The sequence below is a fragment of the Shewanella sp. S1-49-MNA-CIBAN-0167 genome, assembly GCF_040310145.1.
Lineage (GTDB): Bacteria > Pseudomonadota > Gammaproteobacteria > Enterobacterales > Shewanellaceae > Shewanella > Shewanella psychromarinicola.
Window position 1 is genome coordinate 1 of sequence record NZ_JBEOPO010000016.1, and the last position, 101,630, is coordinate 101,630.

Consider the following 101,630-nt stretch of genomic DNA (forward strand, 5'->3'; position numbering starts at 1 on the left):
GAGTGTAATTTGTTTCATGGGGCTATGATGATCCCATTTGGGACAAAATCAAGCATTTTCAATGATCACGGGTATAGTCACTCTATCAACAAGAACCTAAATGTAGGGTGATAAATATGAATATCAGAACAACTCAATTAGCTCAGTCAATTTTATTAGTTAGCTTAATCCTATCGGCAAACGCCTTTGCTCATGCCGCAACTGATCAGGATGTCCTTGGTGGCACTATTAACGGTAAATTAACCTTTGCTTCTGATTATGTTTTTCGAGGTGAATCTGAAACCATGGATGGCGAAGTACCGGTGGTACAAGGTACGCTCAGTTGGGGCAATGAGCTTGGTTGGTATGCCGGCATGTTTGCTTCAAATGTTAAATTTTCCGACCCTAATTTAGAAATTGTCACCGCACCTTATATTGGTAAAGCGGGTAAATTTGGCGATAGCACTATCAGTTACGACGTCATGGTTTTCTCTTATCTTTATCCTGGCGCTTCATACTCTAATTATACAGAATTATGGATTAAGGTTGGCAAGCAATTCGGGCACGCTAATGTTCAACTAGAAGTAACTCCAACCATCGATGACTGGTTTGGTGTTGATGGTTGGCAAGGTGTTAACTATGCGGTTCATCCAAGCTACGCATTTGATAATGGTGTAAATTTTTCAGCCAGCATCGGTTATCAAGGTTTAGAGGGCGAAGGTGCAGAAGGCTGGGGACACTGGAACTTGGGTGTGAGTAAAGCTTATGCCGGCATCAATTTCGATGTTCGTTATCATGGCAGTACCATGGATAGCGATCATAAAGTGTATGGCACTCAAACAAAGATTTTTGATGACCGAGTGGTTGTTGGCATCAGCAAAAGTTTTTAAATTAAAAATATAACGTCTTTTATTGTGAATCTGTAAATATAATTGGATCTGGTTCTACATCTTTCCATTGTGTGATCCGGGTCCTTTTTATCAACCAATTTTGCTAGCTAGCACTCATTCCTTGAATATCGTTATAGGCAAATGTGAAAAGTTATGAATAATAACGACCATTATTAGCAACACTATTTGGATTGGACGATGGCACATACTGGTTTAACAAATACAGTACTCGTAGTTGACGATGAAGCGGTGATCCGCGCTCGATTAAAAGGCTATTTTGAGCGCGAAGGTTATCGTGTGCTTGAAGCTGGAGACGGCGAACAGATGTGGCAACAGTTTGCAAATCAACATGTCGATTTGGTGATGTTAGATATTAATTTACCCGGTACAGATGGTTTAAGCTTGGCACGCGAACTGAGAAGCCGTTCGGACGTGGGCATTATTTTAGTCACGGGTCGTGATGAAACTATTGATAAAATCGTTGGTCTTGAGATGGGCGCTGATGATTATGTGACTAAGCCATTTGAATTAAGAGAATTATTAGTAAGAGTTAAAAATTTGCTGTGGCGAATTTCGTTAGTCAAAAAAGCACAGCAAGACGTTGTAGACCAATTTGAAAAATGTGACGATATCATTGCCTTCGATCAATATATTCTTGAATTAAATAGTCGAAAACTGAGTTATGGTGACGAGGTGATTAAGCTGACTAAAGCTGAGTTCGAATTACTTACCGTCTTTGCATTGCATCCACAGCAAGTACTATCTCGTGAGCGATTAATGCAGCAAACAAGCCATCGTAATGAAGAGGTAAATGATAGAACCATAGATGTCATTATTCGCCGTTTACGAAACAAGCTACAGGCAGACCTGTTTGTGACAGTTCACGGAGAAGGTTATTTGTTTGCGACTAAGGTTAAAGATTAGTTTTGTGTTACGCGGTAAATGGGGTAAAAATTTGCAGGGGCTAAGCTGTTATTAAACATATCGAGTTGCACCTTTCCTTGTTCTAACGCCTGTATTTGTGGGCCAATATCACCAAATGATTGTGCTCCCTCAAGTAGTTTTACCATGATATCTATTGCCAACTTACCTTGTAACACCACTTGATCATCACTACTGAAAGCGACTTTATTACGATGCAGTCCGCGCAACGTCGCTGGCGATAAATAACTGCTCACAAGCTTTACTTGGCCAGTTAATTGTTTATGTTGCAATGTTCCTATTGCTGCTTCGATAGCAACTGCACTGCCTAGAATATAATCAGGAATGTGGTCGTTAAGCAGATTATGAAGTTGGTCACGATAAAGGTCACGATTATTGTCAGTATGACGAATTGACGAAACCACAATAGGACTATTGGTAATAGCATCTTGAATACCAAGCTCAACCCAATCGCTGCCGCCAACACTTTCTGGGCCTGTGAGTAGAGCGAGTTTTACTGGAGACGATGGAGGTGATTTTTTTACAGATTTGGCGATAAAGTGGCCAGCTTCCCAGCCCATTTGATACCAATTAACGCCTACACGAGTAGTAATAATCGGGTTATCGAGTCTATTCACTAACGCAATGATGGGCTTATTAATTTGGCCCGGGTATCGGTCAAGTAAATTGGGGGCCACAGCACCGAGTAAGATCGCATCGAACGGCTGATTAAGGCAGTATTCAAGTTGTTTTAGTTGTTGCTCTTTTCTGTAATAGCTACCGGCTTCAAATAATTCTAAATTAATGCCTAATTGGCTGGCTTTTGACACCAAACCGTAATCAATGCCGATCCAATAAGCGTCTTTAAGGTGAGGTACTAAGGCACAGATCCGCCAAGGCTTTTTGGCCGAGGTCAGTTGATTATATTGTATCGACTTTACTGTTTGGATTTTGGCATTAAAGGGCGTGCGCTGTTGTAATGTCCAGCTAGAATCGGATGTTGCTTCAGCAAGTAATGGTAATATCCCTAAGCCAGCTATGAGCATATAAATAAGTCGGCACATTATATTGTCTCGATTAAGGTTTCTGAAAAGAATAGCAAAAGAATTTTAATAATTATAACATTTTAAGGAATGACTGTGAGCACTTTATCACTATCAGGCAAGAGCTTAGTGGGTCGCCTTATGTTGGCATTCTGTCTGCTCGGGTTGTTACTATTAATGTTAGTTAGCCTTGGCAGTATTTCGCTTTATTGGGTAAAGCTTGCTGACCAATATCTATATGAAGAGGCATTACCCGCATCACAGGCCGCAAGGCAATTGATGCAGTCTTCTAATGGCTTGCTCGACAATGCCCAAGCACTTGAACGAGTGGAAGAAGAGGCACAACGCGTTTTCCTTGGGCGTAAGTTGTCACTGGAAAGCACTAATTTACTTTCCGCTATTAAACGACTCAATTCTTTAAATCTACAAAATCATGGTGTCGATAAAGATAAGCAATTAGCGCTATTAGCCGGCGAAATTATCCATGACTTATCGGTATTCGGCCGCCAAGTGGGTAAACGTTTAGTGTTGGCGGCTCAATTGAATAATAAAGGAAGCGCACTGGCGGAAGCGGCCAGTAAGAGTGGTGTTTTACTTGAAGCAGAACAAGCTGTGGTCGATTCAACCATTCTGGCTAAGTTGAGTTTAGCTTACCCTCAAGTGATAGGCGCTGAACAAAGTGCCCAACTTTTGGACTCCATCATAGAACAAGACTTGGATGTCCGTGAACGTTTAAACCGAGCTTTGGGATTGATCCATCACATTGCGTTAGTGGGGCAGTTATTACAGTCGCCAGAACAACAACTCGGATTAAATAACGTTCTCGACAGTATGGCTCGAGTACTTTCTCCAACAACTTATACGATTAATACTACTGGCGATAACTTACATAACGGCATCGAAGTGCCTAGCCCTTACACAGGTTCAGGCACGAGTGGGAAAATTGATTTAATGCCTCTGGAATTACTTAAAGGCTTAATTCGAGATCCCGTTAGGGCGACAGAGCTTGAGCACCAACTGATAATGTTAAGGGAAGTAAATGTTGGCTTAAGTTTGCAGCAGCAATATGCGCAATTACTAACGAAACAAAATGCGCAGCTGTTAACGCTGACGGATAAATTAGGCCAACTGAATAAGTCAGTCGATAGCGCAATGAAAGCACAACAGCTGCAGGCAGAACATGCCCGAAGTAATTTTTTACAGCAATTACTGTGGGCTAAATCAGGGCTGTGGGCGACAGGTATTTTGATGTTAATCATTATGCTGTTGGTCGTTTATCGGGTTATTTATAAAGGCATTGCTTTACGCCTAAGTGAAGCAACTGCAGCATTATCTCAATTAAGTCAGGGCAATACCGAAGTGGTACTTGATCCTCATGGAGACGATGAACTCACCGCGATGGCTGCAGCCATTGAAGCTTTTAAACAAAAAACCGCGCACAATCAAGCACTGCAATCTGAGTTACAACAAACGGCATCAGAATTATTTGCCCATAAAGCCTCACTCGAAAGTACTGTGCAGGCGCGCACACTCGAACTGGCTGAAACCAACCGTCAACTAGACGCTGAAGCCAAAGGGCATTCGACGGCTAGAGAGATGGCAGAGCAAGCTAGCAAGGCAAAATCGCTATTTTTAGCGACTATGAGCCATGAGATCCGTACTCCGTTAAACGGTCTTTTAGGCACCCTGACTTTACTGAGTCACTCGCCATTACCTCCAGCACAGAAACAAATGTTGGCATTATCACAATACAGTGGCACCTTACTGCAAAATGTACTTAACGATATTTTGGATTTTTCTCGTTTGGAGCAAGGTAAATTAACTAACGAGCCTCGAACTGTCGCACTTTGTGAGCTGCTTGATGAAGTGATGGCTATCATGTTAGCTGGCGCGGGATTGTCAGGTATATCGTTATATTTAGTTCGCGGTGATTTACCCAAATGGATAACGGTAGACGGACCCAAATTGCGCCAAGTGTTATTTAACTTGCTTGGCAATGCCATTAAATTCACGCCAGCAGGAGAGATTACATTACGGGTAAATGTGGTTGATAAACGATTAACTTTTGAAGTGGCAGATACCGGCGTCGGCATAAGTAAAAATGATATGAATCAATTGTTTATTGCTTATGGTGCGCAGCCTAATCAAGGCAGAACCAGAGGCACAGGCCTTGGGCTCGCTATTTGTAAAGAATTAGTCTCGTTAATGAATGAGGTTAATACTGCCAATCATTCTATTTGGGTTAAGAGTAAAGTAGCTGAAGGTTCCACCTTTGGTTTTAGTTTGCCATTGCACATCTGTGAGCAAGCACATGAGGTTATCTGTGCACAATTACCTAAAGTTGATCCTAAATGTGTACTCGTTATCGAAGACAACAAAGTCAATTCCATGGTGGCCCAAGGGTTTTTAGCACATCTTGGACATCATTCCGTACTGGCTGATAGTTGTGCGCAAGCAAGGGCGTTGTTTAACGTCGATAGTGCTTTGCAGTTTGACGGCATTATGCTTGATATTCAATTAGGCGATGGATCAGGGATTGAGTTATTAGTAGAGTTGAAGCATATCGCTAACGCGGCCCATAAAGACATCAGCATTGCCGCATTTACGGCACAAATTCAAGATGATGACATAAACGAGTATCAAGCCGCAGGCTTTGATGACGTATTAGCCAAACCGCTTAATATGAAGTTTTTAGCCCATTGGATCGGTGATGCAAGTGACAAATCAGCAATGAACAACAGCAACATGAATAAGTTAACCAAGATAGAGAAACATAAAGGCTTGACACAAACTGCCATAGATCAAAAACCATCACGCCGGAATGAAGACAATCAGCCTTTACTCAATGAAAAGCAAATTAATGAAGACTTACAATACCTTGGTAACACTGCTGTTAAAGAGATGTTAGCACTATTTAAAGTCAGTAGTACGGAACACATTAATGCACTCGCAGCTTTACCTGCAGATAGGGCAAAAGCGTTACATGCACTTAAAGGCAGTAGTGCCAGTATCGGCTTTATTCAGTTGAGTCAGTTGTGCAAACAATTAGAAAAAGATGGCATTAGTGCTGATTCATATCCGCTGCTTAAACAGGTGTGGCAAGCATCTATTAATGCACTTGAGTTGAAATTAGCCAGCTAAGTTGTTATAAATCATGGGCCTGGAATGTAGTTCAGTGTGGATAACCGTCACTCTATTTATCCTAAGCTCAAACATTACTTGTGAACTACCCCGAGACTTTCGCTACGCTCGGATCACGGGAATTTCTCGACGGATTAGATAAAAACACCGAGCTTGCTCGGTGTTTTTATCTGGATGAATTATCGCTTAGTCAAATAGATATCCTGTTACTGAGCTCCTTTTAGTGCTTCACAATCAGTTTCAACCCAAGCCAGAGTGAGGTGAGCAATAACAGAATAAAACTTACCAGTATCAACAGAGGTAAGCTTATCTACAAAACGGGGTAGCCAAGCGTGAAGATATTGGCTAATAAAGCTGAGCTGAGTGTTATCATCACTTGCGCAAGCTTGGTGGGCAACATACGCCAAAATAACGGCAATATGGTCTGCCGGTTCAGGGAATTCACTTTGAACAGCCAATTGGCTTTGCTGTAAATAGGTTTGCATTTGCTGATGTTGCTCACCAAACAACAGCACATCATCTTTGACAGCATGGGCATCGTTAAGATACAAACTGGCATAAGGGCTGGCGCTATGCTTTGTACCCACTAAAAATAGGCCACAATAATCGGCAGCAAGCTCTAATAAAGCATGATCAGTATTGACGCTGTTAAGGGTTGAATTAAGCACTGAGTTTATGGTTTCGATGTCTTGACTAAACAAGGGATCACTAGCCAATTGAGTAAAGAATGCCTGCGCCTGACTTGCCGTGAGCGCTTGTAATAGCTGTTGATCTAGCTCCTTTGCAAACAGTGATGAGAGCAGCTTATACACCATAGAACGACCCTGGTTCATTGGCGTGTTATACAATATCTTGTCATTCATCTATGTTATCTCCTGACCTTATTAAGGCCGTTAACTTAAGCGACAAGGATAAATCACTTGGCGCACAGTAATAATACTTACACGTTATAGCTGCGTTTCAATTGGGCCGCTAAATGAACTGACTTCAGGGACTTTACCTTGATATTTTTCGAAGTCGACCAAGCATGTGTACGCGGAGCAAGCTTGGGCAAGTTTCGATGTACCAATATCTTGCGTTAACGTATTAGGGTCGCCATAGCTGCATAATGCACCTATTTCACTGCCGCCTTGCTTGGTACCATCTTTGCCGACAGGGCCATACCAAGCCCCTTCATGAATTCGAATAATGCCACTAGGGAAGTTATCTGATACGACCGCCCCAGCCAATAGCTGGCCTCGGTCGTTAAATACTCGCACAATGTCGCCATCTTTAATGCCACGCTGTTTTGCATCGCTAGGGTTCAAGTACACAGGTTCACGGCCTTTTACGGCGTAAGTTTCTCGATATTGCTGCGACTCACACATTTGTGAATGTAAGCGTTTATCTGGGTGGCAAGATTGCATCCACATCGGGTGCTTATCTGAACCTGGGCCACCATGACTGCGCTCTGATTTTTCTATCCACGTTGGGTGACCGGGGCAGTCTTCGTAGTTAAAACGTGCTATTTTTCGACTGAATATTTCAATCAAACCCGATGGTGTACCCAGTGGGTTTATTTCGGGATCATCTCTAAAATCGGCATGACGTGTCCAAGGTTGGCCTTCACCAAAATGGACATAACCTTGTTTCCAGAAAGTGTCGAAATTTGGCATCTCAAACTTACCGGCATTATCGGCTTTACAGTCGTTATAAAGTTTTTTAATCCAGTCAAACTCCGACATGCCACGGGTATATTCTGTCTCTTTGTTCATTATTTTGGCAAAACGAGTAAATATTTCAAAATCGGACAAGCTATCAAATAATGGTTCAACCATTTTTTGCATCGCTAAAACACCACGGTTAGCGTAGCTGCCATAAACGTCAATGTCATTTCGTTCAAATGTGGTGCAAGCAGGTAAAACAATGTCAGAGAAACGGCAGGTTGCTGTCCAGTTAATGTCGACAGTGACCACACACTCAAGCTTTTGAAATGCTTGCTTCATCTTATTTCTATCTTGATGATGACTCCATGGATTATTACCTGAAAACACCATCATTTTGATATCAGGGTAAGTGACTTTTGAACCGTTGGCATCAATGGTTTTACCCGGTTCTAAAATGGCATCAATCCAACGTGCAACCGGAATGGTGCTACTCGCGCCTTTAAAATCATTGCTGTCGAATAACGGCTTTTGGCCGTCATCAAGATTGCGAGGAAATGCACCCGGGGCGGCAGCACCGGACGCTGGAACACCAATGCTGGAGTAGTGATGGCCGTAGCTGATACCGCCTCCAGGTAACCCTATTTGGCCAATCATAGTGGCAAGCACCGCCGCCATCCAATAAGGTTGTTCACCGTGTTGTTGACGTTGAATACACCAACCCATCATGATTTGAGTACGACCTTGGGTCATTACTTTGGCTAAGTCACGTATAATTTCAGGGCTAACACCAGTAATTTTGCTGGCCCACTCGGGTGTTTTCGCAACGCTATCTGACTCGCCTAAAATATAAGGTACGAATCTGTCAAAACCAAGGCTGTAACCTTCAATAAACTTTTCATCGTGTAACTTACTGGTGATCATTTCATGGGCAATACCCAGCATTAATGCAACGTCAGTTTGTGGGTTAACGTAAAGTTGTTCACATCCTAAGTATTTTTGGGTTTTGGTCACGACGGGGTCGATACTGATCACCCGGATCTTACCTTGTTTCACTTTTTCTTTAAGCTCAGCAAGATAGGCAAATGATTCATGAGTTTCGGCGTTCCAACCCACTTGCAGGTTTTTATAGGGATCATTGGACCACAAAATGATGGTATTAGATTGCTCAAGGATCAACGGCCATGAAGTACCTTGGGCATAAACTTCTGTTGAGCCTAAAATATAAGGCAAAATAGTTTGGCCAGCACCCGTTGAGTAGTCACCAATTTTTTTGACAAAGTTACCGTGCATACCAACAGCGCGTTGCATATGACTGGTACATGAATGCAGCTGCCCAGTTGCGCGCCAGCCTGTTTGACCTGCGTGCAGTCCTGATGGACCGTATTGAGTTTGCACCTCATCAAGTGAATCTTTAAACAGGGTTAGGGCTTTATCCCATGTAACACGGACAAAGCGAAAGTCACCGCGCTGGGTCGTATCACTTTTATGACCTTTCAATAAAAAATCTAAGCGCACCATAGGGTAGCGAACCCGCGATGGATTGTAGACTAAGCCTTTAACGCCATTGATCATGTCGGTAGGATATTTGTCTAATTCAAATGGAATGACTTGGTCAATGACCCCATTTTTACGCTTCATTTTGAAAGCACCAAAGTGCGAACCCGTAGTAAGCCAGTCGTCACTTGCTTTAGTGCCCGCAGTTGCCAAAGCATTGAATGACGCCAACACTGATGTACTGCTTAGTCCCACATAAGAAGTCGCCACTAAGCCTTTAAGAAAATCTCTTCTGTTCATGATGATATCCTATTAATGCGCTGACTTATCGAAAGTAGATGAATGCTCTTGTAAGTACTTTTGTACAAGCGCTTGAGTATCTTGATCCATGTTGACGAACGCAATCATGCCTTGAAACATGCCTGGCCAACTATTGGCATCAAAGTGTGCTTCTGCCGGCTGGGTATGGCAAACACTACAACTGCTAGTATAGGTATCCCGTGCATAGTCCCAAAGTGGCTGTAAATCGTTGACAAGATAGTCTGAGTCGGTCCAAATTTTGGCTTCAACACGTTGCCAGGTTAACCCCGTCATCGGATCTTGTTTTTCTTCGAAGACCTCCATTACGCCATCTTCCAACGCCGCAGCTTTTGTGAGTTGAGCAGACAGAATATTAAGACCGAAATCGAAATAAATTACTCGACCAGCACCAATGTTTTTACGCCAACCATTAATACCAACTTGTACACGACTGCCATTGGTTTCAAGTACCGTCACTTTAGTGGCAATGTTTAATGTGCCTGCTTCAACATCTGTTTTTTGATTAAAATAAAGCGGTTTGGTCAAGGCGGTAAAGTACTGAGCACCAACCACAAGACCTGTTTCGCCAGATCCGACTTGTGCAATGAGTTCAGGTGCGCGCGCAGTCCCCATATCAGGAAGCTTGTGCGCAATGCCTTTATGGCAATCAACACAACTTTGATTGGTCTCAGCGGCTCGTTTCATTTGCTTTTGTGCCAGCTTTGACATGTCACCCCACTTCATAGAGTCGTAGTTATGACAATTTTTGCAGGCTAATGAATCATCCCGATCGAAGCGTTTCCACTCTCGGCTAGCCATTTCTAGGCGTTTTGCTTCAAACTTTTCTTCGGTATTAACCGTTTGCATTAACCAGCCCCACATATCATGAGAAGCTTCAATTTTTCGACCAATTTTACGGCTCCAGTTATGGGGCACGTGACAGTCTGGACAAGTGGCACGAACACCAGAGTGATTTGACCAATGCACGGTTTGCTGCAGTTCTTGGTATGGCTTGCTTTCCATACTGTGGCAGCTGATACAGAATTCTTCTGTGTTGGTCAGTTCTAGTGCAGTATTAAAACCACCCCAGAAAATAATCCCCATCAAAAAAGCCGATAGGCTAATTGTGCCTAAGGTAAGATATTTGGCTGGTTGGTTAAGTGTTCGCCAAATGTTGATAAACCATTTCATAACAGCATCCCTAATAAGATTGACTCATGATTTTCGAGGATTAGTGTGCGACAACGCCACCAAATGCTTGGATCATCCAAATGACAAAACCGTAAGCGCTAATGCTGGTGATTGTGATGATTGGAAAGAGTAAAAAAATGATAAATCCAAGTGCCTTTAACTCCTTAGATTTCACTTTTCTAGGGGGTTCTGCTAAATCTTTTGTTGTCATAATGTGCTCACTTAAATAATTACCTTTGCTGATGCCAGCTATATTAGATAACAATTGTTAATGGCACTCAGACTGTAGATGAATGAACGCAGACAATATGTGAAAGATTATGAACAGACGAAGTGAAGCCAACGAGGAAATAACGACAGTGGATAATTGGAGGGTAGGTGAGCGACAAAAGTGATGCATAACAGGATAAAATAGCTGTTTTGGTCATATGACCGTGGTTGTCTCTAATATTATCTGAGCAACAATAGCCATGACATATGAATAGTGTCCTTAGAAATTCAGACGCTTAAGTGCGATAACTAACACAGAGAATTGGATCTATTCTGGTAACAGAGAGAGTGAACCATATTGTGCACTTACCCTAAGATGGGTCCGGCTTATGTTCTTGCAAGAATTGTTTAACTATTAATACCGTTGATTGCGGATCTTCCTCATGAGGTACATGGCCTAACTCATCAAACACCACCAGCTCGCTGTTGGCTATATCGTGATTAAACTGGGTGCCATACTTAGGCGGAATTAACTTGTCTTTGGCTCCCCATATTATCAATGTTGGTACATCAATCGTGTTAATCTTATCCATCAAAAGTCCTGGTAATGTTTGTTTAAAGCGCGCTGTCAAGGCGTCACGATTACCTTGTCGAAGCGATAGTTCGTAGTATCGGTCAACTAATTCATCGCTGACCAAATCAGGATTACCGTAGACATTCTTAACACTGCGAGCGATCAGTGATTTAGGTAACACATTTTTTAACAACACACTGGTTAGCGGATTTTGTGATAATGTAAATGCCAGTGGTACCGAGTCTGGTTCAAAAGGGTATCCACTGGAATCAACCAACACTAATTTTGACACTCTTTGTGGATACCGCACCGCAGTCGCCCAAGATACATAACCCCCTAAAGAGTTACCCGCTAAGACGCATTTTTGTATCTTTAATTCATCGAGCACTGCAGCAACAACATCAGCGTAATGTTCAATGCTGTAATTATTGTCAGGATCGGGCCCGGTCAATCCAAATCCCGGTAAGTCGAAACGAATGACTCTGCGTTGTCCTTTTAATGCGTCTACCCAACCATCCCAAGTATGCAAAGACGCACTCGTGCCATGGATTAACACTATGGGTTCTAAATCAGACTTTGACCCTTCATCTCTTAAGTGAATATTCATCCCTGCAATATTAACAAGCTGCGAAGGGGGTTGAGCCCAGCGTTGACTCAGCTCTGCCACTGACTTGTCCGGCGCTTGATTAAGATAAATAAAAATTGCCAGGCAGGCTAAAAGTACCAACAACAGATATAAAAAATATTTCAACAATCCGAACATTTGTGGACCTTATTTTTGTTATAGATCGAATGCTAATAAACATTAACAGCAGTGATCGTTAGGTTACATTGCCATTTAAGACTAAATTGTAAATGAAATAAATCTTTGCTGAGCAGGATCAAATAATGGCAGCCAAATAGTTATAATAATGTTAACTACAGGCTTGCAGCATACACAATGACATTTGTTATCACAATATACCCACGACAAGATGAAATAGGCTGTCTCAAGTGCAAACAATAGAATGTGTTTATAGAAAAGTGTTTATGAACAAGCGTTAGCCTGAGTAATAGCATGATATGACCGTTTTAAGGGCATAGAGGCGATCTCTGATAGTGCTCGTATTGACGTACTACTTACTTCTTTAATAAATAACTAGGCATCATATTATTGATAAGTGTTGCATCAGTCGTATAAATTTAACTACAACATTGTTATAGTAAAAGCCTCTTAGTTTAGTGGACATCATGTATGCTAAAAATTTTGTTAAATATAGCGATTATATTATCACTAGTAGGGCAACTGTTTATGCCTAGCTATGCTATGTCTAACGAAATGACTATGTCTACTGAAATGACTATGTCAGGCTCGCAATCGAGCAATCTGCACCCATCAACCATGATAGACATCGACTGCGACAATTACGTTCACAACGATAACTGTTGTTCAGACAATATAAGTCAATGCATAAGTCAATGCATTAGTCATTGCCATGCCATAGCTCATGCTTTTATGTTGTTTTCGGGCGAAGAGCTTACCGCTATACGGTTAACTGGCGCCAAAGTTAGCCTAGCTTTATGGGTATCAACACCTACCACTCTAACAAACCAAAATCCACCTCCGATAGCGTAATTCTTTATTCAAATTAGTCACCCACATTAATTTATAAAGATTATTGTTGCTGTAATTAACAGCATCAACACTTAACGGAGTTCATCATGAAAAAATTTATTGCTATTTCACTTCTCTCTATCGTCAGCTCAGTATCAATGGCTGCAACTATCTCATTACCTGACAATTTAATTTTTACTGCGGTCGATGGTAAAACCTTACAAAACAAGAGCCAAATAGACATTGCACCTGGTCAACATTTAATTCAAATACAGTATTATGACGTGTTCAGACCTGGGGTAGATGATACTGATATCATTAAATCAGATGCACTATATTGGATCTATAATCTGGCTAAAGATGAAGATATTCAAGTGAAAACAAAAGAGGTTCTGTCCTCCACCAGTGCAAAGAACTTTATCAAATCACCCCTGATAACATTAGATCGCGCCAATATAAAAGGTGAAACCGTCAAGTTAGTTAATCACGAAGAGTTAATGGCTATCATCATGAAACAACATAGTAAAATGATGCAGCAGTAACCGTTAAATAATAGGGCACTCAAAATGTGCCCTATTATTTTAATATTCAAAACCTGCTTGACCTGTGTGTAAGACATAGGTTTATAGTCAAACTATCGTAACGATTAACGTTTGCTTTAGGAGGCAGTATGAAAGTGAATCAACTTGCTAATGAATTAGGTATCACCGCCGACACAGTGCGCTTTTACACTCGTGTCGGATTACTTAATCCAAATAAATCTCCTGTTAATGGTTATAAAATATATGACCATAAAAATAAGTCTCGAATGCAATTTATCTTAAGTGCTCGCACGCTTGGCTTTTCCGTTGAAGAAATCAAAGTGATTTTTTCCAAAACCGATCATGGCGAAAGTGCATGTCAACTTGTACGAGCGCTAGTAAAACAAAAATTGGCTGAAACAGAAAAACAATTTAATGAAATGGTCAAATTAAGAACTAGGCTTTCAGAGGCCGTTGAAGAATGGTCAACCATGCCAGACAACTTGCCCACAGGAAATATGGTTTGTAATTTAATTGAGGCGACAAATCAAGCGGAAAGCACCACAGTAACCGCTACTCAGCAGGACAAGATGAAATTAACGTCAAAGGAGGTTAAGTAATGAATCAAAAAACAAACTCGCCTATGCAACTCAATATCCTCGGCGCCGGTTGCGCCAGTTGTGTTGGCAAAATTGAAAAAGCGATTAAAGCCGTCGACGGTGTTGATTCGGCAGACATGAATTTTGCCGACAGAACGGTACTTGTTACTGGTCAAGCTTCTGCTGAGTTGATGATAAAAGCGGTAGAAAGTGCCGGTTACAACGCGACACAAATACAGGCTGATTCAGCAGAAGATGCCATGGATGAAAAAGAACAGGCCGATTTACACTATTATAAAAGTTTATTGCGCCATACCATTATAGCGTTGTCTGTTGGTATTCCACTGATGATTTATGGACTTTTCATCGGTGAAATGACGGTGACAACCCCTGTTGAGCAAATGGCGTGGGGATCCGTTGGTGTCGTTACACTGGCAATCATGCTGATATCTGGTAGGCATTTTTATATCGGCGCATGGAAATCATTTTTAAACCATAACGCTAATATGGATACCCTTATTGCATTAGGTACGGGTACGGCTTGGATATATTCAATGCTTATTGTTGGATTTCCTGAATGGTTCCCCGAGATGGCAAGGCATGTTTACTTTGAAGCTACCGCAATGATTATTGGTTTAATTAATTTAGGCTTGGCGCTAGAAGTTAAAGCGCGCGGTAAAACCTCTGAAGCCATTAAGCGTCTTATTGGCCTGCAAGCCAAAACAGCTAGAGTTATCCGAGATGGAAAAGATGTCGATATCGATATTGCCAATGTATTACTCAACGATCACGTTAGAGTACGTCCAGGCGAAAAAATTCCAGTAGATGGTGTGGTTATTGACGGTAAAAGTACCATTGATGAGTCAATGTTAACCGGTGAACCAATGCCCGTTGAAAAAAGAGTTGATGACGATGTAGTCACTGGTACCTTAAATAAGTCAGGCTCAATCATATTTAAAGCCACTCGAGTCGGTAAAGATACGGCATTGGCGCAAATCATCAATATGGTCAAGCGCGCACAAAACTCTAAACCACCAATTGGCCGTTTGGCTGATGTGATATCGGCTTACTTTGTGCCAGCCATTATGATCATCGCCATTGTTAGTGCCATGGTGTGGTTTAACTTTGGACCAGAGCCATCGACCGTATTTGCAATTGTTTCCGCAACAACGGTATTAATTATTGCTTGTCCTTGCGCGCTAGGGTTAGCCACGCCAATGTCTGTAATGGTAGGCGTGGGTAAGGCCGCTGAATCGGGCGTGCTTATTCGTAACGGTGAAGCATTGCAAACAGCGTCAAAAATCACTGCAATGATTTTAGATAAAACGGGCACCATTACCGAAGGTAAACCCCAAGTCACCGATATTATTCTCGTCAATACCGACAGCGAAGAGCAGGTATTATCATTGGCTGCTGGGATTGAAAGTCACTCAGAACACCCACTAGCGCAAGCCATTGTTGAAAGTGCCAATGCCAGAGCAATTGAAATGACTAAAACAGAGCACTTTAATGCCATTTCGGGTAAAGGTGTTGAAGCCACGGTGGATGGGGAAATATTACTGTTTGGTAATCAAAAACTGATGCAAGACAAAAATATTGATATTGGTTTTAATGAAGCTAAGGCCCAAGTATTAGCAGAAGAGGCTAAAACACCTATGTATTTGGCGCTTGCAGGGCAGCTGCTTGCCATTATAGCCGTATCAGATCCTATAAAACCGGATTCGGTGGCTGCTATCGCGAGACTTAAACGTAATGGCATTAAAGTGATTATGTTAACTGGTGATAATAAAGCGACCGCAGCTGCAGTGGCTAAAAAAGTGGGTATTGATGACTTTTTCGCCGAAGTGATGCCTGAAGATAAAGCCAATAAAGTGGCCGAACTTCAACGTCACAATGAAGTGGTTGGTATGACAGGTGATGGGATTAACGACGCGCCAGCGTTGGCGTTAGCCGATGTTGGGTTCGCGATTGGTACGGGCACCGATGTCGCGATAGAAAGTGCCGATATCACCTTAATGCGCGGTTCACTTCATGGATTAGCCGATGCCATTGCTATTAGTAAAGCAACGCTGCGCAACATTAAACAAAACTTGTTTGGGGCATTTATTTATAACGCTGCGGGTATTCCCTTAGCGGCAGGAGTGCTTTATCCGGTATTTGGTATTTTGTTAAATCCAGTGATTGCAGGTGCTGCCATGGCTTTCTCATCGCTTACCGTAGTGAGTAACGCGAATCGATTACGTTTATTTAAAGCTAAAGAACACTAAGAGGCCCAATATGATTATTAATTTACTTTGTCTCGCGCTAATCGGTTTCATTGTTTGGTGGTTTTGGTTATACAAACCGTCAAATGAAGCCAGCGTTGATGCCACCACATCGATTCTGGTTAAAGATGGTGTGTATTCGCCAGCAAGAATTAATATTGCCGCCAATACACCGACTGAAATAACCTTTTTACGCCAAGATAAATCGGGGTGTTCAGCCACGGTATTGCTACCCGACTTAGAGATTAGTCAGGATTTGGCGTTGGATAAACCGACCACGATAGCATTACCTGCACTGGAAAAGGGCGAGTATCCGTTTCATTGTCAGATGCAAATGTATAAAGGGGTGTTGGTCGTTGAATAATCATATGGAGTCGACATTCATCCCTTAAGAGAAGGTGTTGTAATGATGAAAACAACAAAACCAGTCACTTATATCTAGTTGATTTTAGCCGTATGCCCATCACTGAGGCGGTTGGTATTCAAAGGGTCTCGTCGACCTTATAAATTGGCTACGGCGTTGGCATAAACCACCGCCAAGGTCTACAGTCAAACTGAGGTGAGATCTTTATAGATGCGTTTTATGCTGTAAATTACCGGTTGGCACCCCAGTCGATGAATAAACACGCATTCGGCTATGGGGAAAACTATAGATGTATTTAATATCAAACGTTTACATTGCATACATAAGTCATTCCTACTTGATTTGTTACTTATAAATGTGACCTAGGTCAGGTTGTTTAACGTTAAAATTCATTACAATTAGCTAAGATGATTTACGCTAGTTGAGTGTAAATTATTATCAGTAATATTGGAGTTATATTTTGGTTGGTAAGCGATTTATCACAGTAATCTTTATCTTGATGACATTTGTCAGCCAAGCTTTTGCGTCTGTGATTTTGCCATGTCCCTCTAATATGAACTCAATGCTAAGTACATCTAATGTCATTACGACCGATACCAGCACTACTGCGACTAACGCTTGCCATCATCAATTAATGTCTGACACTGATTTAGTTAACAAAACAACCAGTGATACTTTTGATTGTTGCGATAATCAATGTGACTGTCCTATTGGTAGTTGCTTTTCAATTGCGCTAGAAATGATGACAATTCAATCAGTAACGCTCTCTAATGTGAGTCGTTTTATACCTAGTTTGACTCAACATACCATCCCACAATTCAACGTTTCTTTATATCGCCCTCCTATAGTTATTAGTTAGCTAGGAATGGTTTGATCAATTTCTGATCTCCTTCCTTCTCATTTATCTTTTTTAAAATAAATTAACGAGATATTACCTTTTTTCGAATTAAATTCGAATATAGGTAACTAATTTGGAGGCTTTATGTCTTTAATTTCCAAAAGGCTGGGTGGCATTTACGCCCCAAATTTTTTCATAGCAATGCTGTTACCGCTATTAAAAATAAAAAAGGGATTGAGCGTCGTTATCGCTCTTGTCATAACGCTATTTCAAAATATAACTCTGTTTTTCATGCATATGTCCCGGCAAAGTTTATCTAGCAAATTTTGCAAGAAGCTTATGCTGACTATGTGTTTGGCTTGTCAGTTCCCGCAATGCCAATGGCAACGTCAGCAATGGACATTGGCGATAAAGTTAGGCCATATCAAGTTTGATTACTTAAAAATGATGGTGCTAGCGAAGTTTATGTTGCTGACAATTAAAGCAAGAAGCTGTGTCAGTGAGTATAAATTTGCGGTCAATTCAAGTAAGGAGCAATACCAGTGATTAAAAGTAAAAATCATAGCAAAGGGTGGGTAATGGTTGGCTTGGGGCTATTAACCATGAGTAGCTTGACTGTTTTTGCAGAGCCGTTATCTCAAAAGGCTGAAATACTTTCTTTTGAGCAAGCGATTAGCGTTGCACAAAAGAACGACCCTTGGCTAAAAGGAAATCGTCATCAACAAAGTGCTATTGAATCTTTAAGTATTGCTGCTGATACATTGCCTGATCCAAAAATTTCTGTTGGTTTGGTTAATATGCCTACCGATAGTTTTAATTTTAATCAAGAAGGTATGACGCAATTTAAAGTCGGTATTAGCCAAGTGATCCCTCGAGGTGACACTCTGGAACTCACCAGTCGTCAATTAAAGATCAAAAGCCAAGGGTATCCCTTTCAACGAGAAAACAGAGAAGCGCAAGTTGCGTTAACCGTGGGGCAATTATGGCTTGATGCTTATCGTGTACAACAAAGTGTTGTCTTAATTGAAAAAGATCGTTCGTTATTTTTACAATTAGTAGACATTACCGAGGCGAGTTATTCAGCTGCTTTAGGGCGAACCCGACAAACCGACATTGTTCGTGCGCAGTTAGAATTGACTAATCTAGATGCACGTTTGGATGTGTTAGCACAAGAGAAAAATAAATTTGAAGGACAATTGTCACAATGGTTATCCGATTATTTATCAGGGCTTGATGATCCGCTATCGACTCATTTAGCACTGCATGACATTAATTTAGGCAAACAGATCCCACAAATGGATTTGCAACAGAGTGAGCTAGTTTATGCTGATAAATGGCACAAACCTGAACAATTAATAAGCTATTTTGCTCAGCACCCTGCGGTTATCGCTTTAAATAAAAGAATTGAAGCGACTAAAACAGGCATTGCGTTAGCGAAACAGAAATACAAACCTGAATGGGGTGTTAACGCAGGCTTTGGTTCTCGCGGTGACGATCCTACCGGTAATAGTCGTGCTGATTTAATGTCTGTAGGGGTAACGTTTGACTTACCATTTTTCAAGCAAAACAAGCAAGATCAAGATGTTAAATCAGCAATATCACAAACTGAATCGATAAAAACTGAAAAGCTATTATTACTTCGTCAGTTGCTTAGTAACTATTCGACGGCCAAAGGGCGTTTGTTACGACTTAATGATCAACAACGGCTTTATCGAGAAAAATTATTACCACAAATGTATGAACAAGCAGAAGCTTCTTTAACCGCTTATACCAATGATGACGGTGATTTTTCTGAGGTTGTTCGAGCTCATATCGAAGTACTCAATGCTGAAATTAGAATTTTAACCTTAGATGTAGCACAACAAAAAATTCTATTAGAATTAAATTATTTATTTATTGGTGCAAATAAAGCGACCCGATAAATTGCCAAATACGGAGAAAGACATGAGTTCAAGTAATAAATCCCAAATGAAGGGTGTAGTGATCGGTGCCGTAATTGGTGCTGTTGTAACATTAGGTGCCTATACTGCATTTGCGCCATCGGATCAGGCTAGTTCTGCGGGGGGTGAAAGTAGTGAACCTGCGAAGGAAAAACCTTTGTATTGGGTCGCGCCAATGGATGCTGATTATAAAAGTGATAAACCGGGTAAGTCGCCAATGGGTATGGAGCTGATCCCTTATTATGGCAATACTGGTTCTGGCCCTGATGAAGGAAAAGGCACCATTCGTATTTCCCCTGATGTTATTAATAACTTAGGGGTACGTACTGTCAATGCAGCATACCAACCATTGCATATGCAAATCGATACTGTGGGTTATGTTGCCTGGGATCAAGATGCTTTAGTCCATATTCACCCGCGAGTAGAGGGCTGGGTTGAAAAACTTTACGTTAAAGCAATTGGTGACCCGGTTAAAAAAGGTCAACCTCTATATGATATTTATTCGCCTGAATTAGTAAATGCCCAAGAAGAATTATTATTGGCATTAGATCGCAGCAACCAACGTTTGATCACCGCCGCGGAAAATCGTTTAGTTTCGTTACAGATCCCGAAATCAGCCATTATTCAATTAAAGAAAACCAAAAAAGTCCAACAGAATATTACTTTTTATGCGCCACAACAGGGTGTCGTGAAAAACTTAAAAATTCGTGAAGGTTTCTTTATCCAACCAGGCTCAACCATGATGTCGATTGGCGATTTAGCTGAGGTATGGGTTGAAGCGGAAGTATTTGAGCGCCAATCCGGACAAATAAAAATCGGTACTCCTGTAACCATGACGTTAGATTATTTGCCGAGTAAAAAATATAACCTTAATGTCGATTATATTTACCCAACCTTAGACCCTAAAACACGCACAATGAAAGTAAGGATCCGTGTAGACAATAAAAATGGCGACTTTAAACCCGATATGTTTGCACAAATTAGTCTGCACACCTCGGGTGATGAAAGTGCGCTATTAATTCCCAAAGAAGCCTTAGTGCGAACTGGGCACCAAGATCGGGTGGTATTAGCACTAGGTCAAGGTAGCTTTAAAGCCATTGAAGTTAACGTTGGCCGTTTTGATAGAGATAATGTGGAAATATTATCAGGCTTAGCCGCCGGTGAAAAAGTGGTTACCTCTGCACAATTCTTACTCGATTCAGAATCAAGCAAAACCTCTGACTTTAAGCGTATGAACCATGAACAAGCTAGCAAGGCTAGTAAGGACATGGAAGGTATCGATCATAGCTCAATGGAAGGTATGGTTCATAGCTCAATGGAAGGTATGGATCATAGCTCAATGGCCGGTAAGGATATGAAAAAACAGATACCTTCAGCCATGGTTAACGGTACCGTTAAATCAGTTATGGTTGCACACCGAATGGTGAATGTTGACCGAGAAGCTATTGTCGATTGGGATCGTCCTGCCGCTAATGTTGATTATATTGTCAGCGAAGATGTCGATATGACGTTATTTACCGAAGGTGCTTACGTGATGTTTACCTTTGAAATTCGAGAGGGTGACTTTGTTATTGTTAGCGCCATGGCAATGGCGGCACCTGAAGGTTCAGTTAACGAACAAGGCGAGGGTCAATAATGATAGCTAATATTATTCGCTGGTCTATTGCAAATAGATTTTTTGTGATGCTAGGCACATTGGTCATTATGGGGTTTGGCATATATTCAGTCAAAAACACCCCGATAGATGCCTTACCGGATCTGTCCGCTGTGCAAGTTATTGTCAAAACATCTTTTCCAGGCCAAGCGCCACAAGTGGTAGAAGATCAAGTCACTTATCCGTTAACAACGGCAATGTTGTCGGTGCCGGGTGCGGAAACGGTTCGAGGTTATTCATTCTTTGGTGACTCATATGTGTATGTTATTTTTGATGATGATACCGATATGTATTGGGCGCGTTCTCGGGTGCTTGAATATTTAAGCCAAGTAGCGCCAGATTTACCGGCGGCGGCTCGTCCACAACTAGGACCTGATGCCACCGGTGTAGGTTGGGTTTATTTATACTCGTTAGTGGATAGAACAGGTAAACATGATTTAAGCCAATTACGCTCTTTACAAGACTGGTTTTTAAAGTATGAACTACAAACGGTAGCGGGTGTTTCTGAAGTTAGTACTCTTGGCGGTATGGTTAAACAATACCAAGTACAAGTTAATCCGGATAAATTACGTGCCTTTGGTTTTTCGCTTTCTCATATTCAAAAAGCTATTAAACGTGGTAACCAAGAAATTGGTGCTTCGGTAATTGAAATGGCAGAAGCTGAATATATGCTGCGCGCTACCGGTTATATTGAAAGCGTTAAAGATTTAGAGAGTATTCCCTTAGGTGTTAACGATGATGGTACGCCAATATTGCTCAAAGATGTGGCAGACATTGGTACTGGTCCACAAATGCGCCGTGGTATTGCCGAACTTAATGGTGAAGGCGAAGTCGTTGGCGGCATTGTGGTCATGCGTTTTGGCGAAAATGCACAAGATGTTATCAACCGTGTTAAAGCAAAGCTTGAGAAATTAAAAAATGGTTTGCCTGAAGGGGTCGAAATTGTCCCCGTGTATGATCGTTCTTCATTGATCGAACGCGCAGTTAATAATTTAGGTTTTAAATTACTGGAAGAATTTGCAGTAGTTGCACTGGTTTGTATGGTGTTTTTATTTCATGTGCGCTCAGCATTAGTGGCCATTGTTAGTTTACCTATCGGTATTTTAATGGCCTTTATTGTTATGCATGCCCAAGGATTAAACGCCAATATTATGTCATTAGGGGGTATTGCCATTGCGATCGGTGCGATGGTTGATGGTGCTATTGTAATGATAGAAAATATGCATAAACATATGGAACGAACACCGCTCACTAAACAAAACCGATGGCAAATTGTAGCAGATTCGGCTGCGGAAGTTGGGCCAGCATTATTTTTCAGTTTGTTGATTATCACAGTCAGTTTTATGCCAATATTTACCTTAGAAGCACAAGAAGGTAAAATGTTTGCTCCATTAGCCTTTACTAAAACGTATGCGATGGCGGCTTCAGCGATTTTAGCTATTACCTTAGTGCCAGTATTAATGGGTTACTTTATTCGCGGTAAAGTGTTACCTGAGCATAAAAACCCGATAAATAGATTCTTGACTGCCATTTATATGCCGGCATTAAAAACCGTTTTGAATTTCCCTAAAACAGCCATATTTATTGCGCTGTTATTACTGGGTGTTGGTGCGTATCCGCTTGATAAAATTGGCAGTGAATTTATCCCTCCATTAGATGAAGGTGATATAATGTATATGCCAACCACCTATCCATCATTATCTATTGGTCAAGCACGGCAGTTACTACAGCAAACCGATAAGTTGATTAAAACGGTACCCGAAGTTAAAACCGTATTTGGTAAAATTGGTCGTGCCGAAACGGCAACAGACCCGGCACCGCTTACTATGATCGAAACCTTTATCCAATTAAAGCCGCATGAGGCGTGGCGAGAAGGCATGACGACAGCAAAATTGATCAAAGAGTTTGATGCTTTAGTTAAATTGCCAGGGTTAACCAATGCTTGGGTGATGCCGATTAAAACTCGTATCGATATGTTAGCAACGGGTATTAAAACCCCCGTGGGTATTAAAGTGGCTGGCGCTGATTTAAATGTTATTCAAGGCATAGGTAAACAGCTTGAAGAAATTTTAGCAAAGGTTCCTGGTACTGCCTCGGTTTATTCTGAGCGTGTTTCGGGTGGTCGCTATGTAAAAGTTGATATCCAACGAGAAAAAGCAGCGCGTTACGGTTTAAATATTGCTGATATTCAGCAAGTTATTGCAACCGCTATTGGCGGCATGAATATATCTCAGACCGTTGAAGGATTAGAGCGATATCCCATTAACCTACGTTATCCGCAAGATTACCGTAATTCACCTGAAAAATTAGCCGCTATGCCAATAGTCACACCCAGTGGCCAGCGAATTCCGCTAGGTGATGTTGCCAACGTGTATGTTGAAGATGGCCCTCCAGCCATTAAAACTGAAAATGCCCGTTTAAATGGTTGGTCGTATGTTGACATTGAAGGCATAGATATCGGGACTTATGTTGAAAATGCACAAAAAGTGGTTAATGAAAAATTAGTATTGCCAGCAGGTTACTCAATCAAATGGGCGGGTCAATATGAATATATGCAACGTGCAAAAGCGAAACTAATGTATGTAGTTCCGTTAACCTTAGCGCTTATCGTTTTCTTGCTTTACTTAAATTTCCGAAATGTAATTGAAGTATTGATGATTATGGGTACTTTGCCAATGGCAATGATCGGCAGTGTTTGGTTAATGTACATTGAAGGTTATAATTTTTCGGTGGCAGTCAGTGTTGGTTTTATCGCCCTGGCGGGGGTCACGGTTGAGATCGGGGTAATTATGTTAGTTTACTTAAATCTTTCGTACCGAGAGATGTTAAAAGATCACCAGGAAAAAGGGTTATCTACTAATCGTGATGATGTCTTTAAAGCGGTATTAGAGGGTGCAGCTTTGCGTATTCGCCCTATTATGATGACCGCGGCGGCCATTATTGCCGGCTTACTACCGATTTTATATGGTACAGGCACTGGTTCTAAGGTAATGAGTCGTATCGCTGCTCCTATGGTGGGCGGTATGGTAAGTTCGGTAATTTTAACCTTGTTAATACTGCCCGCGTTATTTTTCTTGTGGCGTGCTTCAGGATTAAAAAAAGCAGACTAGTGTAGGTGGGGGGTTAACCCCCACTTGGTTAAGATGTTAATAAATAACAGTCAATACCCGTCTACAATATTTTATAGGGGGGTATTTATTTACGTTATACCCAAGTGAATTTTAAAATACGTTGAGTTTATTTGGCTATAAAAATATTAAGGGCAAGGGAAATAGATGAGTGTCGGTCTCTTGAACAGATCATATAAGGACTGGCCTAACGCCAATATAGCTTTGGCTATCGGCTATCCAGCCACTCTTTCATACTATTTATCTGAGCCTTGCAAAATGTTATTCAAGCTCACGATGCCGGTCCTTGTTAGGTGATGAGTAGAATTGCCGCTCCAATGGTGGGCTGAATGGTCAGTGCAATAATACTGACTCTATTAATTGTTACTGTTGTGTTTTTTTATGGCGTCGTTATCAATTAAGCCATAAGCAAGGGTATTTTTTTGTTATACTCATCGTAATATAAATTATTGATTAAATTGATATTAAACTAATGTCGGCATATTGTGTTTGTAACGATTTTAATGATTATATTGAATAAGTTTACATTGCTTAAGCTAGCACGTTTCACTATGATCAATACAAAGTAATTGGAGAATCTATTTTGCATAAAGCTCGCTTAATCATGATGTTTGTCTTACTGACGTTTGTCGGTCAGACTTTTGCGTCTGTGATTGTGCCAGGTAATATGCCAATGAGCTCAATGACTTCTTCGAATATGCCTGTAGATAATGGCAATCCATGCCACGATGTTAGTATGCAAGTGGCTATGACAAGTGATAATGCTGATGATGATTGCTGCGCCCAAGCTTGTCATTGCACTGTCGGTTCATGCTTATCTGTTGGTTTAACGATGGCAATGCCAACCCTTAAATCATACGTCAACTTATTCAATTCTACTGCTATGTTTACCTCAGAACTTATGCCTCAGTATCGATCTTCTTTATATCGTCCTCCTATATTTGCCTAACATAGGCACAGTTATATCTTTTTATTGCTAACTGTCCTAACCAATCATGTGTTTTATATTTGTTTAACTATTATCGGTTAACAAACTGACATTGAACCGTGTTGTTTAATGTTACGAAATTTGATTTGGAGGCAATATTATGTCTGCTACATATCACAACTTAGTCGTGTTTTATCGTGTTATTGGATCTATTCTTATGATGCAAATAATGGGATTAACGTTATCTGTCCAGGCTGCGGAACTCGACACCACAGCCCCATTACTCACTGTCTATAAAGATGCCAATTGTGGCTGCTGTGAGAAATGGCTGACTCATATTAGTGAGCGCGGATTTAGTGTTAACGCCCACAATATTGACAACCTTTATGAGTTTAAACAATCAAAGGGTATTCCTACATCTATGCAATCTTGTCATACCGCAGTGTCATCTCAAGGTTATGTGTTTGAAGGCCATATTCCGGCAAAATTTATTAGTCGTTTTTTTGGCAACACCACCTAAAGATGCTATCGGCCTAACCGTGCCGGCTATGCCTGTGGGCAGTCCTGGTATGGAGTACCAAGATAAATTTATGCCATACCACGTTTTACTGATGAAAACTGATGGCATTAGCCAAGTTTACGCCCAAGTGAATACTCTTGAGGAGTCTGTAAAATGAAATCTAAATATATGATAAAGCCAATTATTCAAACCATAGATAATGAACCTAACAATAGCCGACGCCGTTGAACGGTTAATTACTCAAAAGTTGATATTAACACCTGAGGTAGAAATTAATTTATTTGGTAATGATGACGCAGAGCTTGGGATCGGTTCTTGCGTATCAGATGTGAGCGCAGGATTACGACTGAGATACGAGAGTTTGCTCCTTATATCGGTATTGTTCGGCGTCAGAAACTCGGTATTAGCGCCGATTAGGCTCGAAATGAAGGGGAAGATACACAAGAAACACAGTTGGTTATTGGGTTTAAAGTTTGGTTTTAAGCCATTATTTAAGTACGTTTTTTCGATAGTTAAAACACAAAAGGAAATATTATGAAGTTATTTAACAGCGCATTAGTTGCAACCGGTCTATTTTTGAGCGGATCAGCATTGGCTCATGTCGGGTTGAGCGATTCTATGCCCGCTAACGGATCCATGGTGAGTCAGGCCCCAACAACACTTCAACTGACCTTTACTGCTCCCGTGCGTTTGGTCAAATTAACAATGCAAGATGAAAAGCAGCAAAGCATACCGCTAACATTACCATCAAGCGCGACCAGCCAAGAGGCGTTTTCATTCTCCCTACCAGCATTAAACGCAGCTAATTATACGGTTAACTGGATGATCATGGGTGACGACGGCCATAAGATGAAAGGCAACATGAGCTTTATGCTGCACAATGCTGGCATGAACACTCACAGTGCAACACCTATGTCGATGGATCACGACACAAAAGAGCATACTGAACATCAATAATTGGATACGTAAATCATGATATTAACCGTATTTGAAATATCGGTATTGATGTCAAAATGGGTTATATATCTTAGTGTTGCCGCCGTTATTGGCGGCACATTGATGCAACATCTCATTAAGGCTCAACCTAATCTCAGAATTAGCGTTGCTAAATATATCGGTTTAGGTGCCGCTTTTGGATTGTTGGCCGTTGGTATAAATTATTTTGCTCAAGTCGGTTCTTTTGCTGAAACAGGATTGATGGGAATGTTTGATGCGCAGATGCATGCTTTCCTATGGCCAACTCAAGTAGGTGACACAGTCTTTTGGCGTTTAATTGGTTTTGGTTCAATGCTATTAGCAAGCTGCAGGATGTTGAGTAAAAACAATAATATTAGACATTTGTCGGTTGCAATATCTATCATCAGCACCCTGTTAATTGCTATCACGTTCACTTTTATTGGACACAGTGCAGAACTGGGATTGATTGCCCAAGGGTTGATACTGATACATGTATTAGTTGTAGCAAGTTGGATAGGGGCTTTTTATCCGTTATGGAAACTATGCAATATCGATGACAACATCGTCATACAAAATGTCATGGATACATTTGGTCGTATAGGCATAGGGATTGTCATTCTAGTGTTGCTTTCAGGCATGGGAATGGTGTGGATGTTGTTTGATAGTCCCACTGAATTACTCAGTTCAGATTATGGTATAGCGGTCACCATCAAGCTAAGTTTAGTCGCTATAATTTTGCTTATTGCGGCTTGGCATAAATTTATTTTAGTGCCGAATTTAACTATTTTTACAGCACCACTCGCCAAACGAAAGCTACAAAAATCGATTGGATTAGAAGCATTAGTTGCCCTGATTATATTAGCCACAACAGCAATACTTTCGAGCGTGCTAGGTCCTATTAGCCTTGGATAATCGCTATAAATTAACAGAGAGATAATAATGAAAAATAGACCTGTAACAATATTATTAACGGGCTTGATATTACTTATATCGACAGGGAACAGCAACTTAACGTTTGCCCATGGTGATGAAACTCACGCCATTGAGAAAAGTGAGTTTGTCGGTGTTGATTCAGCTGCGGGTAAGGTCGTTAAACAGTTTCATAATGCCTTACAAACAGGGAATGAAACCCTTATTAGGCAATCATTAGCTGAAAACGTCCAAATTTTTGAGGGCGGCAAAGTAGAACGATCACTTGCTGATTACGCCAGTCATCACATGCATGCCGATATGGCTTACTTAAAAAGTTTATCGATTACGCTCAAAGAACATCGAGTTACCATAACGGGTGACATCGCTATTTCAACTGCAATCAGTCACGCACAAGGAGAATATAAAGGCAAAAGTGTTGACTCAATAACCATGGAAACCCTGGTATTAGTCAAACAAGTTGATGGTAGTTGGAAAATTACCCACGTGCACTGGTCGTAAAGGTACAGATTTCATTATGTAGATAAAGGATTATCTTGAGCTACTTTGTCGGTGCTCCCAAGCAAACCACAATGACTCATATTATGCTAAGGCATGATACTTTATGGAAAAGGACTTCCAATTTTTACTATTGATTTATAGTGACCTAATGTAAATGCGTTGGGATAATTATTCGCGTACGAATTTACTGATATACTCAAATTGAGTATACAAAATTAAGCGGATCACTATGATTAAACCAGAAGTTCCAAAGAATGAAGCAGAGCGATTACATGCGTTGAGAGCATTAAAAATTCTTGATTCTTCGCACGAAGAGCGTTTTGATCGTGTTACTCGTATGGCTAAACGTATGTTTAACGTATCCATTTCACTTGTTAGCTTTGTTGACGAAGATCGCCAATGGTTTAAATCCAAGCAGGGAATTGATGCTTCCGAAACGCCTCGCGATATATCCTTTTGTGGACATGCCATTAATCAAGATGGATTATTTATCATACCAGACGCTTCAAAAGATGAACGTTTTTTTGACAATCCTCTTGTTACAGATGCTCCAAACATTCGATTCTATGCCGGTTATCCTTTAAATCTTAGGCAAGGAATAAATATAGGTACTTTATGTCTTATTGATTCTAAACCTAAAATCCTTAATGAAGAAGACCAGCAGTTGCTTAAAGACTTAGGGACTATGATTGAGCAAGAAATTGAATCTATTCAACTTGCTACGTTGGATGAATTAACCTTGATTTCTAATAGGCGCGGTTTTTTGACTCTGGTTAATCATAGTTTAAAAATGTGTCGACGTAATAAAGTGCCAATGTCATTTATATTATTTGACCTAAACAAATTTAAGGCAATTAATGATGAGTATGGCCACCATGAAGGCGATTTTGTCTTAACCACGTTTGCAAACATAATGCTTGATTCATTCCGTGAATGTGACGTGATCGGTAGGCTGGGTGGAGACGAGTTTGTTGCGATGCTCAGTGACTCTGACGGGGTAAAGGCTGATTTAGCGTTAGCGCGATTTTCTGCCGCGGTGAAAAGGGTAAATGAAACCTTAAATAAGCCATACCAAATTGAGTACAGTGCAGGTGCAATGCATTTTGAACATGATACGGATAAGTCAATAGAAGAGATGATCCAAGATGCGGATGCAGCAATGTACGAAAACAAAAGAGGTAAGGTTGGATAGATTGATAGGGGCTCGTGACGATAAAACATATTTTATTGAACAATGATGTCTAGTCAATTTTATAAGCTCAGCAGACGAACCAACATCATTAATATGAAATGATATTGCTCTGCTGATCAGTCGAGTGCTGATCAGTAAATATTTAGTTCCAGGGTTATATCGTGACGTTAGAAATTTAATAGGGGGAGAGGCTATTATGCGTATATTTTGCTAATGAATATCGTTAAAGTAAATAATTCCTATCGGCGAATTGAGCGACGATGAACGAAATAATGGCATTACCTGTACTCTATTCTTTAAGAAATTGCCCCTACGCGATGCGGGCTAGATTGGCCATTTATGCATCTGGCCAACAAGTTCAGCTGCGCGACTTAGTGTTAAGTAATAAACCGACTGAGATGCTTAACCTTTCGCCTAAAGGTACAGTCCCTGTTTTAGTCACCGCAGATAACCTCGTCATTGATGAAAGTCTATCTATCATGCAGTGGGCATTTTCGCAAACAGACCCTGATGATTATCTTAATAAAGCAGCGCCGAACGCTATTACTGATATGTTGGCTGTTATTGCGCGATTTGATAATGAGTTTAAGGGACATTTAGAACAGTATCGCTGCGCTAAACGTTACCATGAGCCGTCACTCATTAAAGATAGGCAGCAGTGTGAACGATACCTTGCTGATCTAGAGTCACGCCTTTGCCTGCACTCATATTTAATGTCTGACACCCCCAGTTTAACTGATTTGGCATTAATGCCTTTTATTCGTCAGTTTGCCCGAGTAGAGCGGCAATGGTATTTACAATCTCCCTATCCAAAATTGCGCCAGTGGCTTAATCACTATTTACAGAGTCGAATGTTCAGCAAGGTGATGGCGCAATATCCAATGTGGTTAGACTCAAAAGAAGACGTTGTTTTTGGAGACAGTCTGTAGCGTTGGCTTGGTCATTTAATCAATAAATCAGGGCTCTATTGTTACAGACTCGTTATCAATGTCTTTGATATTGCCTAATCTATTTTGAATTGCAAAGTAAACGGATTTTGCAAGATAATGAATTAACATTTGCCTTTAGCCCGATTAACCATTTCATATCTTCAAACTTGGCATTAAATTGGATGTCAGCTAAAACGGTGATGAAGGATGGCAAGTGTTTGAAGTCAAGACTTTTGGATTAGAATAATGAACTGATGCGATCAACTCAATCTGTATACAACAGGCAGTATAATGATGAAGGGTATAACGCATATTTCATTGTTGAAGACCCTACCTGAGTGGGGTCTGCGATTCTCCTACATGGAAAGATCTTCACGCCATTCGTACAAGGCGTAGTGAGTCGACTCAAAATGGGATGCCCAACGTTCTAAAGTTTGTTTGGCTTTATCTTCGCTACCCAAATGCATTGCCAACATTTTGGCAAAACCAGTCTCAGGGGGCTCCATCTCGGCATAACTTTTATAAGGCACGGCTAACATAAGCACGCTGGCGCCACCAACACTAGACTCCCACGACCATGAATAAGGCCATTTTTGCACTTTTGCCGCCTCACTCAATATTTTTTTGTCTTCTTCCATTGCGCGCCAGTGACCTTGCTTCACCGTATAGTGCGTTACCCCCACATATTTATAGGTTAACTCATCTGCCCATTTACTATTGTCCATGTCCATCATCGAAAAATAGTGTTCATATTTATCGACTAATTTATCGACATTTTTTTGCCAATCGGTCATGGGATCTTTATCTTCACTCCACTGGCGATATTCGTCAAAACCTTGCCAGCCAAAGCAGCAAGAACGAATAACGTAACGGTCTAACTCATCTCCTAACACAGGCACATAAACGCGCCAGCTGCGAGGATCATTGAGTTCAGCTCGACGTGCCACATGTTTTTTGAAGGCCTGTTCAAATTCCATAGACTTTCCGTCTTTGGGCGTCATTATCCAAGAATCTGACAAGCTTTCTTTGGCCCACGCCAAAGGAGGCAGCAGCATGACCCCTACGATGAGGGCGATGAATAGAGATGGAAACCATCTTTTCTGTATATTCATTTGTTGGTTCCTTAAGAAGTTAATAACAGCAAAGCGAGTATCAATACGCAGCAGATTACAACTTTTGAAACGTATCCTGTCGATTAAAGATAGCAGGTTGAAAAATCACCAACCGGAGTGGGTTAGACTAAATTAATATAACTATGCTGAATTATGGAAGGATTGGTTATATGTTTTAATGTTATTGACCTATATGTTCTTAAGGACTGGTAGCGGAAATACGCTAGCCAAATTAGTTGCCACTTTTACCATTATTATTAATTTTTTAGCCGCGTTGTTAGGCCAAAATTCGCAAAAAAGTCAGCGAGCTCGCACAATTAAGTCCATTAATTAATGGTTGGTACTAGGCTGTTATTGAGTCGCACTAAAAATCAAATATATTGGTCATGGCACGGCTGTTTAATCCAGAACAGGCGATAGTGCTAGGATAATTTCCTTAGTTTACAAGATACGCATAGGAAGCTATTTATAAAGAGTAGCGATAACTCGTTGTAAATTAAAAATTCACAAATGCAATCAAAAACGGTTATCAAACGTCTGACTAATTGAAAGCAATATATTTTTGTATTGCTCACCGTGAAAGGGAAAACTCAAATGAATAAACAAGCAAGAGTAGCGAGCTCAATAGCAGGTATCTTAGCTTTAGGCATGTCAGTGACGGCGAATGCCGTTCCGGATCAACCTAAACAATGGGAAAAATGCGCAGGTATTGCAAAAGAAGGTAAAAATGACTGCGGTTCATTAGACGGCAAACATGGTTGTTCAGGCCAATCAACGGTTACTAATTCGGTTCAGGAATGGGTTTATGTACCCGAAGGAACGTGTGAAAAGATCACTGGCGGAATAGTGGCTAAAATAAAACCGGCTAAAACAGAAAAATCATAACATGATGCAATTACCAAAGGCTGCTGGCGTTGGACTAAGAACACCTCATTTAGATGTTGTAATAAGTGAGCGTCCAGTTATGCCTTGGTTCGAATTATTGGCTGACAATTGGCTAGCTAGTGGTGGTTTAGATAGTTACGTTTTGGCGCAAATCTCAGAGCGATATCCAATTGCATTACATGGCGTGAATTTATCGCTTGGTAGTCTCGACCCCTTGGATTTTGACTATCTTGGTAAAATTAAAGCACTCATATCAAAAACCGGTGCGTGCCACTATTCTGAACATTGCAGCTTTTCCGGTGTTGCCACATTACGCACTCCGGATTTATTACCAATGCCTTATACCCAAGAAGCTTGCGAGCATTTGTGTAACCGTATTCAAGTCGTTGAGGATTTTTTAGAACAAACCATCCTACTTGAAAATGTATCTGGGTATATCGAATGTCAACAGAGCATCATGACTGAAGGCGAGTTTATTTGCCAGGTTGTTCAGCAAGCTAATTGTGACTTATTACTTGATGTAAACAATCTATACGTAAACAGTGTTAATCATCAATTTGATCCGATCAGTTACTTACAACAATTACCTATAAACCGAATAAAGGAAATACATTTAGCCGGTTTTGAACGTAAAGACGGATTTTTACTCGATGGGCACAGTAGCCCAGTATCCAACGAAGTATGGGCATTATACAAGAAAGCTCTGGCATTAACGGGCCCGACACCAACACTCATTGAGTGGGATAACAATATCCCGGTTTGGTCGGTACTTATGTCCGAAAGAAACAAAGCTCAGTTATTGCTCGAAACAACCCCAAAGGTGCATGCATGACATTACAAGTATGGCAAGAGCAGCTAACTAGGTATGTGCAACCGAAAACGGACAATGCCCTGCAAGCTTCGCCTCAAATATTGACATCGACTTATGCTCAAAAACGCATGGAAACCTATCGTGGTAATTACACCTCGGGACTCGTGAATATGTTGTTTATTAGCTACCCTCAGGTTGCTAAGCTAGTCGGAAATAGTTGTTTTACCCAATTGGCGACCGATTTTGTTAAACAAACATCTTTTACGCAAGATAACATTGACCAATATGGGAATACCTTCCCTGATTTTATAGAATATTGCCTTACTCATCATAAAACACTAGCTTCAGTGCCGTATCTTGCCGATGTCGCACGATTAGATTGGATATGCATCCAGAGCTACTATGCAAAGCCGCGAGAGATTTTTCAGTTTGATGCCTTTGGACAACTATCGCAACAACAACAATTATTGTGTAAATTTAACTTGGTTGATGACATCAACCCACTTATCTCCGTGTGGCCACTAGTTGATTTGTGGCGATTTTATGACCAAGACTTGCCACTGGCTTCTATTTCTAAGGGACGAGGCGATCCTCTCGTTGTGCAACGGCCACAATACAAGCCCATGGTTTCCGCTATTACCAAAGATGATTTTTTATTACTTAAAGATATCGCCCAAGGTATTGCTCTAGATGATATTTCACAGCGTGATGAAACTGCCTTGCCGCGTTATATTGAGCAAGGCTGGATTGGTGGATTTTACCTATGACGATGCAACTGAGTCATGATGAATTACAACTGCTTTACCGCTATTGTTTGGCCCTAACAAATCACAATGCAGATGCTCATGATCTGTTGCAAAGTGCATTAGAAAAATGGGTAAAAAAAACCAGTGAGCAAACTTTAGGAATGGGTTACTTGAGGCGCATTATTCGTAACCAATTTATTGATGATTGCCGTCGTAAGAATAAGATCGTTTTTGCTGAGTTCAATGAAAATATCACCACCTTAGAATCTACGACTTCGTTCGAGCAAATCCTGATAGATAGTGACGATATAGAGCATTTACTTAAGAGTTTTAATGTGGCTGAGCGTGAAACACTTTTCCTTTCGGCGGTAATGGGATATACCGCCACTGAAATAGCTGAACAAACAAATGAGCCACGAAGTACGATACTTTCTAGGTTACACAGAATAAAGAAAAAAGCGGTCGTCATTGCAGATAAAAGCCTGCCCCCACAACAAGGAGAAAGCAAATGAAAAAATCCTTGAAGCAAGCAACAAAAGATCACTACAACCAGCAAAATTTAAGTGCGGCGCAGCTTGGCTCATTGAACGCGATATTATCCACATCAGAAAATAACAGTGAGAGAAATATAGATAGTCAATTATTTACGATTAAACATAGTAAGAAGCAGAGCCGTTGGCTAGCAATAGCCGCGACGTTTTTATTGGGAATAGCGGTCACTTTTTATATGCAGATTGAAAATTCGACTTATGGTGTGCAATTAGCGCAAGAAGTTGTGGCAAATCATGTTCGTTTACGACCGCTAGAAGTAAAAAGCGATAGTTTTGCAATAGTGAGTTCTTATTTTACTGAACTCGACTTTAATCCGGTTCAATCAGCAGCGACCGAGCTGAGCGGCATGACAATGTTGGGAGGACGATATTGCTCTATAAAAAGCGAGATTGCAGCGCAACTTCGCTATCAAGATAAACAAGGTAACATGTTAACACTCTACCAAGTCGGCTTTGACGCCGAAAAATTTGGTGATATTCCGGCTAAAGAAAGTGGCGAAAAACCAACAACATATAACGTTAAAGGTTTTCACGTAACACTATGGACTGAGAATGGATTGTTGATGGCCTTAGTGCAGCCACTATAAACAAGGTTAGTTTCCAAAATTGGTTTGAGGAATGTGAAGTTGTTAAAAGAAGGCCGTTGAGTGACTTTTCGATCAGCCTAAATACTGTGTCGTATTGAGTACCCGGCAAATCATTGAAGGTGAACATTCAATTCAATTCCAGTTATATACCGCGATGTAGAATATTACACTAAATGCATCACCAACGTTGCCAATCCAGTCTCAGACTTTACTGCTCGTTGACATCAAGACCCGCTAATCTATTTTGCATATAAAAAGGCTAGCGATAACGCTAGCCTTTTATTGGTATACCTAACCTCAACTCGGGGCAAGATAAGTAAATAACTGTTTTAGAAGCCTTTATTATCCAAAACTAAAGCTGCCTAGGCAAAGTGTTAGCTCGATCTTGTTACCATACTATGCTACTGATTGTTGCTCAACAGGATGTGAAATACCATCGTGCTTTGGGCTATAAAGCTTCGAGAACATCTGCATCAGCGCTTCGCGACGGATAACCCCACATAAACGACCATGCTCAACCACTGGGTAATTACTTGGTACCGTCGCAGATGCATCACGCAAGCGCTCTTCATAGCTCTGGTAGCCACCGCTGATATACATGCCCGAATCCGTCACAGGAAATAGTTTTTTCTTATCAACCACCATAAACTCAAGCAGTTGAGCAATTTTATCTGTAGGTGCCACGGTGAGCATCTTGGTTTGCATGATATCTTTCACTGAAATCGGCAAATCGGAAGCAAACTCCTCAGACCAAAGTGAGCGAATTAGATCTTGTTCCGACACAAATCCTAATAGCAGATTATCATTGTCGACCACTGGCGCACTGCGAAGGTTGTCTTTCGCTAACAGCGTAAGCGCCTGATAAATAGTAGTATCAACTGAAAGGGTGGTCGGTGAGTTGTCCATTAATTCACTAACGATAAGTTTTTGGATTTTATTTTTCATGGCTAAGTCCTCTTGACTTGGTTGATATTGAGTTTGTGAAGCATTACTTGAGTGTTGAAACTGTTCTGATATTGACTCGTTTTGTGCGTGACCTTGTGTAATAGGATTAATGTGTAGCGATGGCACCTCGTCAGTTACTTTTGCATTGGTGTTATCTATCCAAAAATAACCTAGGCCTACAAATACCGCGCCCCCTAGAATGTTGCCCAGCGTCACCGGAATAAGGTTATGAAGTACAAAATTACTAATAGTAAGGTCCGCAAAAACTTGTGGCATGACTCCCAAAGCAATGAAGTATTCATTCCCCGCAAAGTTTTGAATGGCAATTCCGAGCGGCACCATAAATAAGTTGGCAATACTATGCTCAAAGCCGCTGGACACGAACATCGCCACCGGCAATATAAGCAGTAACGATTTAGCTAAAGCGTCTTTGCAACTAAAGGTCATCCAGACACCTAGGCACACGAGCAAGTTACATAAGGTTCCAAGGGCAAAAGCCTGACTCCAATCATGGTGGATCTTGTGTTGTGCAACATGTAGTGCATTGAGCCCCCATTCATTACCATCCATGGCATACATTTTCGACATCATTACCAATCCCAGTATCAGCATTGCGCCACAGAGATTGCCAAAATACACGCGCATCCAGCAACCAAGCAACTGCTTGGTCGTAACCCGTTTTTGTGCCCAGGCAATGGCGCTTAATACGGTACTGGTAAATAGTTCGCCACCAAGGACAACAACGAAAATGAGTCCTAGGCTAAAAGCGATACCACCACTAAATCTGACTAAGCCCCAAGAGCTCTGTGCTGAACCCGTCGTAACCGTAAGATAAAAGACAAATGCCAGCGCAATGAATGCACCTGCAAATACAGAGAGAGCAAATGACTGTCCAAAGTGCTTAGTGACTTTAGCTTGTCCATATTCAGCCGCTTTTTCAAAAGGACTCATAACAGCTGATTTATCAACCACGGCGAGATGACTTATCTGCCTTGCAGTTAATAGTTGTGGGTTCGCCCCTTGGGCGTCAGCCCCTCTCATAACGCCTTCCACAACGTATTACTGACGCCAAAGGGAGGGGGGTTCACATATGCTATATACATTGATAACTCCTTGAATGTGTTTGTTGAGTTGTTAGTGCCAGTTCAGAATACAGAATAAAATGCAAACAAATATTGAGACTTTTTTAGGTAATGTATCAATTAAATTGATAGCGCAATTGACACTGTTTTGGCTTTTTGGGCTAGGCCAATTCGACAAATGCTCATGAATGAAAATACATACGCTGACTTCACAGTAATGATAGATATGAGACCACACGCGCCCTCAAACCTAGCCATACAGTGAAAACAAAAAATTGATACTAGGTATCAATTTTTCAGGCCGCAGAAGGGGAGTTGATTTTAAGAGAATTTAATAAATAAAAATATTGTGCGTGCTTAACATCCAAACGGCCTAAATGGCATATCATTCACCTGTTATTGCAACATTAACGCTGGTTCCGCCAGTGTCAGAAATCAACAAATTAGGAAAAAGTTGTAAAACCGAATGATAAAACCCGAAACCATAAGGGTGGATCATTAATTGATTTGAAACGATAAGACTGGATCATAATAAGACATAATCCCTAAACGCAAACTGGTAAATAAATAGGCCTATTAGTGCCAAAATAGAAGTCACCCCTAAAACCTGAGATCACGCCAGTATTTAAGGACGTAGTTAATCTGCTATCTTGCGGCTCACCGCGTCGTGTTAAATACCCTTGGCCAGATCGAGCTTGTAAAGTAGCGATAACAGGATGAGTCGCCGCAACAGTGCTGATTTCCAATTAATTGCGATAGTTTTTTGGACTCCAATAACATCTAATTCCGATTAAATGGTTTGAATATCGAATTTTATAATCAAGGTCACACTGTATAATTTGTTTTTTGATTCAAAAGGCAAAATGATTGAATATGTCGCCATATTAAGAAATACGATTATATTTTGGAAAGTTAATGATTCGCTTAGTAGATATTCGCATTCGCCCTAAGATAATGAGCATGCTGGTGATCTTTGCTGTGGTCCCAATGATTGCCACAGCCATTTTCAGTGCGCGGTTAGCGTCAGACGCCTTAATTGAAAAATCTTTTCAAGAATTAAATGCAATACAATCGCTGCGTTCCACCTCTATCGACACCTTCTTTAAAGAGCGTTTAATTAGTTTAGATACGCTTGCCAGGACAATAAGGCTGAAAGAGTTCATTCAGAACATGGATGAACGTCAAGTAACCACTAAAGATGATGACAGCTCTTTTTTTGAAACTTTTATCAGCAATTATGATTATGATGACTTTTTAATTTTAGATCCTAAAGAGGCAACCATTCTATTCTCTATAAAAGAGAAACCGCGATTAGGTTCATTACTTGCCACTAATAAGGGCAATGACCCTGCGCTAACGCAAGCTTGGAACAAGGCGATTACTAGCGGTGAAACTGCATTTTCTGATTTCGATTCAAGTAATACGCTTGGCCAACAAAAAACGGCCTATTTTTCTAGTCCTGTACGCGATAGCCGGGGCAATATCATTGCCGTTGTCGCGGTAAAAATATTACCCAGTCTGATTTCTAATATTGTTGATTCACGTGTCGGTCTGGGGAAAACTGGCGAATCGTATCTTATTGGCGAGAATCCGCACTCTACTAAAATTGAGTTCCGCAGTGATCTTGCCACTATGGGGAATGGCAGGTATGTCGTAGGCTTTAGTTTCGACAAAGATTTAGGCTACTGGACGGATGCAAAAAACGCCAGAGAAATAGGCGGGCAAAATACCTATATAGACAGTGCTGGTCGCTCGGTGCTTGTGATTTATACCCAGCTCAACGTCCCCGGATACAATTGGCATCTGATCTCTAAAATCAATGAAGATGAAGTCACCGAGCCGATCTTTTTTCTTTATCAGGCAATATTCGCTGCAGCAGCGATTGTCTTTTTTATTATCAGCTTTATCGCTGTTAATTTTTCCCGTTCTGTCACTGATCCGCTTATCCACAGCATGAAATTTGCGCAGGATATTGCAAAAGGAACATTGAACACATCTTTAGTGTTAGACCGGGGGGATGAGATCGGTGATTTAGGCTTGGCACTCAATAATATGGCCGAAAAGCTGCGTGAGCTGGATTGGATTAATTCAGGTAAAGAGAGCCTCGATAATCAACTGCGCGGTGATCTGCAACTCAGCGATCTTTCAAATTTGTTTATCTCTTTTTTCAGCAAACATATGAACGCGCAACTTGGCGCTTTATATCTGTTAGACCAAGATATTTTAGTACTTAAAACCAGTTATTCGTTTACGGACAGGCAAGGTAATTTTAACCAGATCCGGCTGGGTGAGGGCATGGTAGGGCAAGCTGCACTTGAGAAAGAGATCCTTATATTTTCCGGTGTAGTTCAAAATGCGCCAGTATTAAATTATGGGGTGGGTGAGGTGACGCCCAGTCATTTTATGGCAATACCTCTGGCGGTAGATGAACATTTACTGGGTGTTGTATTACTTGGCTCTATTACACCCTTTAGCGCACTGCAGAAGACATTCGTCAGAGAAGTGATTGGCAGTGCTGCCATTTTGTTTAATGCTGCCAATGCCCGTCTTGAGATCAGCTCACTGCTTGAGCAGGCGCAACATCATCAGGAAAGTTTAAGTAAATCTAACCATAAACTGAAACAACAAACAGAAGCGTTAATACTTTCTGAGCAAGCTCTGCAGACCCAACAGGAAGAGTTGCGCGTTACTAACGAAGAGCTCGAAGAGCAAACCAAAGTACTCAAAGAATCTGAAACTGAGCTGCAAGCGCAGCAAGAAGAACTGCGCGTCACCAATGAAGAATTGGAGGAACGCACCAAAGCACTTGAAAGCCAACAAATTGAGATGCAGGGGAAAAATGATCAGCTTTATTCCGCGCAACAAATAGTTGAAGAAAAAGCAAAAGAGCTCGAAATTTCAAGTAAATATAAATCCGAATTTTTAGCGAACATGTCCCATGAGTTAAGAACACCATTGAATAGTATTCTGATACTCTCGCAGTTATTTGCCAATAACAAAGATAATAATCTGACTAATAAGCAAATTGAATCTGCCAATGCAATCAACTCATCTGGTGCAGATTTGCTTTCATTAATCAATGAGATTTTAGATCTTTCTAAAGTAGAAGCTGGCAAAGTTGATCTGCATATTGAAGATGTCAGTTTTACTGCTATTGAATCTGATATTAGCCGTTTATATCAGGATATGGCGGCAGATAAGGGCGTAGACTTTCAGATAAATTTAGCCGACAACCTTCCTGATACTATACGGACTGATTCTCAGCGCCTGCAACAAGTTTTACGTAATCTATTGACCAATGCATTTAAGTTTACCCATGAAGGTGCTGTAACGCTTGATATAGCTCGGCCTTCAGCAGAAATCGCTAAAAAGTTGCACATGCCTTTGCATAATTTAGTGGCTTTCTCAGTAAAAGATGACGGTATTGGCATAAAAAAAGAGCAGCATCTTGCTATCTTTCAGGCCTTTCAGCAGGCCGATGGAAGTACTAGCCGCAATTATGGTGGGACCGGACTTGGCTTGTCTATCTCTAAAGAGCTTACCCATTTACTCGGTGGTTCAATTGAGCTGCAAAGTGAAGAAGGTAAAGGTTGTACTTTTACCGTGTTTTTACCCCTTGAGTACCAAGCGAAAGGCGCTTCTGCAGAAAATGTGCCTAAACTTCTAGCACCCAAGATTCATGAATCTCGAACCTCTAATTCAGAGGCCGCAGTTATTTCTGTTGCCGCAGATATACCCAAAATTGCAAGCTATGTGGAGGATGACAGACAATCTATCATTTCTGATCCTGCTCCTGAAGATAGAACGCTGCTGATTATCGAAGATGACCGAGCTTTTGCCGGCGTTATGCGCGACTTTGGCCGTGAAAGAGGCTTTAAATGCATCGTCGCGGAAACCGGTGAAACCGGCCTGCACTTTGCCGATTATTATAAACCGAGTGCCATTATTTTGGATATTGGTCTGCCGGGTATCGACGGGTGGACAGTGATGGAACGCCTTAAAGAAAATCCAAGTTTACGCCACATTCCGGTGCATTTTATGTCAGCCAGTGATAACAATCTTGAGGCGATGCGGATGGGCGCGATTGGCTATTTAACCAAGCCAGTCGATATCAAAAAATTAGATAAAGCCTTCGCTAACATTGAAGGTATTATCTCTAAATCAGTCAAACGACTACTTATTGTTGAAGACGATGACATTCAGCGAGCAAGCATTAAGCAGCTGATTGGTGAAGACGATCTAGATATTGTTGCTGTTTCAACAGGGAAGCAGGCGTTAGATGAACTCGAAAGAAATCGTTACGACTGTATGATCCTAGATCTTGGGTTAGAAGATATTAGCGGCTTTGAGTTACTCGAAGCGATAAGACGCAGCGAAACGGCTGCGCGAGTCCCCATTATCGTCTACACCGGTAGAGATCTGACTGCAGCCGAAGAAAAAGAGCTTAATCGTTATGCCGAAAGCATTATCATTAAAGGTGTTAAATCTCCAGAGCGGTTATTAGATGAGTCAGCCCTGTTTCTACATCGGATTGAGGCTAATTTGCCGGCTGAACAGCGGCGTATTTTAAAAGCCGTGCACAATAAAGAGTCAGTGCTAAGTGGTAAAAAAGTGCTATTGGTTGATGATGATATGAGAAATGTTTTTGCTCTTTCCAGCATTCTAGAAGATAAAGGCATGGATATCACCATCGCACGAGACGGTATGGAATGTCTTGTTAAATTAACAGAAAATCCAGATGTCGATATCGTACTCATGGATATAATGATGCCTAAAATGGATGGTTATGAAGCGATGCAACAGATCCGCATGCAGAGAAAGCATAACAACCTACCCATTATTGCACTCACTGCAAAAGCGATGAAAGGTGACAGAAGTAAATGTATTGAAGCCGGGGCTAGTGATTATCTTACCAAACCCATCGATAGCGAAAAGCTCCTGTCAATGATACGAGTCTGGTTATACTAATATGAATGATATAACAAATGAACAGCTGGAAATTCAGCTTCTGCTCGAAGCCATTTATATAAAATATGGTTATGACTTTAGAGAGTATTCTCTTGCTCACACCAAGAGAAGGTTGGAGTATCGTTGCGGCATAGAAGGAATAAAAAATTACGCAGAAATGCAGCATAAAGTGATTCATGATGCTAATTTTTTTGAACAACTCTTATTGGATCTGTCCATCAATGTCACTGAAATGTTTCGTGATCCCTGGTTCTATAAAAAAGTAAGGGAACTGGTGATCCCACATCTACACACTTACCCCTTTTTAAAAATTTGGCATGCTGGTTGCTCTGCGGGACAGGAAGTCTATTCGATGGGAATTATTTTACACGAGGAGTCTTTGAAAGAGCGGGCGCAGGTGTATGCGACCGATTTTAATGAGTCCATTTTAGAAAAGGCGAAAAAAGGGATCTACCCAATGGATTTAATTCGCCAGTATAGCGCTAACTATCAGGCTGCTAATGGTAGCGCCTCATTTTCGGATTATTACACGGCAGATTATGATCATGTGATCATGAAAAATGTACTGAAAGATAAAGTACTTTTTACTCCTCATAATCTGGCAACCGATGGTGCTTTTGGTGAGATGCACGTTATTTTTTGCCGCAATGTTCTTATCTATTTTACCCGAGAGTTACAAAACCGAGTCTTTAATCTATTTTATGATAGCCTAATACCTGGCGGATTTTTATGCTTAGGCTCAAAAGAGAGCCTTAGATTTGCAGACATAGCTGATAAGTTCGAATTGGTTTCAGAACCAGAAAAAATCTATCGAAAAAAACGCGGGAGATAAGCCATGAGCTGTAATAATATACATTATAGAGCCGTGGTTATTGGTGCGTCAGCCGGCGGATTAGCGGCTGTAGGCGCAATACTTGCTGAACTAAAATCAACTTTCTGCATACCGATATTATTAGCGCAACATATCAGCCCGCATGTTGAGAGTCACTTAGCCACTCACTTTGCAGCTAAAACGGCTTTGGCTGTCAAAGAAGCGGAAGATAAAGATCCGATTAAACGCGGGAGCTTATATATTGCGCCGTCTAATTATCATCTTCTTGTTGGGTTTGATGGTTGTACCGCACTTTCAATCGATCCCCCGGTTAACTACTCTCGCCCTTCCATTGATGTGCTGTTTGAGAGTGCAGCTGATTACTTTGGCAACGAGTTAATTGGCATTATCCTTAGCGGCGCAAATTCAGATGGCGCGGCAGGGCTAAAAAAAATAAAACAACGGGGTGGGTTAACGGTTGTTCAGTCTTTAGACAGCGCCGAAGTAAAGACTATGCCACAAGCAGCAATAGAGGCTGCCAATGCAGACCATATTCTTTCTCTGAAAGATATAGGTCACTTTTTAAATACTATATGTGAATGTTAACTATGCTAGCACCCCCTAAAATTTTGATTGTAGATGACCGGATAGAAAATCTGATTACATTAGATCATCTTCTCTCTGAGTTTAACGTAACACTTATCAGAGCAACTTCTGGAGAACAAGCGCTAGCCCATACACTCGACAATGACTTTGCTCTGGTACTGCTAGATGTAAGGATGCCGACGATGGATGGTTATGAAGTTGCTGAATTGATGCGAGGGAATAAGAAAACCCGGAATATCCCGATTATCTTTATTACTGCAGAATCAAGTGCTGACGCAAACATATTTAAAGGCTACCAATCCGGAGCCGTTGATTACCTAGTTAAACCCCTTAATGCCGACATCTTCAGCAGTAAAATCAGCGTTTTTCTTCAGTTATATGAACAAAAACATGCACTGCACCAAAAAAACATAGAATTCGATCATAAGCTAGCCGAGCTGGAAGAATTACAGCAACAGCTTGAAGAAACTAACCAACAACTGCTAATGCTATCAACACTAGATGGTCTTACAGGACTGGTTAACAGAAGGAAATTTGATGAGATTTTCTCTGATGAGTGGCAAAGAGCATCCCGATCTGCAACCGCAATGGCGGTGATCATGATGGATATCGATTGTTTTAAAATGTTTAACGATACTTTTGGTCACCAGCAAGGCGATAATTGCCTACTTAGCGTGGCGAGTACGCTGAAAGGGATGGATCTTAGGCATCTGGACAAAATAGCGCGTATCGGAGGAGAAGAGTTTGCCGTTATTCTGCCGGAAACAGACTCAAATGGTGCGATGCTAGTTGCAGAGCGTATTCGAAAAACCATTGAAGCGCTTAAAATCCCTCACAGTAAAGCATCTGGTAATCCCTGGGTTACTGCAAGCTTTGGGGTAAGCTCGATCATTCCGCATCGAGGATGCAATCCGAGGGTACTGATGGAAACTGCCGATAGGGCGCTTTACGAGTCAAAGCATAAAGGCAGAAATTGTTGTTCTGAAAAGCAGATTATTGACGCTAATATTGTCTCGATTGAGCTTGACGCTGAGCCGATGATAAAACAAAAAAGATTAATTGTAGCCATATAATAAAGGCTTTACATCCTTTGTAGATGTTTATTTTATCGGTGTTGTCGATAGCATTTCCCTACCTTGCCGGTATTTAATTTGTTATATCAGCAGCACAGCTGTCGGTGGTGCATTTGCTGCAGATTTTACAATAAAAGTAGGCTTTTTCAGTTCTAATGCGATATTCCCGCATATGCATTTCTTGTCTCATTTGATTTAGAAACGGACTTTTGGTCATCATAAGAGCTCACAATAAAATGGTACGGATATACTATTATTAATTTTTGATGATGTTCGCAGTAATATTAGATAAATAGTACGCGCTTATACTTTTATAAAACATAAATAACAATTAAAAACAAGTGTTTACTCTAATGTCAAAGTAGAGTGTAGGTTTGAAAACTGCGCAATGCATAAAGACTAAAACGGTAGTTGTTGCTACTTGTTATCGGTATTTTTTTAAAAATGTGCTTTTTAGTTAAAATTTCTGGCATTTGCTTGAATTGTTTTTTGTGCTAACTTTAATGTTGTAGTTTAGAATTTTGACTGAATAATTTAGCCTAAATGGATTTAGTGTAATTCCCTTAATAGGCTTAAGCATAAATGGTTCAAAACCATGTTGAGCGAAAAGTAGATGTGGTTGCAATCAAACGAAGAATAACAGTTGGCTATAGCTTTATAGATCAAAGATTATAGTCACCGATTATCTTCCGCTTACATGGTGTTCGATTGCTTTCTGAGGTAGATATGATAAATCGCACTATTTATATTGATGTAGCAAAAGGTATATCAATTACTTTAGTGGCTATTTTTCACAGTAATTTGAAGTCTTTTTTTCCAGAAATAATTGAACCAATGGCTTTGTTTCGGTTGCCACTGTTTTTCTTTTTATCTGGGGTGTTTTTTTCTTATTCAATTTCTCCTAAAGCGTTTATTTTTAAAAAAGCAGAAGCGCTGCTCAAACCATACTTTTCTGTGCTTTTTATGCTTTTTTTCTTCAGTGTTATTTCTCAAGATGATAATCTTATATCCCAGCTAAAAGGTATTTTTTATGGAAATGGCAACACCATAAGATGGGTGCCATTATGGTTTCTAACTCACTTATTTTCAGTATATTGCTTTAGTTATTTTATTTTTCGCTTTACTCGGTTTAACGCCTTATCTTACTATAACAAGTCTATTTTATTACTGATATTTTTATTTTCTGGTTCATTATTAATTGGTATGGTTAGCGATAGTGATTTAACGATCTTTAACTCGCTCATCAAATTGCCAGAACTACCATTTTCAATCGATATCATATTGATAACATCGGTATACTTTATATCGGGTTTCTTACTTAAAGATAAGATTATTAACTTTTCTCCAAATACTTATCTATTTATTTTATCTATAATTATTTTTATATGTATTATATCGTTTTCAGAAGCGCACACCGACTTAAATAAGCGACTATATAAAGTACCTACTTTAGCGACGTTAGGGGCCGCATGCGGCATTTACTTTATACTGAGTGTTTCATGGTTTATTGCAAAAAATAAAGCCTTAATGCGTATACCGTTGGCACTAGGGAGCTCTAGTCTATATATTCTCATATTTCACAAATGGATTGAATACAATGCGTATAGTTATGCATATGGTTATACTTCTAAAAGTACAGCAGATAATATAATATTTTTGACATCACTGGCTATCTTAGCATTTTTATTAAGTATCTCAATTCCATTGCTTATAAAATGGGTTGTAAATCGAAACGCTATTTTAGCACTCTTCTTTTTGCCATTTAAAACTAACCCCTTGCTGCAGCGGACATTTTACTCGCACCGCTAATCAAAGTATTAGCAACATGGCGAATATTGATAATTGTGGCGTTGTGTGATCATCATCGAAGAATCAGTATGGCAAAATAATTAGTGAAATTGACAATTATATCGTAGCAAGTGATATGTCTGATCGAGATAGTGAAGGGATATATTCTAGTAAGGACATGCTCGTGAAGTATTTTAAAATTAACGGTAATCAATCACATAATAAGAGACTTATGTTTATCCAATAAGTATAAGTGAAGTATATGGGACAATTACTGACGCCAAAGTGAAGGGGATTGGTTTTAAGAGAAGCTAATAAAGAAAATATTGTTCGTGCTTAACATGCAAACGGCCTAAATGGCATATCATTCACATGTTATTGCAACGTTAAGGCTGGAACCGCCTGTGTCGGAAATCAACAGATTAGGCAAAAGTTGTAAACCGAATGATAAAACCCGAAACCATAAGGGTGGATCATTAATTGATTTGAAACGATAAGACTGGATCATAATAATGCATAATCCCTAAACGCAAACTGGCTAATAGATAGGCCTATTCGTGCCAAAATAGAAGTCACTCCTAAAACCTGAGATCACGCCAATATTTAAGGACGTAGTTAATCTGCTATCTTGCGGCTCATCCCGTCGGGTTAAATACCCTTGGCCAGATCGAGCTTGTAAAGTAGCGATAACAGGATGAGATGGTTTGCACCTTAGTGCGCAGCCTATTACGAGCATAGGGCACTTGCTTATGTCGTAAAATCCATATCAGCATGGCGAGCCGTGATATAACAGAAAATGATATGGTTAGAAGCCGCTTGTTTATAATTATGTAATAATTATAATGCACGCATGTAAGATATACGATTGAGTGGACCGAGCTAAAGAGTCTTCAATTTGGAAGTGACACGGCATTTTTTTAGGGAACACAAACAGTTTTTTGATCCACATGCTCGATTGATTAAAGACTCCGACCATTGTGATGAGGAAGATATATTCATCCCTCTTGGAATCGGCATAGCGTTAACATTGCTTGTGGTTTGCCTTTAAGTGAAAACAGATGAATCAATTCGAATAATATCTGCTCGAAAACCAGAAAAATTCGAACGTAAATATTCGAGGAATTTCGCCATGGGTAAACAATATGACTTTTCAAATTCTGTCCAGCCATCCCTATACACAGACATTAAACGAATAAATCACAATCAGGCTTGATAAAGAGACTATAGCCTATTCTAACGAAATGGCTGACGACAAAGGCATTCCTTTTCAATGGCTAATCAAGCTTTATCTTCACAGCTGCGCACAAAACCATCTGGATTTGAACTTTCAATGGCAATTATCGGCTCAAATAACAAACGCATGCAGTTGGACGCGGCAAAGCCGCAGGCTGCACAAAAAATCAACAGGGCGCGAAAGGAGGTTTCATGATTAAAGTGTTGTTCAGGGTCTGGCCCCTTTTACTCGGCATCGTGTTCATCATGCTCGGCAACGGCATGCATTTTACCCTTATCGGCCTGCGCGGCGGGATTGAGGGGTTTTCGTCTGCTGAACTGGCCATCGTCACCTCGAGCTATTTCATGGGCTTTCTGTCGGGCGCGCGCCTTTCTCCACTGATGATCAAACGGGTGGGGCATGTGCGCGTCTTCGCGGCGCTTGGCAGCTTTATGTCGGCGGGGCTGATCGCCTTTCCGTTGCTGACCGAACCTTGGGCTTGGACTGTGCTGCGACTGCTCTTGGGCATTTGCATGTCGGGTATCTATGTCACTGCCGAGAGTTGGCTGAACAACGCTGCCACCAATGAGACGCGCGGCAAGGTGCTGTCGGCTTATATGATCGCGCAGACGCTGGGTATCATCGGCGCACAGGGCCTGCTGACGTTAGGCGATGCCGGGACCTCAGTGCTGTTTATGTGTGCCTCGATTCTCGTTTCGATCTCCTTTGCGCCAATCCTGCTTTCCGCCACCCCGGTCCCAGTTGTCGAAGTTGTCCGTCCTATGCCTTTGCGTGACCTTTACACCGGCTCGCCGCTCGGCACCGTCGGGATATTTTTGCTTGGCAGCGCCTTCGCGACGCAAACGGGTATGGGCGCGGTTTTCGGCACTCAGATAGGGCTCACGGCGACACAGATAGCGCTGTTCATCGCGATGCTGTTCTCCGGGGCTTTGGTATTGCAATATCCCATCGGCTGGCTTTCGGACCAGATGGATCGGCGTAAGTTGATTTTCGGAGCAGCCTCTCTCGGCGCGGCATCTTGCGCATTGGGTTGGCTCACTAGCGGCGGTCTGTGGCCCTTGATGGTGTCCGCCTTCTTCGCTGGCGGTGTGGCAATGCCGCTCTATGCCTTGTTACTGGCCCACGCTAACGATTCTCTTTCGACCGAAGATATGCCAGCGGCCTCCGGGGGGTTAGTTTTCACCTTCGGACTGGGCGCGATCTTAGGCCCACTGGTTACTGGCTTGGCGATGCAAGGGCTTGGCCCCTACGGATTCTGGCTGGTGCTTGGCGCGACCTTCTGTGCTATCGCGTTTTATGCGCTTTACCGCATGACGCAGCGCGCGGTCACCCCAGTGGACGAAACCGAAAGCTATCTTGGTGTACTGCCCACCGCGTCATTTGTGGCGGTGGAGGCAGCAGGTGCTTGGGCCGCCGAAAAGGCCGAGGCTGAACGCGAGGCCGATGTGGAAGCTGACGATAAATCCTGATCGCGGTGGCGCAATGGCGCAAACAGGCAGCCGACATGGAAGCTCGACCGCGGCGACCAGACCAATTGCGTCCGTTTGGTCCCTATCGGGCGCGCATATTGCGTAAACAGGACCATCTAAGATCTGTGGCAATGATTTAAACACTCGTATTTTGTTAAGTGTATTTTGCGGTAATGAGTGATGACCCGACCTATACCAACAATTGTGCTTAGAAGAGATACCTTCCCCTGTATATGGGAAGTTGCCACTGCTGCACTGCGTCGTTAGCCCCGTTTTCATGTGCGGGTAGACGCCAATACAGTTGGAAACGTGAACAACCGATGAAATGGATTGGTCCTCAAATTTTTGAACTCGCTATCATTTTTGCTATTGATATTTGTGCCTATGCACTCTTGTTAATGAGCAGAGAGTCATCATTTGCTGATGGTCTTGAAAGTGGATGTAGATATAACGATAAGCGGGTCAGATAACAATGTTATGGTCCAATGCAGAAGGGGGTAAAGGCAAAATGTTAACCCAAAAGTTTGTTAAAGATGAAAGCTAATATCAAATAGTCATATAACACATCAATTATATGCACCTAACAAGATGGGCTGTGACGCGAAAAAACTCACATCCCGTATTGAAGCATTAAATGCAATCAGTTACGGAGGGAGTTTAATGTCAAAAATTACAGGTAGTTGCTTATGCGGGAAAGTTACTTTCGAAACGAATAATAATTTCGATAAATTTCACTTTTGTTATTGCAGACAATGCCAAAAGACAACCGGCAGTGCTCATGCATCAAATTTATTCACACACCCTGATAATATTACATGGTTGAGTGGTTTCGAATTAGTTAAACGTTTTGATGTTGCTGGTCGTTCTATATCGAAAGCGTTTTGTACTGAGTGTGGATGTGGAGTACCTTACCTTTCTGGTTCAGGTAAAGCTTTAGTTGTGCCTGCAGGGTGCTTAGATGCTAACCCTGATATAGCCCCCCAAGACAAAATTTTCTGCTCTGAAAAACCAGAATGGTACGATAAGGCTATTTATGCTAAATCATTTTTGGAATTTGCAGAGTAAATTACACTTATCAAGAAGTTAATCATAGATTTACTGCTCTCTAGGACTATCAACCATTCATCTTCCCTAGAGCGCTTTTGCCTCAGCGTGAATGACTCTCTTTTGCCAGTGACAAAAAGCTATCGAATGACATAAAGATCGAGCGAGTCAGTGCTTATTTTATCAAATCGTGGTTAACATTACTTAACCACTTCAATTGAAATAGCCTAGCAAATCGCTGTTAACATAGACTGTCCTAACTCAATATAAGCATTAGTATCTTCGCTTATACCTTTGACTTTAAGATGATCGGCAAAACCAAGTCGTGCACTCATGACGAACCAAAATATTGCACTAATTAAGCCTACAATACGCCACAAATTTGACTTAGCCCACTTAAGCGCAAAGGTAATAGACAGTACATAGAGTACGAAACCACCTAATTTAGATGATGCCCACCCATTTACGAAGGGGTACAATTTTAGTGGATTAACGGCAACCAGATAGATAAAGGTGAAGATAAACAGAGTATATAAAATATGTGGGCCAATCTTCAGTAGTTTATTATTAACCTTGTCAGACCCTTTCATCGTCAACACAAAGTTAATGATGAAAAAGATAAACGTAAGCGCAATTATGGTCAAATGGGTATGTTTAACTATCATGTACATGGTGTTGTTCCCTAAAAATAATTTTTTTATTTAATATTTAGACTGACTGAATATAGTGTAAAGTCAAATAAAAGGCTCTGGTCTAATGCTTCTAGTTCCATTGTTTACGGCTTACCCTTTAAATAATGAGGTGATCCAACATCTGACTTTGAACATGGAAATACCATCGAATTTAAAAGGGCGCTTGTAAAGGTGTTTTGTCTAAAAGATAAATCACCTACAAAATATATACCTTTACCTCGTCTTTTAATACCACGTTATCATCCACATTTCATAGCGTATCGACAAGTTAACCCGCTTTGCCTGTTACGACAACATTGTTAAACAATCATTGTCAGCGGCTATATCAACAATGGCCTTTCATACCATGGTGGTCAGCATCAGACGCCGGCACAAAAACAAAACATGCAACTAGTAAGCGTCGCCGTTATTGCCTGAATGCTGGAACTATGAATATGTTAAATTTTTACTGACCTTGTTAAAGGGTCATTTTTATTATCAATACCATCCTTACGATTGATACTGAGATTAAGATCAATTAAGTTACTCATTAACTTAGGGTATTTATCTCACTCATTAAAGCTCCAAAGCAATGTAGAGTAACTAGCCATTAACAATATCCTCATATCAATTTGCCATAAACTGACATCTGTAATGAATGGGACTAGTTTCTATCTCAATCAATTTACAACCATGAGTCTAAAAAATCGGCGAGCATTACTTAACCACTACAAAGTGAGCTTAGTAACAATGGCAAGACTCATATAATCGCCGAGCTCATATTGAGATAGTGACCAGAAGAATGGGCAGCAAGGTTTACAGCGCTGAAAAATTTATTCTATAAATAATCACCCACTAAAGTTGATAACCAGCAGAATAAAAAGTGCTTAAACGGGATATTTATTATGCTTAATTGAGATTGCCGCGATTAAATATTCTGCTCAAGTTGGACTTAGCGAACTGAACTGTAAGTTAATTACATTTAATCATTTCACTGTTTATCTTTTCATTGAGTACTTAGCAAGGTACAAGTTGCAGTAAGTCAATGTTCTGCCTTGATAAAATCGTAAGATACAATTTAAATCGCTTTAGCTGACCCTAAACTCGCGAGGAAAAAGATCTTCCGAAGAAAGCTCACAACCTAGTTAGGGTTGATTTTAAAAATATAGGCTGATAGTCTCTGTCGTTTTTTTTGGTACTAGGTACTAGTAGTGGCAAAAATCTTTTAGTAGCAAAAAACTTTTGGAGTCAGAGATGACTGATTTAACGGACAGCTTTAAAGTGGCTGATATAACGACTTCGTTAGCTGCAACTAGCAGTAATGTATGCGATCCTCGTTCGGCCCCCCGCTCAGTAGAGAAGAGCTCTACAGCGGAAAAATTGGCCTTAAGCAATCCAGCCTTTTGGTATAGTGGTGGATTTATCTGCTTGTTTGTTTTACTGGCTTTATTCGACAGTGAACTGTTAGCCAGTTTGGTCAATACTGGTTTTTCGTGGTCGGTAAATGTGTTCGGCCCTTATTGGCAAGTATTATTATTACTGACCTTTTTAATTAGTCTAGCGTTAGCTGCAGGTCGTACTGGGAATGTTATTTTAGGTGGGATTGCTAAACCTGAAATGGGTACCTTTCGTTGGATGGCTATTATATTTTGTACGCTACTTGCCGGTGGTGGTGTTTTTTGGGCTGCTGCAGAGCCTATAGCCCATTTTGTTAGTCCTCCGCCTTTGTATGGCGCATCAGGAGATATTCAGCAAGTTGCTGTTAATGCATTATCGCAATCCTTTATGCATTGGGGCTTCCTCGCGTGGGCTATCGTCGGTAGCTTAACGGCTATTGTGGTGATGCATCTACATTATGATAAAGGTTTACCGCTAAAACCAAGGATCCTTCTTTATCCTGTTCTTGGTGAGCGAGCGCTGAAAGGCCATACTGGTGCATTGATTGATGCCTGCTGCATTATCGGTGTTGCCGCTGGCACCATCGGTCCTATTGGTTTCCTTGGGTTACAGGTTAGTTACGCATTAAATGCGCTGTTTGAAATTCCTGATGGTTTTACGACACAATTAATCATTATCTTATTTGCCATTGCCTTGTATACCTTATCGGCGTTAAGTGGTTTGAATCGAGGCATGCAAACATTGAGTCGTTATAATGTGATCCTCGCCTCTGCTTTAATGCTTTATATTCTCATTTTTGGTCCAACAAACTTTATTATTAATGGTTATATCCAAGGGGTGGGTAGTCTGCTTAATAACTTCATTCCGATGGCGACATTTAGAGGTGATGAAAGTTGGTTAAGCGGATGGACAGTCTTCTTTTGGGGATGGTTCGTTGGTTATAGCCCAATGATGGCAATTTTTATTGCGCGAATTTCTCGTGGCAGAAGTCTTCGTCAACTCATCTCGACGACTAGCATTATTGCGCCCTTGGTAACCTGTTTTTGGTTTACGGTTGTTGGTGGCTCTGGCTTGGCATTTGAAATTGCCAATCCTGGCAGCGTGAGTGGCGCGTTTGAAGGTTTTAACTTGCCCGGTGCATTACTGGCAGTAACATCACAATTGCCTTTTCCGACGGTGATCTCGATTTTATTCTTAGTATTGACGACTATTTTTATCGTCACCACCGGTGATTCGATGACTTATACCATCAGTGTCGTCATCAGTGGTGAAACAGAACCCAATGCAATGATCCGTATATTTTGGGGTGTCATGATGGGGGTCACAGCATTAATTTTGATTTCCCTTGGTTCTGGGGGGATATCTGCGCTGCAATCCTTCATTATTATCACCGCGGTCCCTGTATCGATCATATTGCTGCCTTCTCTTTGGAATGCACCACAAATCGCGATGCAAATGGCCAAGGATCAAGGGTTATAAAAAGTATTCATTAAAGACAATATATAAGCATTAGTAAGGCGATAAATGATGCGATTCGATGCAATAAGTTGAAAATCTAGTGACGCTTAATCAACAACTTATAACAACGAAGACCATCGTTTCTCGGCTTGCGCGTCGGGTGTTTAGCCCGAAGCCTAGCACTGTGTTGAAATGACTAATCTGTGACCTCAGGGATGAGGTTAATCTACTAACGAATCCGCTATTTTGAACTTGGTACAGAAGAAACCCTAACAAACAAAAAAGTGGCGATGTCTTATTTCGGCGGCTGATATTTCCAGCCATATTGTTGTCTTAGGATCGATGTAAAAGATTGTAAAAAAGCCCAAGCAGAAAATGCTGCATAGGGCTTTATGATGCACTAAAGAACGTCATGCTTAAAAGTCATCGAGTACGGCACCTTTACTGGCGCTAGAAGCGTTAAAAGCAAACTTTGCTTGCACTCCTCGGTTGTAACGTGGCATTGGCGCTTGCCAGCTTTTTTTACGCTCAAAAAGCTCCTCATCGCTGATGTTCAGTTGCAGTAGCAACTGTTTAGCATCAATCGTGATGGAGTCGTTTTCATGAATGAACGCGATATTCCCCCCTGCGGCCGCTTCAGGTGCCACATGTCCGACTACCATCCCCCAGGTACCACCGGAAAAGCGACCGTCGGTGATTAAGCCAACGCTTTCACCTAAACCTGCACCAACTAATGCACCTGTAGGTGCAAGCATTTCTGGCATCCCGGGGCCACCTTTAGGTCCTAGGTAGCGCAATACCATAACGTCACCCGCGTTTATTTTTCCCGCCAATATGGCAGCCAGAGCGGTTTGTTCATCGTTGAACACCCGGGCAGGGCCAGTCATTACCGGATTTTTTAGGCCGGTGATTTTGGCCACACAGCCTTCGGGTGACAAATTACCCTTAAGAATGGCCAGGTGGCCCTGCTGGTACATTGGGTTGCTGAGCGGACGGATCACATCCTGATCGGCACGTGGCACATCGGGCACGTCTTTCAGTACTTCTGCAATGTTCTGACCGGTGATGGTTAAACAGTCGCCATGCAGTAGGCCTGCGGACAATAATATTTTCATGACCTGCGGGATCCCACCGGCTTGGTGCAGATCCACAGCCAAGTATTCTCCACTAGGTTTGAGGTTGCACAGTACGGGTGTCTTTTGGCGCACTCGCTCAAAGTCGTCAATCGTCCATTCCACTTCAGCCGCATGGGCGATAGCTAAAAAGTGCAGCACGGCATTAGTCGAGCCACCCGTGGCCATGATGACCGCCACCGCGTTTTCAATCGATTTACGGGTAACAATATCGCGCGGTTTGATATTTTGCCTTATTGCTTCAATCAGTACCTTGGCAGACTCTTTGGCGGAATCCACTTTCTCGTCATGGGGATTAGCCATAGTTGATGAATAAGGCAGAGAAATACCTAAGGCTTCAAATGAGCTCGACATGGTATTCGCGGTGTACATACCACCGCAGCTACCTGTGCTTGGAACGGCCCGGCGCTCAATTTGCAATAAGTCCTCGTCGCTCATTTTCCCCGCGGCATGTTCACCCACGGCTTCGAAAACACTGACGATATTGAGTGCTTTACCCTTATAATGCCCGGGTAGTACGGTGCCGCCATACACATAGATAGAAGGCACGTTGGCACGCAGCATACCCATTAGGCCGCCAGGCATATTTTTATCACAACCACCAATAACTATTACGCCGTCCATCCACTGACCCTGTACGCAGGTTTCAATACAGTCAGAGATCACTTCGCGGCTGATCAATGAATACTTCATGCCCTCGGTGCCCATGGCCATACCATCTGAAATGGTCGGGGTGCCAAAAACTTGGGCGTTACCACCCGCTTCTTCAATACCTGCGATTGCGGCATCGGCTAACTTTTGCAGGCCACTGTTGCACGGAGTGATAGTGCTGTGTCCGTTGGCGACACCAACCATGGGTTTATTGAAGTCTTCGGCTTGGTAACCCATAGCGTAATACATCGAACGATTTGGCGCGCGTGTCGGTCCTTCGGTAATGTTTTTACTACGACGATTAATCTGGTCGCTAGTGTTTTTATTGTCTTGCGTCATAGTGTTTCTCGTCGAATTAACGTTAATTAAAGTAAAGTATGCCCGAGGGAATGAAACGACTCCAGATATTTAGCATGCTGACGCCTTTGTTAATATCACTATTCCTAAAACCTAGATCGCTTCGCTGCTAGATCGCTTCGCTGCTAGAACGCTACGCGGCTAGATTCTATAAAAGAAAAGCTTAGATGCTAGGTGACGAGCGATATCAAACGTAAGAGCGATATCAAACGTAAGAGCGATATCAAACGTAAGAGCGATATCAAACGTAAGAGCGATATCAAGCGAAGGGGCTTAGGAGCTAGACCGCTTTATCCGTGAGCGCCGCGTTCGCTTGTTATCGTTTCTGAAGCCAATGTTCACCCTACTTGTATTTATGTAATATCTTCTTAGGAATATGACAATAATCATTTGGAAACCGAGTTAATCTTTGTTGGTGTTCTTCATCGCTTTTTACATAGTTGAGCAACGGCAAAATTTCAACGACAATCTTATCTGCATCGTCACGGTGACTAATATACTCAATAGCAGTCTCGAGGTGACTAGCGTGTTTACTGTATATTCCGCTGCGGTATTTTTTTCCCACATCCTCGCCTTGCTTATTGATGCTGTAAGGATCAATAATTTCAAAAAAGTAACCGATAAGCTCATTAACATTAACTGTGCTTGGGCAGAAGGTCACTTTTACACACTCTGCATAGCCATCATAATTGCTCTGGGTGGTATCGGTTAAGCCATTGGCTCGACCTGCCTGTGTTGCAAAAATGCCTGGCAAGTACGTCATAAATTCCTGCACGCCCCAAAGACAACCGCCGGCAAAATAAATTATTTCTCGCTCGTTGTAAGCAATCTTATTATCTGGTTGTATTTTCATATTAGGTCTTTATAAAAAATGAATTCAGTTTTATGAGTTATTCTATTGATTACTGTAATAGCAAGTAGACCGTTATTGATCTGTTTGTTATGTGTTCAGTGATAAATTATTATCAGTTGAGAATAGTTATCATGTGTAATATTTTACCCGCTAAGATACACTATTGATTAACGTATCGATTAACGTATCGATCAATCGCTTTCAACTGAAACCTATCTTACGATATTTCGTTTGGTTGTTCCAATTCGTTAACCCCATTGCTGTGTAGCACAAAGATGAGCAATGACTTTTTCTGTTACTTGGTCATATGATTGGGGGGCAGGGGAAGTGAAAATAAGCGTTTTTACAGATAGTTCAAACAGTGTAAATAGAGAACATTAACATGATTCGAGTTGTACAAATTGCTTTGTCCGCTTTGTTATTTAGCCTATCGTCTGTTTCATCGGCAGCCGACGATGCTAATGATGTAAGTACAGATATTGAGAAAATTACGGTTCAGGGCTCAACCACGGCTAATACTAAACCTGTAGGCACTTTTGGTTCGCCAGTTTCAAATCTAGAATATGATCCGCGCGTTGATCTACAGTCGCGCAATATGGCAGAAGCTCAAGCTGATGTGACGATTCGGGGTGGTATTTTCGAAAATACTGGCTTTAGGGTCGGCAGCGCGACGTTATTGGATCCGCAAACGGGACATTACTTTGCCGAAATTCCGATTGCTCAGGAAATGTTATCTAACGCTAAGGTACTTACTGGCGCAGATAATGCGCTTTTCGGTGTTAACAGCTCGGTAGGCACAGTTTCCCGCGACTGGACACTCATAAATACGGCAGGTAGTGCTTCTATTGGCGCAGGTAATAACAACTTTACTCTTCAACGGGTTCACAGCGGTGTGAGTATGGCACTCGCTGACTCTACCGATTGGACTATCGGTTTTGAAGGTGAATATTCTCGCTCTGAAAGTGACGGTACGATAGAGAATGGCGACCATGATTTTCAACGCGCCTCTGGTCGTATTCAGTTAGTTGGGTCATCATCACAGACAGATCTATTTTTTGGTTCTCAAGAAAAATTCTTTGGCTGGCCAAATATGTACACGCCATTTAATGTTAATGAAACTGAAGACCTCAAAACGCGACTATTATTGCTTAATCATAAACAGCATTATTCACGAGACAGCACATTTGAAATGTCCGCTTACAATCGTCGTAACACCGACCATTACGTTTTTTCGCGCGAAAATCCTGATGTATTTCAAGCCTTTCATGAAACCGATGTTACATCAATAGCACTTTCAGGGCGCCATGCACAAACAGCATCGTTTGCCCTCAATTACTCAAGCCAGTTTATAACAGACAGTATTGAATCAACCACGCTTGAAAATAACTTTACTTCGCGTGAGTATTACAAACTCAGTGTATTACCTGAATACCGAATGTCTCTACAAGATGATCAACAGTTAACTTTTCGTCTCGGCGCTGCTTTTGATGATACTAACCGGGACGATTCACAAGCCTCCCTTATTGGTGATGTAACCTGGAATACAATAAATGCTGACGATACCTCGCAAACACTTTATCTCTCTTATGCAGAAGCCAGTCAAGTGGCAGGTTATACCGCTATAGGTGGGAGTGACAGCGGTGGGCTATTTAGAAGTAACTATGATCTTGAGCGAGAAACCACTAAAAATATTGAATTAGGGCTGGCATTAGACCGAGAAACCTGGCGCCTTGATTCGGCTATTTTTTATCGACAAGATGATGATTTAGCCGATTGGACCTATAGCTTGAGTTCAACCTCTGCTCGTTCAGCAAATCCGGTCGATATAAATACGCTAGGTGTAGAGTTACTTGCGGTAAAACGTTTAGATAATGCAGAAATAATTACCAGCTATACCTTCCTTGATAAATCGGAAAATTATGGTGCTACGGATATTGATGCTAGCTTTTATGCAATGAACTACCCTGATCATCGAGTAACCTTAGGTGTTATTTGGCGACCTACCGACATAGTGGAAGTCCGTGTTGATAACGAGTGGCGTAAACAAGAAGAAAATATTCTACGAAACGGTGACGATGATGCTTTATTCACCCACCTCACGTTAAAAATGTCTCCTTCGCAGTTTAACGGTCTGGATATCATGCTTGCAGCAGACAATCTTTGGGGGGAATCATTTGAAGAGGTACCTGGAACTCCTGGGCGAGGGGAACAATACACTATTAGTGCTGCTTACAACTGGTAACCTTGTCTGAAGTAATCTATATCGGCCCCACTTTTTGACTGGGGTAAAATCGTTACTCTGTAGCACTTGAAAAACAGACAACATATAATAAATACAAATCGTGTAGATAGTTAACTATTACAAATAGCTATTGAATCAATTGACATTAAATATTAGAGATTTTAATGATTTATCTAGTTATCACTACCTTGATTTGGGCTTTTTCCTTTGGTCTTATTGGCAATACGCTCAAAGGTATTGACCCACTTCAAATAGCCGATACGCGCCTATTACTGGCGCTTATTGTTTTTCTTCCCTTTATAAAACGACGCAACACAAACGGGCAAGAAAAATGGCAGCTCATACTGCTTGGCGCACTTCAATACGGGGTAATGTACACCTGCTATCTTTCTGCTTTTCGTTATATACCATCCCATCTGGTTGCGCTATTTAGCGTTTTTACACCACTTTATATCGTTATTATTAACGATCTTCGACAGCGGTGTTTTACCCCATGGTATGTATTGGCCACTATGCTTTCAATTTGTGGCGCCGCAATTATAAAAATGGGCGATATAGACTCAAGCGAAATTTGGTTAGGATTTGGCCTTATGCAAATAGCCAATATCGCTTTTGCTTTTGGGCAAATTTATTATCGAGATTGGAAGCTAGATAGACCACATATTAGCGACAGCTCTGTATTTGGCTTTTTGTTTTTAGGTGCAGCCGCTTTTACCACCATTGTTACGCTGGTGATTTCTCAGCAGCCACCCATTCCTTTAAGCGCAACACCAATGCAGTGGTTCGTTTTAGTTTATATGGGAGTCATTGCATCAGGGCTTGGTTTCTTCCTTTGGAATAAAGGCGCAACCCAAACAAGCGTCGGAGTATTAGGCGTCTTTAACAATGCGGTAGTGCCACTGGCTATGTTTGCCTCCTTGTTTATTTTTGGTGAAGCTAAGCGAGGAACACCAGAAGAACTTGTCAGGCTTGCCATCGGATCACTATTGATTTTGGCGGCGCTATTGATTGCAAAGCGAAAATAAATGTCTTGATGATAATTGGCTCAGTTTTGCTGATAGGGGTTTTGCAGCCATCCCCTAGAAATCAGCACTAAATGAAGTAAACACGCATTTACTTCATTCACTAAAAGCTGATATTTTTAGATCGCAGACAGGGATCAGTTCGGTGTAAGTCTTGAAGATGCCTAACACCTATGAGCCTTCCTCCAGTCAATAGGCGAACCATTTTACGGGTAGAAAGTATTTGGCTGCTTGTGCAGTCAAATTCAAATCAATCAACAAATTCATCTACTTCGTATGTCGGTAAGCGGTCAAATCATCGTGTTCTTAGCAATAAAAGCATGCAAACACATATTGGCTATCTTATTGCGTATTGTTTTAAAATAAAGAATGCTGCCTGACGCTTTCGTGATCCTTTAGAATATCAGGGGCACTACGACTAAATGGATTTAGCCGGCAGTGCGACGCAGGATGCCAAAGCCGAGACATTTATCGGTTAACCTTAATGGGACTATTCAAGTCTCAGGTGTTTTGTGCACAGTTAGATTCAGGCTCATTTAAGGTGTAAACGACTTTGTTGATTGTATTAACTAATGCGCGCCTATAAGGTGTCATTCTTTATAAAATCAACTGCAGGCGTTCTAGCTTAAATAGTATCTGGCATAGTGATGAGGGTGAGAAGTCATTGCTTCATTAGACACATCATTTTAACGTGTTTTAAACCAGCATAAAAATTTAAACCCACCACGAGGAGTTAATGATGATTACTTATTTTTACTGGGCTGTTGTTATAGGGATAATGGCTGGATTAGGCTTTCTATTGGGTAAGAAACAGAAATGGAAATCTGCCATGATTGCGTGTTCCATTGTATTTTTTATTGGTTTGCTGGCTTACTATTTTCATTTTCAGCAAGTTTTTGTAAAAAATTATGGGGGTGTGATGTCAATTACTGTGCCTGATGGCCAGAAACATATTCTCGCGACCTGGAAAGACGATAATTTGTGGATCGAAAATTATGATCCACAAACCAATACCTGCCATTTTAACGAATATTCCAAGGGCAACTTGTTACAGGGAAAAGTGACTATTAAAAATTGTTCTCCCATCGCTTTGCAGCAAAGTGTGCAGTCCGGCGCTCATTAATCAGCATCCTCAAGAATATCAGGTAACGCTGCTGTTATTTTATGAATTTTCTTTTCGATGATAATTCCATCATCAGCGAGAAAACCACGGAGTTGATTACTGATAGCAGTACGTTGTTTTACATGACGTTCGAGTATACGTTGCAGGCGTTGTATGTCTTGCTGCTCAAGTGATTTAGGGCGGTAAAAATGAATATTAGCCTAGAACTCGCTTCAGCAATTGCCAATGCATCATTTGTATTTCCCTGTACAAATGGCTTAACTTTGATTGCTGGAATTAAATCAACTTGATGCCGAGTTTGATGATTTCTCTGCCCCAATAATTAGCTGAATAACACGCTTTCATCGCTACTCGTGTCGGCTTATATTGTCGTAATTGATTATTCAAAGGTGCAGTTGAGGCGTTACCTGCCTTAACCGAATATTGTGAGCATCTTGAGCGAAAACGACGCCAAGGCGCAGCAAACTGCCAGTGCTGCCAGTGCTGGCTGTGTTGGCTGTGTTGGTTGTGTTGGTTGTGTTGGTTGTGTTGGTTGTGTTGGTTGTGTAAACAATAACGTCTTAATCTAACAACACCACTTTTTACATGATTGATATCAAGCTTTTCTGCTGCGATAAATCGATCATATTGCTGATGAATTGGCCATCGAGTGCTAATTGGTTAAATCATTCTGTTGAATTTGCTCGATGATAAAATCATACCCGGAACTGTGCAGATAATGTTTTTTAGTTACATTGACTATAATAATCTAATTATAAGACGTTTGATTGAAGCATTTACTGAATAGGCCATTTATGAATTCATTAGAGAATCAAGCAGCCCCTCGGCCTAGCTATTTACACCCAGTTTTCTTTGGCTCTTTTTCTTTCGTTTTTCTCAATTTCAGTTTACCCATCAGAGCTGATGATCTTGGCATAGATGCAGTAGGGATCGGAGGCATGTACGCTGTGTTCACAGGCGCCATGTTATTATTTCGACCTATTGTTGGTTATTGCTTAGATAGGTTCGGGCGCCACCTTTTCTTCTCTAGTGCGTTTTTTTTCTATGTTCTCGCAATGCTTTTGTTTGTTCAAAGTAATAGTCTTTATGATTTCTATTTAGCGCGTTTTCTTCAAGGCATAGGCGCCTCGCTCATGTGGGTGTCCGCAAGAACAATGACCTCTGATTTAAATAAAGCGAAGTCAGCAGGTTCCGCCATGGGGATACTCACAACGACATCGGTCCGTGGCAGTATGGTGGGAGCGACTTATGGATTTACCTTATTGGGGTTTTTTCCTATGCAATCCGCTTGGGTGTGGGCGTTTATAGGTTATGCTTTAATGTCGGTTGTGGCATTGCTGTTGTCTTTGAAGGTTAAAGAGACATCTACAACGGTTTTTCCGAATAATTCACACGATAATTTCAACAGGAAAGTTCCTTGGACACCTAATTTAGCTAAGGTCTTGTTCATCGTGTTTTTATCTGCTTTTGCGAGCGCATTAATAGAACCAATTTACTTACTTTTTTTGAAAACCAAATTTGACATCAATGTGATTATTTTGGCATTAGTATTTTTCCCCGCGGGCTTAGTTCATGCAATATTACCGCGGTACTCTGGTCAGTGGTCAGACAAATGGGGAAGAGGAAAAATAATCGCAATCGGCCTTGCAATAGCAGGTTGTCTTTCTATTGCCTTACCTTATTGGCAATCTCTTTATTTTATTGCTGTTTCGTATATTTTGTTCTCCATCGGCTGGGCAATGGCTAGTCCAGCCGAGGACGCGTTAGTTAATGACATTTCACCTGCTCACCTACGAGGCACTGTAATGGGGATAAAAGAGGGAGCGAGCGGCACTGGCTCAGCATTGGGTCCGTTGGCCGGCGGGTATATTTATGAGTATTGGGCAAAAGAAATGGCTTTTGTGAGCAATGGTATATTATTAATAGTCGTTGCGATATTAGCGCTATTTTGGTTCAAACAGAAAATTATTTCTTCTAAAGTTTAACGGCGCTATGAAGCATTGATAAACAGATATCTAACGGCATTCATTGGGCTATTTCAAGTATGGAATGCCTTTAGTTTCTAACAATTCTATTTACCTTTATTGTGCTAAAACCATTCAACCGATAAATAACTGCATTTTCTGTCAGTTTTTGCTTAAGACAGCAGCACGGCAAAAGCCGACGGTCGCAGAATATTATTGAAGTGCTTTGGAAAAGTACTGAACACGTTAGATTTTTGAAAAAAATAACAAAAAATAACAATACCACCCAACTTTTTAGGCTGAATATTGAACAACAACCTACGCTTTATTTACCCTTTTAAATGGTAATTGAACATGGCCAGACCAAGACAAACAATTGTTAGTTTACAAGATACGCCTACTCCCTATATATAGAAAGTTATCACTGTTGTTCACGTGTAGTGCGTAAAGCCTTTCTGTGTGGTATCGATAATTCAACAGGTGAGAATTTTGAACATCGGCGTGAATGGGTTGATTCTCGCATCCTTGAGCTTGCAACTATCTTCGCTATTCATATATGTGCTTATGCATTCTTGTTAATAAGCAAGGAGCAATCATCTGTATGTAGTCGTTAAAGTCGATGCTGCTAGAGTGAAACACTCTGCCAGCGCTTGCTGTGCACTTAAACGCTCACTTTTTAATCCCATAACGTCACTTTAGGCTTGATTGATATCAAGCTATCCTGCTGTGTTAAATCGATCATATTACTGATGAATTGGCCATCGAGTGCTAATTGGTTAAATCATCCTGTTGAATTTGCTCGACGATAAAATCATACAAGGTGAACGCAACTCAAATAGAATGGGGATTATGTTGTAAATTATTTCCCAGTCATTTGCATAATATATAGCGCAGTCATTAAATCCAGATGGGCACCACCGCCATTTTTGAACAGCGTTATTTTCGCTTCGGTTTGGCGTCCTTGTCCGTTATTACAAAGTTGGTAGAAGTCTGAGATAACGTCATTTTCTGTAATTATTCCATTCTTTATCGGCGTAGCAAGTTCACCAATCTCATGAATTGCGGTTTCTCGTGAATCAACAAATATACGCGATTTGACCAATAGTGCATCATCGGCTTCGCGCATATCAGCTCGCGGCGCTTTGTGGCCTTCAGATAAAACATTACAAAGTTCTGTCCAGGATAAATTATTCTTAACATCTTCTGCATTAATAAAGAAAGGCATGTAATTGAAATCATTGGTTTAAGTTAAATTATCTTCATCATACTTGTATTGTGATAATTAATCGATTCTAGTGGATGGTATAGTGGTCACAGGCTTTGGGTTAAATAAATAGTCTTTCGGAAGCATAATGTAGATATGCTTACTCTAGAATTTAGTTGACCAGATCAGCATTCAAATAAGCACCATTTTGCGGTTAAATGAGATCTTTTCCCTGCCGGTGTTTTTCAAAAGAGTTGTGTCATCCCCAAAGAGCTTGGTTTTACGCAGCGGCAGAGGGCCATTCGTACTTACAATCTGCCATGTATACCTGCATCCCGCAGGTAAATTAATTATGAAAATGTACAGGAAAAACATGAATAAAAAATTCAACCCCGAAAAAGTCACAGATGTCGTTCATTGGAACGATACATTATTTTCTTTCAAGACAACGCGTAGTCAAGGCCTTCGATTTAGAAATGGGGAATATGTCATTATTGGCTTAGCGCAGAAAGAGACTAAACCAATCCTGCGAGCCTATAGTCTTGCTAGCGCAAACCATGAAGAATACTTAGAGTTTTTCAGTATTAAAGTCGAGGGTGGTGCTTTTACATCAAAATTACAACATTTAGCTATTGGAGATGAAGTTATTATTGGTAGTAAGCCAACAGGAACACTGGTTATTGATGATTTAAAAGACGGTAGAAATTTACTCTTGATTGGCACAGGTACAGGGCTGGCCCCGTTTTTAAGTATTATTAAAGATCCTGAAACCTATGAACGTTTTGAAAAAGTTATTTTGTTCCATGGCGTAAGGTATACCAATGAGTTGGCATACCATGAGATATTAACAACAGATCTTCCTAATCATGAATATCTTGGTGAAATGATAACTGAACAACTCATCTACTATCCGTGTGTCACTCGTGAACCCTATAAAAATCAAGGACGAATTACTGATTTAATTAATTCGGGGAAATTATATACAGATATTGGGATAGCCGAACTCGACCCTGAACTTGATCGAATGATGATGTGCGGTAGTCCTTCCATGTTAGAAGACACTTGTGCCATGCTTGATGAAAAAGGCTTTAAGGAAAGTCCTAAAAAAGGAGTGCAAGGAGACTACGTTGTTGAGAGAGCTTTTGTTGAAAAATAGCCTTTTTGAAGCCAATAGCACTAAATAGCTCAATTACACTCATTCGGCGAAAAACCCCGAGACCCGAGCAAAACGAAAGTCCCGGGGAATTTAGCGGATCTAATTTAGCCACCCAACCTGTTATTAAGGTGTCTAAACAATCAACTTAAACAGAGACTCATATGAAAATTTTTATTAGCATCGCACTCTTGGCTATCCTATTACCAACAATGAGTTATGCAGAAGATGTACATAAGCATGAAGAACACGTAAAGGCTTCTGGTGTAGAGGCGCTTTCTCCTGATTTGCGCAAACTATTATCTGAAGAAATGAAAGCATTACAGGGTGGAATGATGTCTATAATCCCTGCATATATTTCTGGAAACTGGAGCGAAATAGAAACTACGGCACAGAAAATAAAGAGTAGTTATATATTGAAACAAAGCCTAACAGAAAGCCAAGTAAAAGAACTACATTCAGTATTGCCACCTGAATTTATTGAAAAAGATCAGCGGTTTCATTATTTAGCAGGAATGCTTGAACATGCCGCACAAAGTAAAAAGCCAGAGCTAATAAATTTTTATTTTTCTGAAATGAATGAGTCGTGCGCTAGTTGTCATGCCGTATTTGCAACGCATAAATTTCCAGCCTTGAAACCAGCGGGAAAAGATGGGCATGCACACTAATATGTATAACTAATAGGATTTAATTTAGCCACCTATGATTGTTCCGTTGAATTGCTCGTAGAGAAAATTATACAAGGTGATCGCAACTCAAATAGAAAGGGGTTATGTTGTTACTTCAAAAAATGGGTGGCATGTATTTGCTATGTATTTGCTATGGGATAGATATTGAAACCTGTCATCAATATGGCGGTGTGGTTAAGATCATTAAGCATTGAAGATCCAGCAGTGATAACAAAGAGACTAAGTCATCTGAATAAAAAAATGACGCAATTGTCAAAATCATTCTTACGGTAAGTAGAGCACCTCCTCAGGCAAGTCTATTTGAATAAACATAAGTTAATCATAAACAAAAGCAATATTCAGAGCTGGTTTGCCCAACAGCGGGCCGCAGTTGCCCTTTACCTCACATTTTATGAAACCGGTGAGTACATGGGAGAAATATCTGACTTTCGTAGCTTCATTAAGATGAAAGTTAAGTAAATACAAAACAAATATGAAGAAAAAGATGAAATTATCAACTAAAGTATATTTTAGATCTAATGAAAAATGACGTTTATTCTACTTATCCTCCGCATTCAGCCTCTCAGCTTTTATCGCACTTTTATTTATCATCTTCTATCAGTGCAGTTTTATCTTTTGGCGCTTTAAATGATTCACGCATCTTTTGCATCATCGCGTAGAAGATAGGTACCAGTATGGTTGCGAGTATTACTGATGCAACCATGCCCCCTAATACAGCATAACCTAATGATTTTCGGCTTTCAGCACCTGCGCCTGTTGCAAGAACAAGTGGTACAACACCTAATACAAAAGATAGCCCAGTCATCAGTACAGCACGGAAACGCAAACGACCCGCTTCAACAGCGGCTTCCAGCGTTGGCTTGCCACCTTCTTGTAATTCTTTAGCAAACTCTACTATCAAGATAGCACTCTTACTGGCGAGACCAATTAATAACACTAAACCGATTTGAGCATACAAATTAAGCTCATAACCCATAATGTTAAGGTAAATAAAAGCACCTAACATAGCGAGGGGAACAGAAAGCATTACCGCTAATGGAATGGTCCAACTCTCATATTGTGCGACTAGGAATAGATACGTAAATACAAAAGCTAAAGCAAAAATATATGGCGCTAAATTTCCCGCTTGTAGCTCTTGGAACGTTTGTCCAGTCCATTCATAACTGTAACCAGAGGGTAATGTATTCACAGCACGTTCGACTGCCGCTATCGCTTCACCGGTACTGTATCCTGGAGTGGGGAAAATATTGATATCTGTTGAGCTAAATAAATTGTACTGTTTAACGGATTCGGGTCCAAGAATCGGTGTTATTTCAACTAGCGTGCTGAGTGGCACCATCTCATTGTTTTTTGTGCGCACATAGTAGCTATTAATATCTGTTTCACTGTCTCTGAACTCATTATCCGCTTGCACCATGACACTAAACACTTTACCAAAGCGATTAAAATCATTCACGTAATAGCCACCCAGTTGGGTTTGTAAGGTATTAAAGATAACGCTCAATTCGATGCCTAAATCTTTTGCCTTTTTACGGTTAATATCCAGATACATCTGAGGCACATTAGATCGAAAGTTACTAAATGAAAAGGCAACTTCAGGTAAACTATTGAGATTTAATATAAAGGATCCCATCACTTGTGATAATTGTTCTGGAGTTCTTCCTTGCGTATCTTGCAATACAAATGAAAGTCCACTGGTAGCACCTAAACCAGGGACAGAGGGCAGGGCAAAGGCCATTACTTTTGCAGAAGGTAATGTATTAAATTTCCCTTGTAAGCGTGCGATGATTTGATTCTGATGCATGCTTTTATCACTACGTTCATCCCAATCTTCAAGGGTAATAATGAGCAAACCACCATTAGATGCAACTGAGCCCGTTAAAATACTAAAACCACTCACATGAATAACATCAGCTACACCTGGCTCATCGCTCGCAATCGTCACTAATTCATCTATAACATCTTCTGTACGGTTAAGTGAAGCACCATCAGGTAGCTGAATATCTACCATAAATGATTTTTTATCTTCGATGGGGATAAAGCCTGAAGGCGTATTACCGGCAAGTACGAATAATGCACCCATTAGTATCACAAAGCCGATGCCGACGAGTAATAATCGGCGTACTAATAGACTGACTATCGCAGTATAGCGTTCGGTTAATTTATTAAAGAACTTGTTAAACTGAAAATGAAAGCCTTTTGTATGTTTTTTGGGTTTGCGTAATAATGTTGCCGCTAATGCAGGGCTTAAGGTCAATGCATTGACTGACGAGATAAGCACTGAAATACAGATAGTAATAGAGAATTGAGCATACATTTGCCCTGTAATACCTGGCATTACTGCTGTTGGGGCAAAAACAGCTAATAATACTAATGTTGTCGCAATGATGGGCCCAGTCACCTCTTTCATTGCTTTTTCAGTGGCATCTATGGGGGATAATCCTTCATCTTCCATTAAGCGCGTTACATTTTCTATCACTACGATTGCATCATCTACCACAATACCAATTGCGAGCACCAGAGCGAACAGTGAGATGGTATTAATACTCATGCCAATGGCAAGCATAAAGGCAAAGGTACCGATCAATGAAACTGGAATTGCAATCGCGGGAATAAGAGTTGAACGTACATCTTGCAAAAACAGGAATACAATTAAAATAACAAGCGCAACCGCAACTAATAATGTTTCAATCACTTCACCAATAGAAGCGCTAACGGCTTCGGTCGTATCATAAGCGATGACACTTTCAATATCCGTTGGGAAGCTAACAGATAAACGTTCAAGATCTTTTTTGATTGATTCTGCTACCTCTAACGCGTTTGCCCCCGGAGATTGATATACGGCAATAATGGCCGAGGGTTTATTATTAAACTTACCTTCAGCATCGTAGCTACTTGAGCCTAATTCTATGCGAGCAACTGCATTTAAATAAACTTTCGAACCGTCAGGATTCGCACGGATCATAATCTCTGAAAATTCTTCAGCAGTTTGGAAGCGACCTTTAGTTTGCAAAGTATATTGAAAACTTTGATCTTTAGAGGAGGGGGACGCACCAACACGACCTGCTGCGACTTGAATATTTTGTTCTCGTATAGATGCAATCACATCTTCTGTGGTGACATTTAAGGTAGACATTTTATTCGGATCAAGCCAGATACGCATTGCATAATCCATCGCACCAATAATTTGTACTTCTGATACGCCTGGCTGACGGGCTAAAGAATCTTTAATATTGATATTGGCATAATTGCTTAAAAACAGAGAGTCGAAGGTTTCATTAGGTGAGTTTAAATTCACTACTAATAACATATTCGGTGATTTTTTCTTAACAGACACACCTGATTGTTGCACTTCTGCAGGCAGTTTTGCCATCACTGAGGTAACACGGTTTTGCACGTTGACCTGAGCCATATCAGCATCAGTTCCTACAGCAAAGGTAATACTAAGTGAATAACTACCATCATTTGCACTACTTGAAGACATGTATAACATATCCTCTACACCGTTTACTGATGACTCGATTGCTTGAGCAACGGTAGATTTTACTGTTTCAGCACTTGCGCCCCGGTAACTTGTCGTAACACTCACCTGTGGAGGTGCAATTTCAGGGAATTCGGCGACAGATAAAATGGGAATAGATAATAAACCTGCAAGCGTTAATACAATTGAAATAACAAAAGCAAATTTAGGTCGATGAATAAAGAATGAACTGATCATAGTGGTAACCTATTTTTCATTTTTTGAAGCGAAAGGAGTTTCAGTCTGCTCTGTTGTTTCAACTACAATACCGACACGCACTTTTTGTAACCCTTCAACGACTATTTTTTCACCGAGTTTTAACCCTTTTATCACTTCCCAACGAACATCATAACGAGTACCTAGTTTAACCATGCGTTTTTCAATTTTGTTTTCTTCGTTAACCACTAATACAAAACGTCCTTGTTGCTCTTCTTGTACGGCTGATTGTGAAATCACAACAATTTTTTCTTCGTGGGGCATTGCGAGTGACAATTTAGTATATTGCCCTGGTAATAAGGATGCCTTGGGGTTAATAAATATCGCTCTAATAGCTAATGTACCTGTGCTTTGATCAATACGGTTATCAATGAAGTCAATTTTCCCTGTATGAGGGTAGTCCAGTGTATCTGACAAGTTAATTGTCGCCGTCAAGTCATCTGTGTCTACAGTGAGTCCATCGGTAAACTCTTTACGCGCTTTAGTTAATGTTTTTTCAGGAATTTGAAAGTTAACCCAAATAGGGTCGAGTTGTACTAATGTCGCTAACTCTAAATTATTTGCAGTGATTAAGTCCCCTGTGCTCACTTTTGAGCGACTAATTCGGCCTGAAATAGGTGCCATTATTTTTGTATAAGAAAGGTTTAATAAAGCATTATCGAGATAGGCTTGTTTAATCGCTACATCTGACTCTGTTTGATTCATACTGGCTGTTAATTCATCTATGTCCAACTCTGAAATTGCACCCGTGTTAATTAATTTTTGACCACGTTGCCAACGGTTTTTAGCAATTTTGTAAGCTGACTGCGCATGTTTTAAAGATGCTTTTTGTTGATTTACTTCTGTATTATAAGGGGTAGCGTCAATTTCGAATAAAAGATCACCTGCTTCTACATCATCACCACCAGTAAAATGACGCTTTAATAAAACACCTTCAACTTGTGCACGGAGCGATACATCTTCAGTTGCTTCTGTTCTACCTATAAAAGCCATTTCTGGCACAATATCGATCTCTTTTATTATCTCAACAACAACATGTGGTGCCGGAGCTGCAACCTCTGTTAAGGCTGCATCGTTACAAGCAGAAAGAAGCAATAATAATGAAACAATAAGTAGGGAGCGTGGCAGTGAAAATGTGTTCATGAGTAAGCCTTATAAGTCAATTTGATTGCTTAAAAATTAAGCTTATTAAATAAGTTCAATGATTGCTATTATTTAATGGTTTTATTTATATTGTAGTGATGCTTGGATGGGGAGTTGTTAGTCGGAAGTATTTAGCCATTAGCCATTAGCTAAATACTAAGTTCTATATTTTAAATTGGTGGAGCTATGCGGGATCGAACCGCAGACCTCTTCGCTGCCAGCGAAGCGCTCACCTAGCTGAGCTATAGCCCCATCATATTGTTCAGACATAAATTAACATTGCCATCCAAGATGGTTGGCTAAATAACAAACAATAATCTACGCTTTATTTACCCTTTCAAAATGGTAATTGAAGTTGGCCATACCCAGACAAACAATCATTAGCTTAGATGACACACCTTCTCACTGTATATAGAAAGTTATCATTGTTGCTCGCGTGAAGTGCGTAAGGCTTTTCTGTGCGGCATTGATAACTCAACAGGCGAAAATTTTGAGCATCGCCGAGAGTGGGTTGATTTACGTATTCTTGAATTGGCTACCATCTTTGCGATTGATATCTGCACTTATGCATTCTTATTAATAAGCAGGGAGCGACCATTTGCATGTGGTGATAAAAGTTTATGCAGATAAGGCTAAACAATGGTCAGATAAAGACGTGCTTATGCAGTGGCATAAAAGCTTTAAAGGCACATTGTTAACTAATAAATTTGTCAAAAGGGAAGACCTCAACCAATTTGAATGATTTAATTTAGCCATGATGGTTCCGTTGAATTGGCAGTAGAGCAAAATATACAAGGTGATCGCGACTCAAATAGGAAAGGGTTATGTTGTTACTTCAAAAAATGGCTGGCTATGTATTTTTAGAAGCCGATATGGCACCTCTTATCAATGAATTAAAGGATTAACTTGATGGACAATGATTCTGCACAGGATTTTTCTAATGGTCTAACGCAAAGAAACTCAGCCATAATCGCTGGGCTAGGTCTGTTGGTAATGGTTTTCGCAGCACCCATAGCAAATTTCTATTTCATGTCGCAAAGCGTTGTCAAAGGTGATATCGCTGCAACAGTCAATGGCTTGCAATCCAATGGAACTCCATTTCTAATTGGCACATTCTTGTTATTTGTTACTTATGTGATGGATATTATTGTCGCATGGGCTTTATTTTGGTATTTGCGTAAAGATCAAAGAGCGCTTTCACAGTTGGTTGCGTGGTCTCGGCTTATTTACACTGCGCTTGCTTTCGTTGGTCTATCTTCGAGTATTCTAGCCTACGACTTGGCTGTGAGTCTGTCGATATCAAATTTATTCAGCGAATCAGATATCCAAACGATGGTTTTTGCCCACCTGTCAGCGGCTAAGTCGATGGAGTCGATGGCGCTGATGTTGTTTGGGGTTCACCTAGGTATGCTCAGTATTTTGTTATGGCGTTCTACCGTTACTCCAAGCTGGCTTAGTATTCCAGTGGGGCTAGCCGGCACGTCTTATATTGGTATGTATTTAGGCAAATACTTTGCTCCAGATGTCGATTGGGGCTGGTTAATTCTCTTTGCACTAGGAGAACTCGTATTGATGGTTTGGTTACTTGCATTCGGTTGGCGTAAACAAAGTTAGCCACTAACAAACGACTATGGCGTCCTTATCCCAAGTGTTGAACAAACCCGAACACCTGAGATATGACTCTTTATAGTGTAAATAACAGTTCGAGAAAACGAGCTGTTTGAAGTGACCTTTTATTCATAACAATTCAAAGTGATACATCATTTAATAGACGACCTACCGCTTGAACCTAATTTGATGTTAAGCACATTATCATCAATCATGTTCAATTCACTCATTTGATATTTAGGTAAATTCAACCTAATGTTATTGATGACTTCTGCTGTTAGAGCTATGTAGCTCAAACTAAAAGAATGGTATTCCACCCACTTAGCGACGTGAGTAAGATAAGGAATAAGGCCCTTTTTTATGGAATATGGAGAGAGACGCGCAAGTGATAACGCCGCTATTAATGCTGAACTTTTAAAAGGATTCATGCTCGGAGATATTGTCATCATACCTAATGATAATGTCGCCATATTTAATGGCAAACGACGTCATATCTCTCCTAAAGCCTTAGAAATTCTGTTGTTTATGGCCAGTAATCAAAATAAATTACTGTCAACTGAGCAATTGTTGAAAATAGGTTGGGGAGAAAAAGTAACCAAACGGGGAAATTTATCACATGTCATTAGTGAATTAAGACATGTATTGGATGACCATAAAGAATCTCCTGAGTTTATTCAAACACTAAACCGTAGAGGGTATCGTTTAATTGCCGCCGTAAAAAGTGTCGATGATAAAGTGCTTTATCCCAATTTATGGCCTTCGAATGAAGTGCCTGCACCTCAATTGAGCAATGACAATTGGCATTTATCCGTCGCATTATTGAAAAATTCGCGATTATTTAAAGTAACAGTAGCATTTTCTATTAGTACTTGGGTTATTATTCAAATTATTGCACTGGTATTTCCTATATTTAATGTGCCTGAATGGGGTCTGAAAATTGTTGTTCTCTTATTGGTTATCGGATTTCCTCTCATCTTACTTTATACTTGGTTACAAGAAATAAAAATAAAGAAAAATCTATTTTATATAAATAACAACAGCCCACGCAAAAAATTATTTTATAAACAACTGCTCTTTGATTTTATATTTATTGGTTTATTGTCTTCATTTGTTGGCTTCTTATCTATGCATCTAATTGATTCTATAGAATTAGAACAAAATGGTTTGACTAACAACAGCCGCTTACCACCTTCTGTTACTCTTCAACATGATTTATTAGCTGTCATTCCGTTTAAATTTGATAGCCACTCCAATGTACCCGATTATTTTAAAGCCACTTTTCAAGGTGAAGTAATTAACGCTTTATCAAATCAAAAGAATTTTAATTTGGTATCTCAACGGGCTATTAATGAGGTAGCTGTTAGTAGCACAATTAAACAATATGCCGAAAAGTTAGGGGCTAAATATTTACTAGATGGACAAGTCGTTGCAAATAATGAAGAAATAATAGTTATGCTTAACATTACCGATACCGAAACGGCTCTTCAAGTTTGGGCATCGTTAATTAAAGGTGCACCGGATAATTTATTGCATGTACAAAAGGAGCTTTATCGTAAAGTATTTAATGCATTGGATCTTATTGCAAAATCTTCTACTACAAATGTTGAAACATTAATAAGCACGGACGATTTTAAAGCTTACGACAGTTATATTCAAGGACGTGGCCAACTGGCTAATATCCCTACGCTGGAAACAACCGCAGCGGCTGAAATTCATTTTTTAAATGCGCTTGAATTAGATTCAAACTTTTCTTTAGCCAATGCAGGCTTGTGCCAAACCTATCTTGAACAATATGCACTTTCAAAAAATGTAGCGTCATTTCAATCGGCAAAGAGGATCTGTAGCGCCTTAACCCAAGTTTCACAATTAAAAGAAGAAGCTTACATCGCATTAGGAAACTTAAATCGCATTAGCGGACAATACGCTATTTCTGACCAGTTTTATCAACAAGCATTGACGTTAAACGATAAAAACTTACCCGCGATAACAGGTATCGCTCAAAATAAGCATACCCAAGGTGATATAAAGCAAGCTGATTTACTCTTTGCTAAGGCGATTCAACTTGAGCCAGGATATTGGAAAAATTATCAAATATATGGTCACTTTTTATTTAGTATTGGTCATTTTGCACAGGCGAGTGAACAATATACCAAAGTCACTTTATTGAAGCCAGATTTTGAAAAAGGATTTAGTAATTTAGGTTCTTCATACTATCTTAATGATGAGTTAGATAAGGCGAGTGATGCATGGCAACATTCATTAAGCATTAGCCCAAATGCCATTACTTATTCAAATTTAGGCACGGCATTTTTTTTCCAAAAGCAATTTACCCTCGCGACTAAAAATTATTTACTGGCCACCAAATTAACGCCGTTTGATCCTACGCTATGGGGGAATTTAGCCGATGCGCAAAAATTTTCTGGAGATATAAAAAATGCAAGATTGTCATATACTAAAGCGCTTGGTCTTGCCAAAGAACAATTAAAAGTAAATCCCAATCAAGAAACCATGCAAGCATCATTAGCACGTTACCAATCCGAATTATTACAATGTGATAGTGCCCTAAACAGTATTGAAACACTACGGACGTCACAAAGTAACGATCCTTATATTTATTACGACACCGCAATTGTAGCGCTTAATTGTGGTCAAAAATCATTGGCACAAACACTGATTAATACTGCATTGACACTAGGTTATCCAAGAAAAATACTTGCTCGAGATATTCAATTTATATCTATTTATTCAACTAGTACTCTAGAAAAAGAAGGAAAATTAATATGAAATTGGTCATGAATTATACAAGAAACTACTTAAAAAGCTTAGTCACTATTATTTTCGGTATTGCAATTATGCTGTCTGGGAATTCGTTTGGGGCTGACAAACAGATAGCGTTAACCGTTAATGAATGTGCCGTATCAGCTTCGGTAAACGGTGGCAGTGGCTGTGATGCCGATCAATGTGCTAGTGAAGCTGGCTGTATATGCACAAAGAAAGGGGATTTTATTACTTGGAAATTAGACAATGAAGTTGATTCAGACTTTAAACTTAAATTTTCTGGTGATTCACCTTTAAAAGACAATTGTGGCAAAAATTTTAAAAAAAACAAGCGTAAGTGCAAGGTGAAAGAATCGTTAACCGTTGGCCAATCTTTTGATTATCAAGTGGTGATGCAAGGCTGCGATAATGGTTCGGATCCAAGAATTATCATTCAATAACTGACATAGACATCAGCAAACGTACCGAAATGGTTAAAAAAAGCCACTATGATAACAGCAATGTAGTGGTATAGTTTTATTTTCATATTCCGAGAAAAGCCCGCACGCTTGCCCAGTCTTGGAAAGGATCGGTCCCAAAGTGTAAGACTTTACCTGTAAATAACTCCTTTTCCTTCATTGTAATCATCAATAAGAAAATCTCCTTTTAGTAGATCTTTTCGTGGAGAGATTATTAGTTGATGCACATAATCCATACCTAAGTGTGTTTCAATCCAAGTTCATTTTCCGTATAGCAAAGTGGATTCATGACGGAAGGTGCTGTCAGGATAAATGGATCGTAATGCTGAGATGCTAATAACTGTCTCATAGCTTCAATGCCACCTGTTATTGGTAGCAAATAATGAAAGAAACCAGGCTTACTTTGGGGAAATTGAATTTCAGGATAAAGCTTCAATGCTAGTTGATGGGCGCTTGCGTAATCGCACAGGGTATCATCATGTCGATATAGATAATTTTCTTACTCATATACTCATTTCCACTACATTCTCTTTAAAAGCATTATACAGCTAGGTCGTTTTCGCGCACATTCCATGAAACCGTAAGTCATGGATGACAGAAACAGGGAACTTGCTATAGATGATTCTCATACTTTGTCACAGCTGAGGTTATTCGAATATCAAAACTTCGTGACCCGTTTTTGTCCAGAAGTGGGATAGGGCGCACATGACATTTATTTGTACCCCAAGCAGGTTCGATAGACGGATCAAGTACAGTATATTCATTTAGAGTTGCCATACTTTCTGACTGAAATTAATTCCTAACAGCAGGAAAATATGGCTTAGCTACTTCTATAAAACTTAACTAAGGAAAGGATCGCCACATATCAGAGTCATCAGCATTATCTGTATTGGAAACTGAAGCTATGAAGGAAAAGTAAGAGATTTTATTGATGCTTACGAAAATTTCATCTCATCCAACAATTATCAAAATACGCTTTGCCTATACAAAATAAAATGCACGAAACCTCGTAAACATAGAATGTTAAATGAAATAGTTTGAATGTAAGTGCTTCAGTTTACATTATGAGTCCATTGACCTTGTTAAGTCGTTCCGATTTCACTTAGTGTCGCCTAAAAAATTCAACGTTCACTGACTTGCTCAACGTTAATGTTAACACTCTGACATATGCCACTTGAGCAATATAGAGAATTACACATCTTGAGAGGTTGTGTGCATGCCTTTGAGATGGTGACTGCAATTCAAACATTATCTAGCGCCTTTAAACCCCTTGAATATAACTAGTTCATGAACAACTCTTGGATTGCACTTGGCTAATGGCCAATCAATAATTAACTATGACAACTAAATCAATAACTTAAAACATTTCCACAGAATAATTCTTAAGATAATCCGCAATCAGTTATCCCAAATAGAGCATAGGTAGTTATGTCAGTAGCTTATAAAAAATCTCAACGTGCCGGTAAATCTCGATCTGAGTGGCAAAGGTCACACACAGGTATTCATTAACAATACACAAATACCCTATTTAACATAATATACATTGTACGCATACATGTGCCTTTGTTAAATACGCTGTTCGAGACTGCGCATTTGAGGCTTGGTCATCATCATTGCATTAAACCGTAAAATGTTTATATACGGCCTTAAGCGTTTATTTTAACCAAATTGGCTATTTAGTATCGTGCTGAGATTGCATGCTTTTGGTTTTGTTTAGTAATGCCAGTCGATTATTCAATCTCAGCAAGATGACTTAATGGTTTGTTGAATGCACTTTGGTGTCGTTCAGTTTGTGTGGTGTGCAAATACTGTGATGTGGTGTCGATGCTCTCATGGCCGGCGTCGGCCTGGACATGTGATAATGGTCGACGGTTGATATTGATATCGTGCGTGATCCCGGTATGGCGAATATTATGAGCACTGAGTGTTCGCATCAGTTGACTGTCATGTTCGAAGCCATCTTTGGCTGCATTATCTGCGGCTAAGGTAATCAGCTTGTCTATTTCGTCGCGTATTTGTCTAATACCAAGATTGGCGTTGATGACGCCTGATTCTCGTCCATGAGCTGCGGCTTTGTGGCGCACGAATATAGGATGTTGATCGTTGATGCTGGGTAAATCACTGAGGTGCAGAAAACGTCGATAATCCACTAATCCAGCGAGTAATACTTTTGAAATGGCAATATTTCGGGCTTTACCGCTTTTAGAAAATGGTACGTGGAAATACCAGATGCCAGAATGTGGATCTTGTCTGAATTGGCTCATTATAGGTGCATAACCTGCACGAGCACTGATTTCTGATATGCGTAAATAGCAGCTATATATTAGTGTTATTAGCAACAAACTGCGCTGATGTTGCTCTGGCTGGGCCTTGGCTAGTTGGCTGACAGTACTGATAACATAGGACCATTGCAACTCGGTGAATGCATGATGGTTGTTGTCTTCATTGATGGTGAACTTACGCGTTATGGCAAATCGACTGTGCTTTAACCATAATTGCGCTGGGTTACGCTCGGTGTATTCTTCACTAATTAAGTACCCATAAAATGATGATAATATGGCAATTTTAGTCTTGAGTGCATTATCACTTAGTTGATATGGCAGACATTTCCCGAGTTGTTTTTTACCAACAAATGGCCGCCATTGTGAGTTTGGCGCTCGCTCACCAGTGGCTTTGTCGAGTTTGAATTGTGCCACATTGAAGTAACCTATAAGTGCCTGTGGTGGCGATTGGCAGTAATCGACGTACTTGGCAATGTCTTTGCGCGTCACCGCGATTGGCGATAATGCGACGACGTCAAAACACCAATGCAGATACGTGGTTAATTCGCTGCGGTAGGCTTTGTAGTTGTTTTCAGAGTGCTTTTGTTCAAACAACCAATCCGCACAGTGCTCAATAATGAGCCCAGCATCAGCCACTTTATTAATAGATATTTTGGTAATGTATTGGTTTATGTAGGCATTACCTTGTAATACAAATTCTGCAGCGTCAAATAGTGGCAATACCGGTGGCAGTTCTTCAAGTAGTTTATTGGCCATATGAACAAATATAGGTTATTGATTATATTGCCTTATTGTACTATTTTTTGGCTGATGCCGATAATGTTATTTATCGGCATCAATCGTGGTCATTTTTGGATACGAGTTTTCAATATACGAATATGTGGACTCTGCAATATCTTCGTCTGTGATTAACTGCTGCATACAATGCTCAATCGCGTTTGATGGCTTACACGACGGTTGTTGGCATTGATTATTATGACAAGTAAACCGTTTTTGACAGCTCCACAGGCATAATTGCCAAATAGTTTGTTTACTGGTTCGGTCTAAGCACTGTAATTCTGCAGCGCATAAATGACCTGCTTTGATTAACTGGGCAACTTTTTCTGTATCGATAGACACATTGACTCTGTTCATGTGTGCTCCTTTTTCCCCATGTAGATTGACATTTATCGCTATACTCGCAGCGGATGGATGACTTGCATTGATACCCAACCCTCTTCTCTTTTAGCTATGCCCTATTCATTTCATTCAATTAAGTGGTGTTACTTGATAATACATTAATGAGAATGATTATCAATTAGTTATTAGTGAAGAACACCGCTTCTGTGTTATGGATCATGATTTATAAGGAAATGAACCGGCTGTTTGATGCCCTACATGAGTTTGTGCAGTAAGACATTGTTTACACTTGGAGTGCTATTTAGCTTCGGTTTATGATGATTTGATAGAAAACACTCTGCATATGGTGGACCGGCTTGGATATTTAAGGCTATAGGTATGCAAATATTGATTCCCTATAACCTGTGCCCTAGCCTGTAATGCATCATTGTTGGTATTTGATAACCTTGACTAAGCAATAATTATTTATCGTTATCCGCTAAAAAGTCATACATTAATGTGCGTGGTTGTTGTTGGTAGTCAAAGGATACCATCACTGTCCAGACCATATAATTACTGCTACAGGAACCAAAAATCAATGAACCTTGATAGGAATTGTTCTGTATTTCGGACAATGTAACAGGTATGACACCCATGAACATATCGCGCCCTTCTATTCTCATAGAAACATTAGTGATCGCTTGACTACTCTTTAACGTAACTATTAATGGTTTTTCACTGGGAGTATCGACGGGGTCGATCAGTAAACCGACTTGCAAGCCTGCTACTTCTTGGTAACATTCTCCCTCTGAAAATTCACATAACGTTTCATCAATTGGTAAATCTTGTTGTTCTTGCGTTTGTGGTCTGTCACAGGCTATTAAAAACATTAAGAAAAAATTGAAAATGATAATTTGGATAAATTTATGCATGTTTTTTAACCTTCATGGTTGAGTTAGTAACATTATCTTTCATAGATTGATCTAGATCAATTTTGATTCCGGTTGTGAAGTATCTTTTTTGACGTAGCTCAAGTATCATTACTCCGCTTCGTGATAGAAAGAGACGTCATGAGGTAACACCTTGACAAATGGCATTAAAAACAGTCTTAAATGGCTCAATTTATGACCAGTTGTTAATCTAACAGGTAAAGCTCGCTTTACTAATATTAAAAGTATAAGTAATAAGCCGTGGAAGCATTATGATGAACCATTCCCAGTCTACAGGCGCTGATTACAACTACACCATTGTCCGCCAATTCGCACTAACCACAGTTTTGTGGGGAATCGTTGGTATGTCAGTAGGTGTATTGATTGCGGCTCAGTTAATCTGGCCACAACTGAACTTCGAAACACCTTGGTTAACGTATAGTCGTTTACGACCATTACATACCAATGCGGTGATTTTCGCATTCGGAACATCAGCTCTTTTCGCTACATCCTACTATGTTGTGCAACGCACTTGTCAAGTCCGTCTATTTGCGCCTAAATTAGCCGCATTTACCTTCTGGGGTTGGCAAGCCGTTATTATTGCAGCTGCAATCACTCTACCAATGGGGTTTACCCAAGGTAAAGAGTATGCAGAATTAGAATGGCCTATTGATATCGCAATTACGATTATCTGGGTTAGCTATGCAATTGTTTTCTTCGGCACAATCGCTAAACGAACGACATCCCACATTTATGTGGCGAACTGGTTCTTTGGTGCCTTTATCATTACTGTTGCAGTACTTCACATTGTCAACTCAATGGCGGTACCCGTAAGCTTATTTAAGTCTTACTCTCTGTACTCTGGTGCAGTCGATGCGATGGTTCAGTGGTGGTATGGTCATAATGCGGTAGGCTTCTTACTTACTGCTGGTTTCTTGGGGATGATGTATTACTTCGTGCCTAAGCAAGCTGGTCGCCCAGTTTATTCTTACCGTTTATCAATTGTTCATTTTTGGGCATTGATCGCGTTATACATTTGGGCCGGTCCTCACCACTTACATTACACTGCCCTTCCTGACTGGACTCAGTCATTAGGCATGGTAATGTCATTAATTTTATTTGCGCCATCTTGGGGCGGTATGATTAACGGTATTATGACCTTGTCTGGTGCGTGGCATAAGCTTCGTACAGACCCAGTATTACGTTTCTTAGTGGTTTCATTGTCTTTCTACGGTATGTCTACCTTCGAAGGCCCAATGATGGCAATTAAAACGGTCAATGCGCTATCTCATTATACCGACTGGACTATTGGTCACGTTCACTCTGGCGCGCTAGGCTGGGTGGCAATGGTGTCTATTGGTTCTTTATACCACTTAATTCCAGTGTTATTTGGCCACGGCCGTATGTACAGCATGAAGCTCATTAACGTACATTTCTGGTTAGCCACTATCGGTACTGTCTTGTATATCGTTAGTATGTGGATTTCGGGCGTTATGCAGGGTCTGATGTGGCGCGCAGTCAACGCTGATGGAACACTGACTTACAGTTTCGTTGAGAGTTTAGAAGCCTCGTACCCATTCTATTTTGTACGCTTTATTGGTGGTTGTTTCTTCTTAACCGGTATGTTCATTATGGCCTATAACGTTATTCGTACCGTTAGAGCGTCTAAAGATTCATTACCTGCTATTGCAGAAGCTTAAGGAGCAGATTCGATGAAATTTAATCATGAATTAATTGAAAAGAATGTCGGTCTGCTTGCTATCTTCACGGTCATCGCCATTAGTTTTGGTGGTTTAGTGCAGATTACCCCGCTGATATTTCAAAAAGACACCACTGAACCAGTTGAGGGTCTAATTCCGTATACTGCGTTACAGATTGAAGGTCGTGACATTTATGTTCGTGAAGGTTGTTACAACTGCCACAGCCAAATGATCCGCCCTTTACGTGCTGAAACAGAACGTTATGGTCACTATTCTGTTGCTGGCGAGTCTGTCTGGGATCACCCATTCCAATGGGGATCTAAGCGTACTGGTCCCGATTTAGCACGTGTAGGTGGACGTTACAGTGATATGTGGCATGAAGTACATTTACTTAACCCTCGTGACGTTGTGCCACAGTCGAATATGCCTGGTTTTCCTTGGTTAGCCGAAAACAAGCTCGACGGCGTATTGACTGGTGACAAGATGACTATTCTACGTAACCTGCATAAAGGCGGTTATAAAGGTAATGATCTTTACACTGACGAAGAAGTTGCTGGCGCTCAAAAAGCAGTTGAAGGTAAGACTGAAATGCAGGCGCTAATCGCTTATTTGCAATCTTTGGGTCACGCACTCAAATAGGAGGCAATTATGGATTACGGTACTTTTCAAGGCATTTTGACCATAGTTGTTATGGTGACCTTTGTGGGTATTTTTTTGTGGGCATACAGTAAGCACAGCAAGTCAAAGTTTGATGAAGCAGCTAACTTAGTATTCACAGAAGATGAACTTGCGAAGATGTCAAAAGATTCGGGAGATCAGAAGTCATGATTATGAGTAACTTCTGGAGCATTTGGATTACTGTACTGACGATTGTGGTCATTGCTGGTTGTTTTATTCTTCTTAAGGTGGTTAATAAAAATTACACCGGTGTAGAAGAAGGCGAATCAATGGGCCACAGTTTTGATGGTATTGAAGAACTGAACAACCCACTACCTAAGTGGTGGGCGTATATGTTCTATTTAACCATCGTATTCGGTGTGATCTATTTAGCTCTGTATCCAGGCCTAGGTAACTATAAAGGTCTGTTTGGTTGGACAAGTTCTAATCAAAGCATTGGTACTGATAAAGGACTTAAAGCAGACTCAGCTGCGGCCCTTGAAGCAGCAAAAGATGAAAACCGTTTATCTCAGTATGACCGCGAAGTCGCTCATGCTGATGAAAAATACGGTCCGATTTTTGATGCTTATTTAGCGACACCGTTAGAAGAGTTAGTGAAAGATCCTGAAGCATTAAAAGTGGGCGGTCGTTTGTTTTTACAAAACTGTGCACAGTGCCATGGTTCTGACGCTCGCGGTTCTAAGGGCTTCCCTAACCTTACCGACGGTGATTGGTTATATGGTGGTGAACTTGCCACGATAAAGACCACTCTGATGAACGGTCGTAACGGTATGATGCCGCCTAAAGGTGGTTTACCTATCGAAGACAGCGAGATTAAAGGTCTAGCTGAATACGTGGTAAAACTGTCTGGGCGTGAACATGATGAAGCGCTAGCAGCTCAAGGCCAAGGTTCATTTATGAAAGGTTGTTTTGCATGCCATGGCATGGATGCAAAAGGCAACAAGTTCATGGGTTCACCTAATCTGACTGATAATATTTGGTTATACGGCGGCAGCCGTGGTGTGATTGCTGAATCTATCATTAATGGCCGTGCAGGTGTTATGCCAGCATGGAAAGACATTCTTGGTGAAGAGAAAGTCCATGTCATTACTGCTTATGTTTATAGTCTATCAAACAAATAGTTACATATAAGTAACAACAAGGCCTCGACATAATCGAGGCCTTTTTTTTAAGTGATTATTAAGCCATTACGGGGTAAAATACCCCAGAATCATTTCCACCATTTTAGGATGTATCATGTCTACAGAACTCCCTTGGTATAAGCAATTTTGGCCTTGGTTTTTAATCGTGTTACCTATGTGTGCGGTTATTGCTAGTTTAACGACCTTAAAGATTGCTTTGGATAATTCTGACTCTCTGGTTGCCGAAGATTATTATAAAAAAGGCAAAGCCATAAACATGGATTTGCGTAAGATAAAATACGCCCAACAAATTGGGATGAAGTTTTTGGTTACGGTCGCGGATAAAGAATTACAAATCACTCAACACGGCGGTCCGCAATACCGCGCCGCGCTCAAAGTGCGGTTTTATCATCCTACGATAGAAGAAAATGATTTCAATTTAAACGCCACAGCCGATGCTAATTACGTTTATCACATACCGTTATCAGATGCGATCACAGGCCCATGGGAAGTGCGTATAGAAGGATTTGATGGTAAATGGCGTATACAACAACGCATTGATATTAAAGATGATGTTGAATATTGGCTAAATTAATACCACACCCACTACGTATTTGAATGATTATATGTTTAATGAAGTTGATATAAAGAGATGACATCTTGTTTTCATTGTAATGAGCCTGTCACCACAGGTGAACAATACACCACATTAATTCAAGGGCAACAACAACCTATGTGTTGCCCTGGTTGCCAAGCGGTTTCGCAAGCCATTATGGATGCAGGCTTAAGCAGCTATTATCAATTTAGAAGTGAACCAGGTCAGCGTCAAACAGCACTGGTGCCTGAACAATTATCCCAATATAGTGCTTATGATTTACCTGAAGTACAGCAAGATTTTGTCCATAAGCAAGGCGCTATTGATTCAACATCCCTGTCAATTGACGGTATTACTTGCGCAGCTTGTGCGTGGCTAATTGAACACAAACTTAAGCCCGTTGCCGGTATTACTAATGTGTTAGTCAATTCTACGACTCAACGGGCGTTAGTCAGTTGGGACAGTCATATTATTCAACTCAGCGAAATTCTGCAGATCATCAGTAAAGTTGGCTACCAAGCTGCACCTTATCAGGTTGATGAACAAGAAAAACAATCAAAAGTGGACAGCCGTAAATTCTTACTCCGTCTAGGGCTCGCAGGGTTTGCCACCATGCAGGTGATGATGTTTGCCCTCGCCTTATACACGGGATATTTCACCGGCTTAGATGTTGAGTTCCGTGATTATTTTCGTTGGGTCAGTTTAATGTTTGCCGCACCTGTGGTGCTGTATTCTGCGCAACCGTTTTATTTCAGTGCACTTCGCAGCCTATTAAGTGGCAAGCTTAATATGGATGTATCGGTCTCTATCGCTATTTTAGGCGCTTATGTTGCCAGTTGTGTGGCGACGATTCAGGGCAATGGCGAAGTGTATTTTGAATCTGTGTCTATGTTTACCTTTTTCTTATTGCTGGGCCGTTATTTTGAACAATCCGCTCGGCAAAAAGCATCGGTCAGTTCAAGTAATCTTCATAAGCTTGTGCCGCTCACTGCGCATTTACTGCGTAATGGTGATGCCACTGAAATTGCCGCTAAACAATTAATCATTGGCGATATTATCTTGGTAAAACCGGGTGAAGTCATTGCGGCAGACGCCGAGGTGGTTTTAGGGCAATCAAGTGTCAATGAGGCCATGCTTACCGGTGAACAAATGCCAATAAGCAAACACCTTGCTGATAAAGTTTATGCGGGAACGATTAATATCGAACAACCTCTTCAAGTTCGCGTCACTGCGCTAGGACAAGATCAACTGGTAGCTGAAATTATTCGCCTGCAAGAGCTTGCGTCAAACAACAAACCGGCCATCGCTTTAGTGGCCGACCGTTTAGCGCGTTACTTTTCCGCATCAATATTATCGATAGCAGCAATAACCTATTTGGTTTGGTTATCGATTTCTCCCGATGATGCCTTTTGGATTACCTTGTCGGTATTAGTGGCGACGTGTCCCTGCGCCCTCGCCCTTGCTACGCCGACAGCAGTGACTTGCGCCACGGCTATTTTTACTAAGTTGGGTGTTATTCCGAGAAAGACTGGGATTTTTGAAAAACTCACTAAAATCGATCATGTGGTGTTTGATAAGACCGGAACCTTAACATGCGGCTATTTATCCATTGGTGAAGTGCAAACCTTTGGACAATATTCATCAGAGCAAGTGTTATCGTTAGCGGCAGCCACCGAACAAGGTTCTTTACATCCTATCGCGTTAGCATTTAAGCCCTTTTATGATAACAAGCACATTGTTGAACATGTTGACCATCATATTGGATTAGGTATTCGAGCCTGTATTAATCAACAACAAGTCTGTATTGGAACGGCACAATTTGTTACCCCAGACTGCAATCAAGTGTCGCCACAAGCATTAGAAAGTCAGTGGATTTTTCTGTCTATCGATAATAAATTGGTTGCAAAAATTGAGATGCTAGACCAGTTACGTATCGACAGTTTAGCAACTGTCAATGCGTTAAAAGCGGCCAATATAAAACTGAGTATAGCCAGTGGTGATAGTTCGGGTCATGTTGAGTTTTTAGCAAACAAAATAGGTATTTCAGATGTGCATTCAGGTTTATCACCTCAAGGTAAGTTAGCATTAGTTAATCGATTACAACAAAAAGCCAATGTGGCCATGTTTGGCGACGGTATTAATGACGCGCCAGTATTAGCCGGAGCAAATTTGTCGGTAGCTATGGGCAGCGGTAGCGCTATAGCCAAAAACAGTGCCGACTTAATTTTACTGGGCGATCACTTATCACGCTTTAATGATGCCATTTATGTTGCTAAGCAAGCACAGCGAATTATTCATCAAAATTTGTTATGGGCTTTTGCTTATAACATGGTAATTTTGCCATTAGCAGTGACTGGGCATGTTGCCCCATATATTGCAGCTATTGGCATGTCCGTGAGTTCACTGATCGTGGTGAGCAACAGTTTACGGCTTCTTAGGATAAAATTATGAGTATCATTTACGTCTTAATCCCCATTGCGATGCTATTTGTATTAATTGCAGTGTCTATCTTCTTTTGGGCGGTAAAGTCTGAGCAATTTGATGATTTAGATAGACAAAGTGTATCCATTTTATTTGATGAAGACGATATAAAAGCCAATACTAACGTTAACGACAGCACTAATAGTCATCCTACCAATTCTACCAGTGCTGAACTCGTTGGTTCGGATACTCTCGATGATAAACCAGAGTCAAAACCGTGATTGAATATAACCTCGGTGGCGCGTTTATTGTTGGTTTAATGGGCGCAGCCCATTGCTTTGGAATGTGTGGCGGGTTGATTGGGGCTTTTTCTGCAAATATACCCACCCATGGCCAGAACCGCTTAGCGACACAACTAACGTTTCTATTTAGTTATAATCTGGGCCGAATTTTTAGCTATACCGTTGCAGGAGCCATCGTCGGTGGTAGCGTGTCTGCTTTAGGCCATTTATTCGATGCCGATAACTATTTAATTGTTCTGCGCATTATCGCTGGGACCATGATGATACTCACTGGGCTGTATATCGCTCAGATATGGTTTGGTATTGTGCACATTGAAAAAGTAGGTAAACTCCTTTGGCGTTATATACAGCCGCTTACACGTAAAATAATGCCGATTACTCATCCAATGCAAGCAGTGCTAGCCGGCATGGTTTGGGGCTGGTTACCTTGCGGTCTGGTGTACAGTACGTTAACTTGGTCCGTCGCGTCAGGTAGCGCATTACAAGGCGGCTTGATTATGTTGGCTTTTGGTTTGGGTACGCTACCTGCTTTATTTGCTGCAGGATTAGCGGCAAAAACCTTGGCTCAATGGGTACAAAAACGTGCAGTGAGATTATTCAGCGGCGGCTTATTAGTATTATTTGGATTGCAGACTCTTTATATTGCTTTTAATCAACTAAACTAGTTGGTAACGATAACTGAGTTACATATTGTCGTTAAGCTATAAATACCCTTTATAATCAATAGGTATTAGCAAAATGTTAAATATTTAAAGCATTTATTCACTAAGTTGTTACAATATGCACTAGCGTCTAAGGAGCGTTCAAAAGAGGTAAGTTATATTGGACTTTTGCTTAACCGTAAACGTGTAACTATTACACCGTCCATTCACTTCATTTAGCAAGTGCAACTCTCATGTTGAGGAGTACCTTATTAATGCGGAATGGTATAACATGGTGATGTCTTCATAAATTGAGAATGGGTATGCCTTCAGATTTCATTAAAACTCGTCCATCTACTAGCGGTTGCGCCATTCATTGCCACGATTGCAGTATGGAAGCCCTGTGTATACCCTTTACGTTAAATAATGAAGAGCTTGATAAACTCGATAATATTATTGAACGTAAAAAACCCATTCAAAAAGGTGATCTTATCTTCAAATCCGGTGACGTACTTAAGTCATTGTATGCGATCCGTTCCGGTACGATTAAAAGCTATACCATTACAGAACAAGGTGATGAACAAATTACTGGTTTTCATCTTGCGGGTGACGTCATTGGTTTTGATGGTATTCATGCCCAACGTCACCAGAGTTTTGCCCAAGCCTTAGAAACCTCAATGGTCTGTGAAATCCCCTACGATACCTTAGATGATTTATCTGGATCTATGCCTAAACTGCGCCAGCAAATTATGCGATTGATGAGTAATGAAATTATGAGTGATCAAGAAATGATCCTCCTGCTTTCCAAGAAAAATGCCGAAGAACGTTTGGCCGCATTTATCAATAATCTTGCTAATCGCTTCGGTAAACGGGGGTTCTCGCCCCATGAATTTAGACTTTCGATGACTCGCGGTGATATCGGTAATTATTTGGGGTTAACGGTTGAAACGATTAGCCGTTTATTGGGCCGGTTCCAAAAGTCAGGCTTAATTGAAGTCAAAGGTAAGTACATTTCTATTATTGATCATTCCGCGTTAAGTAGCCTTGCTGGAAATGCTCGCATCGCCACTTAAATTAAATTAGTATGATCTATCTCAATGTTTAAATATTAGTAAACGGTAATACTATCAATAGATAATATCAATAAAAACATAACAGCTTGGAGGTTATATGAAGGATTATAAAAAGATATTAGTGGTGATTAATCCTACAACGGATCATCAACCCGCATTGGCACGTGCTGTTGAGTTAGCGTCAAAAAGTCAGGCAGAGATAACTGCATTTTTATCTATTTTTGATTTCTCATATGAAATGACCTCTATTTTATCTAGCCAAGAACGTGAAGCTATGCGACAAGGTGTCATCGATCAGCGTGTTGCCTGGTTAGAAAACGCCATTAGTGGTTTTGATAAGCATAATATTAATATTAATACTGAAGTTGTTTGGCATAACCGCCCTTTCGAAAGTGTAATAAATCATGCGATAAAAGGTCATTATGATTTGATTGTTAAAAGCACACATGAACATCATAAATTAAAAGCGGTCATTTTTACCCCTACAGATTGGCATTTAATGCGTAAGTCTCCTGTCCCGGTGTTGTTAGTCAAAGAACATGATTGGCCAGTTGCAGGCAAAATTGTCTGTGCGGTCAACGTTGCTACCGAAGATGAAGATCATCAAACTCTTAACGGTAAAATCATTAATCACGCTCTCGATTTAGCCAAAAAATTCTCTGCAAGTGTGCACTTAGTTAATGGGTATCCTGGTACGCCAGTAAATCTCGCTATCGAACTCCCCGACTTTGATGCCAGTGTGTATAACAATACTGTGCGGATGCAGCATGAGCAACGAGTACAGTATTTAGCTCAAGCTTATAATATTCCATTAGAAAACTGCCATGTTGAAGAAGGATTACCTGAAGATGTTATTCCTGAAATCTCGACCAAATTAGATGCTGAATTAGTTGTACTTGGTACAGTTGGCCGCACAGGTTTTTCTGCTACATTAATTGGTAATACGGCTGAACATGTCATCGACAGTATTAATTGTGATTTGTTGGCGATTAAACCTGATGGATATAAATCACCTTTAGAAGATTAGTCTCCATTAGAAGAGGTTAACTTCTTTACCCTGACCTCGAATGCTGGAATAATACGCGCCCTGAAACACTTAGTTACTGGGCGCATTTTTTATGTCTGAAGTTGATACAATCTCTGAAAATTATATAACTCGTATAAATAAGCTGCAAAAACGTTTACGACATGAAGTCGGTTCAGCGATTGCGGATTATAATATGATCGAAGATGGTGATCGCGTTATGTGTTGCCTTTCCGGTGGCAAAGACAGCTACACTATGCTGGATATTTTATTAAATCTTCAACGACGCGCGCCAATTAAATTTGAAATTGTCGCTGTTAACTTAGATCAAAAACAACCTGGCTTTCCTGAACATGTGTTGCCAGCATACTTAGATGAGTTAGGTGTCGCTTACCATATTCTTGAAAAAGATACCTATTCTATTGTCAAAGAAAAGATACCTGAAGGCAAAACGACATGTTCACTGTGTTCTCGTTTGCGTCGTGGTACGCTTTATGGTTTCGCCCAACACATAGGGGCAACAAAAATTGCACTAGGTCATCACCGTGACGACATTATTGAAACCTTATTTTTAAATATGTTTTATGCCGGCAAACAAAAATCTATGCCACCTAAACTGTTATCTGATGACGGTGCCAATATGGTTATTCGTCCGTTGGCCTATTGCCGTGAAAAAGACATTGAAGAATATTCGACATTGAAATCGTTTCCTATCATTCCTTGCAACTTATGTGGCTCGCAAGAAAATTTAAAACGAGGTGCGATTAAAGATATGTTACAGCTTTGGGATAAACAATATCCTGGTCGCATTGAAACTATTTTTACCGCAATGCAAAATACCGCACCATCGCAAGGTGTTGACCGCGAGCAGTTTGATTTTGTTTCATTGCAACGAAATTCAGATGTTGTGAACACGGGTGATATTGCTGATGCAGATTTACCTGCTTTTGATTTTGTTGATATCAGTAATAATGGTCATATTGATTTAGATATCAGTAATCGAATCGATGTAGTCGCGACGTTTACGCCATAATAATGGCATTCACCTGTTAACAGATAAACTAAAGGCGTTGATATCAACGCCTTTATTATTACATCAATTGGTTTTACAAAAACGTTTAGCCTAATTATTCGAGTAGAACTTATCTAGCTCGAATGACAGTCCGACATTATTTCATGACGAATGGACTGACGACAGTGGGTTGCTGATTAAATGAAAGATGTTGCAGTTGATTGATTTTGGCCTGTGTCAGTGTGTATTTCTGATCCACTGTCGATTCTACACCGTCAATGGTTGCCATAATGATAGTGCCGTTATTGTGTTGGTTGGCAAACTCAAATGTCAGTCCACTAATCGGTTTACGAAAATACTTCATCGGAAAACCTTGTAATCCATCAAGCAGCTTATTCATATCGCCGGTTAGTGCTAACAGTTCCGTTTGAGTGAAATTTAGCTTGGTTTCTTTAGCGCGAACCTGCATGGCAATGGCACATTGTTCTGCATCACCGGTCACATTGATATTGACCAAACCTCGGTCAGATTTCAACTGCGGATCGTAGGGAATAAATAAGCGCTGTTGCGCATTATACGGTAGTGGGAACTGCTCTTTTTCGGTAGTGATACTACCTGACACTATGGTGCAATCTGATGTGATCGGTACACTAAAGGCTACCTCAACCAATGGATAGTTTTGCTTATTCACTTGCTTTAATCGATCGTAAAAGCCTTTGTACTCTAATGAAACAGTTTCAGCAACACTGCTACTAACCATAAAAATAGACGATATAAAAATAAATCCGATCACTAGCGTGCGATTAAGCATTAGCTTTGTTCCCTTGTAAATATGGCTTATTGTGTTTAAGCATGTCGAGTAGATCATCAATGTACTCGTCCTTTCGTTCTGAATAATTAATTAAGCCATAAACCAATTTCTCGGCGGTCAGCTTAATTTTTTGCGCCCGTAAATCAGCGCGAATAGAACGAAATAAACGATACGCAGAATTAGTGTTTAAATTAATCATGTAGGCAATAATTGACTCTTTGGGTGAATCAAATACAGCCACCTCATGGCTTTTGCCGTCCGCCCTCGCTAATGGCACTAAACCACAGCCCTCGGTAAAACACCACTGGCCAAAAAAATTAAACCCGTCGATTGCAAAACGTGAACTGCCCCAACCGCTTTCGTTGGCAGCTTGTACTAACACCATATCAACTGGAATGATATCGACGCGCTTTAATAAGGGCGTTAAGGTATTGCGCGTAAATGATTTAACATCATATTGATAATATTCAAGAATTGAATTCAACCTCTCATTATCAGATCCACTTAAGCCTAAATCATTATCGATTTTATCAATAACAGCCAATATGAATTGACGGTCGTGAATAATAATTTGATTTTGAGCTTCAACCGAAGGCCGCAAGTAATCAAAGAACGTTTGCTTTTTAGTGACTACATCATCTATTTCAGCAAACAACGGTACTTCACCTAGATCAACTTCATTAAGTTGATGAGTTCCAGATGTGACTGATTCTTGAGTCGTATTAGGAATGATAAAGAGTCTTATCGCCAACAATGCAACAACGGCTAAGCCTAATGCAAATGTTACTTTACCTATATTGCCTATCTTCAATAGTACCTGCCTTATCAAAAATTCATTTTCAACTTACTAATCTCGTTAATTATAACCTTAATGACCGATAGGATACAGTAAAGCGCTTTTGTGGATGGGGTGCTTATCGGCTTTGGGTCCCGATTGTGACCAATATAGGCAGCAAAACGGAAAAATAATTACACTTTAATGACCATATACAGTTAACATTGATTGAACGTGATAACTGGGCAGTCTTTATCGACTGCATATCGTCTTATTCAACAACTCAAGGACTTGAGAACAGATTATGTTGGATCAAAAACTCAATAATTATCATCATGTGGTAGCCATAGGTGGCGGGCATGGATTAGGCCGTATTCTTGCCGCTTTATCTTTTTTAGGCCCAAGATTAACAGGGATTGTTGCAACCACTGATAATGGTGGATCTACCGGTCGGCTGAGGCAGGATCAACAAACTATAGCGTGGGGAGATTTACGTAATTGTCTTTCCCATCTGGCCCTAAGGCCATCGTTAGGTTCGATGTTATTCGATCATCGTTTCACGGGTGATAATGAACTTTCTGGGCATAATTTAGGTAATCTGGTTTTACACGCACTCGATCAACTTTGTGTAAGACCGCTTGAAGCGGTAAATTTAATTCGTGGCTTACTTAAAATTGAGACGCAAATTATTCCGATGTCTGAAGCTTCAACTCATCTTGTTGCACTTACGCATTGTGGCAACAAAGTCTTTGGCGAACTTAATGTCGACGGCATGAAAGAAGCGCCGATTGCATTATCATTAGAGCCTGAAGTCGAAGCAACATCAGAGGCGTGCTATGCACTCGCTGAAGCCGATTTAATTATCATCGGCCCTGGCAGTTTTTTAACCAGTATACTGCCACCGTTATTGATCCCTCAGCTAACCAAGAGTATTCGAGACTCTCAAGCGCATGTTATTTTAGTGGATAATTTAACGCCCGAATATTCACCAGCAAGCACCTTTAGCATCGAAGATAAAATTGCTTGGTTCAACCAGCTTATAGGCAAGGAAGTCATCGCCGATGTTATTCAGCATGGCAATAAGATTGAGCTCGCTTGCTCCGAAGTGAATGGGGTTCGTTTTAATCATTTTCCGTTAGTAAGCCAGCATCATCCTGGTTTACACGATAAACTAGCGTTAGCTGAGGCCATTAGCCAAGTGTGTGGATCATACCAATCAAATAGTAAAGCCATTGATTTGACTAAAATACTTTCAGCTACTGCATAGAATGTATCTGTTAGTGCTGCCAAAATAGAGTATTGACTAGAGAATGATCCTGCTAAGTATTGCTATGGGGTCAAACTGGATTTGAATCGATATCTAATTCGAATAACCGACTCGAACTCGCATTCACCAATGACAACAAGATTATGGTGCACAGATAATAGAAAAGGCTGCATAGTGCAGCCTTTTTTAATCTGTCACTAATGTTAAATCACTTGTGCAATCGCTTTACACACAGCGGGCATATTGTTTTTCGTTAAACCTGCAACGCTAATACGACCAGAACCGACAATATAAATAGCGAATTCATCTTTTAAACGGGCAACTTGGCTTTTATTTAAACCTGAAAAACTGAACATGCCATTTTGACGCGAAATAAAACTAAAATCCTGTTTTACGCCTTCAGCTTTGAGACTTTCAACAAATAAGCTGCGCATGTCTGCAATACGTTCACGCATTAGAGTCAGCTCGGCTTCCCATTCTTGGCGCAGTGCCTTATCAGATAAAATAGTGCTAACAATCAACCCACCGTGTGCCGGAGGATTAGAGTAATTGGCACGAATATTTTTTTTGATTTGGCTAAAGCTTCTAACAGCATCATCTTGATTTTCTGCAACGATAGTGACAGCACCAATACGTTCGTTATACAAACCAAAGTTTTTAGAAAATGAGTTAGCAATTAATAGCTCTGGCACCACAGAAGCAACAGCGCGCAGACCTTGGGCGTCTTCTTCAATACCAGCACCAAACCCTTGGTAAGCAAAATCAAATAACGGTAGCAAAGATTTTTCTACACAAATGTTCGCGACTTGCTTCCATTGTTCAATCGATAAGTCGATACCGGTTGGGTTATGACAGCAACCATGAAGTAATATCACATCTCCCGCATTGGCATTCGCTAAATCAGCCAACATGGCGTCGAAATCCATGTCATGAGTTTCAGCCTTGTAGTAACGGTATTCTTTAACCGTTAAGCCTGCGGTTTCAAAAATATTCCTATGATTAGCCCAAGTAGGATTACTGACCCAAATTGTTGTTGAGCGTGTATTGCGGACCAGAAATTCTGAAGCCACGCGTAATGAACCTGTACCACCGGGTGCTTGTGCTGTAACGGCACGTTTATTTGCAATAATATTATTCTGAGGACCAAACAATAAATCTTGAACAACTTGATTGTAAGCTTGTACACCTTCAATACCGAGATAATTCTTGGTCTTTTCGGTTTCAAGTAAAATGGCTTCAGCTTTTTTTACAGAAGATAATATAGGCGTTTGCCCTGCTTCATCTTTATAAATACCTACCCCTAAGTTGACTTTATGAGGGCGAGCATCTGCTTTAAATGCATCCGTTAAGCCTAAAATGGGGTCTGCTGGAGCAAGCGTGACTTGAGAGAAGATCATTACAACTATCCTAAGTGAAGTGAATGGAGAACATATATTTAGTTATACCACTGTATGCCAGCGGTGAGTAGTGAGACTTTTAATAGTTGATACAAAGTTTATTAAAAGTTAAACATTCCTCAAATTTAGGTACATTATAATGCTAATTCCATTAAATATGTGGTCATTTTCACTTTTTATACTGCTAACGAACTTTAACTTGCGATAGTAAATAAACATAAAATAGCCCTTTGTCGGGCTAACCACATTGGATCCATTGACAATATTGCAGTGTTTGACGAGTAGAGGTGTCTGATTAATAAATGACAAGTTTGGGATATAAATAGATCGAAGTATGCTCAATGGTATTGTTCTATCAACTCTCTTGTCTGTAGTTGGGATTATCTCTAAACGTAGCAGGGGTGAAATGGTAAGCGTTTTGTATGGCAAGAGGCTTCTTACTTTGTAATAGATATAAAAAAAGGAACCCGAAGGCTCCTCTTTTTAAAGCGACCAACTAATTACTTAGTTTAACGCTTCTTTTGCTTTTTCAACTAAAATTGCAAAAACAACTTTGTCGAAAACAGCGATGTCAGCCAAAATCTTACGATCGATTTCAATAGACGCCTTTTTCAAGCCGTTAATGAAACGGCTGTAAGACAGACCATTTTGACGAGACGCTGCATTAATACGCGCAATCCATAACTGACGGAATTGACGTTTTTTCTGACGACGATCACGGTAAGCATATTGACCAGCTTTTGTTACTGCCTGAACAGCAACACGGTAAGTACGGCTACGAGCGCCATAATAACCTTTAGCTAATTTTAAAACTTTCTTGTGACGAGCACGTGCGGTTACACCACGCTTAACTCTTGGCATTTTCTAAACTCCTAAATTAAGCGTATGGTAATTGACGCGCGATTGCTGGAACGTCAGACTTAGCAACTAAACATTTAGCACGTAAGTGACGCTTACGCTTAGTGCTTTTCTTGGTCAAAATGTGACGTAAGTGTGCTTGCTTGCGCTTGAAACCATTAGCGGTTTTCTTAAAACGCTTCGCTACACCCTTGTCTGTTTTCATTTTAGGCATTTCTAAAACTCCGCATTGGGACGTTAATAAACGTAAGGCGAGCAAAAGCCTCAAGAGACTTTTACTACTTTAGGTTGCCCTACTATTTCTTTTTAGGTGCTAGCACCATAATTGCTTGACGACCTTCCATTTTAGGGAAAGATTCGACAACCGCATACGGTTCCAAATCAGCCTTGATACGGTTCAAAAGATCCATACCTAGGTTTTGGTGTGCCATTTCGCGACCACGGAAACGCAGCGTAATTTTCGCTTTGTCCCCATCTTCTAGAAAACGAATCAGGTTGCGTAGTTTTACCTGATAGTCGTTATCATCAGTTCCAGGTCGGAATTTAATTTCCTTAACCTGGACCTGTTTCTGCTTCTTCTTTTGTTCCTTTTGAGCTTTCGCTTTATCAAAAAGGAACTTACCGTAGTCCATGATGCGACAGACAGGAGGCTCAGCATTGGGACTGATCTCGACAAGATCAACTCCGGCTTCATCTGCAACGTTCTGAGCTTCTTTTATACTTAATATACCAATTGGTTCACCATCTAAACCTGATAAACGGACTTCAGGTACACCAGTGATTTCATCATTGATTCTATTAGGGGCCGGCTGTCGCCCTGCTGTTCTTTTGATCTTTATGACCTATTCCTCCAACAATTTGAGACTACGGAGCGAAATCTGTTGACGTATCATCGCGGCGAAATCTTCTAGTTTTAACTTGCCTAAATCGATACCGTCACGTGTACGCACCGCTACTTCCTTATTTTCCATTTCTTGATCACCAACGACCAATAAATAAGGCACACGTCTTAGAGTGTGTTCGCGTATCTTAAAGCCTATTTTCTCATTCCTCAAGTCAAAAGATGTCCGAATACCCTGTTCTTTGAAGAATTTAACGATTTCTTCAACATAAACAGCTTGTTTATCGGTAATATTCATTACAACCACTTGCGTTGGAGCAAGCCATGTTGGAAATTTACCCGCGTATTCTTCTATCAAGATACCTATGAAACGTTCTAAAGAACCTAAAATAGCACGATGGATCATTACTGGCGTCTGGCGACTGTTGTCTTCTGCGACATAAGTCGCGCCTAAACGATTCGGTAATGCATAATCGAGTTGTACTGTACCACATTGCCATGCACGATCTAAACAGTCATGCAAAGTAAATTCGATTTTTGGGCCATAAAACGCACCTTCACCGGGTAATATTTCAAATTCAATATTATTATTGGCAAGTGCTTGCTTTAATGCCTCTTCAGCGCGGTCCCACATGTCATCGTCGCCAATACGTTTTTCAGGGCGCGTTGACAGTTTAACCTCGATGTTGTCGAAACCAAATGTCGCGTATGTGTCATATACCATTTGGATACATGCACTCACTTCTTGTTGAACTTGATCATCAGTACAAAAAACATGAGCGTCGTCTTGGGTAAAACCACGTACGCGCATTAAACCGTGAAGTGAACCTGATGGTTCGTTACGATGACAACAACCAAATTCAGCCATACGTAATGGCAAGTCTCGATAAGATTTTAACCCTTGGTTAAAAATCTGTACATGTCCTGGGCAGTTCATTGGCTTAATAGCGTATTCACGGTTTTCGCTGTTAGTAGTGAACATGGCATCTGCGTATTTATCCCAGTGGCCAGAACGTTCCCACAATGCACGATCCATCATCAGTGGGCCTTTCACTTCTTGATAAGTGTATTGACCTAGCTTTTGGCGAATGAACTTCTCAAGCTCCAAAAATATGCTCCAACCATCGTTATGCCAAAACACCATTCCAGGTGCTTCTTCTTGCATGTGGTACAAATCTAATTGCTTACCAATTTTACGATGGTCACGCTTAGCGGCTTCTTCTAAGCGCACTAAATGGGTTTTCAACGCTTTTTTATCTGCCCAAGCAGTACCATATATACGTTGTAGCATTTTGTTATCTGAGTTACCACGCCAGTATGCACCAGCAACACTCATCAATTTAAAATGCTGACAAAAACGCATGTTAGGTACATGCGGTCCACGACACATATCAATGTATTCTTCGTGGTTATACAGCGCAGGTGTTGCGTCTTTACTGATGTTTTCATCAAGAATGGCAACTTTATATTCTTCGCCACGAGCACTAAATGCATCGTGAGCCTGTTGCCAAGACACAACTTCTTTAACCACATCGTAGTTAGTTTTTGCTAAATCAAGCATGCGCTTTTCTAAGGCTTCGATATCCTCATGCGTCAGCTTATGATCTAAATCGATGTCGTAATAAAATCCGTTATCGATTACAGGGCCAATCGCCATTTTGGTTTCAGGCCACATTTGTTTGATCGCGTGACCTAATAAATGGGCACAAGAATGGCGGAGAATTTCAACACCCTCTTCGTTTTTAGCCGTAATGATAGCTAACTCTGAATCTGCAGTGATTAAGTCTGTTGCATCTTTTAGCTCACCATTTACTCGGCCAGCAATACACGCTTTAGCTAAACCAGGGCCGATGTCTAATGCAACATCAAGAGTCGATACAGGATTGGCAAACTCACGTTTGCTGCCATCAGGCAATGTAATAATAGGCATGAAAATTCCTTGTCCAGTGGTGACCCACACGTAGGGCCACATGGTAATTAAGTATGTTCTTTTTGAACGAGTGACACGCTAATGAAATCAAGACAGTACAGGAGTCTTAGTTACCCAAAAACGCAGGTCTCTATTCTATGTGATAAGCGGATTATGGCGCAACCATGACGGGATGAATAACAGGTATAAATGGTGTTTTTTGCTAAATTAAATGAAAAGAAGCTGGCTAATGTTATTAGCGATTATTTAACAAGTGCAATCTCGATTGAGTCCCTGCGCCGTAGTCACTGTTTATCCAATGTGGCGATTTAATTACCGATTTAATTACCAGTGAATTATATTGACAGCATTAATATCTGATTATAAACAATATTATCAAATAAAATGTCATTAGTTTTTATCTTGAATGAATATTATTTTGATTTGATAGAATCATTCATAGGAATGATCCAAAATGCCAAATGCTCACTATACTTATTAATAACGAGTCAGTGAGGAGTATTAGTTATGAGACTGCTTTCGCGCGCCATTTGTTGCCCCCATTGCGGGCATAATCAATATGTCACTTTAGATGCCAGTTCAGGAGATCAAGAATATTATGACGACTGTCGTATTTGTTGTAATCCAATCCACATTCGGATGCATCTAGATGATAATCGTAGAAAAATAGAACTTCATATCGATTCAGACGATGAACAAATTTATTAATCCATAGCACTTGCCTGCTTAATCTGCGAAGCAAGCAAGTTATGGCACTTTATGATGGGCGGCTTATTTACGCAAGTTGCTTATTAGCCAAAATGCGCTCAACGGTATCAACGATAACCTGCGTTTGACTGTCAATTTCGATATTAATCTTACTGCCAACGGTGTAATCGTCCAAATTGGTCAGCTTTAACGTTTCAGGAATTAAATGCAGCATAAATCCATTGTCAGTGAGCTTACCAACCGTTAAGCTACAGCCGTTAATTCCAACAAAGCCTTTATAAAATATGTAGTTCATCCACTGCGGATCAACTTGCAGTTCTATATTATAGTGCTCGTCGGTGTGACTCACGGCTTTTACTGTGGCCAGAGTATGCACATGACCGGATAAAATATGCCCACCGATTTCGGACCCAAACGTTAACGAACGTTCAATGTTTATCCTATCACCGACATTGGTATTACCTAGGTTAGTTACGGCTAATGTCTCTTCCATTACATCGAAAAAAACCTTATCATTTAGTATCTTGGTAGCAGTAAGGCAAACACCATTATTGGCTACGCTAGCACCTGTTACTAATCCTTGTGTTAACTCTGGCGTCATAGCGATTTCAAAGGTTTTAAGACCTGTAGCATTGTTAATTGAGACCACCTCACAAGTGGCTTGAACTATACCAGTAAACATATTTTATCTCGTTCCGTTATAGGTTTTTTAATGAATAATACAGGGTTTCAAATTTCACGCTTGATAAAATTAGCGCTGCCGGTACTGATTGCACAAGTGACTCAGACCATGATGGGCTTTATTGACACCGTTATGGCTGGCCGCGTCAGCGCAGTAGATATGGCTGCAGTTGCTGTGGGCACCAGTCTTTGGTTACCTGCAATCTTATTTGTTCAAGGTTTACTCATGTCTTTTACGCCAGTATTTGCACAATATCATGGTGCAAATAATCAGCAAGCCATTCCCGCGATACTGTTTCAGGCTGGATATATTGCCATAATTGGTGGTATTGGTGTGATGTTCTTTCTCACATCTTCTACTTATTTACTCGAACTAATGAATTTAGAACCCAAGCTGCATGCGTTAACGGTTGGTTATATTGATGCTATTTTATGGGGCGCTCCGGCCTTCGTGTTGTATCAAGTACTGCGCGGTTGCAGTGAGGGTATTTCTTATACTATGCCAACGATGGTGATTGGCTTTATTGGATTAGCCGTCAATATACCCGCCAATTACGTGTTTATTTATGGTGGTTTTGGTATTCCAGCAATGGGCGGTGCGGGTTGTGGTGTAGCTACAGCGCTTGTGTTTTGGGCTATGTTAGCCGCCATGATCATTTACATGTTAGTCGATAAAACCTTTAAAGAGCTGGAACCGTTTAAACAGTTTTATCGTCCGCACTTAGCTAACATGTGGGCGATGACAAAGCTGGGGATGCCAATTGCAATGGCATTATTTTTTGAAGTCAGCCTATTTGCCGTCATCGCGTTATTTTTAGCACCTCTTGGCGCCAATGTTGTGGCAAGTCATCAAATAGCCCTTAACTTCTCTTCAATCATATTTATGCTGCCATTATCTATTGGTATTGCGGTGTCTATTCGTATTGGCTATTACCTTGGTCGCGGTCAACCTGAGATATCAGCGCTTGTCGCTAAAGTTGGATTAGGTTTGTCTTTAGTCTTGGCCGTGTTTACCGCCCTACTGACGGTGACCTTTAGGCATGAGATCGCATTACTCTATAATGATAATCCTGAAGTGGTTACCTTAGCGGGTAGCTTGATGATGCTTGCTGCATTTTATCAAATATCCGACTCCATCCAAGTTGTCGCCGCAGGAGCGCTAAGAGGCTATAAAGACACTCGAAGTGCGTTTTACATTACCTTGTTTTCGTATTGGTGTATTGGCATGACCATAGGTTATGTGTTGGGATATACTGACATTGTTCGACCTGCCATGGGCGCTCATGGATTTTGGATTGGGTTAATTGCAGGATTAACATCGGCGGCAATTTTATTTGCAATAAGATTAAAGTACATTCAAAAGAAAGGTTTGGTATTTAGTCAGATAGGCTAAATTATGAAAATTACCAAGGTTAACCATTTAACATTGCTTAACCTTGAAGCAAGTTGCACAGCAAATCACCATTTAGATATAAAAATGGTTTTTTTGCTTGCAAGCTATAGGCTATCCCACTTACTATAGCATCCACTTTGAAGCGAGATGTTTTAAAGTTTTTGATTTTATTAAAAATAAGTAATACACCCGTAGCTCAGCTGGTAAAAAGAGTAGCACTACCCTCTTTTTGTAACCGCGGCGGTAGGGATTGGTGGTTCAATACACCAAAACATACAAAGCAAGACATTATACACCCGTAGCTCAGCTGGTTAGAGCACTACCTTGACATGGTAGGGGTCGGTGGTTCGAGTCCACTCGGGTGTACCACTCTCTTCAAAGAGTCTAAACATTGGAATTTTAATAAATGTAAACAATACACCCGTAGCTCAGCTGGTTAGAGCACTACCTTGACATGGTAGGGGTCGGTGGTTCGAGTCCACTCGGGTGTAC

Annotated in this window: 83 protein-coding genes, 3 tRNA genes and 1 pseudogene; 61 read left to right on the forward strand and 26 right to left on the reverse strand. The window is 40.6% G+C overall.

The window, feature by feature from the left end; genetic code table 11:
• Positions 1-116 precede the first annotated feature (116 nt).
• Together AAEZ00_RS09160 and torR are read left to right on the forward strand one after the other, a co-directional pair.
• The gene (locus tag AAEZ00_RS09160; protein WP_124011445.1) at positions 117-869 is read left to right on the forward strand and encodes a TorF family putative porin; all 753 of its coding nucleotides are present in this window, start codon (positions 117-119) and stop codon (positions 867-869) included.
• Between the two features lie 198 nt (positions 870-1,067).
• A complete protein-coding gene (gene torR, locus AAEZ00_RS09165; RefSeq protein WP_101031573.1) occupies positions 1,068-1,793 on the forward strand; it encodes a two-component system response regulator TorR in 726 nt (241 codons plus the stop codon).
• Here torR and torT read toward each other — a convergent pair.
• Entirely contained in the window at positions 1,790-2,854 is a 1,065-nt protein-coding gene (gene torT, locus AAEZ00_RS09170; RefSeq protein ID WP_124011444.1) for a TMAO reductase system periplasmic protein TorT, read from the reverse strand. The two genes, torR and torT, sit on opposite strands and share 4 nt — an antisense overlap.
• A 69-nt stretch (positions 2,855-2,923) precedes the next feature.
• On the opposite strand from torT, the gene torS reads away from it, so the two are divergent.
• Positions 2,924-5,974: a TMAO reductase system sensor histidine kinase/response regulator TorS gene (gene torS / locus AAEZ00_RS09175; RefSeq protein WP_502959323.1), complete on the forward strand. Its 3,051-nt coding sequence runs from the start codon at positions 2,924-2,926 to the stop codon at positions 5,972-5,974.
• A 206-nt stretch (positions 5,975-6,180) separates the two neighbouring features.
• Here the strand turns inward: torS and torD are convergent, their stop codons facing one another.
• From torD to AAEZ00_RS09200, 5 genes are all read right to left on the reverse strand, one after another.
• On the reverse strand, positions 6,181-6,822 hold the full coding sequence (gene torD, locus AAEZ00_RS09180; RefSeq protein ID WP_372491434.1) for a molecular chaperone TorD: 642 nt from the start codon (positions 6,820-6,822) through the stop codon (positions 6,181-6,183).
• A gap of 99 nt (positions 6,823-6,921) precedes the next feature.
• On the reverse strand, positions 6,922-9,414 hold the full coding sequence (gene torA, locus AAEZ00_RS09185; protein WP_124011441.1) for a trimethylamine-N-oxide reductase TorA: 2,493 nt from the start codon (positions 9,412-9,414) through the stop codon (positions 6,922-6,924).
• Positions 9,415-9,426: 12 nt separating this feature from the next.
• Positions 9,427-10,605 (reverse strand): pentaheme c-type cytochrome TorC, encoded by a 1,179-nt coding sequence (torC, locus tag AAEZ00_RS09190; protein ID WP_351088587.1) that lies wholly within the window; start codon positions 10,603-10,605, stop codon positions 9,427-9,429.
• 40 nt (positions 10,606-10,645) lie between these two features.
• Entirely contained in the window at positions 10,646-10,816 is a 171-nt protein-coding gene (gene torE, locus AAEZ00_RS09195) for a trimethylamine N-oxide reductase system protein TorE (protein ID WP_101031561.1), read from the reverse strand.
• 370 nt (positions 10,817-11,186) lie between these two features.
• A complete protein-coding gene (locus AAEZ00_RS09200; RefSeq protein WP_351088588.1) occupies positions 11,187-12,152 on the reverse strand; it encodes an alpha/beta fold hydrolase in 966 nt (321 codons plus the stop codon).
• Between the two features lie 938 nt (positions 12,153-13,090).
• On the opposite strand from AAEZ00_RS09200, the gene AAEZ00_RS09205 reads away from it, so the two are divergent.
• The 17 genes from AAEZ00_RS09205 (at position 13,091) to AAEZ00_RS09285 (ending at position 30,248) form a co-directional block, all read left to right on the forward strand.
• Positions 13,091-13,525, forward strand: a complete 435-nt coding sequence (locus AAEZ00_RS09205) for a DUF2057 family protein (RefSeq protein WP_124011436.1) — start codon at positions 13,091-13,093, stop codon at positions 13,523-13,525.
• A gap of 128 nt (positions 13,526-13,653) precedes the next feature.
• The gene (locus AAEZ00_RS09210; RefSeq protein ID WP_101031551.1) at positions 13,654-14,124 is read left to right on the forward strand and encodes a MerR family transcriptional regulator; all 471 of its coding nucleotides are present in this window, start codon (positions 13,654-13,656) and stop codon (positions 14,122-14,124) included.
• Positions 14,124-16,370: a heavy metal translocating P-type ATPase gene (locus AAEZ00_RS09215; RefSeq protein ID WP_124011435.1), complete on the forward strand. Its 2,247-nt coding sequence runs from the start codon at positions 14,124-14,126 to the stop codon at positions 16,368-16,370. The genes AAEZ00_RS09210 and AAEZ00_RS09215 overlap by 1 nt, the downstream gene beginning before the upstream one ends.
• Positions 16,371-16,380: 10 nt before the next feature.
• Positions 16,381-16,731 (forward strand): cupredoxin domain-containing protein, encoded by a 351-nt coding sequence (locus AAEZ00_RS09220; RefSeq protein ID WP_101031547.1) that lies wholly within the window; start codon positions 16,381-16,383, stop codon positions 16,729-16,731.
• Between the two features lie 982 nt (positions 16,732-17,713).
• A complete protein-coding gene (locus tag AAEZ00_RS09225; protein WP_233768526.1) occupies positions 17,714-18,115 on the forward strand; it encodes a hypothetical protein in 402 nt (133 codons plus the stop codon).
• On the forward strand, positions 18,112-19,491 hold the full coding sequence (locus AAEZ00_RS09230; RefSeq protein WP_351088589.1) for a TolC family protein: 1,380 nt from the start codon (positions 18,112-18,114) through the stop codon (positions 19,489-19,491). Before AAEZ00_RS09225 ends, AAEZ00_RS09230 begins: the two co-directional genes overlap by 4 nt.
• Before the next feature lie 22 nt (positions 19,492-19,513).
• On the forward strand, positions 19,514-21,145 hold the full coding sequence (locus AAEZ00_RS09235; protein WP_124013745.1) for an efflux RND transporter periplasmic adaptor subunit: 1,632 nt from the start codon (positions 19,514-19,516) through the stop codon (positions 21,143-21,145).
• Entirely contained in the window at positions 21,145-24,273 is a 3,129-nt protein-coding gene (locus tag AAEZ00_RS09240) for an efflux RND transporter permease subunit (protein ID WP_351088590.1), read from the forward strand. Before AAEZ00_RS09235 ends, AAEZ00_RS09240 begins: the two co-directional genes overlap by 1 nt.
• A gap of 601 nt (positions 24,274-24,874) precedes the next feature.
• A complete protein-coding gene (locus AAEZ00_RS09245) occupies positions 24,875-25,240 on the forward strand; it encodes a hypothetical protein (protein WP_233768524.1) in 366 nt (121 codons plus the stop codon).
• A 139-nt stretch (positions 25,241-25,379) separates the two neighbouring features.
• Complete coding sequence (locus tag AAEZ00_RS09250) at positions 25,380-25,739, forward strand: DUF411 domain-containing protein (protein ID WP_233768523.1); 360 nt, start codon at positions 25,380-25,382, stop codon at positions 25,737-25,739.
• A complete protein-coding gene (locus AAEZ00_RS09255) occupies positions 25,723-25,896 on the forward strand; it encodes a DUF411 domain-containing protein (protein ID WP_351088591.1) in 174 nt (57 codons plus the stop codon). Before AAEZ00_RS09250 ends, AAEZ00_RS09255 begins: the two co-directional genes overlap by 17 nt.
• 42 nt (positions 25,897-25,938) lie before the next feature.
• The gene (locus AAEZ00_RS09260; RefSeq protein WP_233768521.1) at positions 25,939-26,277 is read left to right on the forward strand and encodes a copper resistance protein B; all 339 of its coding nucleotides are present in this window, start codon (positions 25,939-25,941) and stop codon (positions 26,275-26,277) included.
• Positions 26,274-26,696, forward strand: coding sequence for a copper resistance CopC family protein (locus tag AAEZ00_RS09265; protein ID WP_351077725.1), 423 nt, complete (start codon positions 26,274-26,276; stop codon positions 26,694-26,696). The genes AAEZ00_RS09260 and AAEZ00_RS09265 overlap by 4 nt, the downstream gene beginning before the upstream one ends.
• Before the next feature lie 15 nt (positions 26,697-26,711).
• Positions 26,712-27,608 carry a CopD family protein gene (locus AAEZ00_RS09270; protein ID WP_351077728.1) on the forward strand — a complete coding sequence of 299 codons (897 nt, stop codon included), beginning with the start codon at positions 26,712-26,714 and terminating at the stop codon, positions 27,606-27,608.
• Between the two features lie 75 nt (positions 27,609-27,683).
• Positions 27,684-28,127, forward strand: coding sequence for a YybH family protein (locus AAEZ00_RS09275; protein ID WP_124013753.1), 444 nt, complete (start codon positions 27,684-27,686; stop codon positions 28,125-28,127).
• Positions 28,128-28,356: 229 nt separating this feature from the next.
• A complete protein-coding gene (locus tag AAEZ00_RS09280; RefSeq protein ID WP_124013740.1) occupies positions 28,357-29,319 on the forward strand; it encodes a sensor domain-containing diguanylate cyclase in 963 nt (320 codons plus the stop codon).
• 260 nt (positions 29,320-29,579) lie between these two features.
• Positions 29,580-30,248 carry a glutathione S-transferase gene (locus AAEZ00_RS09285; RefSeq protein WP_164839481.1) on the forward strand — a complete coding sequence of 223 codons (669 nt, stop codon included), beginning with the start codon at positions 29,580-29,582 and terminating at the stop codon, positions 30,246-30,248.
• 356 nt (positions 30,249-30,604) lie between these two features.
• Here the strand turns inward: AAEZ00_RS09285 and AAEZ00_RS09290 are convergent, their stop codons facing one another.
• Entirely contained in the window at positions 30,605-31,360 is a 756-nt protein-coding gene (locus AAEZ00_RS09290; RefSeq protein WP_124013739.1) for a hypothetical protein, read from the reverse strand.
• 594 nt (positions 31,361-31,954) lie between these two features.
• Here AAEZ00_RS09290 and AAEZ00_RS09295 point away from each other — a divergent pair.
• From AAEZ00_RS09295 to AAEZ00_RS09315, 5 genes are read left to right on the forward strand one after another with little or no spacing between them, the layout of a single operon-like run.
• Complete coding sequence (locus AAEZ00_RS09295; protein ID WP_124013738.1) at positions 31,955-32,245, forward strand: BufA1 family periplasmic bufferin-type metallophore; 291 nt, start codon at positions 31,955-31,957, stop codon at positions 32,243-32,245.
• Between the two features lies 1 nt (position 32,246).
• Positions 32,247-33,077, forward strand: coding sequence for an MNIO family bufferin maturase (gene bufB / locus AAEZ00_RS09300; protein WP_351077734.1), 831 nt, complete (start codon positions 32,247-32,249; stop codon positions 33,075-33,077).
• Positions 33,074-33,823 (forward strand): HvfC/BufC family peptide modification chaperone, encoded by a 750-nt coding sequence (locus AAEZ00_RS09305; RefSeq protein WP_351077736.1) that lies wholly within the window; start codon positions 33,074-33,076, stop codon positions 33,821-33,823. The genes bufB and AAEZ00_RS09305 overlap by 4 nt, the downstream gene beginning before the upstream one ends.
• Entirely contained in the window at positions 33,820-34,314 is a 495-nt protein-coding gene (locus tag AAEZ00_RS09310) for an RNA polymerase sigma factor (protein ID WP_233768519.1), read from the forward strand. Before AAEZ00_RS09305 ends, AAEZ00_RS09310 begins: the two co-directional genes overlap by 4 nt.
• Positions 34,311-34,940: a hypothetical protein gene (locus AAEZ00_RS09315; protein ID WP_124013734.1), complete on the forward strand. Its 630-nt coding sequence runs from the start codon at positions 34,311-34,313 to the stop codon at positions 34,938-34,940. The genes AAEZ00_RS09310 and AAEZ00_RS09315 overlap by 4 nt, the downstream gene beginning before the upstream one ends.
• Positions 34,941-35,336: 396 nt before the next feature.
• Here AAEZ00_RS09315 and focA read toward each other — a convergent pair whose 3' ends face one another.
• Positions 35,337-36,926, reverse strand: a complete 1,590-nt coding sequence (focA, locus tag AAEZ00_RS09320; RefSeq protein ID WP_124013733.1) for a formate transporter FocA — start codon at positions 36,924-36,926, stop codon at positions 35,337-35,339.
• A gap of 956 nt (positions 36,927-37,882) precedes the next feature.
• Here focA and AAEZ00_RS09325 point away from each other — a divergent pair.
• From AAEZ00_RS09325 to AAEZ00_RS09360, 8 genes are all read left to right on the forward strand, one after another.
• Positions 37,883-41,935: a response regulator gene (locus AAEZ00_RS09325; RefSeq protein ID WP_124013732.1), complete on the forward strand. Its 4,053-nt coding sequence runs from the start codon at positions 37,883-37,885 to the stop codon at positions 41,933-41,935.
• 1 nt (position 41,936) lies between these two features.
• A complete protein-coding gene (locus tag AAEZ00_RS09330) occupies positions 41,937-42,767 on the forward strand; it encodes a CheR family methyltransferase (protein WP_124013731.1) in 831 nt (276 codons plus the stop codon).
• 3 nt (positions 42,768-42,770) lie between these two features.
• On the forward strand, positions 42,771-43,352 hold the full coding sequence (locus tag AAEZ00_RS09335) for a chemotaxis protein CheB (RefSeq protein WP_124013730.1): 582 nt from the start codon (positions 42,771-42,773) through the stop codon (positions 43,350-43,352).
• Between the two features lie 2 nt (positions 43,353-43,354).
• Positions 43,355-44,425, forward strand: coding sequence for a diguanylate cyclase domain-containing protein (locus AAEZ00_RS09340; protein ID WP_124013750.1), 1,071 nt, complete (start codon positions 43,355-43,357; stop codon positions 44,423-44,425).
• Positions 44,426-45,133: 708 nt separating this feature from the next.
• A complete protein-coding gene (locus AAEZ00_RS09345) occupies positions 45,134-46,234 on the forward strand; it encodes an acyltransferase family protein (protein ID WP_351077746.1) in 1,101 nt (366 codons plus the stop codon).
• Positions 46,235-47,483: 1,249 nt separating this feature from the next.
• Positions 47,484-47,642 carry a hypothetical protein gene (locus AAEZ00_RS09350; RefSeq protein ID WP_164839479.1) on the forward strand — a complete coding sequence of 53 codons (159 nt, stop codon included), beginning with the start codon at positions 47,484-47,486 and terminating at the stop codon, positions 47,640-47,642.
• Entirely contained in the window at positions 47,639-48,916 is a 1,278-nt protein-coding gene (locus tag AAEZ00_RS09355; protein WP_351088592.1) for an MFS transporter, read from the forward strand. Before AAEZ00_RS09350 ends, AAEZ00_RS09355 begins: the two co-directional genes overlap by 4 nt.
• A gap of 660 nt (positions 48,917-49,576) precedes the next feature.
• Positions 49,577-49,981 (forward strand): GFA family protein, encoded by a 405-nt coding sequence (locus AAEZ00_RS09360; RefSeq protein ID WP_335687705.1) that lies wholly within the window; start codon positions 49,577-49,579, stop codon positions 49,979-49,981.
• Positions 49,982-50,187: 206 nt separating this feature from the next.
• Here the strand turns inward: AAEZ00_RS09360 and AAEZ00_RS09365 are convergent, their stop codons facing one another.
• On the reverse strand, positions 50,188-50,631 hold the full coding sequence (locus tag AAEZ00_RS09365) for a SirB2 family protein (RefSeq protein ID WP_101031506.1): 444 nt from the start codon (positions 50,629-50,631) through the stop codon (positions 50,188-50,190).
• Between the two features lie 1,254 nt (positions 50,632-51,885).
• Here AAEZ00_RS09365 and AAEZ00_RS09370 point away from each other — a divergent pair.
• The gene (locus AAEZ00_RS09370; RefSeq protein ID WP_101031504.1) at positions 51,886-53,508 is read left to right on the forward strand and encodes a BCCT family transporter; all 1,623 of its coding nucleotides are present in this window, start codon (positions 51,886-51,888) and stop codon (positions 53,506-53,508) included.
• 395 nt (positions 53,509-53,903) lie between these two features.
• Here the strand turns inward: AAEZ00_RS09370 and ilvD are convergent, their stop codons facing one another.
• Together ilvD and AAEZ00_RS09380 are read right to left on the reverse strand one after the other, a co-directional pair.
• The gene (gene ilvD, locus AAEZ00_RS09375; RefSeq protein ID WP_351077850.1) at positions 53,904-55,610 is read right to left on the reverse strand and encodes a dihydroxy-acid dehydratase; all 1,707 of its coding nucleotides are present in this window, start codon (positions 55,608-55,610) and stop codon (positions 53,904-53,906) included.
• Positions 55,611-55,971: 361 nt separating this feature from the next.
• Entirely contained in the window at positions 55,972-56,481 is a 510-nt protein-coding gene (locus AAEZ00_RS09380) for a peptide-methionine (S)-S-oxide reductase (protein ID WP_351077853.1), read from the reverse strand.
• A gap of 382 nt (positions 56,482-56,863) precedes the next feature.
• Between AAEZ00_RS09380 and AAEZ00_RS09385 the strand changes: the two genes are divergently transcribed.
• The 6 genes and pseudogenes from AAEZ00_RS09385 to AAEZ00_RS09405 all read left to right on the forward strand — a co-directional run bounded on the left by AAEZ00_RS09385 (position 56,864) and on the right by AAEZ00_RS09405 (position 62,853).
• Positions 56,864-58,723, forward strand: a complete 1,860-nt coding sequence (locus AAEZ00_RS09385; RefSeq protein ID WP_351088593.1) for a TonB-dependent receptor plug domain-containing protein — start codon at positions 56,864-56,866, stop codon at positions 58,721-58,723.
• A 164-nt stretch (positions 58,724-58,887) separates the two neighbouring features.
• On the forward strand, positions 58,888-59,748 hold the full coding sequence (locus AAEZ00_RS09390; protein WP_351088594.1) for an EamA family transporter: 861 nt from the start codon (positions 58,888-58,890) through the stop codon (positions 59,746-59,748).
• 733 nt (positions 59,749-60,481) lie between these two features.
• A complete protein-coding gene (locus AAEZ00_RS09395) occupies positions 60,482-60,868 on the forward strand; it encodes a hypothetical protein (protein WP_351088595.1) in 387 nt (128 codons plus the stop codon).
• 379 nt (positions 60,869-61,247) lie between these two features.
• A pseudogene (locus AAEZ00_RS22415) lies at positions 61,248-61,337 on the forward strand (transposase); the annotation flags it as partial.
• Positions 61,303-61,437 (forward strand): hypothetical protein, encoded by a 135-nt coding sequence (locus tag AAEZ00_RS09400; RefSeq protein ID WP_351088596.1) that lies wholly within the window; start codon positions 61,303-61,305, stop codon positions 61,435-61,437. The pseudogene AAEZ00_RS22415 and the gene AAEZ00_RS09400, both read left to right, overlap by 35 nt.
• Positions 61,438-61,662: 225 nt before the next feature.
• The gene (locus AAEZ00_RS09405) at positions 61,663-62,853 is read left to right on the forward strand and encodes an MFS transporter (RefSeq protein WP_351088597.1); all 1,191 of its coding nucleotides are present in this window, start codon (positions 61,663-61,665) and stop codon (positions 62,851-62,853) included.
• A gap of 838 nt (positions 62,854-63,691) precedes the next feature.
• Here AAEZ00_RS09405 and AAEZ00_RS09410 read toward each other — a convergent pair.
• A complete protein-coding gene (locus AAEZ00_RS09410) occupies positions 63,692-64,057 on the reverse strand; it encodes a hypothetical protein (protein ID WP_351088598.1) in 366 nt (121 codons plus the stop codon).
• A 352-nt stretch (positions 64,058-64,409) separates the two neighbouring features.
• Between AAEZ00_RS09410 and AAEZ00_RS09415 the strand changes: the two genes are divergently transcribed.
• Entirely contained in the window at positions 64,410-65,192 is a 783-nt protein-coding gene (locus AAEZ00_RS09415) for a ferredoxin--NADP reductase (protein WP_351088599.1), read from the forward strand.
• 161 nt (positions 65,193-65,353) lie between these two features.
• Positions 65,354-65,857 (forward strand): hypothetical protein, encoded by a 504-nt coding sequence (locus AAEZ00_RS09420; protein WP_351088600.1) that lies wholly within the window; start codon positions 65,354-65,356, stop codon positions 65,855-65,857.
• A 601-nt stretch (positions 65,858-66,458) separates the two neighbouring features.
• On the opposite strand, the gene AAEZ00_RS09425 is transcribed toward AAEZ00_RS09420, so the two are convergent.
• The 3 genes from AAEZ00_RS09425 to AAEZ00_RS09435 form a co-directional block, all read right to left on the reverse strand.
• A complete protein-coding gene (locus AAEZ00_RS09425; protein ID WP_351088601.1) occupies positions 66,459-69,596 on the reverse strand; it encodes an efflux RND transporter permease subunit in 3,138 nt (1,045 codons plus the stop codon).
• Between the two features lie 9 nt (positions 69,597-69,605).
• Positions 69,606-70,757, reverse strand: a complete 1,152-nt coding sequence (locus AAEZ00_RS09430; protein ID WP_351088602.1) for an efflux RND transporter periplasmic adaptor subunit — start codon at positions 70,755-70,757, stop codon at positions 69,606-69,608.
• Positions 70,758-70,933: 176 nt separating this feature from the next.
• A tRNA-Ala gene (locus AAEZ00_RS09435) sits at positions 70,934-71,009 on the reverse strand.
• Between the two features lie 657 nt (positions 71,010-71,666).
• Between AAEZ00_RS09435 and AAEZ00_RS09440 the strand changes: the two genes are divergently transcribed.
• The 3 genes from AAEZ00_RS09440 (at position 71,667) to AAEZ00_RS09450 (ending at position 75,583) form a co-directional block, all read left to right on the forward strand.
• Positions 71,667-72,371, forward strand: a complete 705-nt coding sequence (locus AAEZ00_RS09440) for a DUF4386 domain-containing protein (protein WP_351088603.1) — start codon at positions 71,667-71,669, stop codon at positions 72,369-72,371.
• Between the two features lie 354 nt (positions 72,372-72,725).
• Positions 72,726-75,149, forward strand: a complete 2,424-nt coding sequence (locus AAEZ00_RS09445) for a winged helix-turn-helix domain-containing protein (protein WP_351077878.1) — start codon at positions 72,726-72,728, stop codon at positions 75,147-75,149.
• Complete coding sequence (locus tag AAEZ00_RS09450) at positions 75,146-75,583, forward strand: hypothetical protein (RefSeq protein ID WP_351077881.1); 438 nt, start codon at positions 75,146-75,148, stop codon at positions 75,581-75,583. The genes AAEZ00_RS09445 and AAEZ00_RS09450 overlap by 4 nt, the downstream gene beginning before the upstream one ends.
• 1,748 nt (positions 75,584-77,331) lie before the next feature.
• Here the strand turns inward: AAEZ00_RS09450 and AAEZ00_RS09455 are convergent.
• The 3 genes from AAEZ00_RS09455 to AAEZ00_RS09465 all read right to left on the reverse strand — a co-directional run bounded on the left by AAEZ00_RS09455 (position 77,332) and on the right by AAEZ00_RS09465 (position 79,913).
• A complete protein-coding gene (locus tag AAEZ00_RS09455) occupies positions 77,332-78,639 on the reverse strand; it encodes a tyrosine-type recombinase/integrase (protein WP_124014163.1) in 1,308 nt (435 codons plus the stop codon).
• A 66-nt stretch (positions 78,640-78,705) separates the two neighbouring features.
• Complete coding sequence (locus tag AAEZ00_RS09460) at positions 78,706-79,017, reverse strand: hypothetical protein (RefSeq protein WP_164839395.1); 312 nt, start codon at positions 79,015-79,017, stop codon at positions 78,706-78,708.
• Positions 79,018-79,463: 446 nt separating this feature from the next.
• Positions 79,464-79,913, reverse strand: a complete 450-nt coding sequence (locus AAEZ00_RS09465; RefSeq protein WP_124014162.1) for a hypothetical protein — start codon at positions 79,911-79,913, stop codon at positions 79,464-79,466.
• Positions 79,914-80,182: 269 nt separating this feature from the next.
• Here AAEZ00_RS09465 and ccoN point away from each other — a divergent pair, with 269 nt between their 5' ends.
• The 11 genes from ccoN to ttcA all read left to right on the forward strand — a co-directional run bounded on the left by ccoN (position 80,183) and on the right by ttcA (position 90,498).
• Positions 80,183-81,610, forward strand: coding sequence for a cytochrome-c oxidase, cbb3-type subunit I (gene ccoN, locus AAEZ00_RS09470; RefSeq protein ID WP_124014161.1), 1,428 nt, complete (start codon positions 80,183-80,185; stop codon positions 81,608-81,610).
• Between the two features lie 12 nt (positions 81,611-81,622).
• Complete coding sequence (ccoO, locus tag AAEZ00_RS09475) at positions 81,623-82,249, forward strand: cytochrome-c oxidase, cbb3-type subunit II (protein WP_101031428.1); 627 nt, start codon at positions 81,623-81,625, stop codon at positions 82,247-82,249.
• A gap of 9 nt (positions 82,250-82,258) precedes the next feature.
• Positions 82,259-82,438: a cbb3-type cytochrome oxidase subunit 3 gene (locus AAEZ00_RS09480; RefSeq protein ID WP_101031426.1), complete on the forward strand. Its 180-nt coding sequence runs from the start codon at positions 82,259-82,261 to the stop codon at positions 82,436-82,438.
• A 2-nt stretch (positions 82,439-82,440) separates the two neighbouring features.
• Positions 82,441-83,409 carry a cytochrome-c oxidase, cbb3-type subunit III gene (gene ccoP / locus AAEZ00_RS09485; RefSeq protein ID WP_101034667.1) on the forward strand — a complete coding sequence of 323 codons (969 nt, stop codon included), beginning with the start codon at positions 82,441-82,443 and terminating at the stop codon, positions 83,407-83,409.
• Between the two features lie 115 nt (positions 83,410-83,524).
• The gene (locus AAEZ00_RS09490) at positions 83,525-84,004 is read left to right on the forward strand and encodes a FixH family protein (protein ID WP_101031424.1); all 480 of its coding nucleotides are present in this window, start codon (positions 83,525-83,527) and stop codon (positions 84,002-84,004) included.
• Positions 84,005-84,061: 57 nt separating this feature from the next.
• Positions 84,062-86,455: a heavy metal translocating P-type ATPase gene (locus tag AAEZ00_RS09495; RefSeq protein WP_124014160.1), complete on the forward strand. Its 2,394-nt coding sequence runs from the start codon at positions 84,062-84,064 to the stop codon at positions 86,453-86,455.
• Entirely contained in the window at positions 86,452-86,706 is a 255-nt protein-coding gene (gene ccoS, locus AAEZ00_RS09500) for a cbb3-type cytochrome oxidase assembly protein CcoS (protein ID WP_124014159.1), read from the forward strand. Before AAEZ00_RS09495 ends, ccoS begins: the two co-directional genes overlap by 4 nt.
• Positions 86,703-87,392 carry a sulfite exporter TauE/SafE family protein gene (locus tag AAEZ00_RS09505; RefSeq protein WP_101031418.1) on the forward strand — a complete coding sequence of 230 codons (690 nt, stop codon included), beginning with the start codon at positions 86,703-86,705 and terminating at the stop codon, positions 87,390-87,392. Before ccoS ends, AAEZ00_RS09505 begins: the two co-directional genes overlap by 4 nt.
• 299 nt (positions 87,393-87,691) lie before the next feature.
• Positions 87,692-88,441 (forward strand): electron transport transcriptional regulator EtrA, encoded by a 750-nt coding sequence (gene etrA, locus AAEZ00_RS09510; RefSeq protein WP_101031416.1) that lies wholly within the window; start codon positions 87,692-87,694, stop codon positions 88,439-88,441.
• A gap of 97 nt (positions 88,442-88,538) precedes the next feature.
• Complete coding sequence (uspE, locus tag AAEZ00_RS09515; RefSeq protein ID WP_124014158.1) at positions 88,539-89,468, forward strand: universal stress protein UspE; 930 nt, start codon at positions 88,539-88,541, stop codon at positions 89,466-89,468.
• 91 nt (positions 89,469-89,559) lie between these two features.
• On the forward strand, positions 89,560-90,498 hold the full coding sequence (ttcA, locus tag AAEZ00_RS09520) for a tRNA 2-thiocytidine(32) synthetase TtcA (RefSeq protein WP_124014157.1): 939 nt from the start codon (positions 89,560-89,562) through the stop codon (positions 90,496-90,498).
• Between the two features lie 136 nt (positions 90,499-90,634).
• Here ttcA and AAEZ00_RS09525 read toward each other — a convergent pair whose 3' ends face one another.
• Complete coding sequence (locus AAEZ00_RS09525) at positions 90,635-91,288, reverse strand: DUF2987 domain-containing protein (protein WP_124014156.1); 654 nt, start codon at positions 91,286-91,288, stop codon at positions 90,635-90,637.
• A complete protein-coding gene (locus AAEZ00_RS09530; RefSeq protein WP_101031408.1) occupies positions 91,281-92,099 on the reverse strand; it encodes a glucosaminidase domain-containing protein in 819 nt (272 codons plus the stop codon). The genes AAEZ00_RS09525 and AAEZ00_RS09530 overlap by 8 nt, the downstream gene beginning before the upstream one ends.
• A gap of 268 nt (positions 92,100-92,367) precedes the next feature.
• Between AAEZ00_RS09530 and yvcK the strand changes: the two genes are divergently transcribed.
• Positions 92,368-93,330: a uridine diphosphate-N-acetylglucosamine-binding protein YvcK gene (gene yvcK, locus AAEZ00_RS09535; RefSeq protein WP_233768517.1), complete on the forward strand. Its 963-nt coding sequence runs from the start codon at positions 92,368-92,370 to the stop codon at positions 93,328-93,330.
• 203 nt (positions 93,331-93,533) lie between these two features.
• Here the strand turns inward: yvcK and AAEZ00_RS09540 are convergent, their stop codons facing one another.
• The 5 genes from AAEZ00_RS09540 to thrS form a co-directional block, all read right to left on the reverse strand.
• On the reverse strand, positions 93,534-94,727 hold the full coding sequence (locus AAEZ00_RS09540; protein WP_351088604.1) for an amino acid aminotransferase: 1,194 nt from the start codon (positions 94,725-94,727) through the stop codon (positions 93,534-93,536).
• Between the two features lie 504 nt (positions 94,728-95,231).
• Entirely contained in the window at positions 95,232-95,588 is a 357-nt protein-coding gene (gene rplT / locus AAEZ00_RS09545) for a 50S ribosomal protein L20 (RefSeq protein WP_101031404.1), read from the reverse strand.
• A 16-nt stretch (positions 95,589-95,604) separates the two neighbouring features.
• Complete coding sequence (gene rpmI / locus AAEZ00_RS09550) at positions 95,605-95,799, reverse strand: 50S ribosomal protein L35 (RefSeq protein WP_011496149.1); 195 nt, start codon at positions 95,797-95,799, stop codon at positions 95,605-95,607.
• 82 nt (positions 95,800-95,881) lie between these two features.
• Positions 95,882-96,424: a translation initiation factor IF-3 gene (gene infC, locus AAEZ00_RS09555; protein ID WP_101031402.1), complete on the reverse strand. Its 543-nt coding sequence runs from the start codon at positions 96,422-96,424 to the stop codon at positions 95,882-95,884.
• Positions 96,425-96,427: 3 nt separating this feature from the next.
• Complete coding sequence (gene thrS / locus AAEZ00_RS09560) at positions 96,428-98,356, reverse strand: threonine--tRNA ligase (RefSeq protein WP_101031400.1); 1,929 nt, start codon at positions 98,354-98,356, stop codon at positions 96,428-96,430.
• A gap of 507 nt (positions 98,357-98,863) precedes the next feature.
• On the opposite strand from thrS, the gene AAEZ00_RS09565 reads away from it, so the two are divergent.
• Positions 98,864-99,064: a CPXCG motif-containing cysteine-rich protein gene (locus tag AAEZ00_RS09565; RefSeq protein ID WP_101031398.1), complete on the forward strand. Its 201-nt coding sequence runs from the start codon at positions 98,864-98,866 to the stop codon at positions 99,062-99,064.
• 67 nt (positions 99,065-99,131) lie between these two features.
• Here the strand turns inward: AAEZ00_RS09565 and AAEZ00_RS09570 are convergent, their stop codons facing one another.
• The gene (locus tag AAEZ00_RS09570; protein ID WP_351088605.1) at positions 99,132-99,746 is read right to left on the reverse strand and encodes a riboflavin synthase subunit alpha; all 615 of its coding nucleotides are present in this window, start codon (positions 99,744-99,746) and stop codon (positions 99,132-99,134) included.
• A gap of 30 nt (positions 99,747-99,776) precedes the next feature.
• On the opposite strand from AAEZ00_RS09570, the gene AAEZ00_RS09575 reads away from it, so the two are divergent.
• The 3 genes from AAEZ00_RS09575 (at position 99,777) to AAEZ00_RS09585 (ending at position 101,629) form a co-directional block, all read left to right on the forward strand.
• Positions 99,777-101,138 (forward strand): MATE family efflux transporter, encoded by a 1,362-nt coding sequence (locus tag AAEZ00_RS09575; RefSeq protein ID WP_101031394.1) that lies wholly within the window; start codon positions 99,777-99,779, stop codon positions 101,136-101,138.
• A 292-nt stretch (positions 101,139-101,430) separates the two neighbouring features.
• Positions 101,431-101,507: transfer RNA gene (locus tag AAEZ00_RS09580), tRNA-Val, on the forward strand.
• 48 nt (positions 101,508-101,555) lie between these two features.
• A tRNA-Val gene (locus AAEZ00_RS09585) sits at positions 101,556-101,629 on the forward strand.
• Position 101,630 lies beyond the last annotated feature (1 nt).

What these genes read in the sequence shown, in the direction of transcription:
- AAEZ00_RS09265 (WP_351077725.1), top strand. Translation starts at nt 26,274, where the DNA reads ATGAAGTTATTTAACAGCGCATTAGTTGCAACCGGTCTATTTTTGAGC.
- ttcA (WP_124014157.1), top strand. Translation starts at nt 89,560, where the DNA reads ATGTCTGAAGTTGATACAATCTCTGAAAATTATATAACTCGTATAAAT.
- AAEZ00_RS09270 (WP_351077728.1), top strand. Translation starts at nt 26,712, where the DNA reads ATGATATTAACCGTATTTGAAATATCGGTATTGATGTCAAAATGGGTT.
- yvcK (WP_233768517.1), top strand. Translation starts at nt 92,368, where the DNA reads ATGTTGGATCAAAAACTCAATAATTATCATCATGTGGTAGCCATAGGT.
- AAEZ00_RS09295 (WP_124013738.1), top strand. Translation starts at nt 31,955, where the DNA reads ATGAATAAACAAGCAAGAGTAGCGAGCTCAATAGCAGGTATCTTAGCT.
- AAEZ00_RS09410 (WP_351088598.1), bottom strand. Translation starts at nt 64,057, where the DNA reads ATGCCTTTCTTTATTAATGCAGAAGATGTTAAGAATAATTTATCCTGG.
- AAEZ00_RS09575 (WP_101031394.1), top strand. Translation starts at nt 99,777, where the DNA reads ATGAATAATACAGGGTTTCAAATTTCACGCTTGATAAAATTAGCGCTG.
- AAEZ00_RS09570 (WP_351088605.1), bottom strand. Translation starts at nt 99,746, where the DNA reads ATGTTTACTGGTATAGTTCAAGCCACTTGTGAGGTGGTCTCAATTAAC.
- uspE (WP_124014158.1), top strand. Translation starts at nt 88,539, where the DNA reads ATGAAGGATTATAAAAAGATATTAGTGGTGATTAATCCTACAACGGAT.
- AAEZ00_RS09385 (WP_351088593.1), top strand. Translation starts at nt 56,864, where the DNA reads ATGATTCGAGTTGTACAAATTGCTTTGTCCGCTTTGTTATTTAGCCTA.
- AAEZ00_RS09215 (WP_124011435.1), top strand. Translation starts at nt 14,124, where the DNA reads ATGAATCAAAAAACAAACTCGCCTATGCAACTCAATATCCTCGGCGCC.
- AAEZ00_RS09390 (WP_351088594.1), top strand. Translation starts at nt 58,888, where the DNA reads ATGATTTATCTAGTTATCACTACCTTGATTTGGGCTTTTTCCTTTGGT.
- AAEZ00_RS09420 (WP_351088600.1), top strand. Translation starts at nt 65,354, where the DNA reads ATGAAAATTTTTATTAGCATCGCACTCTTGGCTATCCTATTACCAACA.
- AAEZ00_RS09380 (WP_351077853.1), bottom strand. Translation starts at nt 56,481, where the DNA reads ATGAAAATACAACCAGATAATAAGATTGCTTACAACGAGCGAGAAATA.
- AAEZ00_RS09325 (WP_124013732.1), top strand. Translation starts at nt 37,883, where the DNA reads ATGATTCGCTTAGTAGATATTCGCATTCGCCCTAAGATAATGAGCATG.
- AAEZ00_RS09495 (WP_124014160.1), top strand. Translation starts at nt 84,062, where the DNA reads ATGACATCTTGTTTTCATTGTAATGAGCCTGTCACCACAGGTGAACAA.
- torA (WP_124011441.1), bottom strand. Translation starts at nt 9,414, where the DNA reads ATGAACAGAAGAGATTTTCTTAAAGGCTTAGTGGCGACTTCTTATGTG.
- AAEZ00_RS09540 (WP_351088604.1), bottom strand. Translation starts at nt 94,727, where the DNA reads ATGATCTTCTCTCAAGTCACGCTTGCTCCAGCAGACCCCATTTTAGGC.
- torE (WP_101031561.1), bottom strand. Translation starts at nt 10,816, where the DNA reads ATGACAACAAAAGATTTAGCAGAACCCCCTAGAAAAGTGAAATCTAAG.
- AAEZ00_RS09200 (WP_351088588.1), bottom strand. Translation starts at nt 12,152, where the DNA reads ATGTTCGGATTGTTGAAATATTTTTTATATCTGTTGTTGGTACTTTTA.
- AAEZ00_RS09210 (WP_101031551.1), top strand. Translation starts at nt 13,654, where the DNA reads ATGAAAGTGAATCAACTTGCTAATGAATTAGGTATCACCGCCGACACA.
- AAEZ00_RS09415 (WP_351088599.1), top strand. Translation starts at nt 64,410, where the DNA reads ATGAATAAAAAATTCAACCCCGAAAAAGTCACAGATGTCGTTCATTGG.
- rplT (WP_101031404.1), bottom strand. Translation starts at nt 95,588, where the DNA reads ATGCCAAGAGTTAAGCGTGGTGTAACCGCACGTGCTCGTCACAAGAAA.
- AAEZ00_RS09460 (WP_164839395.1), bottom strand. Translation starts at nt 79,017, where the DNA reads ATGAACAGAGTCAATGTGTCTATCGATACAGAAAAAGTTGCCCAGTTA.
- AAEZ00_RS09395 (WP_351088595.1), top strand. Translation starts at nt 60,482, where the DNA reads ATGATGATTACTTATTTTTACTGGGCTGTTGTTATAGGGATAATGGCT.
- AAEZ00_RS09240 (WP_351088590.1), top strand. Translation starts at nt 21,145, where the DNA reads ATGATAGCTAATATTATTCGCTGGTCTATTGCAAATAGATTTTTTGTG.
- AAEZ00_RS09290 (WP_124013739.1), bottom strand. Translation starts at nt 31,360, where the DNA reads ATGAATATACAGAAAAGATGGTTTCCATCTCTATTCATCGCCCTCATC.
- AAEZ00_RS09425 (WP_351088601.1), bottom strand. Translation starts at nt 69,596, where the DNA reads ATGATCAGTTCATTCTTTATTCATCGACCTAAATTTGCTTTTGTTATT.
- AAEZ00_RS09350 (WP_164839479.1), top strand. Translation starts at nt 47,484, where the DNA reads ATGGCTAATCAAGCTTTATCTTCACAGCTGCGCACAAAACCATCTGGA.
- AAEZ00_RS09160 (WP_124011445.1), top strand. Translation starts at nt 117, where the DNA reads ATGAATATCAGAACAACTCAATTAGCTCAGTCAATTTTATTAGTTAGC.
- AAEZ00_RS09370 (WP_101031504.1), top strand. Translation starts at nt 51,886, where the DNA reads ATGACTGATTTAACGGACAGCTTTAAAGTGGCTGATATAACGACTTCG.
- ilvD (WP_351077850.1), bottom strand. Translation starts at nt 55,610, where the DNA reads ATGACGCAAGACAATAAAAACACTAGCGACCAGATTAATCGTCGTAGT.
- AAEZ00_RS09465 (WP_124014162.1), bottom strand. Translation starts at nt 79,913, where the DNA reads ATGCATAAATTTATCCAAATTATCATTTTCAATTTTTTCTTAATGTTT.
- AAEZ00_RS09455 (WP_124014163.1), bottom strand. Translation starts at nt 78,639, where the DNA reads ATGGCCAATAAACTACTTGAAGAACTGCCACCGGTATTGCCACTATTT.
- AAEZ00_RS09260 (WP_233768521.1), top strand. Translation starts at nt 25,939, where the DNA reads ATGAACCTAACAATAGCCGACGCCGTTGAACGGTTAATTACTCAAAAG.
- focA (WP_124013733.1), bottom strand. Translation starts at nt 36,926, where the DNA reads ATGAGAGGGGCTGACGCCCAAGGGGCGAACCCACAACTATTAACTGCA.
- ccoS (WP_124014159.1), top strand. Translation starts at nt 86,452, where the DNA reads ATGAGTATCATTTACGTCTTAATCCCCATTGCGATGCTATTTGTATTA.
- AAEZ00_RS09310 (WP_233768519.1), top strand. Translation starts at nt 33,820, where the DNA reads ATGACGATGCAACTGAGTCATGATGAATTACAACTGCTTTACCGCTAT.
- torS (WP_502959323.1), top strand. Translation starts at nt 2,924, where the DNA reads ATGACTGTGAGCACTTTATCACTATCAGGCAAGAGCTTAGTGGGTCGC.
- AAEZ00_RS09440 (WP_351088603.1), top strand. Translation starts at nt 71,667, where the DNA reads ATGGACAATGATTCTGCACAGGATTTTTCTAATGGTCTAACGCAAAGA.
- AAEZ00_RS09205 (WP_124011436.1), top strand. Translation starts at nt 13,091, where the DNA reads ATGAAAAAATTTATTGCTATTTCACTTCTCTCTATCGTCAGCTCAGTA.
- AAEZ00_RS09525 (WP_124014156.1), bottom strand. Translation starts at nt 91,288, where the DNA reads ATGCTTAATCGCACGCTAGTGATCGGATTTATTTTTATATCGTCTATT.
- torR (WP_101031573.1), top strand. Translation starts at nt 1,068, where the DNA reads ATGGCACATACTGGTTTAACAAATACAGTACTCGTAGTTGACGATGAA.
- AAEZ00_RS09285 (WP_164839481.1), top strand. Translation starts at nt 29,580, where the DNA reads ATGAACGAAATAATGGCATTACCTGTACTCTATTCTTTAAGAAATTGC.
- AAEZ00_RS09360 (WP_335687705.1), top strand. Translation starts at nt 49,577, where the DNA reads ATGTCAAAAATTACAGGTAGTTGCTTATGCGGGAAAGTTACTTTCGAA.
- bufB (WP_351077734.1), top strand. Translation starts at nt 32,247, where the DNA reads ATGATGCAATTACCAAAGGCTGCTGGCGTTGGACTAAGAACACCTCAT.
- AAEZ00_RS09335 (WP_124013730.1), top strand. Translation starts at nt 42,771, where the DNA reads ATGAGCTGTAATAATATACATTATAGAGCCGTGGTTATTGGTGCGTCA.
- AAEZ00_RS09405 (WP_351088597.1), top strand. Translation starts at nt 61,663, where the DNA reads ATGAATTCATTAGAGAATCAAGCAGCCCCTCGGCCTAGCTATTTACAC.
- AAEZ00_RS09235 (WP_124013745.1), top strand. Translation starts at nt 19,514, where the DNA reads ATGAGTTCAAGTAATAAATCCCAAATGAAGGGTGTAGTGATCGGTGCC.
- rpmI (WP_011496149.1), bottom strand. Translation starts at nt 95,799, where the DNA reads ATGCCTAAAATGAAAACAGACAAGGGTGTAGCGAAGCGTTTTAAGAAA.
- AAEZ00_RS09220 (WP_101031547.1), top strand. Translation starts at nt 16,381, where the DNA reads ATGATTATTAATTTACTTTGTCTCGCGCTAATCGGTTTCATTGTTTGG.
- AAEZ00_RS09330 (WP_124013731.1), top strand. Translation starts at nt 41,937, where the DNA reads ATGAATGATATAACAAATGAACAGCTGGAAATTCAGCTTCTGCTCGAA.
- AAEZ00_RS09480 (WP_101031426.1), top strand. Translation starts at nt 82,259, where the DNA reads ATGGATTACGGTACTTTTCAAGGCATTTTGACCATAGTTGTTATGGTG.
- ccoP (WP_101034667.1), top strand. Translation starts at nt 82,441, where the DNA reads ATGAGTAACTTCTGGAGCATTTGGATTACTGTACTGACGATTGTGGTC.
- AAEZ00_RS09430 (WP_351088602.1), bottom strand. Translation starts at nt 70,757, where the DNA reads ATGAACACATTTTCACTGCCACGCTCCCTACTTATTGTTTCATTATTA.
- AAEZ00_RS09305 (WP_351077736.1), top strand. Translation starts at nt 33,074, where the DNA reads ATGACATTACAAGTATGGCAAGAGCAGCTAACTAGGTATGTGCAACCG.
- AAEZ00_RS09565 (WP_101031398.1), top strand. Translation starts at nt 98,864, where the DNA reads ATGAGACTGCTTTCGCGCGCCATTTGTTGCCCCCATTGCGGGCATAAT.
- AAEZ00_RS09355 (WP_351088592.1), top strand. Translation starts at nt 47,639, where the DNA reads ATGATTAAAGTGTTGTTCAGGGTCTGGCCCCTTTTACTCGGCATCGTG.
- AAEZ00_RS09315 (WP_124013734.1), top strand. Translation starts at nt 34,311, where the DNA reads ATGAAAAAATCCTTGAAGCAAGCAACAAAAGATCACTACAACCAGCAA.
- torT (WP_124011444.1), bottom strand. Translation starts at nt 2,854, where the DNA reads ATGTGCCGACTTATTTATATGCTCATAGCTGGCTTAGGGATATTACCA.
- ccoN (WP_124014161.1), top strand. Translation starts at nt 80,183, where the DNA reads ATGATGAACCATTCCCAGTCTACAGGCGCTGATTACAACTACACCATT.
- AAEZ00_RS09445 (WP_351077878.1), top strand. Translation starts at nt 72,726, where the DNA reads ATGGAATATGGAGAGAGACGCGCAAGTGATAACGCCGCTATTAATGCT.
- AAEZ00_RS09450 (WP_351077881.1), top strand. Translation starts at nt 75,146, where the DNA reads ATGAAATTGGTCATGAATTATACAAGAAACTACTTAAAAAGCTTAGTC.
- AAEZ00_RS09365 (WP_101031506.1), bottom strand. Translation starts at nt 50,631, where the DNA reads ATGTACATGATAGTTAAACATACCCATTTGACCATAATTGCGCTTACG.
- thrS (WP_101031400.1), bottom strand. Translation starts at nt 98,356, where the DNA reads ATGCCTATTATTACATTGCCTGATGGCAGCAAACGTGAGTTTGCCAAT.
- etrA (WP_101031416.1), top strand. Translation starts at nt 87,692, where the DNA reads ATGCCTTCAGATTTCATTAAAACTCGTCCATCTACTAGCGGTTGCGCC.
- AAEZ00_RS09490 (WP_101031424.1), top strand. Translation starts at nt 83,525, where the DNA reads ATGTCTACAGAACTCCCTTGGTATAAGCAATTTTGGCCTTGGTTTTTA.
- AAEZ00_RS09225 (WP_233768526.1), top strand. Translation starts at nt 17,714, where the DNA reads ATGTCTTTAATTTCCAAAAGGCTGGGTGGCATTTACGCCCCAAATTTT.
- AAEZ00_RS09340 (WP_124013750.1), top strand. Translation starts at nt 43,355, where the DNA reads ATGCTAGCACCCCCTAAAATTTTGATTGTAGATGACCGGATAGAAAAT.
- AAEZ00_RS09280 (WP_124013740.1), top strand. Translation starts at nt 28,357, where the DNA reads ATGATTAAACCAGAAGTTCCAAAGAATGAAGCAGAGCGATTACATGCG.
- AAEZ00_RS09250 (WP_233768523.1), top strand. Translation starts at nt 25,380, where the DNA reads ATGTCTGCTACATATCACAACTTAGTCGTGTTTTATCGTGTTATTGGA.
- ccoO (WP_101031428.1), top strand. Translation starts at nt 81,623, where the DNA reads ATGAAATTTAATCATGAATTAATTGAAAAGAATGTCGGTCTGCTTGCT.
- torC (WP_351088587.1), bottom strand. Translation starts at nt 10,605, where the DNA reads ATGAAATGGTTTATCAACATTTGGCGAACACTTAACCAACCAGCCAAA.